At 46.4% G+C, this 115,343-nt stretch carries 100 protein-coding genes, 16 tRNA genes, 2 rRNA genes and 1 riboswitch (1 of these 119 running past the window's edge); of the genes, 19 read left to right on the top strand and 99 right to left on the bottom strand.

Features of this window, described 5'->3' with window-relative positions; all coding sequences use genetic code 11:
* Positions 1-284: 284 nt before the first annotated feature.
* The 11 genes from MHB71_RS30165 to MHB71_RS30115 all read right to left on the bottom strand — a co-directional run bounded on the left by MHB71_RS30165 (position 285) and on the right by MHB71_RS30115 (position 9,029).
* A complete protein-coding gene (locus MHB71_RS30165; protein WP_024634146.1) occupies positions 285-683 on the bottom strand; it encodes a DoxX family protein in 399 nt (132 codons plus the stop codon).
* 377 nt (positions 684-1,060) lie between these two features.
* Positions 1,061-2,611 carry a glucose-6-phosphate dehydrogenase gene (gene zwf / locus MHB71_RS30160; RefSeq protein ID WP_036605690.1) on the bottom strand — a complete coding sequence of 517 codons (1,551 nt, stop codon included), beginning with the start codon at positions 2,609-2,611 and terminating at the stop codon, positions 1,061-1,063.
* A 215-nt stretch (positions 2,612-2,826) separates the two neighbouring features.
* A complete protein-coding gene (locus tag MHB71_RS30155; RefSeq protein WP_340028381.1) occupies positions 2,827-3,576 on the bottom strand; it encodes a YwmB family TATA-box binding protein in 750 nt (249 codons plus the stop codon).
* Between the two features lie 407 nt (positions 3,577-3,983).
* The gene (locus tag MHB71_RS30150; protein ID WP_091020933.1) at positions 3,984-4,652 is read right to left on the bottom strand and encodes a response regulator transcription factor; all 669 of its coding nucleotides are present in this window, start codon (positions 4,650-4,652) and stop codon (positions 3,984-3,986) included.
* Entirely contained in the window at positions 4,594-5,709 is a 1,116-nt protein-coding gene (locus tag MHB71_RS30145) for a sensor histidine kinase (protein ID WP_036605687.1), read from the bottom strand. Before MHB71_RS30145 ends, MHB71_RS30150 begins: the two co-directional genes overlap by 59 nt.
* A gap of 31 nt (positions 5,710-5,740) precedes the next feature.
* Positions 5,741-6,388, bottom strand: coding sequence for a cell wall-active antibiotics response protein LiaF (liaF, locus tag MHB71_RS30140; protein WP_036605686.1), 648 nt, complete (start codon positions 6,386-6,388; stop codon positions 5,741-5,743).
* A 150-nt stretch (positions 6,389-6,538) separates the two neighbouring features.
* Positions 6,539-7,246 (bottom strand): PspA/IM30 family protein, encoded by a 708-nt coding sequence (locus tag MHB71_RS30135; RefSeq protein WP_017692315.1) that lies wholly within the window; start codon positions 7,244-7,246, stop codon positions 6,539-6,541.
* Between the two features lies 1 nt (position 7,247).
* The gene (locus tag MHB71_RS30130) at positions 7,248-7,757 is read right to left on the bottom strand and encodes a PspC domain-containing protein (RefSeq protein ID WP_017692314.1); all 510 of its coding nucleotides are present in this window, start codon (positions 7,755-7,757) and stop codon (positions 7,248-7,250) included.
* A gap of 17 nt (positions 7,758-7,774) precedes the next feature.
* Complete coding sequence (locus tag MHB71_RS30125) at positions 7,775-8,008, bottom strand: PspC domain-containing protein (RefSeq protein ID WP_036673255.1); 234 nt, start codon at positions 8,006-8,008, stop codon at positions 7,775-7,777.
* Positions 8,009-8,013: 5 nt separating this feature from the next.
* Positions 8,014-8,685 (bottom strand): PspA/IM30 family protein, encoded by a 672-nt coding sequence (locus MHB71_RS30120; RefSeq protein WP_017692312.1) that lies wholly within the window; start codon positions 8,683-8,685, stop codon positions 8,014-8,016.
* A 35-nt stretch (positions 8,686-8,720) separates the two neighbouring features.
* Positions 8,721-9,029, bottom strand: a complete 309-nt coding sequence (locus MHB71_RS30115; RefSeq protein WP_036673253.1) for a hypothetical protein — start codon at positions 9,027-9,029, stop codon at positions 8,721-8,723.
* A gap of 558 nt (positions 9,030-9,587) precedes the next feature.
* On the opposite strand from MHB71_RS30115, the gene MHB71_RS30110 reads away from it, so the two are divergent.
* On the top strand, positions 9,588-11,978 hold the full coding sequence (locus MHB71_RS30110) for a helix-turn-helix domain-containing protein (protein WP_340028380.1): 2,391 nt from the start codon (positions 9,588-9,590) through the stop codon (positions 11,976-11,978).
* A gap of 56 nt (positions 11,979-12,034) precedes the next feature.
* Here MHB71_RS30110 and MHB71_RS30105 read toward each other — a convergent pair.
* The 20 genes from MHB71_RS30105 to MHB71_RS30010 all read right to left on the bottom strand — a co-directional run bounded on the left by MHB71_RS30105 (position 12,035) and on the right by MHB71_RS30010 (position 21,192).
* A tRNA-Asn gene (locus tag MHB71_RS30105) sits at positions 12,035-12,116 on the bottom strand.
* A gap of 301 nt (positions 12,117-12,417) precedes the next feature.
* Positions 12,418-13,344: a class I SAM-dependent methyltransferase gene (locus tag MHB71_RS30100; protein ID WP_340028379.1), complete on the bottom strand. Its 927-nt coding sequence runs from the start codon at positions 13,342-13,344 to the stop codon at positions 12,418-12,420.
* A gap of 183 nt (positions 13,345-13,527) precedes the next feature.
* Positions 13,528-13,606, bottom strand: a tRNA-Leu gene (locus MHB71_RS30095).
* Positions 13,607-13,612: 6 nt separating this feature from the next.
* Positions 13,613-13,686: transfer RNA gene (locus MHB71_RS30090), tRNA-Cys, on the bottom strand.
* A 6-nt stretch (positions 13,687-13,692) separates the two neighbouring features.
* Positions 13,693-13,767: transfer RNA gene (locus tag MHB71_RS30085), tRNA-Gly, on the bottom strand.
* Between the two features lie 4 nt (positions 13,768-13,771).
* Positions 13,772-13,846: transfer RNA gene (locus tag MHB71_RS30080), tRNA-Gln, on the bottom strand.
* A gap of 22 nt (positions 13,847-13,868) precedes the next feature.
* A tRNA-His gene (locus MHB71_RS30075) sits at positions 13,869-13,941 on the bottom strand.
* 29 nt (positions 13,942-13,970) lie between these two features.
* Positions 13,971-14,044 (bottom strand) — tRNA-Trp (locus MHB71_RS30070).
* A 6-nt stretch (positions 14,045-14,050) separates the two neighbouring features.
* A tRNA-Tyr gene (locus MHB71_RS30065) sits at positions 14,051-14,136 on the bottom strand.
* 9 nt (positions 14,137-14,145) lie between these two features.
* A tRNA-Thr gene (locus MHB71_RS30060) sits at positions 14,146-14,221 on the bottom strand.
* Positions 14,222-14,241: 20 nt separating this feature from the next.
* A tRNA-Phe gene (locus MHB71_RS30055) sits at positions 14,242-14,317 on the bottom strand.
* 95 nt (positions 14,318-14,412) lie between these two features.
* Positions 14,413-14,490 (bottom strand) — tRNA-Asp (locus MHB71_RS30050).
* Between the two features lie 27 nt (positions 14,491-14,517).
* Positions 14,518-14,591, bottom strand: a tRNA-Met gene (locus MHB71_RS30045).
* Between the two features lie 17 nt (positions 14,592-14,608).
* Positions 14,609-14,684, bottom strand: a tRNA-Val gene (locus MHB71_RS30040).
* 67 nt (positions 14,685-14,751) lie between these two features.
* Positions 14,752-14,823 (bottom strand) — tRNA-Glu (locus MHB71_RS30035).
* Positions 14,824-14,832: 9 nt separating this feature from the next.
* A tRNA-Ser gene (locus MHB71_RS30030) sits at positions 14,833-14,924 on the bottom strand.
* A 3-nt stretch (positions 14,925-14,927) separates the two neighbouring features.
* A tRNA-Asn gene (locus MHB71_RS30025) sits at positions 14,928-15,003 on the bottom strand.
* Between the two features lie 68 nt (positions 15,004-15,071).
* Positions 15,072-17,997 (bottom strand): 23S ribosomal RNA (locus MHB71_RS30020).
* A 307-nt stretch (positions 17,998-18,304) separates the two neighbouring features.
* Positions 18,305-19,857 (bottom strand): 16S ribosomal RNA (locus tag MHB71_RS30015).
* Together the 16S and 23S rRNA genes with 15 tRNA genes alongside form the textbook arrangement of a ribosomal RNA operon.
* 456 nt (positions 19,858-20,313) lie before the next feature.
* On the bottom strand, positions 20,314-21,192 hold the full coding sequence (locus MHB71_RS30010) for a nucleotidyltransferase-like protein (protein WP_315372280.1): 879 nt from the start codon (positions 21,190-21,192) through the stop codon (positions 20,314-20,316).
* 122 nt (positions 21,193-21,314) lie between these two features.
* Between MHB71_RS30010 and MHB71_RS30005 the strand changes: the two genes are divergently transcribed.
* Positions 21,315-21,695 (top strand): DUF2614 family zinc ribbon-containing protein, encoded by a 381-nt coding sequence (locus tag MHB71_RS30005; RefSeq protein WP_017692307.1) that lies wholly within the window; start codon positions 21,315-21,317, stop codon positions 21,693-21,695.
* A gap of 194 nt (positions 21,696-21,889) precedes the next feature.
* Here MHB71_RS30005 and tnpA read toward each other — a convergent pair whose 3' ends face one another.
* The 18 genes from tnpA to MHB71_RS29915 form a co-directional block, all read right to left on the bottom strand.
* A complete protein-coding gene (gene tnpA / locus MHB71_RS30000) occupies positions 21,890-22,363 on the bottom strand; it encodes an IS200/IS605 family transposase (RefSeq protein ID WP_340028378.1) in 474 nt (157 codons plus the stop codon).
* A gap of 354 nt (positions 22,364-22,717) precedes the next feature.
* Positions 22,718-24,448: a glycosyl hydrolase family 18 protein gene (locus MHB71_RS29995; protein ID WP_340028377.1), complete on the bottom strand. Its 1,731-nt coding sequence runs from the start codon at positions 24,446-24,448 to the stop codon at positions 22,718-22,720.
* A gap of 140 nt (positions 24,449-24,588) precedes the next feature.
* Entirely contained in the window at positions 24,589-25,011 is a 423-nt protein-coding gene (perR, locus tag MHB71_RS29990) for a peroxide-responsive transcriptional repressor PerR (RefSeq protein WP_026081471.1), read from the bottom strand.
* Positions 25,012-25,199: 188 nt separating this feature from the next.
* Entirely contained in the window at positions 25,200-26,588 is a 1,389-nt protein-coding gene (locus tag MHB71_RS29985; protein ID WP_036607044.1) for a DUF4097 family beta strand repeat-containing protein, read from the bottom strand.
* A gap of 26 nt (positions 26,589-26,614) precedes the next feature.
* Positions 26,615-27,208 carry a hypothetical protein gene (locus tag MHB71_RS29980; protein ID WP_340028376.1) on the bottom strand — a complete coding sequence of 198 codons (594 nt, stop codon included), beginning with the start codon at positions 27,206-27,208 and terminating at the stop codon, positions 26,615-26,617.
* A gap of 146 nt (positions 27,209-27,354) precedes the next feature.
* Positions 27,355-28,065: an MgtC/SapB family protein gene (locus MHB71_RS29975; RefSeq protein ID WP_017692302.1), complete on the bottom strand. Its 711-nt coding sequence runs from the start codon at positions 28,063-28,065 to the stop codon at positions 27,355-27,357.
* Positions 28,066-28,097: 32 nt separating this feature from the next.
* Complete coding sequence (locus tag MHB71_RS29970) at positions 28,098-28,562, bottom strand: GNAT family N-acetyltransferase (protein ID WP_036607041.1); 465 nt, start codon at positions 28,560-28,562, stop codon at positions 28,098-28,100.
* A gap of 96 nt (positions 28,563-28,658) precedes the next feature.
* Positions 28,659-30,098 carry an Asp-tRNA(Asn)/Glu-tRNA(Gln) amidotransferase subunit GatB gene (gene gatB / locus MHB71_RS29965; protein WP_036667996.1) on the bottom strand — a complete coding sequence of 480 codons (1,440 nt, stop codon included), beginning with the start codon at positions 30,096-30,098 and terminating at the stop codon, positions 28,659-28,661.
* 26 nt (positions 30,099-30,124) lie between these two features.
* Positions 30,125-31,582 (bottom strand): Asp-tRNA(Asn)/Glu-tRNA(Gln) amidotransferase subunit GatA, encoded by a 1,458-nt coding sequence (gatA, locus tag MHB71_RS29960; protein ID WP_340028375.1) that lies wholly within the window; start codon positions 31,580-31,582, stop codon positions 30,125-30,127.
* 27 nt (positions 31,583-31,609) lie between these two features.
* Positions 31,610-31,897 (bottom strand): Asp-tRNA(Asn)/Glu-tRNA(Gln) amidotransferase subunit GatC, encoded by a 288-nt coding sequence (gene gatC, locus MHB71_RS29955; protein WP_036607033.1) that lies wholly within the window; start codon positions 31,895-31,897, stop codon positions 31,610-31,612.
* 205 nt (positions 31,898-32,102) lie between these two features.
* Entirely contained in the window at positions 32,103-32,486 is a 384-nt protein-coding gene (locus MHB71_RS29950) for a hypothetical protein (RefSeq protein ID WP_024631336.1), read from the bottom strand.
* Between the two features lie 132 nt (positions 32,487-32,618).
* Complete coding sequence (locus tag MHB71_RS29945; protein ID WP_340028374.1) at positions 32,619-32,849, bottom strand: sigmaY antisigma factor component; 231 nt, start codon at positions 32,847-32,849, stop codon at positions 32,619-32,621.
* Positions 32,842-33,177: a YxlC family protein gene (locus MHB71_RS29940; RefSeq protein ID WP_340028373.1), complete on the bottom strand. Its 336-nt coding sequence runs from the start codon at positions 33,175-33,177 to the stop codon at positions 32,842-32,844. Before MHB71_RS29940 ends, MHB71_RS29945 begins: the two co-directional genes overlap by 8 nt.
* A 2-nt stretch (positions 33,178-33,179) precedes the next feature.
* Positions 33,180-33,710 carry an RNA polymerase sigma factor SigY gene (gene sigY, locus MHB71_RS29935; RefSeq protein ID WP_340028372.1) on the bottom strand — a complete coding sequence of 177 codons (531 nt, stop codon included), beginning with the start codon at positions 33,708-33,710 and terminating at the stop codon, positions 33,180-33,182.
* 102 nt (positions 33,711-33,812) lie between these two features.
* Positions 33,813-34,058 (bottom strand): hypothetical protein, encoded by a 246-nt coding sequence (locus tag MHB71_RS29930; protein WP_036668001.1) that lies wholly within the window; start codon positions 34,056-34,058, stop codon positions 33,813-33,815.
* 521 nt (positions 34,059-34,579) lie between these two features.
* Positions 34,580-35,212 carry an MBL fold metallo-hydrolase gene (locus tag MHB71_RS29925; RefSeq protein ID WP_340028371.1) on the bottom strand — a complete coding sequence of 211 codons (633 nt, stop codon included), beginning with the start codon at positions 35,210-35,212 and terminating at the stop codon, positions 34,580-34,582.
* Between the two features lie 6 nt (positions 35,213-35,218).
* Positions 35,219-35,788: a thioredoxin family protein gene (locus MHB71_RS29920; RefSeq protein WP_017692292.1), complete on the bottom strand. Its 570-nt coding sequence runs from the start codon at positions 35,786-35,788 to the stop codon at positions 35,219-35,221.
* Positions 35,789-35,790: 2 nt separating this feature from the next.
* A complete protein-coding gene (locus MHB71_RS29915) occupies positions 35,791-36,405 on the bottom strand; it encodes a DedA family protein (RefSeq protein WP_036607012.1) in 615 nt (204 codons plus the stop codon).
* A gap of 160 nt (positions 36,406-36,565) precedes the next feature.
* Here MHB71_RS29915 and MHB71_RS29910 point away from each other — a divergent pair, with 160 nt between their 5' ends.
* Positions 36,566-36,913, top strand: coding sequence for a dehydrogenase (locus tag MHB71_RS29910; protein WP_340028370.1), 348 nt, complete (start codon positions 36,566-36,568; stop codon positions 36,911-36,913).
* Positions 36,914-37,584: 671 nt separating this feature from the next.
* On the opposite strand, the gene MHB71_RS29905 is transcribed toward MHB71_RS29910, so the two are convergent.
* From MHB71_RS29905 to yyaC, 6 genes are all read right to left on the bottom strand, one after another.
* The gene (locus tag MHB71_RS29905; RefSeq protein WP_340030242.1) at positions 37,585-38,910 is read right to left on the bottom strand and encodes an O-antigen ligase family protein; all 1,326 of its coding nucleotides are present in this window, start codon (positions 38,908-38,910) and stop codon (positions 37,585-37,587) included.
* The gene (locus MHB71_RS29900; RefSeq protein ID WP_340028369.1) at positions 38,856-40,181 is read right to left on the bottom strand and encodes a hypothetical protein; all 1,326 of its coding nucleotides are present in this window, start codon (positions 40,179-40,181) and stop codon (positions 38,856-38,858) included. The genes MHB71_RS29905 and MHB71_RS29900 overlap by 55 nt, the downstream gene beginning before the upstream one ends.
* 190 nt (positions 40,182-40,371) lie before the next feature.
* On the bottom strand, positions 40,372-41,619 hold the full coding sequence (locus MHB71_RS29895) for an SAM-dependent methyltransferase (protein WP_047841566.1): 1,248 nt from the start codon (positions 41,617-41,619) through the stop codon (positions 40,372-40,374).
* Between the two features lie 96 nt (positions 41,620-41,715).
* Entirely contained in the window at positions 41,716-42,420 is a 705-nt protein-coding gene (locus tag MHB71_RS29890; RefSeq protein WP_074096439.1) for a DUF6483 family protein, read from the bottom strand.
* Between the two features lie 433 nt (positions 42,421-42,853).
* Positions 42,854-43,645, bottom strand: coding sequence for an alpha/beta hydrolase (locus MHB71_RS29885; RefSeq protein WP_036607004.1), 792 nt, complete (start codon positions 43,643-43,645; stop codon positions 42,854-42,856).
* A gap of 60 nt (positions 43,646-43,705) precedes the next feature.
* Positions 43,706-44,263 (bottom strand): spore protease YyaC, encoded by a 558-nt coding sequence (gene yyaC / locus MHB71_RS29880; RefSeq protein ID WP_340028368.1) that lies wholly within the window; start codon positions 44,261-44,263, stop codon positions 43,706-43,708.
* Between the two features lie 158 nt (positions 44,264-44,421).
* Here yyaC and MHB71_RS29875 point away from each other — a divergent pair, with 158 nt between their 5' ends.
* Positions 44,422-44,646 (top strand): DUF1128 domain-containing protein, encoded by a 225-nt coding sequence (locus MHB71_RS29875; protein ID WP_017692283.1) that lies wholly within the window; start codon positions 44,422-44,424, stop codon positions 44,644-44,646.
* A gap of 65 nt (positions 44,647-44,711) precedes the next feature.
* Here MHB71_RS29875 and MHB71_RS29870 read toward each other — a convergent pair whose 3' ends face one another.
* Together MHB71_RS29870 and MHB71_RS29865 are read right to left on the bottom strand one after the other, a co-directional pair.
* Positions 44,712-45,437: a pirin family protein gene (locus tag MHB71_RS29870; RefSeq protein WP_340028367.1), complete on the bottom strand. Its 726-nt coding sequence runs from the start codon at positions 45,435-45,437 to the stop codon at positions 44,712-44,714.
* A 139-nt stretch (positions 45,438-45,576) separates the two neighbouring features.
* Positions 45,577-46,596, bottom strand: a complete 1,020-nt coding sequence (locus MHB71_RS29865; protein WP_340028366.1) for an asparaginase — start codon at positions 46,594-46,596, stop codon at positions 45,577-45,579.
* 177 nt (positions 46,597-46,773) lie between these two features.
* On the opposite strand from MHB71_RS29865, the gene MHB71_RS29860 reads away from it, so the two are divergent.
* From MHB71_RS29860 to MHB71_RS29845, 4 genes are all read left to right on the top strand, one after another.
* Entirely contained in the window at positions 46,774-47,475 is a 702-nt protein-coding gene (locus MHB71_RS29860) for a phosphatase PAP2 family protein (RefSeq protein WP_340028365.1), read from the top strand.
* A 134-nt stretch (positions 47,476-47,609) separates the two neighbouring features.
* On the top strand, positions 47,610-47,867 hold the full coding sequence (locus tag MHB71_RS29855; RefSeq protein ID WP_017692278.1) for a GlsB/YeaQ/YmgE family stress response membrane protein: 258 nt from the start codon (positions 47,610-47,612) through the stop codon (positions 47,865-47,867).
* Positions 47,868-47,931: 64 nt separating this feature from the next.
* Positions 47,932-48,339 (top strand): YtxH domain-containing protein, encoded by a 408-nt coding sequence (locus MHB71_RS29850; protein ID WP_036606997.1) that lies wholly within the window; start codon positions 47,932-47,934, stop codon positions 48,337-48,339.
* 84 nt (positions 48,340-48,423) lie between these two features.
* Complete coding sequence (locus MHB71_RS29845) at positions 48,424-48,789, top strand: DUF5665 domain-containing protein (RefSeq protein ID WP_017692276.1); 366 nt, start codon at positions 48,424-48,426, stop codon at positions 48,787-48,789.
* A 20-nt stretch (positions 48,790-48,809) separates the two neighbouring features.
* Here MHB71_RS29845 and MHB71_RS29840 read toward each other — a convergent pair whose 3' ends face one another.
* The 11 genes from MHB71_RS29840 to MHB71_RS29790 form a co-directional block, all read right to left on the bottom strand.
* Positions 48,810-49,871, bottom strand: a complete 1,062-nt coding sequence (locus MHB71_RS29840; RefSeq protein WP_340028364.1) for a magnesium transporter CorA family protein — start codon at positions 49,869-49,871, stop codon at positions 48,810-48,812.
* A 103-nt stretch (positions 49,872-49,974) separates the two neighbouring features.
* Positions 49,975-50,748, bottom strand: a complete 774-nt coding sequence (locus tag MHB71_RS29835) for a sigma-70 family RNA polymerase sigma factor (protein WP_036606995.1) — start codon at positions 50,746-50,748, stop codon at positions 49,975-49,977.
* Positions 50,745-51,197 carry an anti-sigma B factor RsbW gene (rsbW, locus tag MHB71_RS29830; protein ID WP_036606993.1) on the bottom strand — a complete coding sequence of 151 codons (453 nt, stop codon included), beginning with the start codon at positions 51,195-51,197 and terminating at the stop codon, positions 50,745-50,747. Before rsbW ends, MHB71_RS29835 begins: the two co-directional genes overlap by 4 nt.
* An 18-nt stretch (positions 51,198-51,215) precedes the next feature.
* Entirely contained in the window at positions 51,216-51,554 is a 339-nt protein-coding gene (locus MHB71_RS29825; protein ID WP_036606989.1) for an STAS domain-containing protein, read from the bottom strand.
* Positions 51,555-51,640: 86 nt separating this feature from the next.
* A complete protein-coding gene (locus MHB71_RS29820) occupies positions 51,641-53,317 on the bottom strand; it encodes a response regulator (RefSeq protein WP_076253595.1) in 1,677 nt (558 codons plus the stop codon).
* A gap of 16 nt (positions 53,318-53,333) precedes the next feature.
* Positions 53,334-54,206, bottom strand: a complete 873-nt coding sequence (locus MHB71_RS29815) for a protein-glutamate O-methyltransferase CheR (RefSeq protein ID WP_036606984.1) — start codon at positions 54,204-54,206, stop codon at positions 53,334-53,336.
* Positions 54,207-54,292: 86 nt separating this feature from the next.
* Positions 54,293-58,018 (bottom strand): response regulator, encoded by a 3,726-nt coding sequence (locus MHB71_RS29810; protein WP_340028363.1) that lies wholly within the window; start codon positions 58,016-58,018, stop codon positions 54,293-54,295.
* Positions 58,015-59,184: a fused response regulator/phosphatase gene (locus tag MHB71_RS29805; RefSeq protein WP_340028362.1), complete on the bottom strand. Its 1,170-nt coding sequence runs from the start codon at positions 59,182-59,184 to the stop codon at positions 58,015-58,017. The genes MHB71_RS29810 and MHB71_RS29805 overlap by 4 nt, the downstream gene beginning before the upstream one ends.
* A gap of 342 nt (positions 59,185-59,526) precedes the next feature.
* A complete protein-coding gene (locus MHB71_RS29800; protein ID WP_017692267.1) occupies positions 59,527-59,871 on the bottom strand; it encodes a general stress protein in 345 nt (114 codons plus the stop codon).
* A 94-nt stretch (positions 59,872-59,965) separates the two neighbouring features.
* On the bottom strand, positions 59,966-60,499 hold the full coding sequence (locus tag MHB71_RS29795) for a hypothetical protein (protein WP_340028361.1): 534 nt from the start codon (positions 60,497-60,499) through the stop codon (positions 59,966-59,968).
* 68 nt (positions 60,500-60,567) lie between these two features.
* Positions 60,568-61,077 carry a DUF948 domain-containing protein gene (locus tag MHB71_RS29790; protein ID WP_036668007.1) on the bottom strand — a complete coding sequence of 170 codons (510 nt, stop codon included), beginning with the start codon at positions 61,075-61,077 and terminating at the stop codon, positions 60,568-60,570.
* 220 nt (positions 61,078-61,297) lie between these two features.
* Between MHB71_RS29790 and MHB71_RS29785 the strand changes: the two genes are divergently transcribed.
* Together MHB71_RS29785 and MHB71_RS29780 are read left to right on the top strand one after the other, a co-directional pair.
* Complete coding sequence (locus MHB71_RS29785) at positions 61,298-61,462, top strand: DUF1328 domain-containing protein (protein ID WP_017692264.1); 165 nt, start codon at positions 61,298-61,300, stop codon at positions 61,460-61,462.
* Positions 61,463-61,835: 373 nt separating this feature from the next.
* On the top strand, positions 61,836-62,348 hold the full coding sequence (locus MHB71_RS29780; protein WP_340028360.1) for a hypothetical protein: 513 nt from the start codon (positions 61,836-61,838) through the stop codon (positions 62,346-62,348).
* 91 nt (positions 62,349-62,439) lie between these two features.
* On the opposite strand, the gene MHB71_RS29775 is transcribed toward MHB71_RS29780, so the two are convergent.
* Entirely contained in the window at positions 62,440-63,327 is an 888-nt protein-coding gene (locus MHB71_RS29775) for a cation diffusion facilitator family transporter (RefSeq protein WP_036606974.1), read from the bottom strand.
* A 290-nt stretch (positions 63,328-63,617) separates the two neighbouring features.
* Here MHB71_RS29775 and MHB71_RS29770 point away from each other — a divergent pair, with 290 nt between their 5' ends.
* On the top strand, positions 63,618-63,806 hold the full coding sequence (locus tag MHB71_RS29770; RefSeq protein ID WP_017692261.1) for a hypothetical protein: 189 nt from the start codon (positions 63,618-63,620) through the stop codon (positions 63,804-63,806).
* Between the two features lie 113 nt (positions 63,807-63,919).
* Here MHB71_RS29770 and MHB71_RS29765 read toward each other — a convergent pair whose 3' ends face one another.
* From MHB71_RS29765 to MHB71_RS29745, 5 genes are all read right to left on the bottom strand, one after another.
* Positions 63,920-65,545 (bottom strand): ATP-binding cassette domain-containing protein, encoded by a 1,626-nt coding sequence (locus tag MHB71_RS29765; RefSeq protein WP_036606972.1) that lies wholly within the window; start codon positions 65,543-65,545, stop codon positions 63,920-63,922.
* A 215-nt stretch (positions 65,546-65,760) separates the two neighbouring features.
* Entirely contained in the window at positions 65,761-66,807 is a 1,047-nt protein-coding gene (locus MHB71_RS29760) for an MBL fold metallo-hydrolase (RefSeq protein ID WP_340028359.1), read from the bottom strand.
* 277 nt (positions 66,808-67,084) lie between these two features.
* On the bottom strand, positions 67,085-68,119 hold the full coding sequence (locus MHB71_RS29755; RefSeq protein ID WP_036668011.1) for a cytochrome d ubiquinol oxidase subunit II: 1,035 nt from the start codon (positions 68,117-68,119) through the stop codon (positions 67,085-67,087).
* Positions 68,116-69,462, bottom strand: coding sequence for a cytochrome ubiquinol oxidase subunit I (locus MHB71_RS29750; RefSeq protein WP_036606964.1), 1,347 nt, complete (start codon positions 69,460-69,462; stop codon positions 68,116-68,118). Before MHB71_RS29750 ends, MHB71_RS29755 begins: the two co-directional genes overlap by 4 nt.
* Positions 69,463-69,847: 385 nt before the next feature.
* The gene (locus MHB71_RS29745; protein WP_340028358.1) at positions 69,848-72,694 is read right to left on the bottom strand and encodes an ATP-binding protein; all 2,847 of its coding nucleotides are present in this window, start codon (positions 72,692-72,694) and stop codon (positions 69,848-69,850) included.
* A 344-nt stretch (positions 72,695-73,038) separates the two neighbouring features.
* Here MHB71_RS29745 and MHB71_RS29740 point away from each other — a divergent pair, with 344 nt between their 5' ends.
* Positions 73,039-73,737, top strand: coding sequence for a response regulator transcription factor (locus MHB71_RS29740; protein ID WP_036668013.1), 699 nt, complete (start codon positions 73,039-73,041; stop codon positions 73,735-73,737).
* A 49-nt stretch (positions 73,738-73,786) separates the two neighbouring features.
* On the opposite strand, the gene MHB71_RS29735 is transcribed toward MHB71_RS29740, so the two are convergent.
* Positions 73,787-74,206, bottom strand: coding sequence for a hypothetical protein (locus MHB71_RS29735; protein ID WP_340028357.1), 420 nt, complete (start codon positions 74,204-74,206; stop codon positions 73,787-73,789).
* Positions 74,207-74,447: 241 nt separating this feature from the next.
* Here MHB71_RS29735 and MHB71_RS29730 point away from each other — a divergent pair, with 241 nt between their 5' ends.
* The 3 genes from MHB71_RS29730 (at position 74,448) to MHB71_RS29720 (ending at position 78,587) form a co-directional block, all read left to right on the top strand.
* Complete coding sequence (locus MHB71_RS29730; RefSeq protein WP_127546582.1) at positions 74,448-75,590, top strand: virulence factor; 1,143 nt, start codon at positions 74,448-74,450, stop codon at positions 75,588-75,590.
* A gap of 147 nt (positions 75,591-75,737) precedes the next feature.
* A riboswitch (Lysine riboswitch) is annotated at positions 75,738-75,954 on the top strand.
* Positions 75,955-76,073: 119 nt separating this feature from the next.
* Positions 76,074-77,555 (top strand): amino acid permease, encoded by a 1,482-nt coding sequence (locus MHB71_RS29725; RefSeq protein WP_036668017.1) that lies wholly within the window; start codon positions 76,074-76,076, stop codon positions 77,553-77,555.
* A gap of 390 nt (positions 77,556-77,945) precedes the next feature.
* A complete protein-coding gene (locus MHB71_RS29720) occupies positions 77,946-78,587 on the top strand; it encodes a class D sortase (protein WP_340028356.1) in 642 nt (213 codons plus the stop codon).
* Between the two features lie 133 nt (positions 78,588-78,720).
* Here MHB71_RS29720 and MHB71_RS29715 read toward each other — a convergent pair whose 3' ends face one another.
* The 11 genes from MHB71_RS29715 to xylA all read right to left on the bottom strand — a co-directional run bounded on the left by MHB71_RS29715 (position 78,721) and on the right by xylA (position 97,379).
* Complete coding sequence (locus MHB71_RS29715; RefSeq protein ID WP_340028355.1) at positions 78,721-83,208, bottom strand: collagen binding domain-containing protein; 4,488 nt, start codon at positions 83,206-83,208, stop codon at positions 78,721-78,723.
* Between the two features lie 163 nt (positions 83,209-83,371).
* Positions 83,372-84,499, bottom strand: coding sequence for a transglutaminase domain-containing protein (locus MHB71_RS29710; RefSeq protein WP_036606951.1), 1,128 nt, complete (start codon positions 84,497-84,499; stop codon positions 83,372-83,374).
* A gap of 198 nt (positions 84,500-84,697) precedes the next feature.
* Positions 84,698-87,091, bottom strand: coding sequence for an S-layer homology domain-containing protein (locus MHB71_RS29705; protein ID WP_340028354.1), 2,394 nt, complete (start codon positions 87,089-87,091; stop codon positions 84,698-84,700).
* 227 nt (positions 87,092-87,318) lie between these two features.
* Positions 87,319-88,245, bottom strand: coding sequence for an alpha/beta hydrolase (locus tag MHB71_RS29700; protein ID WP_282320216.1), 927 nt, complete (start codon positions 88,243-88,245; stop codon positions 87,319-87,321).
* A gap of 169 nt (positions 88,246-88,414) precedes the next feature.
* Complete coding sequence (locus MHB71_RS29695; protein ID WP_047841586.1) at positions 88,415-89,041, bottom strand: bifunctional 4-hydroxy-2-oxoglutarate aldolase/2-dehydro-3-deoxy-phosphogluconate aldolase; 627 nt, start codon at positions 89,039-89,041, stop codon at positions 88,415-88,417.
* A gap of 151 nt (positions 89,042-89,192) precedes the next feature.
* Positions 89,193-90,344 carry an MFS transporter gene (locus MHB71_RS29690; RefSeq protein ID WP_036606945.1) on the bottom strand — a complete coding sequence of 384 codons (1,152 nt, stop codon included), beginning with the start codon at positions 90,342-90,344 and terminating at the stop codon, positions 89,193-89,195.
* Between the two features lie 117 nt (positions 90,345-90,461).
* Complete coding sequence (locus tag MHB71_RS29685) at positions 90,462-90,860, bottom strand: Rrf2 family transcriptional regulator (protein ID WP_036607093.1); 399 nt, start codon at positions 90,858-90,860, stop codon at positions 90,462-90,464.
* Between the two features lie 183 nt (positions 90,861-91,043).
* Positions 91,044-93,185: a glycosyltransferase gene (locus MHB71_RS29680; protein ID WP_340028353.1), complete on the bottom strand. Its 2,142-nt coding sequence runs from the start codon at positions 93,183-93,185 to the stop codon at positions 91,044-91,046.
* A gap of 11 nt (positions 93,186-93,196) precedes the next feature.
* Positions 93,197-93,913: a glycosyltransferase family 2 protein gene (locus tag MHB71_RS29675; RefSeq protein WP_235431516.1), complete on the bottom strand. Its 717-nt coding sequence runs from the start codon at positions 93,911-93,913 to the stop codon at positions 93,197-93,199.
* Between the two features lie 222 nt (positions 93,914-94,135).
* Entirely contained in the window at positions 94,136-95,629 is a 1,494-nt protein-coding gene (xylB, locus tag MHB71_RS29670; RefSeq protein WP_340028352.1) for a xylulokinase, read from the bottom strand.
* A 433-nt stretch (positions 95,630-96,062) separates the two neighbouring features.
* The gene (gene xylA, locus MHB71_RS29665; protein ID WP_338707031.1) at positions 96,063-97,379 is read right to left on the bottom strand and encodes a xylose isomerase; all 1,317 of its coding nucleotides are present in this window, start codon (positions 97,377-97,379) and stop codon (positions 96,063-96,065) included.
* Between the two features lie 198 nt (positions 97,380-97,577).
* Here xylA and MHB71_RS29660 point away from each other — a divergent pair, with 198 nt between their 5' ends.
* Both MHB71_RS29660 and MHB71_RS29655 read left to right on the top strand, forming a co-directional pair.
* Entirely contained in the window at positions 97,578-98,744 is a 1,167-nt protein-coding gene (locus MHB71_RS29660; RefSeq protein WP_338707032.1) for an ROK family protein, read from the top strand.
* A 147-nt stretch (positions 98,745-98,891) separates the two neighbouring features.
* Positions 98,892-99,089 carry a hypothetical protein gene (locus tag MHB71_RS29655; protein WP_017692236.1) on the top strand — a complete coding sequence of 66 codons (198 nt, stop codon included), beginning with the start codon at positions 98,892-98,894 and terminating at the stop codon, positions 99,087-99,089.
* A 139-nt stretch (positions 99,090-99,228) separates the two neighbouring features.
* On the opposite strand, the gene MHB71_RS29650 is transcribed toward MHB71_RS29655, so the two are convergent.
* Both MHB71_RS29650 and trxB read right to left on the bottom strand, forming a co-directional pair.
* On the bottom strand, positions 99,229-99,459 hold the full coding sequence (locus MHB71_RS29650; RefSeq protein WP_036606936.1) for a glutaredoxin family protein: 231 nt from the start codon (positions 99,457-99,459) through the stop codon (positions 99,229-99,231).
* A gap of 61 nt (positions 99,460-99,520) precedes the next feature.
* Positions 99,521-100,462: a thioredoxin-disulfide reductase gene (trxB, locus tag MHB71_RS29645; RefSeq protein ID WP_047841589.1), complete on the bottom strand. Its 942-nt coding sequence runs from the start codon at positions 100,460-100,462 to the stop codon at positions 99,521-99,523.
* 256 nt (positions 100,463-100,718) lie between these two features.
* Between trxB and MHB71_RS29640 the strand changes: the two genes are divergently transcribed.
* Positions 100,719-101,450 carry a ZIP family metal transporter gene (locus MHB71_RS29640; RefSeq protein ID WP_036606933.1) on the top strand — a complete coding sequence of 244 codons (732 nt, stop codon included), beginning with the start codon at positions 100,719-100,721 and terminating at the stop codon, positions 101,448-101,450.
* Between the two features lie 122 nt (positions 101,451-101,572).
* On the opposite strand, the gene MHB71_RS29635 is transcribed toward MHB71_RS29640, so the two are convergent.
* The 7 genes from MHB71_RS29635 to kduI form a co-directional block, all read right to left on the bottom strand.
* Entirely contained in the window at positions 101,573-102,382 is an 810-nt protein-coding gene (locus MHB71_RS29635; protein WP_340028351.1) for an alpha/beta hydrolase, read from the bottom strand.
* Positions 102,383-102,514: 132 nt separating this feature from the next.
* The gene (locus MHB71_RS29630; RefSeq protein WP_340028350.1) at positions 102,515-104,530 is read right to left on the bottom strand and encodes a heavy metal translocating P-type ATPase; all 2,016 of its coding nucleotides are present in this window, start codon (positions 104,528-104,530) and stop codon (positions 102,515-102,517) included.
* A gap of 421 nt (positions 104,531-104,951) precedes the next feature.
* Positions 104,952-106,259, bottom strand: coding sequence for a homocysteine synthase (locus MHB71_RS29625; RefSeq protein ID WP_340028349.1), 1,308 nt, complete (start codon positions 106,257-106,259; stop codon positions 104,952-104,954).
* A 239-nt stretch (positions 106,260-106,498) separates the two neighbouring features.
* Positions 106,499-107,344 carry a sugar phosphate isomerase/epimerase gene (locus MHB71_RS29620; RefSeq protein WP_340028348.1) on the bottom strand — a complete coding sequence of 282 codons (846 nt, stop codon included), beginning with the start codon at positions 107,342-107,344 and terminating at the stop codon, positions 106,499-106,501.
* 37 nt (positions 107,345-107,381) lie between these two features.
* Complete coding sequence (gene kduD / locus MHB71_RS29615; RefSeq protein ID WP_340028347.1) at positions 107,382-108,134, bottom strand: 2-dehydro-3-deoxy-D-gluconate 5-dehydrogenase KduD; 753 nt, start codon at positions 108,132-108,134, stop codon at positions 107,382-107,384.
* A gap of 77 nt (positions 108,135-108,211) precedes the next feature.
* Positions 108,212-108,970: a DeoR/GlpR family DNA-binding transcription regulator gene (locus MHB71_RS29610; protein ID WP_340030240.1), complete on the bottom strand. Its 759-nt coding sequence runs from the start codon at positions 108,968-108,970 to the stop codon at positions 108,212-108,214.
* Positions 108,971-109,191: 221 nt separating this feature from the next.
* Positions 109,192-110,031 carry a 5-dehydro-4-deoxy-D-glucuronate isomerase gene (kduI, locus tag MHB71_RS29605; protein ID WP_340028346.1) on the bottom strand — a complete coding sequence of 280 codons (840 nt, stop codon included), beginning with the start codon at positions 110,029-110,031 and terminating at the stop codon, positions 109,192-109,194.
* Positions 110,032-110,227: 196 nt separating this feature from the next.
* Here kduI and MHB71_RS29600 point away from each other — a divergent pair, with 196 nt between their 5' ends.
* Complete coding sequence (locus MHB71_RS29600; RefSeq protein WP_036668045.1) at positions 110,228-111,121, top strand: MaoC/PaaZ C-terminal domain-containing protein; 894 nt, start codon at positions 110,228-110,230, stop codon at positions 111,119-111,121.
* Here MHB71_RS29600 and MHB71_RS29595 read toward each other — a convergent pair.
* The 4 genes in view from MHB71_RS29595 to MHB71_RS29580 are tightly spaced (at most 54 nt apart) and all read right to left on the bottom strand, a layout consistent with a single transcriptional unit that may run on beyond the window.
* The gene (locus tag MHB71_RS29595) at positions 111,118-112,290 is read right to left on the bottom strand and encodes an acyl-CoA dehydrogenase family protein (RefSeq protein WP_340028345.1); all 1,173 of its coding nucleotides are present in this window, start codon (positions 112,288-112,290) and stop codon (positions 111,118-111,120) included. The two genes, MHB71_RS29600 and MHB71_RS29595, sit on opposite strands and share 4 nt — an antisense overlap.
* A gap of 54 nt (positions 112,291-112,344) precedes the next feature.
* Positions 112,345-113,481, bottom strand: a complete 1,137-nt coding sequence (locus MHB71_RS29590; RefSeq protein WP_340028344.1) for a glycosyltransferase — start codon at positions 113,479-113,481, stop codon at positions 112,345-112,347.
* A complete protein-coding gene (locus tag MHB71_RS29585) occupies positions 113,471-114,703 on the bottom strand; it encodes a sugar efflux transporter (protein ID WP_036668049.1) in 1,233 nt (410 codons plus the stop codon). The genes MHB71_RS29590 and MHB71_RS29585 overlap by 11 nt, the downstream gene beginning before the upstream one ends.
* Before the next feature lie 18 nt (positions 114,704-114,721).
* On the bottom strand, positions 114,722-115,343 hold the 3' portion of the coding sequence (locus MHB71_RS29580; protein WP_340028343.1) for a nucleotide disphospho-sugar-binding domain-containing protein. The gene runs 587 nt beyond the window's last position; 622 of the gene's 1,209 nt are visible here — the last part of the coding sequence; its start codon lies beyond the right edge, outside the window; its stop codon occupies positions 114,722-114,724.

Genomic DNA, 115,343 nt, shown 5'->3' with positions numbered 1-115,343 from the left:
GCAATCCGGCGAGGCCGGTTGATTGTACATCAGTTTTTACGTACTAGGTATTTACACACTAGATTAATTTTACACATTTACAATGGAGTTCATCCTCCTCAAATCTGTGCTTTCATGTATACCGTGAACTGCTTCTTAACCCAACTCTCCTATTGTACCATAATCTGTACCGAAAATAACCGATTACTACCGCAGATTCTTCTCTTTTCCCTTGCAAAAAAAAAGCACCCTTCAGCCATTTCCATGGCATCCAGGCACTCCTCATTCATTTTTATTTATCGGTTTTAGAAAATCAATGCATCCAGCGCGTATTGTCCGCCACCTGTCAATGCCAGCGCTACACCAATCACCAGAATCGCGAGATTATATTCGAATCCGTTCTGTGTGGACCAGTATCCGTTCGCGCCATGGACTTTCACAATCGCAATGACCATCGTCAATGCAATCAGAATGCCACCTACTGGTGTAAGCAGACCCAAAGCCAACAGCAATCCGCCACCGAATTCCGCGAGTCCAGCCAGCAACGCCACCAATGCACCGGGCTTCATGCCCATCGACTCAAACCAGCCACCTGTACCCTTGATCCCGTAACCTCCGAACCAACCAAACAGCTTTTGAGCCCCGTGCGCCATGAACGACAATCCAATCACCAAACGAATCAACAACAATCCTACATCCAACATCATTTTCTTTTTCCTCCATTCGATATATACAAAATAGTATTCTTAGATTAAAGATATTATGCACATTTTTTCTTCATGATTCTCTGTGACGCAAACCCCTTCAACTGGTTTACATTTTATCTCATGAATGATAACTTATCCGAAACGTTTGCCCGAATGAAGTTTGTCATTTGCGTAACTCTTTAACTCATGTGTTGAGTATAAGTTACATACTTACTTTTTGTCAACAACTTAATTTAAATTACTTATTTCCTTATGATGGATACCTACCTTTTCCCCCACTAAAAAGCCTGGGTACACCGCAAAATTTGCGATTTCCCCAGGCTCAGTCATGTTGTGTATGTTGTTAATACTGTTGTTAATGCCCTTACCCTACCCTAACCATTCACTTGCCAGATCACGCTGTCCTCGTCCTGACCATTCACCGGCCACCAGTGGAATCCATCCTGCTCCAGTAGCTTATCTGTCGCTTCTGGTCCCCAAGTTCCAGCAGGGTACGTATGAAGCTCTCCTTGATTCTGCCCCCAGGCTGCTGCGATCCGATCCACAAAAGACCAGGCTGTTGCCACTTCATCCCAACGGGTGAAGTACGTAGAATCCCCTTCTGCTGCATCGTGCAGCAGACGTTCATACGCTTCAGGCGAGTTAATTCCAATCATGCAGCTCTGACAGAAATCCATTGCGAGTGGCTGAATCTCAGAATCCGAGCCTGGCTTCTTGGCATTGATTTTGATATATATGCCTTCCATCGGATTCACCCGAATGACCAGCAGATTCGGCTCCAATTTATACTTTTTACCAAGGTACACGTTGTTTGGCATCGACTTGAACTCAACTACGATCTCGGTTGTTTTCACCGGAAGACGCTTGCCTGTCCGAATGTAGAATGGAACACCCGCCCAGCGGAAATTATCCACGAATACACGTGCTGCAAAATAAGTTTCCGTATTCGACTGCGGATCAACCTTGTCTTCCTGACGATACCCCGGAAGCTGCTTGCCACGGTACTCCCCTTCGGCATACTGCCCCCGTACAACGTTGTTGCTCACTTCCTCATCCGAAGTAAAGGCTCGCAATGAACGCAATACCTTCACCTTCTCATCCCGAATGTCCTCCGGGAATAGGCGACTCGGCGGTTCCATCGCAATCATTGTCAGCATCTGAAGCATATGGTTTTGCCCCATATCACGGAGTGCTCCGGAGTGATCATAATAACCGCCACGTTCTTCCACGCCTACCGTCTCACCCAGCGTAATCTGAACGTTGGCAATATGTTTGTTATTCCAGAGCGGTTCAAAAAAAGCATTTCCGAAGCGGATCACTTCGATATTTTGCACCATTTCCTTGCCCAGATAATGATCAATCCGATAGATTTCCTCTTCACGGAATACCTCACGAATCTGCTCATTCAAATGTTCGGCCGATTGCAGATCATAACCAAATGGTTTTTCGATCACCAAACGGTTCCACCCCTGACTTTCCAACATACCACCGTCCCGCAAACTGTACGAGACACTGCCAAACAGCTCAGGTGCCAGTGCCAGATAGAACAGTCGATTCCCCGGCGTGTTAAACTTTGATTCCAGATGCTCCGTCTGCGCACGCAGCTCTTTGAATCCTTCCACATTATTGATATCCAGTGCTTTGTATTCAAAATGATCGACAAAAGCGTTCCACTCATCAGGTTCCCCCGCTGGATAACGGCAGAACTCTTTAATGGATTCATAGATGTCTTCCCGGAATTCTTCTGGGGACCTCGGACGACGTGCTACGCCAATAACCGCAAAGTCTTCGGCAAGCTTGCCTTCACGGTAAAGACTGTAGATAGCCGGAAACAGCTTCCGGCGGGCCAAATCACCCGTTGCTCCAAAAATGAAAAATACTGCGCCTGGTGTCTGTACTTCATCTTGCAATTGTTTTTCAACCATGGGCTCCTCTTTCTTCCGGGAAGATAACCTTCATGCTCTCCCCGAGCTATGTAATGGTGTTATATATGCACGACATACAACTGTCAATTACCAGCAAGTTCCTTCTTGGATGTGATGCCATTTTAGCATATCAACTGAATGGATGCACTATTTCAAACTCATTTTTCTGATAAAGATTCTCAATATTGGGTCCTAATTCATGAAAAATTCATCCCTTAATATTCAATCGTAATCACCGGAAACCCCACTGTAATTCGATTGTCGACCTCGTCTCCAACCTGGTGAACTGCGAGTTGCATATTCAACATGTGCGAGCCACTCTTGATCGATAGGGGCAGCTCAGCCGCCTTATAAGAGACACTTGCAGTACCTGCATCTGTATAACGTTCGACGGAGGCGATATCCACCTTTGTGGACAGCTGTTCTTCGATCAGTTCCAGTTGCTGACTCGCATCATGTTCCGTAGCAGTAACTGCTGTACCTTGCACAGACATATTCCAGGTTGCCTTCATCCCTGAGTCTACAAGCAGTTGATCGACCTCTTCATGTAATGTCATTAATGCCTTCCGATCCGTGTGTGCATCCCCTGAGAGTTGTACGATGGCATAGTAACCAATGTCACCTGTATCGACGACATTGACCAACAAGCCTACACCTCCATTAGCCATATCGACAACCACTTCACTGCGGTACACATCATGGCCCGTCTGGCGTACCTGTACCGGTTGTTCCAGTCCCAAGTGACCAGCCAGCAATGCTGCCTGTGCTTGTGCATCTCCCCGGCCTTCTCCTTGCCATTTAATAACCAAACGATCCACATTATCAATCACGCTGTCAGCCGTATAGATTAACTGTTCCAGTTGGGCAGCTTTGGATTCGTTCTTCTCTGCGTATACCTGTGTCACACCGATAAGAATTATGATAGCTATTGCCAATAGACCTGCTGTCATCCAACGATTTAACATTCGAATCCCCCGCTTCTTTCTTGCATTCTATGAATCTATCAACAGCATGCCCCTTTCGCATATTTGCTATACTTCTTCTGCACACAACAAAAAAGCCCCACCCGCCACTTGCATGGCAGATCGGAGCTTTCCATTCATCTTTTCTATATAAATTGAACTACACAATATTTACACTCGCCACTCCGCTGACAGAACAACCTTCCGATCGCTGTTATCCCCCAATTTTTTTGATTCTTTTTATAAAGGGTAAATCCGGGGATAAAGGCGAAGTTTATGCTTCCGAAGTAGCTTTCTTTCAGAAAGCTTTTAGCTTCGCTTCTTCAGGTTCTTTCTGTCCTCTTATCTATAACTTCCGCACATGAAAGCACGGTTCTTTGGCTTCATTATGTTATTACATATGATTCTTATTACTCTGCAAGTCCGTTTTTATAAGCATAGATCGCGGCCTGTGTACGGTCGTCTACGCCCAATTTTGCCAGTAGGTTTGTAACATGGAATTTGACCGTCTTGATACCAATGATCAGATCATCAGCGATGTCCTGATTCGATTTACCTTTGGCGAGCAACCGGAGCACATCCATTTCCCGGTCCGTCAATTCATCATGCAAAGGAGCTGCTGCCTGTGGCTGCCGGAAGCGATTCATCATTTTCGAAGCCACCTGTGACTCCAGAACGGATTGCCCGCGAGCTGCTGCGCGAATCGCATCTGCCACTTCATTGGCTCTTGATGTTTTCAACAGATAACTGAATGCGCCTGCTTCAATGACAGGATACATTTTTTCATCATCCAAGTAACTGGTCAATACAATGACTTTGCACTCTGGATACATTTTAAGTACCTGACGAGTAGCCTCAATGCCGTCCATTCCTTCCATAACCAGATCCATCAGAACAACATCAGGCTTATATTCCTGTGCGAGCCGAATGCCTTCCTCTCCACTACCTGCTTCACCAACAACTTCAATTCCATCTTCGGTATCCAGTACCGCTGCAAGACCAATACGTACCATCTCATGATCATCCACGAGCAATACTTTGATCGACGTTTCCGTCTCCGTTTCGACTTCCGGTTCCATTGACATGTTCTTCCTCGCTTTCATCGTTCATCAAAGGTATCGTAATCTCAATCCGCGTTCCCTTACCAGGCGCTGTTACAAAATGTATGGCCCCGCCAATCTCCGTAACACGTTCACGCATGTTAGCCAGACCGTAAGAAGCTTGTTTATTCTCATCCAGATCAAAGCCTTGCCCATCATCACGAATCAATACCCGGATCGCATCAGTACGGCGCTGGATCCGTATCTCCATTTTTTCCGCTTTTGCATGCCGTAACGTATTGGACATAGCCTCCTGAACGATCCGGAACAGATGATTCTCGATGCCTTTGATCAGATCAATGTCTTCGTCCATTTCGAGCACAATGTCCATGGGTACTTTTGTTTTCAGTTCCATCACCAGATCACGCAGACCTTGTTCGAGATGTTTACCCTCCAGATAGACTGGACGCAGATGTAACAGTAACGCACGCATCTCGGACTGGGCTACCGAAGCCATCTCCTCAATCAAAGCCACCTGCCGCTGAGCACGTTCAAAATCCTTCTCCATCTTCCGTCCAACGGCCGTTGCTGTCATGGATATCGCAAACAATTGTTGCGATACCGCATCATGCAGTTCCCGTGCCAAACGTTGCCGCTCTTCCACAATAGCCGTAATTCTGGCTTGTTCAGCAAGCTGTGCATTATGAGTAGACAATCGCTGGAGCGTAGATATCTGATCTTCCCACTTTTTGCCGATTCGTCCGAGTTGCTCACTTAAACGGCCCACATCATCATCGCCCAGATCAGGTACAGTGCGTGATAGAGAGCCCTTCTCCCACAGTAGAAGTGTTTCCCGCAGCAGTTCAAGCCGGCGTTTAACCCGGTAACTCTGATAGAACCCAAAGACCGCACCAATCCCAATCAGAAGCAGCAATAAGGCCAGACCCGATTGAATCAGATGCCGCCAGCCTGTAAACGGAGCAAGATAACCATATGTATACAATACATACAAAATAACAGCTAGCACAATGAAAACCAGGAGGATCCCTTCACCCATACTTCGGGTTACCATGTCGGTATGTCGTTTTGTCTTCATCGGGGTCTCCTCCTTCTCTTCATCTATTTTACTACGGATTACTGATGTTTAGGTCGCCAACAATATAAGAAATGACAAATTTTGCTTTATGTTCACTGGATTCATATCCAGGCGTTCTCCATACTAATTTGTTCATCATGCCGCTATCTTGTTCTCCAAGAAGATTAATCCGGCCGAAAAGAACCGATGCTTCAATCTCCACACCATAATCTTCTGGTAGTGTAAGGCGAACATTACCCATAACTCCTTGCAGCAGCACAATTGTTTGTTTCTCCTCCGGAATCGAAAGAGATAGATCCGCGTTAACCTCACCTATGGCATGCCACAGACTCATACTACGTAACGTCCAGGATGATTGATCCCAGTAGTACCGAGCCATGAAATTCTGTTTCTTCATAACGCCTTCGTCCAGATGAATCTTTTTGTTTTTTGAATAAAAGTAAGCTAAAGAAGCAAGTACAATCAAAAATACAATCATTAAATTATCCAGCAATAACAGTGCCGCACCAATGCCAAGATACCGATGACCTTTGCGGGTATCCCCATTGCGGACTTGAAGCATTCCAACCGTTAACAGAATCAGTGCGGCAGCGGTCAGGAAGTTAATATTGTCATTCAATAACATCATTGTGCCAATAATCATAATGACAACTGCAAGCCATTTACTCTTTTGATTCATCCCCGCCGCACCTCCTCTGTAAGTTAATCTCTCTTTATTCAACGGAAAAGCCATACCAGGCAATGAAGTCCTGTATGGCTTAACTTTTGTTCTACCAACCGTACATTATACACGATTTATAGAATATCATATTGTCCACTAAGCGAACAGTTATTCTTTTGAAGTTCCGTTCGCTTCATTCTTGGAACCATTGCCCATTTTGTTCTTGAGGGCTTGTAATTGCTGATCCACTTTGAATTGTTTTTCCACATCTACAGGATTCGTATACGTGGATGATGTGTTGCGATAAGGTGCACGAGCTACGTCAGCTTCAGCTTCCAGCTGCATGATTTTCTCTTCCATGCGGTGGAATCCAAGTGATGCGCCGCCACTTTCGATCGAATGCAAGCTGTTGATGGAAGACATTTGTTTTTTAGCTTTTGCCATTTGTGCACGGGATACAAGTTCATTACGTTTGTTACGCATTTTGTAGAACTCATCTTTCATATCATGCAACTGTTGCAACAGATCTTTTGCTTGTGCTTCGGACTGTGCATGCAGTTCGCTGTACTCCGTAATTTTTTGATCAAAGTAGATTTTCTCTTCCAACAATTTGCGTGCCACTTCTTCCTGACCGTTAGACAGAGCAGCTTCTGCTTGGGACTCACGTTGTACCGAAGTACGCTCCGCTTCATCCAAACGTTGTTTCATGCGGCGCTCATTTGCCATTTGTTTAGCAACAGTTACCTCTGCCTCATGAATCTCAGCCTCCATATCACGCAAGTACTGGTTCAACATTACAATCGGGTCCTCTACTTTATCCAACATATCATTTACCGATGCTTTCGTCATATCCTTAATCCGTTTAAATACTCCCATTTTACTTTTCTCCCTTCTCGTAACGAGATAATTTTTGGCGAAGCTCTTCAACTTCTTTTTTCAGTGCTTTTTTCTCGATATCTTTCATCATGGAATCAAGTTCACTTTCTTGCGGTGCTCCTGCTCCGTAGGCGTTGTTGTCATAAGAACGGGGACCAGATTGAGGTCTGCCGTTGAATCCAGGGCCGGGACCGAAGTTACCAGGACCTTGTTGGTTGTGATTATTTTGAAAAGGACCTCTTGGTGGCTGATGATCATAGTTGTCGTATCCTCTGCCAGGACCAGGGCCTTGGCCCGGACCGTAGCCATATGGATCATAAGGCGGATACGGTTCTTTTGGTACCACCAGTGCTGCAATAAAGTATATTAACAACGACGTGCCGCCAGTTACGAAGATACTGATAACAAAGATGATACGCAGCAGGGTGGAATCCATTCCGATGGTTTCGGAAATTCCGCCGCACAAGCCGGTTAACATCCGGTCACGCGTTGAGCGGTATAATTTGCTCATGTGCTTGCTCCTTTCGTTTACTTGTATCCTCTTACGTTGGAATCATAAGCATATGGATCAACGTGATTGGATTCCTTGGGTACCACCAATGCAGCGATGAAGTAGATCAACAATGATGTACCTCCCGTAGCGAAAATACTGATGAAGAAAATGATACGTAGCAGCGTGGTACTCAATCCGAGATTTTCAGAAATGCCGCCGATCAAACCTGTTAGCCTTCGATTACGCGCCGAGCGGTATAATTTATTCATTGTGACTACTCCTTTCTGTCATTGTTTAATTTCTGTCTTAAGCGTTCCAGTTCCTTATCCAGCGTAGAGGATGACATGCTGCCAGTCACTCCTGAACCATCTTGATTCATCCGCCGGATATCGCGGAGACTTTGTGCTTCATATTCAAGATCGGAGACTTGATCATCCAGTCGGTTAAACATACGGGGTACATTCTGACCGTTGTGATTGCCTCTCTGGTTCATACGTTGTTGTAACTGAATCGTCTGCATACGAGCGTAGTAATATTGGCGTTTGCTGTATACATTCTGATATTCAACCTTCAGCTGGTCGATCTGTTCATCCAGCTCCTGTAATGCCGCATAACTTTGTGCATACAATTCATTGTACTGTTCCATTTTTTCCTCGTGGAGTATTTTCTCCTGCAAGGCCAGCTTAGCAAGATGTTCTTCCCCTGCTTTCAGAGCCATGGATGCCTGTTCTTCCCGTTTGTTCACCATACCTGCTGCCTGATCGGCTTGTTGTTTCATTTGTCTGGTATGGCTTGCATATTGATGACGAAGTTTCTCGGCTTCACCGATGTCTTGGCGGGTCGAGACCAGGAACTGATCAATCAGTTTGACTGGATCCTGACTTTGCTCCAAATGTTCGTTCAGATTGGCTACGGTAATATCCCGCATTCGACGAAATACACTCATTATGTTCTGTCCCTCCTTTTCATAATCGTGAAAGCTTAGTACCGTCCACGATGACTGCGGTTATTGCTTAGCATTGAGATACCAAAGATGATTAACCCGATCGCGATGATCGGTCCGATCAACCATGCTAGTTTACCCATCAGTGAGATGATACCGATGATGAGAACAATCCAGCCAAGCATCACATTCCCTCGTTTAACTCCGTAGTATCCCAGTGCAATCATCAGGACCGGAATCAGATAACCCATTAAGTGTCCAAGAAGTGGAGTTAACTTTCCGAAGAGGAGTAGTGCACCCAGCGCAATCAATACAATCGCCCAGCCATTTCCCTTATTCAATCTCATAATTGTTGTTCACCGCCCTTTCCATTCGTTCCTTTTAATGTGTTGAGTCATTTGTTCGTTTGTTTCTTGTTTTTTTGTTTCCGTGTTTCTTGTTTAACCTTATGTCCTTATTCTAGGGGATTCCGCGACTTTTCAAAACAGACCGTGGACGGTTTTTCATCCTAGACTCAGGTCGGGGATCTAGTTGGACCTTTGACTGTCCCTATATAAGACCAACGTTCCACCTAAGCTGAATAGCACTCCAAGATACCTTCTATTACCCGTATACAGGCTCTACTTCACCCGATATCACCAGGTAGAGAGAATGATGTCCATGTCTCTATTTACGTTCACACTGTAATTTCGTTTCTCATGATTCCGTATTGGATAGTCAGTCCAAGCCGTTTCTCTAACCTTTTCTGCAAAATCATCTATCAGCAATCCCTTATCTCTACTTCTATACCCTCTTGTGAAATTACTTATTTATCCAAATAAACAAAAATTAGATTGTTCTATATGTAAGCGTTTACTAAAATAGAAAGTGTTACTATTTCTAATGTCAGGGGTGGAACTGAAACTGTGCGACCAATCAGCTATCTCCATAAAATGATCACCTTCGGAATCCTGTTAAGCACCCTGCCCATTTTGTTAACGGGAATTGCCGCATTTATCTATTCATCAAACCAAACAGAGCTGCATCGTACGCAGGCTAACAGACAGTTGCTGGAACAAATGCAATCCAACGTAGAACACAAACTCGCTACAGTTAGTTATATGCTTGATCAGGCCGTTCGCTCTCCAGTAACCCTTCGCTCCCTGTCTGCTTCTTCTTCACTAGAGGGGAAAGGGCCTTTGCTTGCCGACAAGCTACAGAGCGAATTTCAGAATATGAGGTCATGGGAACCTTTGCTGGATATTACTCTGGTGAATCAATCTCAGAATTGGCTTATTGATCATGCCGGATTATATCGTAATACGGATTTTCCACTGGCTCTTCCCATGAAAGAATTGATATCGGATACGTTAACTTCTGGATGGCAGCTCTCCCCTTCATCGGTGTTCAGCAATGATGAGCGTTCACCCGGTACAGGCTGTATTTATCATATTGCCCTTGCGAGATCTATTCCGAATCTGAATACGTCTTCCGATGCTGCCCTGATTGCCGGAATCCCTGCCTGTTCTTTGCAAAACACACTAGGAGAAGCCTCCATAGGCAATGCTGCCTCAGGACTGATCATTTTGAATCGGGAACAACGTATCTTGGTCCATCCCGATCCTGTATACATTGGACAACCGTTGTCTGCCATTGGATTACAGGATCGGGATACGGAAGCCAACATAACCAAACTATCACCCATCACATTTTCAACAGGCTTTGAAAAACGGGAAGTTAAGATCGCCGATACACATTATTCTCTAACGTATAGCCCTTCTACCTTAAAAGGATGGACTTATGTTCTAATCTCACCTACGAATATTCTGACACAAGAATATATCGATATCGGATTGCACACCTTGTATATCAGTATCTTCTTACTTTTACTTTCATTATTACTCGCCTGGCTCGGCTCCAAGCGAATGCATGTCCCGATTCGTAAACTTTTAACCCAACTTGGTGACAACCATCTGTCCAAAGAAGGAAACACATTAGCTCAGCAATCACCACCATTTTCTGATGAGTTCGAACAGATCAGAGCAGGGGTCTCACAATTATCTGCCTCTCGCTCCCAATTAGAGAACACACTTAATGTGCATCTATTGCAGATTCGCAATCATTTTATGATGAATCTGTTCCAGGGTAAGATCCCTGTTCATACTCTTCATGACACCCTGAATGAATATGGCTACACGCATCAGGTTCGGGAATGGCAACAAATTGCTGTTATTACACTACAGGCCGATCTCGTTAATCATACAAAATATAGAGCTAGTGATCGTGACCTCTTATTATTCGCTATTCAAAATATATTGGAGGAAACGGTTGTGCATAACCAACAATTGCTTCCCATTGTGCTGGAACATACGGTAGTCACGGTGATTGGCACCGTTGAACAGGATCAGTTTATTTTTTCACAGCAACTATATGTATTAACAGACCAGTTACAACAACAGATGGATAAGATTCTGGCTCTTCAAGTCAGTATAGGTTTCAGCCAGCCGCACAGCTCTCTACATCACATCCCTCAAGCTTACACAGAAGCCATGGAAGCACTGAGGCATCGGATGAAGCTGGGAACAGGCATTATTTTTCAATATGAGAACATAGATCATTACGCTCCCACTTGGTCCATGACCTACCCGGAATCATTGGAATATTCGTTGATCCAAGCTATTCAAAATGCGGACGAAGTCCAGGCCTCTGCTCTTCTGAAACAACTGCTTGAAGTGATCTTTGGTATGGAGGTTACACCGGAGGAGTATGAGGTGGCTCTTACGAGGCTACTCACGCATATTTTGCAAATGACTCAGGAATCCGGCATACGACTCGGACAGATCTCCCAAGGTCGTGGCTCGATGTTTCATGAACTTCATGGTTTGCAGTACGCTGCTGAAGTTGAGGAGTGGTTTAACCATCAAGTCATCTTGCCCGTCATTCAGGTTTTTAAAGCGAGACAATATGCCCAGTATCAGCATATATCTGAGAAAATGATTGCCATGATTCATCAAGATTATGATAAGGATCTGACGCTTGAGGAATGCGCTGTTAAGCTTCACTACAATGCCAACTACTTAAGTAGTGTTTTCCGCAAAGAGACAGGCTGTGCATTTAGTGAATATCTGACCAAGTACCGATTTAATATCGCTAAAAAATGGCTGGACGAAAGTGATCTAACCGTTAAAGATATCGCAGCACGACTTCGGTACAACAATCCGCAAAACTTTATCCGGTCATTCCGTAAATGGGAAGGAATCACCCCCGGCCAGTATCGGGAGCGTAAGCAAAAAGCAGAAGTATCGAACAGAAATTAGACAAGGAGCACGACTGTAGGTCGCACTCCTTCGGCCAACTCGGATACCTCTCCATATGGCCCCCCGAACAGGGCTAGGGCTCGGACCTGTGACAACTCGATTAACCGTGGAGTGCTCTACCAACTGAAATATCAGGGAATATGCTTCAGAGATCATTCTCTGAAAACTAGGTCTGTGTTTTGTTTCGTTGTCTCGAACATCTCTAAATAAACGAGGGTCTGGTTCAAAGCGGTCGATGAATTAGTGGCTCCAAAAAAGAGGGAGCACATAACCTGCTCCCTTCAGTTACACCTTCACTTCTGCAATCTTAACTTCTATGTTTCAACCGTTCATCTTTTGGCACAGCGTTGTGATGCTTCCTAGTGCCATCTTAGACGTTAGACTACATTGTCTCAGTCTCAATTCCTGATTATCAGTACACGTGCCACGCTTATGCGATTTATCGCTTATCCTTAGTGCGAACTGTTTTCATATTGGGCTGTTCAAGTTGAATTAGAATCTTACCAAATCTTCCTCCACGTGAGAAGGCCACCGTACTATTCTTGTACGTATCGTTAATGTAATCCTCAGCCAATCTGAGGGAATCTTCATCCGATGGTAACTCATACGTATTAAGCCATTCTGGCAGCTTCTCGATAATCTCTTCCACCGGTACTTCAAATGAGTTAACTTCTCTCGTAATGATCATCGTATAAGAATAACCCTTCAAATACAGCAACTGTTGGATATACCCCATATCACCGGCCTTGTGTGAAGAAGTTACCCCCAGTACATCCTTAAGTTCATTCATTAGTGTGTGTTCCTTCTGTCCCGCCATAGTACTTATATACACATACTTCCGGGCACAATTGATCGCCTGCTCAATGGTTTCCCAATCCGACATCGCCGGACACATGGATGCAAATGCAAAGTCATATTTCTTCTCCCAGCCTTTATCCTTAATGGAGATTTCTTCATATCGTTCGTTTACGATTTCGATTTTGGATTCCAGAGCTGGAGGTATCGTCTCTTTCATAAGGGAGACAAGCAACTCAGAAGGCTCAACTGCCGTCACACTTGCCCCCTTTTCCGCAAAAGGAATGGTAAATATGCCTGAGGCTGCTCCAATGTCCAAAATGGATAACCCTGCGAATTCCACACCCTGGTTTTCAATCCAGCCCATAATGCGTTCAGAACGCTGCTTTCCTTCTTCAGTGAACGACTGTGCATGATAATCCCTGGCCCATCGCTCAAAAGCTTCTTCTATATTAGAGGGGACGCTTTTCTTCTTATATTTTGAACTTCTCGGACGATTCTTCCATGCCTCTTCCCATACAGAAAGATCAAATAACAGATCGGTATCCGATACATTTTTTCCATTAGTCACTCTACTTCACTCCTCCATATTAAAGACTTTACTTATCTACAATATACTCAATATAATCATACGTCAATCTTTATTAACGTCCATCTTCTCTTACTCTAGATTTTCTTACTGCACATAAATCGTTTCATATAAAATAAAAATAGCCCTACACATTGCATAAGCAACATGTAGGGCTATTCAATATACCGGCGAGAGGACTCGAACCTCCACGGTTTCCCACTCGATTTTGAGTCGAGCGCGTCTGCCATTCCGCCACGCCGGCATATGCTGGAGGCGCCACCCAGATTCGAACTGGGGATAAAGCTTTTGCAGAGCTGTGCCTTACCACTTGGCTATGGCGCCATATTTTGGAGCGGACGACGGGAATCGAACCCGCGACCCTCGCCTTGGCAAGGCGATGCTCTACCGCTGAGCCACGTCCGCATAATGGCTGGGGATATAGGATTTGAACCTATGCATGACGGAGTCAAAGTCCGTTGCCTTACCGCTTGGCTAATCCCCAATAAAAAATGAAAAAACAAAGGGGCGATCGAGGGGAATTGAACCCCCGAATGCCGGATCCACAAACCGGTGCGTTAACCACTTCGCCACGACCGCCATAAAAGGTTAATTTCTAAAAAGTTAATTGGCAGGGGCAGCAGGAATTGAACCCACACCAACGGTTTTGGAGACCGTTGTTCTACCTTTAAACTATGCCCCTAAAAACTGGTGGAGGATGATGGATTCGAACCACCGAACCCGTACGGGAGCAGATTTACAGTCTGATGCGTTTGGCCACTTCGCTAATCCTCCAGGATTACATGGTGCCGGCGAGAGGACTTGAACCCCCAACCTACTGATTACAAGTCAGTTGCTCTACCAGTTGAGCTACACCGGCTTATTAAATTATTTTAAAAATGGTGGCTCGGGACGGAATCGAACCGCCGACACGAGGATTTTCAGTCCTCTGCTCTACCGACTGAGCTACCGAGCCATAATAAAGTCTAATCTTAATTCCTTACACTTTATATAGGGCATCAGTGCCATACAGCAGATGTAGTGAACAGTTTGCCTCATGTAAAGATTAAATGGCGGAACCGACGGGATTCGAACCCGCGATCTCCTGCGTGACAGGCAGGCATGTTAGGCCAACTACACCACGGTTCCAGATCACTTTCTCAAAGGAAAGTATAATTGCGGGGGCAGGATTTGAACCTGCGGCCTTCGGGTTATGAGCCCGACGAGCTACCGGGCTGCTCCACCCCGCGTCGTTATAAAGTTTATATGGTGGAGGCTGAGGGGATCGAACCCCCGACCCTCTGCTTGTAAGGCAGATGCTCTCCCAGCTGAGCTAAGCCTCCGAACAACACATTTATGATCATACCATAATCTTGTTATAAAAATCAACTTCTTTTTTTGAAGTTATTATGACCCGTAGGGGATTCGAACCCCTGTTACCTCCGTGAAAGGGAGGTGTCTTAACCCCTTGACCAACGGGCCTTAATATTATGGCGGAGAGAGAGGGATTCGAACCCTCGAGACGCTTGTGACGCCTACACGATTTCCAATCGTGCTCCTTCGGCCAGCTCGGACACCTCTCCATATGGCTCCCCGAACAGGGCTCGAACCTGTGACAACTCGATTAACAGTCGAGTGCTCTACCAACTGAGCTATCAGGGAATATGCTTCAGAGTTGTTGTTCTCTGAAAACTAGATTCGAAACGAAACATGCGAATTACAACTTGCTATTGGATAAGCCCTCGACCGATTAGTACTGGTCAGCTCCATGCATTGCTGCACTTCCACCCCCAGCCTATCTACCTCGTCGTCTTCAAGGGGTCTTACATACTGGGAAATCTCATCTTGAGGGGGGCTTCACGCTTAGATGCTTTCAGCGTTTATCCCGTCCGTACATAGCTACCCAGCGGTGCTCCTGGCGGAACAACTGGTACACCAGCGGTACGTCCATCCCGGTCCTCTCGTACTAAGGACAGCTCCTCTCAAATTTCCTACGCCCACGACAGATAGGGACCGAACTGTCTCACGACGTTCTGAACCCAGCTCGCGTACCGCTTTAATGGGCGAACAGCCCAACCCTTGGGACCTACTTCAGCCCCAGGATGCGATGAGCCGACATCGAGGTGCCAAACCTCCCCGTCGATGTGGACTCTTGGGGGAGATAAGCCTGTTATCCCCAGGGTAGCTTTTATCCGTTGAGCGATGGCCCTTCCATGCGGTACCACCGGATCACTAAGCCCGACTTTCGTCCCTGCTCGACTTGTAGGTCTCGCAGTCAAGCTCCCTTATGCCTTTGCACTCTTCGAATGATTTCCAACCATTCTGAGGGAACCTTTGGGCGCCTCCGTTACTCTTTAGGAGGCGACCGCCCCAGTCAAACTGCCCACCTGACACTGTCCCCGCACCGGATTACGGTACCAGGTTAGAACCTAGATACGATCAGGGTGGTATCCCAACGTTGCCTCCACGCAAGCTGGCGCTCACGTTTCAAAGGCTCCCACCTATCCTGTACAGATCGTACCCAAATTCAATATCAAGCTGCAGTAAAGCTCCATGGGGTCTTTCCGTCTTGTCGCGGGTAACCTGCATCTTCACAGGTATTAAAATTTCACCGGATCTCTCGTTGAGACAGCGCCCAAGTCGTTACGCCATTCGTGCGGGTCAGAATTTACCTGACAAGGAATTTCGCTACCTTAGGACCGTTATAGTTACGGCCGCCGTTTACTGGGGCTTCGGTTCACAGCTTCGGATTGCTCCTAACCACTCCCCTTAACCTTCCAGCACCGGGCAGGCGTCAGCCCGTATACTTCGCCTTACGGCTTCGCACAGACCTGTGTTTTTGCTAAACAGTCGCTTGGGCCTTTTCACTGCGGCCCCCTCGTGCTATTCACACTACCGGGGCACCCCTTCTCCCGAAGTTACGGGGTCATTTTGCCGAGTTCCTTAACGAGAGTTCTTCCGCGCGCCTTAGAATACTCTTCTCGCCTACCTGTGTCGGTTTGCGGTACGGGCACCATCACCTGGCTAGAGGCTTTTCTTGGCAGTGTGAGATCATGACCTTCGCTACTATAATTTTCGCTCCCCATCACAGCTCAGCCTTACAATGTGCGGATTTGCCTACACATCAGCCTTACTGCTTAGACGGACATCCATCAGTCCGCGTCACTACCCTACTGCGTCCCCCCATTGCTCATAACGGCTTACGGTGGTACAGGAATTTCGACCTGTTGTCCTTCGACTACGCCTTTCGGCCTCGCCTTAGGTCCCGACTTACCCTGAGCGGACGAGCCTTCCTCAGGAACCCTTAGGCTTTCGGCGGATCAGATTCTCACTGATCTTTTCGTTACTCATACCGGCATTCTCACTTGTATAATGTCCAGCGCTCCTTACGGTACACCTTCAACCCTTATACAACGCTCCCCTACCCCTGATGCAAAGCATCAAGCCATAGCTTCGGTGGTGTGTTTAGCCCCGTTACATTTTCGGCGCAGAGTCACTCGACCAGTGAGCTATTACGCACTCTTTCAATGGTGGCTGCTTCTAAGCCAACATCCTGGTTGTCTGTGCAACTCCACATCCTTTCCCACTTAACACACACTTGGGGACCTTAGCTGATGGTCTGGGCTGTTTCCCTTTTGACAATGGATCTTAGCACTCACTGTCTGACTCCCGGAAGTAAGTCTATGGCATTCGGAGTTTGACTGAGCTTGGTAACCCTTGCGGGCCCCGCACCCAATCAGTGCTCTACCTCCACGACTCTGTTTTCCGAGGCTAGCCCTAAAGCTATTTCGGGGAGAACCAGCTATCTCCGAGTTCGATTGGAATTTCTCCGCTACCCCCACCTCATCCCCGCATTTTTCAACATGCGTGGGTTCGGGCCTCCAGTGCGTGTTACCGCACCTTCACCCTGGACAGGGGTAGATCACCCGGTTTCGGGTCTACGTCCACGTACTAAGTCGCCCTATTCAGACTCGCTTTCGCTGCGGCTCCGGCTCTTCACCTTAACCTTGCACGGGAACGTAACTCGCCGGTTCATTCTACAAAAGGCACGCCATCACCCCTAAAACGGGCTCTGACTTTTTGTAAGCACACGGTTTCAGGTTCTATTTCACTCCCCTTCCGGGGTGCTTTTCACCTTTCCCTCACGGTACTGCTTCACTATCGGTCGCTAGGAAGTATTTAGCCTTGGCAGATGGTCCTGCCGGATTCATACGGGGTTTCACGTGCCCCGCACTACTCGGGATCCGTCTCGGAGGGAACAGACTTTCAACTACAGGGCTTTTACCTTCTTTGGCGGGCCTTTCCAGACCTCTTCGCTTAACCGGTTCCTTTGTAACTCCATGTGAGACGTCCCACAACCCCAAAGAGCAAGCTCTTTGGTTTGGGCTTCTCCGCGTTCGCTCGCCGCTACTGACGGAATCACTATTGTTTTCTCTTCCTCAGGGTACTTAGATGTTTCAGTTCCCCTGGTATGCCTCTGCATAACCTATGTATTCAGTTATGAGTAACTGGAAATTACCCCAGCTGGGTTTCCCCATTCGGACACCCCCGGATCAAAGCTTGCTTACAGCTCCCCGAGGCAGTTTCGTTGTTCGCCACGTCCTTCATCGGCTCCTAGCGCCTAGGCATCCTCCGTGTGCTCTTAGTAGCTTAACCTCGTGCTCCGGTTTCGACTGCTCGCTTCCCTTGTTTTGCTTGCGCAAAGCCAAAAGTCGCTCCCATTCGATACCATCGTACGTGCAATCTACCTTATAAAAACACTTCACTTGTTTACACAAGATCAGCTTAAAGGAATGTTCTAATTCGCGTTTGTTTCGTTTCGATATCTAGTTTTCAAAGAACAAGCTCCATGCAAAAGCAAGCTGTTTGAGAGTTTGAGCTCTCAAAACCGAACAACGAGTGAGTGTTTTGCAGCTAAGCTGCGTATTTGAATGTTTCCGTTGCAGGAAACGATTCTCCATAGAAAGGAGGTGATCCAGCCGCACCTTCCGATACGGCTACCTTGTTACGACTTCACCCCAATCATCTATCCCACCTTCGGCGGCTGGCTCCTTGCGGTTACCCCACCGACTTCGGGTGTTATAAACTCTCGTGGTGTGACGGGCGGTGTGTACAAGACCCGGGAACGTATTCACCGCGGCATGCTGATCCGCGATTACTAGCAATTCCGACTTCATGCAGGCGAGTTGCAGCCTGCAATCCGAACTGAGACCGGCTTTGTTGGGATTGGCTCCATCTCGCGATTTCGCAGCCCGTTGTACCGGCCATTGTAGTACGTGTGTAGCCCAGGTCATAAGGGGCATGATGATTTGACGTCATCCCCACCTTCCTCCGGTTTGTCACCGGCAGTCTATCTAGAGTGCCCATCCGAAATGCTGGCAACTAAATATAAGGGTTGCGCTCGTTGCGGGACTTAACCCAACATCTCACGACACGAGCTGACGACAACCATGCACCACCTGTCTCCTCTGTCCCGAAGGAAAGATACATCTCTGCATCGATCAGAGGGATGTCAAGACCTGGTAAGGTTCTTCGCGTTGCTTCGAATTAAACCACATACTCCACTGCTTGTGCGGGTCCCCGTCAATTCCTTTGAGTTTCAGTCTTGCGACCGTACTCCCCAGGCGGAGTGCTTAATGTGTTAACTTCGGCACCAAGGGTATCGAAACCCCTAACACCTAGCACTCATCGTTTACGGCGTGGACTACCAGGGTATCTAATCCTGTTTGCTCCCCACGCTTTCGCGCCTCAGCGTCAGTTACAGCCCAGAGAGTCGCCTTCGCCACTGGTGTTCCTCCACATATCTACGCATTTCACCGCTACACGTGGAATTCCACTCTCCTCTTCTGCACTCAAGTCACCCAGTTTCCAGTGCGATCCGGGGTTGAGCCCCGGGATTAAACACCAGACTTAAATGACCGCCTGCGCGCGCTTTACGCCCAATAATTCCGGACAACGCTTGCCCCCTACGTATTACCGCGGCTGCTGGCACGTAGTTAGCCGGGGCTTTCTTCTCAGGTACCGTCACCTTGAGAGCAGTTACTCTCCCAAGCGTTCTTCCCTGGCAACAGAGCTTTACGATCCGAAAACCTTCATCACTCACGCGGCATTGCTCCGTCAGGCTTTCGCCCATTGCGGAAGATTCCCTACTGCTGCCTCCCGTAGGAGTCTGGGCCGTGTCTCAGTCCCAGTGTGGCCGATCACCCTCTCAGGTCGGCTACGCATCGTCGCCTTGGTGAGCCGTTACCTCACCAACTAGCTAATGCGCCGCAGGCCCATCCCCAAGTGACAGATTGCTCCGTCTTTCCAGTTCTCTTCAGGCGAAGAAAACAATTATTCGGTATTAGCTACCGTTTCCGGTAGTTGTCCCAAACTTGAGGGCAGGTTGCCTACGTGTTACTCACCCGTCCGCCGCTAAGTATCAAGGAAGCAAGCTTCCTATCAACTCCGCTCGACTTGCATGTATTAGGCATGCCGCCAGCGTTCGTCCTGAGCCAGGATCAAACTCTCCAATAAAGTATTGAAAAGAGCGATAAGCTCATTTTGAATCTGACGAGATTAAAAATCTCATTTGTGCTCCAGTCGATTCAAGCCAAGGCTTGTCTCAAACTTTCGCGTTCATTCTGCAAGCAGAATGTTTACTCACTCGTTGTTCAGTTTTCAAAGATCAAACACGATTTGTTTTACTTTTTTTCGTCTCAACCAAGTTTCGGCGGCGACTTAAATAATGTAACACATTTCGTTTGTTTTCGTCAAGAACTTTTTTTAATTTCTTTTTTGAAGCTTTAGTTCTTCACTTTTCCTCTGAAGAATTTATCGTTTGTTGGCGATAATCTCGTTTGAGGAACGAAATATAATGTATCATATATCGTGAATGAGAGTCAACATCTTTTTATAAATTATTAAACAAACAAAAAAGGAAGGTTTCCCCTCCCTTATGTTATCAATATAATGTCAGGCCTCTGGAGAAGGTTATGCCTCAATCCAATACCGAATTTCCCGGCCCTCTCCTCCGATTGATGGCCATCCTGCCGATTCTTTTACAATAGAACGAAAGACCAGCTTACGTATTACCAAAGGCAGATCTTCTCGAACAAATCTTAACTGTGGATGATGAACAAGTTCATTCATGCTCCACGGCTCCTTGCGACTTCTTAACACACGCAGCAGCAGTTCTGAGCACTCACTCATTTTGGACATTACGGAAAACTCACAGGCAAGCAGGACAAGCTCTACTCGTTGCTCCAGCGTCTCCGAGCTTACGGTAAGCTCTTGATAAAGTTTCCATAAAGCGCGATCCAGATTCTGCACATGTGTCCAGACGGCATGATCCGGGTATATCCCCTGTTCAATCAATACAATTCTTGCCCAGTTCCCCAGAGCCTCTAATACATTGTAGTAGGCGTCTACAACATGACCTTCCTGAATATGACGTTTGGCCTCCACATACATTCTCAAGAAACTGGTGAATTCATGAAGCAGCTTCTGCTCACGCAATTCTGCCCCAAAGGTAGACAGTTCTTCTCGCAAATCACTTAAGGCGCTGTCCGCTTCCCAGATAATCTCACCTTCAATCAGACACTGGGTGAGATTATTATGATTCCCGGTTACTACACTCCTCTTTAATTCATGACGGCTCGCATAGATCATCTGATAACGAAGATCACCATATCTGTAATGTCCGACCGTCGACTTCAATTGATCATCATTATGAACAACAAGTACTAATAATTCGAAATCTTGAATTAGGGAGCCGTGGAATCGCTCTCCCGGGTGGGAATAAGCGATAGCCCCAACTGCCCCTGTCTCTTCCGACTGTTCGGACAAAAAAGCAAGGTTCTTTAATTCCACGATTCCCTCCATACATTTCATGGCAGATAAGCGCCAAGTCAGTTATAATGTAATTCTACATCCAGACTGAAGTTTCCTTCTTTTCCAGGTCCAATACTACTCATACGATAGGAGCATTTTTCATGATTTTTAAATCAGCAAAAATTAATGCTTTTCGCACTTGGGGATTACTACTGACCATGCTAGGTATGGGCCTAATGATACTGGGAACAGCCGGGATTGTTTTCTGGGGACATGCAGGCAAGGTATTCGCAGCTGTAGGACTCGTCATCGGACTGATTGCCATGATGGCCAGTCTAGCCATTTATTTCTGGGCGGGTATGCTCTCCACCAGCGCAGTACAAGTCGACTGTCCGGAATGCGGGAAGTTAACCAAAATGCTTGGCAAAACGGATCGTTGTATGTTCTGTCATACCATCCTCACCCTGGACCCTAATAAAGCCAACATGACCAGTCAACAACTGAAAGCGCCTTCTACACAAGCTCCCCCCACCGATGGTTAGCACAAAATGGTCTCCAACCGTTAAATGTCTTTCACCTTAATTTCATTGAAGAATCAGGACCACCCGTCCAACGGGTGGTTTGCTCTTGGGGTATAACCCCCTGTTGCCAAACTGCGCCTAAAGACGCTAGCCTGACAGCAGGGCTGTTCAGGCTCAGTGTTATTTGTCACTTTCACTCACCAGTTAAACTGGTTTTACTTCTTTTTGCTCCGATTACTGCTGAATGGATCTTCGTATTCTTTTACACTCAGCTTATCTAACGCTTGATCATGTGCTTCTTGTTCACGAATATACTTTCTTACCGTTGCTTCATTTAGACCCACTGTACTCACATAGTACCCTTCTGCCCAAAACTTTCGATTGCCGTATTTATACTTGAGCTGGGCATGCTTCTCGAGTATCATTAGTGAACTTTTTCCCTTTAGATATCCCATGAACGTGGAGACTGCCATTTTCGGTGGAATCGCTACCAACATGTGAACATGATCGGGCATCATGTGACCTTCTATAATTTCTACTCCCTTGTACTTACACAGACGTTTGAAAATTTCGATTAAATCTTTTCTCACTTGATTATAGATTTCTTTCCGTCTATACTTCGGGGTAAATACAATGTGGTATTTGCACATCCACTTTGTGTGAGCTAGGCTATAGCTCTTGTTTGCCATCGAAGACCATTCCTTTCTTTTGAGCCTGAACATCTCAATTTTATCGGAATGGTCTTGGTGGTCAAACCCTCGATCCCTCCACCCGCATAACGGGTGGTTTTTTGTTTCGCGCGTTTCACGCACTCAACTGGCTAAAGCCATAACAAAAAAAGGCCCGGTATGTTTACCGGACCTTTTTTGGACTTGGCTTATAAGTGAGCCCTTATTGCTGTTATCGATAGCTAAAATATGAAGTTACGTTATAAGTTCTACGACCAATAAAACGCTAGACTGTACGTATGATGGTATCCAATGAGAAAATTTGAACTTAGTGAAAATAAATTGGAGCAAGCAGACACTCTGAGTTCGAGTAAATTATTTCTGGTACCCGGCCTGCTTTAATACCTCCCATGCAGAAGCATTAGCAAAACTTCGATTCCACGCAGCTACTCCGCCCAGCTTCAGCGAAGCAATCAAATCCACACGCGCCTGAAGGGACACGGCATCTTCGATCCATATTTTCTTGGTAGCTCCGTCTTCCTTATATTCCACATAGTTCTGTCCACTTGCCTGATCCAGTTCAGGTTTGAGTTTCTTCTCTTGAATCAGCTCCACAATGGCATTCATGCCCACCGCTTTGGAAGACACTTTAACCTCACCCTGATCATTCGTCTCTTCCGTCCATATCCGGGTATAGAGCGGAACCGCCATGATCAACTTGTTAGAAGGGACTTCATCCTCCTCAAGTATGCGTCTCATGGAAGCCTCGGTCCAAGGCAGAGATGCTACCGAACCTGCCTTGGGACTGGCCGCCCAATGTTCATCATAAGCCATCACAATAACATAGTCTGCAAAAGAACCTAATGCACGGCGATCCAGAAAGGCAGACCACATCTCACTGTTTGATTTTGGTGTTACATCAATTGATAACATCAATCCATGTATACGAGCCATCGCCTTGATCTCGCGCACAAACTGCGTAATATTCGGCCCGTCATCGGTATACACGTTCTCAAAATCGATGTTGATACCATCCAGTTGATACGTCTGTGCATACTCTAACATCTGCTCAATAATATGAGTGCGTGTCTCGTAAGAAGCTACAGCTTCTTTTGTAACGTCCGGATCAAAGCTGTTATCCATTAGTCCCCATACTTCCATACCCGAACGGTGAGCCCAGTTCACATAAGCTTGGTTTCCCTTGCTTTTCACAGTGCCCTGTCCATCCGTAATATGAAACCATGTGGGGCTGACCACATTCACACCTGGCATTTTACCGATAGAGCCCACATCAGGCTGACGATTGTACACGGCTTCCCAAACCAGATTTACCGGTTTATTCTGCCACTTCTTCTCTGCTGCAGTCAGCGTATACTTGGGCAAGTCCACCTTCTTTTTCTCGGTGAGGACAATATAATCATTATCTACATATCCGGCATATCCATTATCGAGTTGAACAAAACTCTGTTTATCACCCGTCTGCCATACACGTACCCGTGCATCCTTTTCCATGTCGGCAATGATTGGTGAGGATTCTCCCCCACGTTTATATAACGGCACCGTCTTGTCCGCTTTGGATGATAACGTATCAATCTCTGCATACTGTATCATGTCTCCACCACGCATCAGCAGCACAGCACCTGTTACTGAATCTTCCTGTACGGTTATGCCATATACTTCTTTCAAAGGTTTGAGCGGAATATAGGCTTCTCCGTCCTTAACCTCAGGCTTAACTGTCATAGGATATTCTTTGTGATTAAGTTCTGCTTGTGTGCTTCCATCTTTCATATGAAGGACTCGCTGAGGAGAGGCAATAATGATATCTCCCGATTCTGATTCATAACGTATGCCTGCATCAATCGCTTCTTGCAGCACATCTACAGGCAACTTGAGTTGATCTCCTGTACCCAGAGCGTCTCCATCCATCAGTTGCCCATCTACAAAAATAGGCTGGCTTCTTCCTACCCAGTCGGGGTCTTCATGGGTCTGGTTCAACCATACATTTGTTATAAGCCAGTAAGCCCCCCCGGCGATCAGACAAGCCCCGAGAAAACCAGGCCAAAATGAACGTCGCTTCTGACGTGTATATCTGCTTTTTCTACCCAAACGTCTACCTCCGTTAATTATGCTGATCATAAGGATGTGCGCATAAGTTGTTATAAAAATGAGCATTTTGCATAAATGCTAAAAAAAAACGTGTAGAATCCATACTGAATTCTGCACGTTAATATTGTAATTCAACTCTCTTAATCCCTGCAACTTTTGCAAACACCATATACTTCCAATCGGTGACCGTGTACTTCGAATCCTGTACTAGACTCCGCCTGAAGCTCTACACTTTTGAGTGAAGGATAGCTGAAGTCTTCAATCTTGCCGCATTGATCACAGATAACATGATAATGATCCGTCACATTGGCATCGAAGCGACTTGAATTATCTCCGTATGTCAATTCCCGGACCATGCCAGCTTCCAGAAACATCTTCAAATTATTATATACCGTTGCCACGCTCATACTGGGAAATTGGGGTTCAAGGGCTCGGTAAATTTCATCGGCTGTCGGATGCCCCATGGATTCCATCAGATAGTTCAATATGGCATGACGCTGGGGTGTAATACGGACACCGGTCGTTTTCAGATGCTCCAACGCATGTTGGACACGTGTTGCCATAAAACCCACCGCCTTACCTTTCATTCTCTGGTGAAGAGTAAGTTACTGTCTCCTCGCTCAGAGTTGATTCCCGGCCATTAAGAACGACAATCCATCTTTCATGCCGTGTAATCTTGCCAGTGTACATTTATTGTACGGCGATTACAAGTTTATTGTCAACGCGGCAGTCAAGGAACCTCTGTAGAATCCTACTGGGAATTTGGTCCGTCCTCGGTAGTCTGTTCCAGATTCTCAGCCGTATCTTCAGAATCAGGTGTAACTGTTTCAGGCGTAGACACAGCCGGGTTGCTCTGAATGGTGAGATCACTGTTGCCTTCAATTTTCACCCTGTACTCGCCCTCACCGAGCTGGCCTTCTATGGTTTTATTCTGTACTTTGAACGGCAGATCCGTACTTAAATCTCCATAACTGCTGGAACCCGCAAGACTGTAGTCTCCACGATCAGGAAGTAATACGTTAATGGCTCCCACCGCACTGTACACATCCCAGTCCCCTCCGACTTTGGTAGATACGATGTTAATACTGCCATTAAGTGATTGGGCTTTGATTCCCAGATTGGCTCCATCCAGCGTAATATTGCCGTTGCGTGTCTCTGCGATGAATTCACCAACGGAGTCCGCAATACTGATACTTCCCACTTGTGTAGCAAGATCTACATCGCCGGAAATACCGCGAGCCTTCATATCTCCACGGTTACTGTCCAGATCGACATTACCAATGGCGTTGGCTACAATGACATCCCCGTTCAACGTTTTCCCGGAGATATCTCCAACAGCATTGGTAATCCGGATACGTCCGTTACCCGTTTCAGCCAGTATGGTACTAATGGCTTCCGGACGGTTTAATAATATGGCTCCATTGGAAGTTCGAATATCCAGATTAAAACGACGATCATCCGGGATCGTAATGGTAAGATTCATACGCGGCTGCGTTTTTTCATTGTCTCCATACGTCTTGCCTGTAGCTTTGATATAAATCACTTTTGTACCATCGGCCTCTACAAAAGAGGCTGCTGCAACGGCCTTTGCCTGTACTTCCGTCGTCTGATCTACCCAGATCACCGTCCGTACTTCAATCTCATCCGTATCTCCGCGTTGTACCGAGATATCTCCGTTGACACCTTCAACCACCAGATCTGACGTATCCATGCGAACAGGTACACGAATCGTGCCCTTATCCTCCATATATCCTGCCGCTTGACTGTAGTCCATAGATGCCGCTCCGAGATTTAGACTCACTCTATTCCATAAGTGCATGTAGTGATCCTGCTCGGTGACGATAAATACGGAAGCTGCCAAAATCAATGAGGTTAGAATGCCTTTGGCATCGGGTCTGAAACGTACTTTGATTTGCTCATCAGGATTGCTCGGGTTATCCGATTGCACCTTGTTTCTTCTGCGTGTCCACAGAAACAGCACAATATATTCAACACCCAAAACAACGAGCAAAAATGGCCACCAGTCCACCATCTCATATACGTAGTCAGTTCCCCACCGTTTATCCAAAATCAACAGCACACCGACCGCTATGATTAAGGCGGCAGCCGTATAGCGGCCAACCCGGACTTTACGGTTCATCACGTTCCCTCCTTGTATCGTTTCCACTACATTTTTTTCTTGTTCAACATCACCCAGAACTCACGACCAAACAGAAGCAAACCGCCTACGATCATGAGAACCGCAAATGAATATCCGCCGTACATGGCGAGAAGCTCTTGAAACCAACGTGGTTTGCGGAAAAACAGTACCATCAAAGACCCTCCCACAATCAGAAGTAATCCAAACGATATGCCTCTCTCCCAGACCATCATTGCATCTCGTGTAGAACGTTCATTGGTTATCGGCTTGTCCGAAGTTGCCTGGGTTACTGCTCTACGTCTGCGCATCATGACCCAATCTGCAGATTGCAACACATCATATACATTGTAAAAGTAAATAACCGGAATACACAAAGCCAGCAAGATGAGCAATGGCACATTGATCTGTATACCAATAGATGAGAAGTACAACACTGCTGACAGATCAAGCAAAACAAGCAGCATAAAGGTCAAACCCCTCATGTACAATCTCAGATAAATATGACCCAGACCAGGAATAATGGCACTCAGTAATCCCGCAATAAACTTGTGAGTCCGATTTCTGACCGGTTTGGTCTGAACTGTACGGGTCTTTTTGTTCAATTGAAGTCTCCGTTTCATAACATACTCCTCTCTTCTGATCTGACCTTCCGCTCTTCATGCATTTGGTTAGATAGTACCCTAAAGAGCAAGGAGAGTAACTGGAAGAAATATGGATATGACCAAAAACCCTCCGGCACTACTGGCCTGGGGAGGGTTGTAATTCATTATTCGATCGATACCTTGGTAACATGTTCCCATTGTCTTAACTTGGATACCAAGCCTACCGTTTGGAAATCATGCGGTACCTGAACATGCAGCACAATCTCAATTTTACGTTCAACTGACACCATCTCTGCATAAGCCAGGTCTTGTTCATTTACGGTGATTTTACGAATTTTGATCTTCTCCTGCTCCATACATGAAGACAGTTGTTCGAGAAAACCGGGTTCTGACAAGGTATGAAGTGTAACAACATGCAGTTTGTTCCCTCGCAAATACCTCAGCTCTAATTTGTTAAAGACCCAGAGATTAAGTAATACCAGAACGGTGGATACGATAGAGGCAAAAAAGAATCCCGCACCTGCTGCGAGCCCTATGGCTGCAACAACCCAGATTGAAGCTGCTGTAGTCAGTCCGGTAATGGATTTTCCCGTGAAGAGAATTGTCCCTGCTCCCAGGAATCCGACACCAGTAATTACAGCAGTAGCCAAACGCGCTGGATCGATCCTTACATTTAATTCATTAGCAAAATCTTTAAAGCCATAAACAGATAACATCATGATCAGTGCAGAGCCAAGACATACCAAGATATGGGTACGCAAACCGGCAGCATGATTGGACCGTTCCCGCTCCAGGCCTACGAGCCCTCCAAGCAGCATAGCCAGCAATAATCGTAATAAAATGTGCCACTCATCAATGAACCAGGGATCGCCCAAAGTCGGTATTCCTCCTCAAGTTGTTAATATTATTAAAGTTTATTCTTGTGAAAAGTCGTTAATTCCACTCCAGGTGCAATCTGTGTGACCTCTACGGGATTAAAACCAAATTTGGTGTACAGATTCACTGCGGGTTGATTCAGCGTTCCTGTGGAGACGATATAACGCGGAAGATCCGCATGTTGTTCCAACACATATGTCATTAAAGATGCCGCAATTCCCTTACGAAAGTGATCCGGGTGCACCATCATTCGTGTAATGGTCAGTGTATTCTCCTCTTCCTCCGCTACAGCGACAGCCCCGATAAGCTCTCCGTCATCATGGATACAGCCATAAAAACTCTCTCCACAATCCCGAAGTGTCTCCATCGTATCCATCAAAGGAGGAATCTCCTGAAATCCGATGATTTCGGCTTCCAATCGATAGGCCACATGTTGTAGTCTCCATAACTGTCCCAACGTCTCCAGATCACTCAGTGACAATGGTTGAATGTTCATATCCGTTCCCCCGTCCGAAATACATTTGTATCTATCAATACCAAAAAGAGGCTGTCACAGGGACGAGCCTCTTTCTGTCCGGCCTCACCGGAAGGATTAGCGGTTCAGTACATCTGCAAGCAGTTGGTTGGCTAGAGCGGGATTCGCCTTGCCTTTACTTTCTTTCATAACCTGACCAACAAGGAAGCCAATGGCTTTTTGTTTACCAGCTTTATAGTCTTCCACGGATTGAGGATTATTCGCTACAACCTGCTCAACGATGGCAAGAATGGCGCCTTCATCACTAATCTGCACAAGACCCTTCTCTTCAACGATCTGCTGTGGAAGCTTGCCGCTCTCCAGCATTTCCTTGAATACCGTTTTGGCGATTTTGCTGTTAATGGTGCCCTTCTCCAGCAGTCCGATCATTTCACCCAAACCTTGACCTGTCAGTGGAACTTGAGTCACTTCAAGGTTGCTCGTATTCAGGTAACCCAGCAAGTCGCCCATGATCCAGTTGGATACGGACTTCGCATCCTGAGTGTATTTCAGACTATCTTCAAAAAGATCTGCCACAGCTTTGGAGGAGGTAATAACCTCTGCATCATAACTAGGCAATCCATAATCAGCCGTGTAACGCGCCTTGCGCTCGTCTGGAAGCTCAGGTATGGTAGCTCTGATCCGCTCTTTCCAGGCTTCGTCAATATGCAAATTCACCAGATCCGGGTCCGGGAAATAACGATAGTCATGCGCCTGTTCCTTACCACGCATCGACAGTGTTTTCCCTTGAGCTTCGTCCCAGCGACGCGTCTCCTGAACCACTTCACCGCCATCATCCAGAATCTCAGCCTGACGGTATTGTTCATATTCCAGACCACGCTGAACACCACGGAAGGAGTTCATGTTCTTCAGCTCGGCTCTTGTTCCCAGCTTCTCCTGTCCATGTGGACGCAAACTGATGTTGGCGTCACAACGCAGTGATCCTTCTTCCATCTTCACGTCCGACACATCACAGTACTGCATGATTGCACGCATTTTTTCAAGATACGCACGTGCCTCTTCCGGAGAAGAAATCTCAGGTTCGGATACAATCTCCACAAGTGGAGTACCGACACGGTTAAAGTCCACCAAAGACGCGTATCCGCCATCGATATGTGTAAGCTTCCCTGCATCTTCTTCCAAGTGAAGACGTGTAATGCCGATTCGTTTCGTTTCACCATTCACTTCGATATCAATCCAGCCATTCTCACCGATCGGTTGATCAAATTGCGAGATCTGATAGGCTTTGGGTGAATCGGGGTAAAAGTAGTTTTTACGGTCAAACTTGCTGACATCAGCAATCGTACAATTCAGGGCCATCGCTGCCTTCATGGCATAGTCTACCGCCTGACGATTCAGTACAGGCAGTACGCCCGGATGTCCGAGACAGACCGGGCAGGTATGCGTATTCGGCGGAGCTCCAAAAGCTGTGGAGCAGCCACAGAAAATTTTGGAGTTGGTATGCAACTCCACGTGGACTTCAAGTCCAACGACCGTTTCATATTTAGATGCGGACATTTCTATATTCCTCCGTTCCGGGCAGTCTACAGCTGCGGACGCTGCTTGTGGAATTCTGTATTTTGTTCAAACGCATGCGCTACACGCAATACGGTTGTTTCATCAAAGGCTTTACCGATAATCTGCAGGCCAACAGGCAATCCATCCGAGAATCCACATGGAATGCTAACAGCAGGTACACCAGCAAGGTTAACCGGAATAGTCAAAATATCGTTCAGATACATCGTAAGTGGATCATCCACCTGTGAACCCAGTTTGAACGCCGTAGTTGGCGCAGTTGGTCCGATAATCACATCATATTTGGCAAATACATTGTCGAAATCCTGTTTGATCAATGTACGTACCTTCTGTGCTTTCAGATAATAGGCATCATAGTAACCCGAGCTGAGTGCATACGTTCCGAGCATGATACGTCGTTTCACTTCCGGACCAAAGCCTTGACTGCGGGACTGATGGTACAGATCCAGCAAGTTATCCGGATTGTCAGCACGCACGCCATAACGTACACCATCAAATCGAGCCAAGTTGGAAGAAGCCTCTGAAGATGCCAGCAGGTAATACGTAGCCACCGCATATTCGGTATGCGGAAGGGATACTTCTTCCCATGTTGCCCCGAGCCCTTCAAGAACTTTCAATGCAGACAAAACTGTCTCTTTCACTTGTGGATCTACGCCTTCACCGATGTATTCTTTCGGAACGGCAATGCGAAGCCCTTTAACATCACCTGTCAGTCCACTCAAATAATCCGGGATCTCTACTTTTGCAGATGTCGAATCTTTGGCGTCATAACCAGCAATGGCCTGCAATACATAAGCAGAATCTTCAACATTTTTCGTCAAAGGACCAATCTGATCCAGGGATGATGCAAATGCAACCAATCCAAAGCGGGAAACAAGTCCGTACGTCGGCTTCAATCCAACAACACCACAATACGAAGCAGGCTGTCTGATGGAGCCACCTGTATCTGATCCAAGCGTGAAGTATGCTTCTCCCGCAGCCACAGCTGCTGCCGAACCACCGCTGGAACCTCCTGGAACACGATCAAGTGCCCATGGATTACGTACAGGGGAGAAACTTGAATTCTCATTGGAGCCGCCCATGGCGAATTCGTCCATGTTGAGTTTACCAATAGTTACGGTGTCCGCATCTTTCAATTTCTCGACAACTGTCGCGTCATACACCGGGTCGAAATTACGAAGGAATTGGCTACCACACGTCGTGCGCAGTCCGTTCGTAACGATGTTATCCTTAATACCTACAGGCAGACCAAAAAGCAAACCTTTCTCCTCGCCGCTAACCAGACGGTCATCCAGTTGACGTGCACGAGCGCGTGCTTTTTCTTCATCCAGTGCCAAATATGCCTTAACTTTATCATCATGCGCGCCAATGTTCTGATACGCCTGATCCACCAAATCGCTGACCGACAGCTCTTTGGCATGCAGCTTGTTATGTAACTCAGGCAACGATTGTTCAAATAAACTCACAGTTTTTGTCCTCCTTCCGGTTATCCGTTATTCCATTACTGCAGGCACTTTAAACTGCCCGTCTTCTTCTTCCGGTGCATTGCGCATCACCTGTTCAATCGACAGGCTTTCTTTGGTCTCATCTTCACGCATAACATTGCTTACGTGCAGAACGTGAGTGGTGGGCTCGATGTCTTCTGTATCCAGCTCATTCAGCTTTTCTGCATATTTTAAAATCGCGTTCAGCTGACCTGTCAGGGTCTGTTCTTCTTCAGCAGTCAAGTTGAGCCGGGCCAGCTTGGCCACATGCTGAACGTCATTATTCGAAATACTCATTAGCGGATGCCTCCTTCATTCGTTCTGATTCCCGAAACGACCTGAAACGAATCGCTCGTTTAACGGGCTAAAGTCTCAAGATAACTTTTTTCATTATAGGTGAGATAGTTCGACAATTCAATGCAAATGACCTGACAGGCTTCCGGGAAGCTAAAATCAAACTTATAAAATAAAAAAGAGCCGGCATCAGCCGACTCTTAAAATTCTAAATCCATGCACGCAGATTAACCTGCTTTATAAAATCCGCCTGTGACATAACATCGTTCGCGGTTTCCTCTTCCTCTTCCACAGCTTGAAAATCTCCGTTCATCAGATGATGAAACAGCTTCTCATTGTGTGTCGCAAGGGCGTAATCTATCAACGCTTCTCGCTCGACCCGCTCAGCTTCCTGCTTCAGCAGAACCTCTTCCAGATCGACGTCGCCGGATGGAACAAAAAAGTTCCGGTTCACCTGCGGCACTCGGAGCACGTAATCGAACGCATTGTCCGGATTCCGGTCATAAGCGATGATGAAACCATATTCCCCCACAGGAAGATTCTGCTCAAACGCATCCGCGACGATGACAACCTTCTCTCCTAATCGCAGCATCGTCTAACCTCCTGGTAGTCTATCATTAATATTTATTTGTATAGTCTACTAGAAAAGAATAACGATGTCTAGGAATACTAGAATTAAACAACATATTTGTGCAAAATCTTTTTTTCCATTTTTAAAAGGATGTTATTTCCGATTACGTACACCTGGCTTGCGCTGTGATCGAATCACGACAAACCAATATATTATAAGCGGCGTAGGAAATCCGGTGATGCCCCATAATCCCCATAACCAAGGGAAACGTCCACGTCTGCGTGCGTCCTGAAAGATCCATGTGCCCTGAACCAGAAGAAAAATGCCAAGCAATGTAAGCCACAGTGGAGAAATCTCATCCAATGAATAATGTATTTTATTCATGATGGACCTCCTTCCGGTGCCGTCCGGCCCAGATCACAACCAAAATCACCGCAACAGCTGTACCAAGCGCCTGGATTCCCAGATATAGAGCTGGAGCAGATACGAAAAATAATGCCCCGAAGGTAATGGCAAGCAATCCAACCAACCAGAAACATATCATCTCAATCCAATTGGCTCGACGTCTAATCTGTCTCCGTTCCCTGACTTGGGCTTCAAGTGCACCCAAAGAAGGAATACTTGTCGGATCAAATGCATCATCCAGCACTTTCATGTGTTGCTGCAATCGTTCCACAACTTCTTGTTCTTGTGCATCGTCTGATCTGCTCATCCTTATTCCAGCTCCTTTCTTAACTGACGGAGACCATAAGCTGTGCGTGACTTCACCGTTCCCGCAGGAATATCCAGCATTTCCCCGATCTCGTCATACCCGTATCCATAATAATGCTTCAGTAACACTGCAACACGATGTTCGGGTGTCAGTCTTGTCATCGCATCCATGACATCTGTCCATTCTTCATTCCGAATCTCAAGCTGCCAGCGGAATCGACGTACAGCCTGATCCCGAATGAGAGCAAGCCAGTTCTGTTCTCTCTTCTTACGTCTTGTCTTATCGATATAGATGCGGGTCGCAATGGTGATCATCCATGATGAAAAGGCAGACGTGCCATCATATCGATGGATATTTTCCATACAACGAATCATCGTATCCTGCACCGTCTCTTCTGCGAGGTTAGCGTCCATCGTCACTTTGACAAGATACTTATACACAAACGTGTAGTGACGTTGTAACAACGCTGCGAGTGCGCTATCGTCTCCCGATACTGCTCTGCGTACCTCTTCCAGCTCAGCTGCCTTTATCATGAAATCACCTGCTTCCCGTTCAATCTGGAGTTAATACGACAGGCTCTGCAAAAACGTTCAATGAAATCAAAAAAAAATTAAACCCGACAATTTCCCGGGCAATCAGACTTGATTCCGGTAATCTTGCAGCTTGTCGAACCACGGTTGGTTGCGGGCTCCGTTTCTTAAAACACGGCTTGTCCATATATTCTGCTGAGACTTCACCACTTCATTGGTCACGCTAGGGTTATGTATTAAAGCTCGCTCAGTACCTGTTTCTCTTTTCCCACTTTCCAATATGCGACGGTTTTCTTCAATGATCGGATACTCGACACGCTGATTCAACGGAATAACTCTTGTTTTCTCCACTTTGATATTCCCCACTCTCATGATCTATATAATTTGAACTAAAGATTATTTACACTGACACTACGATGACAGAATAACCTTCCAATCGCTGTTATCCCCAGATTTTTTGATTCCCTTTTCTTAAAGGGAAAATCCGGGGATAAAGGCGAACGCTTCGCTTTTTCAGTTTTTTTCTGTCCTCTCCGTTATTGTGTAAATGATTAGTTCAACTTATATACTATTTTTCTTAAACTCATCATTTCTAAATCAATCTGTACTTGCTATTGGTCTCAAACTGGCTTGTGATGAAGCGCATCTTGCATCTCTATGTAGCGTAAAAAAGGCTAATTCTGTGATAAAAAGGGGCTGAAAACAAAAAAAGAACGCAAACCGGGTATAGACCACAGTCTGCGTGCTTCGCGAGGTTGGGTGTTTCTTGGTAATGCTTCAGTTAGATGATGCCTTAACGCTTGTAACAACTAATTGCTATTCTAATGAAAAAGTTGTCACTTGTCCAGACTTTCTTCACATATCATGTCGGATTATCTTGCGGACACGTAAGGATTGTTCTGTTTCTCATAACCAATGGTCGTTTTGGGACCATGACCTGGATATACTTTCACTTCATCAGCAAAGGTGTAAAGCTTGTTCTGGATTGAATCAATCAGATCCCGTTCACGCCCTCCTGTCAGGTCCGTTCTGCCCACACCCATGCGGAACAGCACATCACCGGCAAACAGGTCGTTATCACAAAGCAAACTTACACTGCCTGGTGAATGTCCAGGTGTATGGAACACTTTAAACGTATGACCAATCAGATTCAGCTCCTGCCCTTCGTCCATGGCATATTCAGCAGGATCTGTCGAAAGCGGTGGTGTCGCCTGTGGCCAATTCAAAGATCCATTTAATTTCGGGGTGGTGAGCCAGTCACTCTCCAAGTCATGAAGATAAACGGGACATCCCTTCAATTTACGGATCTCATCTACCCCACCCATATGATCAAAGTGAGCATGAGTGAGGAGAATGGCTTCGATCTCCAAGTCTTGGATCGCCTTAAGCAGCGGCCCTGGATTCATGCCTGGATCGATAATGACGGCTTTGCCCGGATCATGTCCTTGTAGAAGATACGCGTTGGTCTGAAGCGGGCCTAGTGTAAACGTACGAATGTTAAGCATATCGGCTTAGTAACCCGAAATCAGTTCACGCAGCTCACGGATAATGGCCGCATGTGACTCCGTTCCTTCCCCATAACGTTTACCAATCTCTTGACGCGCTACAGCCAAATTTTCTTGATAATCTGCTGCTTCACGATCCGGATTAAGGCGTTTGAATTCAATCATGACTTCCTGTACATGCTGCGGACGAGGTCCCCACTGACCTAACACATGACCACCTGTATCTGCAAAAATAACGACTGGCACGGAGCGGCCACCCATCGTCAGGAACTCATCCATCACTTCAGGATGGTTCTCCATGATTAGAACTTCAGTTGGGATTCCTGAGATTTCAAGCGCCTGAAACACAACCGGAATATTACGGACAACATCCCCGCACCAGTCAGCAGCCAGAATTAACACACGCAGATCATCGCGATGGTTCAGGCTCTCAAAGAACTCACGATCCTCTTCGTTCGACCAAGTAAAGCTATCATAGTTGGCCTGGAATTCACTTTGGTTCTTGGTCATACTCTCGATAAAATCTTTCGGTGGAAGACCTTTACCGAATTTGTGAGACAAGTTGGGTTTACCCATGACTAGACACTTCCTTTCTTTTTACGAACATTCATCCATTTAATAAGTACATAAACGATCATAAGGGCGAGAGCGACAAGCAAAATAGGCATAACATATGGTGCCGCTTTCTCATCAATATGCTTCCATTGATCTCCAAGAATCATCCCTAAATATATAAACAATGCAGTCCAAGGTATAACAGCGAGTGTAGTAAGCAAGATGAATTTGCCTGTGTGCATTTTCGTGATGCCAGCCGGGATGGAGATTGCATGTCTTACCACCGGAACAAAACGAGCCGTGAAAATGACACCTGTACCATACTTGCGGAACCACTCCTCGGAATGGTCGATGTGTTTTTTCTGGATGAGTATGTATTTACCGTAGCGTTCAAGCACAGGTCTGCCGCCATAACGGCCAATCCAGTAAATAAATAACTGGGCAATCACACCGCCCACCGTACCAAAAATCATAGCACCGAAGAAGTTGATATTACCTTGTGAAACGAGAAAACCTCCATACGCCAGCACAATTTCGCTTGGGATAACTTCCAACATTAATCCAAGCATGATTCCAAAGTACCCAAGACTTTGAATCCAATCGAACAATTGGCCAACAAGGTTATGAATAAAGTCCATCTCAACCCTCTTTCTCCATCCTGATTGGCGGTGCCCCTCCGCACCATGGATGTTCGTCCCTATTTTATCACAGGGCTGTGGACGTTGCTACTTCACGAGGTTGGGATAGTGTCCCGTTCGCAGCAGTCCGCATATGGTATGGGGAGAGGAGCGTGAGAAGATGTCACACAAGTCAATACCCGGTTCTCCGCCGGTCAAACATACGCAATCCGGTCAAAACCTTCCTTCCGCCAGAGGAATTCGCAGAGCATGCAGCAAGGAATTGTACCGGACAGCCAAAAGGCTAAAAGTATATGTCTCTCCCGAACAGATGAAACAGGCGGAAGAATATTATTACGGTAAAGTGATCACAAATCTGCTCTGGATTGGGGAGAATCGCGACAACCGCAAGAAATTATGTGAGTGGTGGAACAAGGATGTCAGTGCAGAGATTGCCGCGATGTGGGAAGTAGACGTTGAACCATTAAAAGATGCGTTTCAGCACGCATTTGGCGGTTATCGTCTGTAGATTATGGAGGAATGAGGCAGATAGCTGTGTCTTCAAACCTACTGAAAGACGCAGCAAAGCTGAAGCGAATCTTAAGCGAATCTGAACATGTTAGGAACGGGTGAGGGCACGGGCACTGTGTCCTTAACGTGTGATGTTAATGCCCCTTCACGTACGAGCAAGCGATTGAGACAACATAAATGGGAATTGCTCATTTATGATGTAAAGCTTCGCTCCAGGTGGAATGCAGGGCGTCCTCTGGCTTGCGGATCGAGCAGAGCATGAAGCCGACCACCATGGGGAGTATGAACATAAGCTGAGAGTATATTTTCATGCTCATGCTCATAACTCATAACTCATACTCATACTCATACTCATGCCCATGAGCGGTAACGAATCTGAGGCGTCTTATTCAAGGATTTGAAGCACTCTTAGAAATCTAAGGAATCTGAGACACGTTATATCGGAATTTTTGGCCTTTTATAGGGTTTTGTTAGGGAATTTCCGGAAATAACGTGTCTGATGTTCCTTACAATTTGAAAAGAGGAGCTAAAGGCCAAATAAAACGTCCTGTGTTCCTTAGAAAATCCCATACCCATCAGCCAGGAGCAGCCAGCTTGGACTCCCAGACTTTTTAAACGCTGACATCGATCATCATATAGCTTGGGTAAACGTCAAGATCCAGCAGTGATTCAAGGTCTCCGCTTGGTCAACTCTGGAGTAAACGGAGGAGAAGAAGCCGAAGCAAGCCTGCGCAGGTTCTCTCCATAGCCTAGAGCATGTTCTTCCAGTACAAAACGACGATCATTGCGAACGTTTCCTGCTTCCACTTCCTCAGCCAGCAGTTGATACCGTTCATACATCTGGACACCAGCGGCGGCAGTCTGTCGGGCTTGATCTCTATATCCTGCCTTCCATTCCCGCCTCGCTACCTGCTCCATCCAATACAAAGCCGCGGATTGGCCAATGCCATCATACCGATTCAATGCGATCGCTTGTTCAAAATATTCTTCAGCCTGCTGTCCTTCGTCGAATTGGGCTGCCAATCGCCCCAGTTCGATGTAAATCTGAGGGTGCATCGGGGAATGGGACAAGCTGTTCAAAAGGAGTGATTCTGCTTCTCGTCCCGGGAGCGTTCGCGCAAGAGATATCACGATATCCGGTCGATTCGGATTAGACTGAAGGGCAGCCATAAGATGCACCTTCTGTGCTGGAGTGCCATCCGGTTCAGACATCGCCTGACGGTACTGCACTTCTGCTACGGCATATCGAGAGGTCAGCCAGACTGTTCCCCCAATCCAGAAAAGGATGATCATCACTGTGGATACCCTTATTAGCCGAGCAGTTACTCGCTGAAAAATATGAAAGAAGGAACGCATCGGGACAGCTGATGGGTGGGATTGGGTTGATAAATATCGCAAGAAAAGAGATCTGGATTTAGATCTCAATTTAGATCCCGATTTGGATCTGACAGGAGTATATTTCACAGTTACGCCGGATCGCTGGACTCCCTCTGTTTCCGTCTTCAATGCAGTTGCCCAAGCACCAAGCCAGATGAAAAGCATCCAAAATAGTGTAAAGCTCCAGTCAAAGTCCATCGCCCCATGCAGGCCAAAAATAAGCACGGAAGGCATGAGCTGCGGTGCAAAATGAAAGATGCTTCGCAGGGTGAGGAGAAACCACCCTGCGACAAGCACGATGCCGATTATGCCCGTGTCCAGGGCGAGATCGAGCAGGCCGTTGTGGACCTCGCCTCCGACATAAGGCGAGGATTGAATGGCGCGGAATATGTTGCGCCATGTATCCCCACCGTGGCCGAGCCATGCTTCCTCGGTCCACAGCTGGAGGGCGTCCCGCCACATCTGCAGGCGGGACACCCCAGTGCCGACACCCGCCGCGAGGCGATCGGCGGTGGAGGCCACGGCCATCAGGGCAGCGGCGGCTCCTGCCAGCACAATGGCCGTCAGGGCAGCGGCGCGCGGAGCCTTGGCGGCGCCGCTGTGCCATAGGCGGCACAGCAGCAGCGTGCCGAGCAGCGCAGCCTGCCCATGCCCCGGCCAGTGCCAGCAGGCCGGGCACGGGTGCAGGCGCCGCCTGGGCAGCAGCCAGCCTGGCGGTACAGCCAGGCCGCGCACGCCAGTGGCGCGGCCATGGGCAGTAGCAGCGGCAGGCGGGCACCGCGCCGCTGCAAAGCAAAGGCGGCGACCGCGGCGCAGCCGGTCGCCAGCCAAGCGCCGCGCGACTCGCTCAGCAGAAGCGCGGCTTGCGCAGGCATGAGCGGCAGCACTGCCGCGATGAGTCGCCCGGCCGGCACAGGCCGGGCTATGACTCGCGCGGCGGCTGTCAGCCGCTCCAATGCGTACATGCCAACAACGGCACCGTACGCATTCGGGTACTGCAATAATCCGCCGAGCCTTGCTCCGGCGGAGCTGATCTCGGGGTCAGCAGTCCGCATCACCCCGAAGGGCAGCGGCAATATCCCGCACACGGCAAAGATGCCGCTTAGCACAAGCAAGCCGCCTGCCATCTGCCAACCGCAGGCTAACCAACGCGCACCATTCGTGCGCGCAGCCAGTATTGCAGTGAGCAGAGTAAACATCGCAAGCAGGCTCCATCGCAGCATCTCATCCATGCTGCCCTGTTTACTCACCGAACCTGCCCACGCATGTACCCCAAAACATGTCATCATCCCCAGCGGCCACAACACCCGCAATATTCCCGGGATTCGAATCATTCGCCAAACCATTCGTTCATTGTTCCCTAGCCAATGTACCGGTGACAGAGGTACTTGTTTTCTTCCTTGCTCCTGCTCTTGCTCTTTCTCTAGTCGAATACCTACAAGGAAAAGCAAAAACATAATCAATATGCTTCCTGCTGCGATCAATAGGACAGGGTACATATCCGCTGAATAGTACAGTCCCCGACTCAGACATCCTGCAAGCAGCAAGACAATAGAGAGTATGCCTAACCCAACAGTACATCCCGAACCTAAAATACGTTCACTCCTCAAGGTCCAAGAAAAACTCCCTGACGCATCGGTCTGAATAGCTCCATTTGAATTATTTTCATCCTCTTTTTTATACGTATCATCTTTGTTATATGTATCTTCCCTATTATATGTACTGTCTTTACTGCCCTTATTGTCCCCATTACATAAGTCCTTGTTATCTACAGATTCTGTACCATTTGCGTGGTGAGACCGTTCAAACGCCTGTTCCATCATTTCCTCATTCGCCGCATACCCTCGTCTATACTTTACAACTCCCTTATGCATTGTCCTATTCTTCATCCTTATACACCCTCCTTCCTTCCACCGCTCCATATGCATAACAAAAAGACAGAAGATCCCGATAACGGGTCCTTCTGTCTGATATACATCTGACAGTTATGATGTTGATTGCTACGAGTATGTGCATTGAATATCATTTTACATTCAGGTACCCTAGTTGCAGTATGCCCCTGAATTGTCATTGGCACACTCAGCAAAGGTCGCAATTTGCGGAATCTTGAACGGTTTCTTTGCTCGAATTTGATTTCCCGTCGGCCTGCTTGCCATCGCCAGGAAGCAAATCGGCACAAGCCCGCTCCAAATATGGATCGGCATGAATGAAATCACGGAAAGCCGTATATTCATTCCACATCTCCGTCACTTCGCCGGCCTGACCGCGAACAGCACGAATCAATATGTTTTTAGGCGTATTCTCCATATCGATGAATTCAAGCAATTGTGTCTTGTAACCCATCAGATCAAGCAACTTGGCACGAATCCCATCCGTAGCCAGAGCGGAAAAACGTTCCTTGAGAATACCGTGGGACAACAACGGATTCATCACGGAAGCCTCTACTTGATCAAACAGTTCATGCTGACAGCAAGGAACAGACAGAATAACAGAAGCCCCCCAACGAACTGCCTTCTCCAAAGCAGCATCGGTAGCTGTATCACAGGCATGCAGTGTGACAACCATATCCACTTCATTCAATTCATCGTAGTCCGCGATGTCTCCAACCAGAAACTTCAGATCGCCATAATGCAATCGATTAGCCAGGTCATTACAGTGTTCAATTACATCTGCCTTTAAGTCCAGCCCAATAATCTTGAGTGAACGACGTTGTTGTACAGACAAATAATGATATAACGCAAATGTCAGATAAGACTTGCCGCAACCAAAATCAACGATGGTCAGTGGACGTCCTTCCGGCAGATGTGGAATGACATCCTGCACCATTTCGAGGAAACGGTTGATCTGTCTGAACTTGTCATACTTGCGGGCCAGCACACGACCTTCTTCGTTCATAATACCAAGTTCAACGAGGAACGATACAGGTACGCCTTCTTCTAATACATATTGCTTCTTGCGATTATGCGACAGATCCACCGCAGTTTTGGAAGCAGATTTGGTCAGAATGGATACTTTATATTTTTTGCTGATCAAAATTTGATAGTCTGCCTCGGTCGTACAGAGCAGCCCTTGACGAAACGTCTCTTCGCATAACAAAGTCATGCGCTCAGCCGCTTCAGCCGGAGTCAAATTCTCGTGCAGCACTTTGTTGTTATAATGAAATGCAAATTGGTAATGCAGCTGATTCTTCAGTGTCACCGGCTTGACTTGCACTTTGGTATACGAGACATTGTCCCGTCTGCGCAGCTGGCTCCAGGTCGCTGTAATCAGCGAATTCTGTTCAAAGATGTCTTGTATAAGCTTTCGCAATGAATCCACGGGGTACATCTCACTTTCGATTTGGTTTGGTCAACCGTTACCATACCACAATTCCGTTCCCTCTCCAAGTAAAGGCATGTAACAGGCCTTGATCCAATCCATATTTTATGAGTTCATCTCTTGACGACTTAGTTCAGCTAGTCCCTCTTCAACTTCGTTCCGTGGCAGACCGCCCTGCTCCAGTTGTTCATCCGTGAGTGGGCTCAACCTTTCATAGAACGCCTGTACATCATCTCGGTAGCTCACCGGGAATTCAGCACCAAGCTGTAGCAGCCTGTACCAACTGTTCTCTGCCTGGTCATAACGCCCTTGTTGTTCACGATAAAGGGCAAGCTGTCTTTCGGTTCGAGCAGGGAGTTCATATTCTTTCGTAAGCCCCAACACACCCTCCACCCGTTCCGGTGCGTCCAACAACTTGGGATTAGCGCCATGATTCAATGCATACAGGTAAAAATGAAGTGATCTCATCAATCGAATGACAGCCTCATCCTCTGCGTCCATTCTCTCCTGATCATCTATGCCTTCCACTTTGGCCTTCTCTTGATAGATGTAAGCCTCTTCTTCAATCAGCCTCGCGGCTTGCTGCAGATTGTCTACCTCAATCATTCCGCGAAAACGGAACATTTCAATAACATCCTCTGCTGGCAATGAGTTCAGTAGAGATAAGTTCAACCCAAACTGCCTGCGCATCAACTCATCCAGTTCAGACAATGCCTCGGTGTGCTTACGCTGCTGTTTGAGCGTGAACACTTTGCCTATTGCTTCAGTCATTTCCTCCATCATGCGGAGCAGATAATCTTTTCTGAACATGCTGTATGCCCCCTCATCATTCGACCCTATACATTCAATCGTTCTCATATCGTTCCTTTATATTTATTTTAATTCATGCCATGACAAAAAGCCAAAAACAAGACACACGTGTCTTTGCTCTGGCCATGAACACACTAAACCCCTGCCTATCCCAAAGGGACGTGGCAGGGGCTCGGTTGAAATGGAACTGGTTACTCCTCCTCCACAAGAGGTTGAATCATCCAGAAACCAAACTATATTCTAGGACGTGTCTCAAAACTCGCTGAAGTGCATCTTTTACCGCCTTTTCGCCCCATGCTGCGTCACTTCCCCTTGACGTGCCCCGGCACGCCTGCGGAAAACTTCCTTGCTTGGAACGAAAATTCAGTAAAATCTACTTCCTTCGGAGTTTTCAGACACGCCCTAATGATATCAACATAAATCACTTCATCAATTACTTCGATAATCCAGCCATAAATTGTTTAATGACCTGAATTAACTCTTCAGGAGCTTCATACATGCTCATATGACCTGCACCCGCAATCACGGCTTGCACGATATGTGGCTTGTCACTTGTGAATGTACGTTCTGGCGGGATAACAGCATCCTTCTCTCCTGCTACCAGCAATACAGGTAAAGGTGTAGCCGATAACACATCGCGGCGATCCGGGCGTTCTCGCATAGCAAGTGCAGCACCAACAGCACCTTGAGGAGCAGTCTGGTAACCAATTTCCTTCACACGTGTTACATGCTTAGATAGCGATTCCACATGTTCCGGTGCAAACAGTCCGGGAACCAGTCCATCTACAAAATTCACGATACCTTCAGTTTGAATGGTGGATACAGCACGAAGGCGTTTTTCCTTGGCTTCTTCACTGTCCGGATAGGCCGTCGAATGAATCAGACCAAATGCATTCAAACGCTCCGGGTGACGTTGCGCAATCGAGAGCGCAATGTATCCCCCCATCGAGTGTCCCAGAAGGACCGCTTTTTCCACGTTCAGCTCATCCATCAACTGTAATACATCGTTGCCCATCTGTTCGATGGTATAACTTCCTACAGGTGCATCTGTTTTTCCGTGTCCACGCAGATCAGGTACGATACAGCGATAGCTGCGTGCCAGTTCAGGTACGACCTCATCCCAATACGATGAACTGCCACAGTATCCGTGGAGCAAAATGAGTGCTTCTCCCTTACCTTGTTCGGCATAACAAATCGTCGTTCCATCACACATCACTTTTTCCATATGAATCCCTCTCTCTGCGCGAATTAAATAATTCAGGTTGTATATTATTAAGCCTACATATCATGAATGAAACGTTTGTCTCCATTTCCATGCTTCAATTGCGGCGTCTGCAATCGTTCGGGACATCCCCATGACCAAGTGAAGCGAGGTCATCTGCAAAATGGAATAGGGCCTTGGTCCATTCGCATTAACCACAGCTGCTACACTGTATTGTCCAACAGGGGGTAGCTTGCCTCCGACCGATTGGGCCGGAATGAGTGGGTTATTCGAGAGATAGTATGTACCTACCGCCTGCTTTGGACCTAGACATGCATCAATTGCTATGATGGCATGGTGTGCAGGAATAAGTGCCAATTTCTTTTCCAGCGTATCTGCATCACATGGGGAAGACAGCGTGCCAATCACGTTCTTCATTCCGCTCTCTTGCAGTAAACTTCCTGTCAGTGGACCCAGAGCATCCCCGGTGGAACGATCAGTACCGATGCAGACAAACGTGATTTCAGCTGGAGAATGAAGTTGAATGATGTTTTTGAAAAATAAGACCAGATTCTCTGCAGGCACGCCTTTGCGGACTTCCCTTCCTTGATGGCGAACCATTTCTCGCTTATACGCTGCCAAGCTGTATTCCCTCCAGTACACTCAGGTTTCCGTTAAATCCTGTTGTTGTATCCATCATTGTAACCGATGCTTGGTTTCCTCGCAAAAGCATTAGCCTGAGCGCTTCCAATCATGATACAATAACAAGAGTTTCCGATACGGAAGGGATGAACTTAACGATGGATTTAACACAAGCAACAGCAGCCAATATGGAATATATGATTGAAGCGATCAAAACCAAACTTCGTATGGCAAGCGGTGCCGCCATGCAAGCTTCTTCATTCCCACTTGAGAAATATGAAGATCTGTTTGACCTGTATGAAATGATTTTGAGCAAGGAACATCTCAGTATCTCTGAAGTGGAAGCTGTCGCTTCGGAACTGGGTAATCTTCGTAAATCTTAAGCCAAAAAAGGACCTGTTTTCCACATCACCGTGGGAACAGGTCCTTTTTTCACATGTTTATATCCTTAAGGCAGGTCAACCAAAACAAATTCGGCAGGTTCACTGTCTGTGCTCGTGATTTGCAGATCACAGCTTTTGCGAATTCGTGCGGCATCACCCGGCTTGAGGTTGAAGTTGCCATCCGAACAATGAATCTCTACATGTCCACTGATCAGGAAAAGATGTGTCCGTCGATCTTCGTGTTGCGGGTACATCAACTTCTTTCCGGACTCCAAATGAGAGAGGTAACAGGTTACATCCTGGGAAATAGGCAATGCGCCTTCACTTCCCTCGCCCCCTTGCCCGGATACAATCGGACATAGACGATTCAAATGCTCCTGCGGCTCTATTCTCCGATTCGTATAGGAAGGTTTCAGCATACGCTCCGATGGCAAAAACCACATCTGGAGGAAACGTACTGGTTCATCCGCTGCCGGATTGGTCTCGGAGTGTTCCACTCCCGTACCCGCACTCATCACCTGGACCGTACCCGGCTCAAGCAATTGTTCTGTTCCCATACTATCCGTATGTTTGAGTGTACCCGATATGACATAGCTGACAAGTTCAAGATCATGATGTGGATGTTTCTTAAAGCCTTCTTGCGGCATCAGTGTGTTTTCATTATGAGCCAACAGACAGCCAAAATGGGCGTTGCTTGGATCATCATAATCCGCAAAGGAAAAGCTGAATTCACTGTGTATCCAACCTCGATCCGACGTGTGCCTTTCTTCCGATGTCACCACTTTAATCATGTTCATCCACCTCCAAGGGTTTAGAGCTGCCACATTACCGCGGCAGTCCATGCGTGTATATGAATTGTATAGATGAATACCAGTTGGTATGTCATCTTTACCCGGGGTCCGGCAACTCTAATCACGCCCCTTCTTAAGGTTATACGCTATCTTCAAGTGAGTGAAGAATGAACTCACTATCTGCATGACCTACAAGGGTACCCGCATCATTTCGGATGTCCGAAGGGAACACTTCAGCCAATCGTGCAATGGTTCTCTCATTGGAATAACCAATCTGTCTCAGGATGGATTGGGTAATGAAAGCCCACTCTTCCTCGGAACCATCAAGCACCTTGAAGGTGATTCCCAGTCTTTCTTTTTTCAGACCAAATCCGAATACCCCCTTGAATCCACCCTTCGCTACAATGTTATTGTCTTCCAGCAACACTGAATCTACACGCTCCGTGCCACCAACCATCAACGGATGTTCATTCATAGCTGATGTTATGGTCTCTACAGCTGTTCTTGTGGAAGGGTCAGCGATAAGATCCGGACAAGCGAGCTTCAGATAGGCGTTCGACAATGCCGACAACGGCAAAGAAAATACCGGAAAGCCGCAGCCATCCGTCCCAAGCTTAATCTCTTTTTCTTCAATACCTGCCAGGTCGGCAAAGGTTTCAAGAATTTCTCGTTGTACTGGATGATCCGGTTCAGCGTAACTGCCCAGATCAACCTGCTTCATCTGACTGTAACCCAGAATTCCCAGATGTTTTCCGGAGCAGTTGTGCAAGATACGCCGTTTCTCTCCTTGTGCACGTAACCATTGATTACGGCTTTCTTCATTGAGCGGATAACTTGGTGCACAGATCAGGCATTCTTCTCCCAATCCGATCTTACCAGATAACTGCTCCAGCACCCGAATGTGTTCCGGTTCCGAACGATGCGAAGAGGACATAATGGCGATCTCCTGTGCTGATAGGCCATAGTGACTGGCAATTCCTGCCCGAATACCTGGAATGGCTTGAAAAGGTTTGGCAGATGAGCGAGTGAACGCTCTAAAATGAGGGTCACCAGCCGAGTATACGATTCGGCCATACTCATCCGTAATACTTATGTGTCCGTAATGGGCGCATTCCATAACGCCTGCACGGTATTCTTTAATTAACAAGGCACTCTCCATGCGAGTTCTCTCCTTTGTGCTCCCGATTTCATCTCTGCTTTGCGTCACGACGCCGCATGGGATATCTTAAATAGTATAGTACAAAAGCGACGTTTTTACAGTTTTTTCGACAGGCGTTTCGGGTATAGCTTTATCATCTATGTTCATCTACTACAATAACTGAAGGAGAAACTCATTATGCCGCGCAAAACGTATTCACCAGCCTCATTCAGTTCAAATTCCGGTACGATATTACGTCCACTCCTTAACTGGGGTTTGGCTGGTCTGGCCCTCAGCGCATCGGTCGTATTTATCCTGGCAGGTCTGGGTGCCTGGTTGGGTGCTGATGTTATTATTCGTCTGGATGATCAAATTCAGCAATTATTTTATCTGAATTCAGATTCTCGTCTTCATCTATTCCCTTACACTGCATTCATAACCGCACTGGGTTCATTCAAAATCTCTGCTGTGGCTGCAGGAGGGTTTGCTCTTCTTTTCTTCATTCAACGCAGTCCAAGGTTTGTTGTATATGGATATGCGCTCACGGGAAGTTTTGCCATGATGTGGATTCTGAACACGTTATTGAAGGAATTTTTCAGACGAAGCAGACCTGAACTGGATCATCTGCTGGTCGTTCACGGGTACAGCTTTCCCAGCGGACATGCCATGATCTCCATGGGCTTCTACGGCATGCTCTTTGTAATCTGGGCCATTGAACGGCAGCGACATAACACTTCCGGTGTGTGGCTTCCTGTTCTATGTGGTATCAGTTTTATTTTCTTGATTGGCCTCAGCCGGATCATGTTGGGCGTTCATTATCCTACGGATGTATTTACTGGATTTGCCGCTGGTTTGGCATGGATCTTCTGCATGGTTAAAGGCATTACACAAAGCCGCTAAAGAATGAATTCCTCTAATTTCCAGTTCATTCATCCTCATCTTTATTGTTTCACAGGGTTGCACGGGGTTTATATACGAAGTAAGCAAACGCGAACAGACAACATCCTACATCAAGTTTAAAGGAGGCGGTTGTTATGTGGGGCATCATTATCAGCATTGTGATGGCTGTCATCATCGGTTTGATCGGAGATGCACTTGCCGGTCACAACATGCCTGGAGGCATAATCGGTGCAATGATTGCCGGATTTGCCGGAGCCTGGCTGGGAGCACTTTTGCTTGGTAACTGGGGACCAGTTATCGGTAACTTTGCCATTATCCCTGCCATCATTGGTACAGCGCTCTTTGTTTTCTTGCTGGGGCTTGTGTCCAGACTGCTAAGACAGGCTGCCTGATTCGGGCAACAAGGTGTTCGTTGTTTCGTATTTGTTTCTTAAATTGAAGAAGGAGTGATTAGACATGAATAAAGCAGAAGAGCAATATCCTGTACAGACGGGTTCGACTTTCGCAAAAGGTATTTTCATCGGGGGTTTGCTGGGAGCTGCAGCAGCACTACTCTTTGCGCCTAAACCGGGACGTGAATTGCGTGGTGACCTTTCCGAGAAAGTGGGCATCGTTACTGACCGCACCAAAGAAGTGGCAACTGTTGTAGGTGACAAAGCCTCTGAACTGGCTAAAACGGTCTCTTCCAAAACTTCCGACATTGCAAAAACGGTAAATCAAGGCCGCAATGATGTAATGGACTCTGTGAGAAAAGCGTCCGCTGATGTGGCTAACGAAGCATCCCGTGCATCTGATGAAGTGGCTGCCGCTTCCGTTGAAGCGAAGGAAGATGCACGTAAAGAACTTAACTCGACTAGCCTGTAAGGCGATACAGATCGAGTGACTAATAGCCAGCTGCACTCCAGCTGGCTATTTTTTATCCAATGAGAGTTGAGGAGGACAAATAATATGAGTAAAGTTACAATCAACGGTAATACTCCAATTACGGGAGGAACACCTGCACAGCAGTATGATACAAGCGAGCATCCTTTTGAATTGCGTCATGAGGTAAAGCGATTGAACACCCGTCTGGACCAGATTGCGGACAGTCTGGAGAGAGCACAGATCAAGGATATTATTGAGAATTACAGCAGTCCCAAAAAGCGGATTATTACCAATTTTACAGCGGGCATGGCACGAGGTCTCGGTCTGACTGTGGGTACCTTTGTTGTTCTCGGTTTGCTGGCATTCATTCTCAGCCAATTCGTGAATATGCCGATTGTGGGCCAATATATCGCTGACTTGCTTGGTTATATTGAAGATTACAAAAACTAAGAGGACTAACCAACAGTAGGCTATCCCTTACGTTTTTCCGTTGCTCCTTTTTTCTCTGTCTCTTCAGCTGAAGGCTGTGAGGATTTCACTTTGAGCAGATCTCCTGTCCAGCCTTTCATCATCAGCCATACATACATGCTGATCATGCTTAAGATAATGACAACAAGGACCAGTACAACTCCCCATGATTTGTCGATAAAGGGCAGGTTCTCAAAGTTCATCCCCCATATCGCGCCAGCTGCCGTGGCAGGTATGAACACAGCAGTAACAATGGTCAGCGTCTTCATGATCTCATTGCCACGTACACCGGAGATCGCATTATCAATGGAGATTAACGTATCGATCTCTTTCTCGTAGTGACTAAACAAACGTTCCATTCGCTCTACTCGATGTTGGAGCTGCTGGAAATATCGATTTTCGTTGATTTCACTGAGATAAGCCTCATGGGCAGCGGCCATCAGTTCCGAGTAGGGGATAAACAGATTGCTCCAGTATAACAGTTCAAATCGGGCGGCCAAAATCTGGTCCATTAAAGTTCGGGCATTGCGGGATTCCATCTTCCGTTCCAGTTCACGCAGGTTCATCTCAAAATGATCCATCCCCACATGGTAGTAATGCAGTATAGCTCGAAAAAGTACAAACATCCCGTCCCTGGCTTCACTACATTGCTGTAACATATGGGCACGTTCATCCGTCTTCATAATGCCTCGTGTATTGTCATCCATATTCAAGGTAACCAGGTTATTGCGATCGACATAGAAAAACATCTGATTATCTTGACGTTTGTCATCTCTCTCATTCTTGACCGCATACAACAATGAACCAAATATGACTGGTTCTGTACCATTCACGAAACGGACGGACAAATAATTCGATTCCACTTCCGGAATCTTATGAAGCCAATACCGCATATCCGGAAACGCCTCTGTCAGCTCCCCCAACGCATCGTTCATGCTATCGGTGTCAGGCGCAACCCAATCCCACCATTGCCAATGGTCCGAGCAAGATAACTTGTCACGGCGAGCTTCCAACTTGATTTGGTTCACAATCACAATATCCACTCCTGCACTCATGTTCTTCATTGCATACCCATATCTTTTTGATCCCAAAAAGGACACGTATGCATTTCAGCGCATTGACGTGTCCTTCTTTATGCCGTACTCAACAACATTAGGGTTCCATTTTTCATAACATTGAAGCATTAGACATGATCTGTTTCAGTTTCTCTGTAGCTCGCTTCTGAATCCGAGATACACTCATCTGTGAAACACCAAGCTTTTGGGCAATTGCCCGCTGAGATTGGCCATCCTGGAATGCTAGAATAAGTACCTGCTGTTCTTGTTCCTTCAATTGTCCCAATGCCTGTTGCAAGTCCATCCGTTTTTCGACCGAATCATAGTCATTAACATCTGCACTGATCAGTTCTCCCAATGTTGCTGCACTGTCATCCTGAGATAAAGGAGAATCCAGTGATACATAGTGGTAACATTCCCGACCAGCCAGAACTTCAATTGTCTCTTCTGCAGTCAGATCAAGGTATTCAGCAATTTCGTTCACACCGGGTGAGCGCTCCAGCTTAACGGTTAACTCATCAATGGCATGTTGCACAAGGGCTCCCTTTTCCTTAATCCTCCGGGGCACCTGAATATACCAGGATTTATCACGCAAGTAGTTCTTCATATGACCGATCATGCTCTTCATGGCATAAGGTTCAAACGGAATACCCAGGTTGATATCGTATTGCTTAAGCAAACGAATCAAAGCCATCTGCCCGGTCTGATACAAGTCTTCGTATAGATCGGGGCGATTCCGAGCGATTTTACCTGCTGCCATCTTGACCATTGGTTCATATTTACGGATGAGAACTGTTGCAATTTCATTATCTAGGGTCTGCTGGTATTCCCAGATCAAACCTATAGCTTCAGACATGGACTCTGGGGGAGTCACTTTTTCATTCATACTTTCTCCTCACTTCTTGCAAGACGTTTTACGAGTACTACTTTCGTACCTTTGCCCGTCTCACTTTCCACACTGACATCATCCATCAAGGCTTGCATCAGGTAGAACCCAAGTCCACCAATCTGTGCTTCCGTCAGTTCTTTGTCGTGTAGACCGGCACGTGACACAGCAGGGTTCATGTTCTCGAAGCTGGCACCTTCGTCCTTGACAATAATGGACAATGTTTCGCCATCCACTTCGAATACAACTTCAACCATGCCGCCTTCGTGTGAGTAGGCATACAATACAGAGTTGTTACAGGCCTCGGATACAGCAACTTTCATATCCTCAATGTCTTCGTAGGAAAATCCCATTTTGGATGCTACTCCATAGAGATTGAGTCTTACAATATCAACGTAATCAGCTGTCGCAGGTAAATTAAGGGTGACTCTTTGAACTTCTGCATTCATTCCTTTTTCGATCCTTTCCTATTGGGAATTCTTCTGTGTGACAAAGAATTTGGCGATGCCCGTCATGTCAAAAAGTTTCTGAATCTGCGCAGGAACTTCCTGTACTTCAAAGCGAGCTTCCATTCCATGTCTGGCCTTCAGAACAGATAACAGGATACCAATCCCTGTACTATCGATATACTTCAATTCTTTCATGTTAATCACAAGATCCTGTTCCTTGTTATCCACGAGCGGCTCCATCACCAAGCGGAAGTCAGGAGCAACCGACAAATCCAGTTCGCCAGTCAGATACACCGTGCACACGCCGTCCTGAGTTTCAGTTCTTGCATTGAATTTTTCATTTTTATTTGTATTCATTAGACATCTCTCTCCTGATCAATGGTTTCCTTACCTAATAACCCAACTTCAGCACGAGTGAATCAGAAAGAAGTTTGGAAAATGTTTCAATTGGCCTGATTCATGGCTGAAGGGCCTGGGTCTAACATTTGTCGTTGTTTCTGAAACTGGGCTATTTTCTGTTTTACATTGCCCATTTTCACCGGTTTACTAATATAATCATCCATGCCGGCAGCAATACAGCGTTGCTGAATACCTTCCATCACGTTAGCAGTCATGGCTATAATGATTGGCTGATTAGACTGGGTCAGACTCTCTCGAATCCGCCGTGTACATTCCAAACCGTCCATCACAGGCATCTGCAGATCCATAAACACATAGTCATAGGGATAACGGCTACTGTTTACCATATCGAGTGCGCTCTGCCCATCTTCAGCAATGTCTGAGAGCAACCCCAGCTTACCGAGCATAATCGCCATCAACTTCTGGTTGATCGGATGATCATCCACAATTAATACCGTAGGATATTTATTCTCATTTTTCACATCCGTTGGTTTCTCTTCCCCGTTCCTCTGGACCAGTTCAGTTTCTACATAACGTTTCGCCTGAATTGTAAATACAAACGTCGCTCCCCGTTGCTCTGTTGTATCCAGATAGATCTGTCCACCCATCATTTCCACCAGAGTCTTACATATTGCCAGTCCTAAGCCAGTTCCACCGTATTTACGTGTCATGGATGTATCCAACTGGGAAAAAGGCTGGAACAGGCGATCCACTTTGTCTGAAGCGATACCTATCCCGGTGTCTTTAACAGCAAACTCCAATGCCATTTGTCCGTCTTTTTCTTCATTCACTGACACAATCAAATATACGCCACCCTGGTCTGTAAATTTGATTGCATTGGCAATAAGATTCAAGAGAACCTGACGTAGCCTTGCCATATCCCCATAGATTAATTCAGGGACAGAATCTTCCAGGAAATAATCCAGTTCCAGATTCTTTTTGCCTGCTTCTGCAGCAAACAATCCCAGCACTTCCCGAATACAGGAGACAAGTTCAAAAGGATGCTCTTCAAGTTCCATTTTGCCTGATTCCATCTTGGTAAAATCAAGAATGTCATTGATAACCGTGACAAGTGCATCTGCACTGCGACGAACGATGTCTGCATATTCCTTCTGATCTTCCCTCAGTTCCGTCTCCATCAGCAGATCAACCATACCGATAACTCCGTTCATCGGTGTACGAATCTCATGACTCATCATTGCCAGGAACTCGGTCTTTGCATTGGCTGCAATTTCTGCTTCTTCCTTGGCCTGAATGAGTTGTTGGTTCATCTTCTCCAGTTCCTGTGTCTTCTGGTGAAGAAGCATGGTCTGTGTCTTCAAACGTTTATTGGTGATAAACATCTCCACAAAACCCTCGATTTTGGATTTCAAAATCTGAGGAATAAATGGCTTAACCATGTAATCAATGGCCCCGGCTGAATATCCGGCAAACAAGTGCTCCGCTTCTCTGCTATTGGCAGAGATGAATATAATCGGCACATCCTTGGACTTGTCCCGTGCCTTAATTAACTTCGCTGTCTCAATTCCGTCCATTCCAGGCATCTGCACATCGAGAACGATAACCGCAAATTCGTCTTTTAGCAGACAGCGGAGTGCCTCTTCTCCGGAAGTTGCCTTAACGAGTTTATATTGTTCCGATTCCAGAACTGCTTCAAGAGCAAGCAAGTTCTCAGGGCGGTCATCTACCAATAATATGTGGATTGGTTCATTGAGCCCCATGGCTAACCCTAACCCCCTATTTGATCTTCCGGTATATTTTTTCGGTCCGGTCTAACGGCTCATAGGTATCACTGAACTCTGTAAAATGTATCGATTCTTTCGACCCCAGAACCAGAATACCAAAGTGGCTCAAGCTCTCATGAAACAGCCCATGCACATGGTTCCGCAGTTCATCATTAAAATAAATCATGACATTACGGCAAAAGATAACATTAAACTCGTTAAATGACCGGTCTGTTGCCAGGTTGTGCTCGGCGAAAATGATGTTCTTCCTTAGAAAAGGATGAAATATCACCGAATTGTATTTCGCTGTATAGTACTCGGAGAAGGCTCTGGTACCCCCTGCCTCCAAATAATTTGTAGTAAATAGTTTCATTTTCTCAATACCATATACGCCTTCTTTGGCCTGTTGCAAAGAGCGATCATTCATATCCGTTGCGTAAATTCTTGCCTTGTCATACAGTCCTTCCTCATGCAACATGATGGCCATGGAATAAACTTCCTCTCCCGTAGAGCATCCCGCATGCCATATTCGGATATACGGGTAGGTTCTCAGGATAGGAATAATCTGTTCCCGAAACATACGGAAAAGCGAAGGATCTCGAAACATTTCCGTTACAGGGATGGATAAGTTCTGTACAAAACGTTCAAACGCGGAACGGTCATGAAGAACACGCTCCTGCAAGCCGGATATGCTCTTAACACCTTCAGCATGTGCATGATGCCAGATTCTTCGTTTCAGGGATGGCAGTGCATAGTTTCTAAAATCATATCCATATAAACGGTGCATGCCTTCCAACAGCAACTCAATCTCGATCAGCTCGCGTTCTTCATCTTGCGGCATACGGACCAAATCTGCCCCCGTCTCGGTAGGTTCCCACGGTGTCATAAGTTCTCTCCACTTCTTCATTTGTTACTTGCGTATTCGTCGTATTGTCTTTCATTACCCAAACAATGAACATACGAATAATGAACTTACGAATACAGCCATACGCGCATTAAGGATAACAATTGATCTGTCTGGATCGGTTTTTTCACATAATCAGATGCTCCAGCCTCAATACATTTGCCGCGATCCTCTTTCATGGCTTTGGCCGTAAGCGCAATAATCGGTAACTTTTCAAACTGCGGGATCTGTCTTATTCGTGTCATCGCTTCATAACCGTCCATCTCTGGCATCATCATATCCATCAGTACCAGATCAAATTCCGGATTTTTGTCCAAAATCTCCAAAGCCTCTCGGCCGTTCTCAGCAAACGTCACATCCATCCGATAGCCTTCAAGAACACTTGAAAGGGCAAATACGTTACGAATATCGTCATCTACAAGCAATATTTTCTTGCCTTCAAACAACGTTTCTTTGTTGTGTAGTTTCTGTAAGATTCGACGCTTGTCTTCCGGCAAATTGGCTTCTACCCGATGCAGGAACAAAGTCGTCTCATCCAGCAGACGTTCCGGTGACTTCACATCTTTGATAATGATGGATTCCGCATATTTGCGCAGCTTCATTTCTTCCTTGGAATCCAGTTCTTTGCCTGTATAAATTATAATCGGCAGATCGTTCAGATATTCATCATCGCGAATCTGGTCGAGCAACTCAAACCCGGTCATATCCGTTAACATCAGATCCAGTACCATACAGTCATAACGCTGGCTGTGTAATTCATTCAATGCCTCACTACCTGTGGATACAGCGGTGATTGCCACATCATCATGACCAATCAATTCAATAATGGCTTTACGCTGAATTTCATCATCTTCGACGATCAACAGTCGTTTCAATTGATTCTCAGTATATGATTTGATATGCGAGAATGCTTTATCCAGTGAATCTTTGCTCGAAGGTTTTTTCAGATACGCAATGGCGCCCATCATCAGACCTTGCTTCATATCATCAATGACTGAAATCACATGAACCGGAATGTGACGTGTTGCCGAACTGCTCTTCAGTTCGCCCAGAATGGTCCAACCATCCATCACCGGCAATTGAATATCCAGGATAATGGCATCCGGCAGATATTGACGTGCCATTTCTAGTCCTTTATCACCTTGAAGGGCAACAAGTGCTTTGAAGCCTCTTCCTCTCGCCATATCCATCAAAATATGTGCAAAGTTCACGTCATCCTCAATGATGAGCAGGATTTTGTCACCTTCCATCAGATTCTCCCGATCATCTTCGATCTGCGTAACATCTGGAGTATGGGTAGGAGACAGATCTGTACCCACGCTACGCTCCGGATCAGGAGAGAGAATGGACTGATGACTTGAAAGCATGGTCCGTGCTTCGATGGACTTTTCATAAAGATCCTCTGAGGATACAGCCGCTTCTCTTGAAGCACCTTCCTCTGCCAAGGCTTCCTCTTCATGATTATCCGGCAGGTATAAAGTAAAGCAGCTACCTTCTCCTTCGGATGATTCCACCTGTATTGCACCACCAAGCAAACGTGCCAGTTCCCTGCTAATGGACAATCCCAGACCAGTTCCACCGTATTTCCGACTTGTGGTCCCGTCTACTTGCTGGAACGCTTCAAAGATCAGATCCGTCTTGTCCGATGGAATACCAATGCCGGTGTCTTTTACACTGAATCCGAGATATTCCTGATTGGTGTTCATATAACCCGGCAGTTCTTCCGGTTTCATCCGTCGTCCAATCAGACTAACCGAACCTCGATTGGTGAACTTAAATGCGTTCGACAACAAATTCCGTAAAATCTGTTTGACGCGATGGCTGTCGGTGTACACCCATTCCGGTAGATCGCTGTCGAAATCAATATTCAAGTTCAGTTCCTTTTTGTTCGCCATCGGTCCAAAGTTCTGCTGAACAAAGCTGGTCAGCTCTTCCATTCGTACGGTCTCATAATTGATATCCATCTTACCTGCGTCCACCTTGGACAGATCCAGAATCTCATCAATCATCTTCAGCAGATCCGCGCCCGACATGTAGATGGTTTGCGCATATTCCTGCTGTTTGTCAGTCAGATTACCACCTTTGTTCTCCGACAATAACTGGGACAATATGAGCAGACTGTTCAATGGTGTACGGAGTTCATGTGACATATTCGCTAAAAATTCGGACTTGTACTTGCTTGTCATCGACAGCTGTGTAGCTTGCTGTTCCAACTGTGTCTTCGTTTTCTCAATTTCGTCATTTTTCTCTTCAACTTCACGCACCTGCTCTTCAAGCGCCCGCGTCTTGGCAATGAGTTCCGTATTAAAATGTTCCAGTTCTTCCTGCTGACGCTGTAGCAACTCCTCAGATCGTTTAAGCGCCTCTGTCTGCTCCTCCAGATTCTCATTGGAACGACGAAGTTCTTCTTGCTGTGTCTGCAATTCTTCCGATTGAACCTGCAGTTCCTCAGTCAGTGCCTGGGATTCACGTAGCAGCTCCTCCACACGCAAACGACGTCGAACGTTGTTCAAAATTACGCCCAGGTTCATAATCAGTTGTGTGAATAACTGCTTGTGCAGTTCATTGAAACCTTCAAAGGAAGCCACTTCAACTACACCAATCAGTTCATCTTCAAACACGACAGGATAGATCATGATACCCGCAGCACGTGTTGAGCCTGAAGCTGAACCAATATGCACGTAATCTTCGGGCGTATTTTCCAGAATAATCGGTGTCATATCCAGCGCGGCTTGACCAATCAGGCCTTCCCCGATGCGATACATTTCCTTACCAACATCTTCGTTCTCTTCAAATGCGTATGCACCGTAACGTCTCAGTTCGTCGGGATGTTTCTCCTCATCGATCAGATAGACGACACCCAACTGAGCACCAAGCACAGGTGTGAACTCACTGATAAACATCTGTGAAATTTGGCGAATGGAGCCAATCCCCCGAAGCAGCTCCGGGACTCTTGCGATGTTCGAACTCATCCAGTTTTGATCCTGCTGAGCCTGCACATAAGCCCTCTCGATCTCCAGTTTTTCTTCCAGATCACTGGATACATCCTTGAACACACTGGCAATCTGACCAATCTCGTCCGTGGACTTGACCTGTATGCGTCTAATTGTGCGGTAACGCCCTTTACCAAAGCTGGTAATCATCATAGATACAGTGTTCAGACCCCGTGTAATACTCGGCAGCACCCACAGAATGACACCCAATGCAAGCAACAACCCCGCAATCATGATACTTATCGTGATCTGTACTGCTCTCGTATACGCTTCATTAGCGTTCTTGATCTCAGCATCAATCTCTTGGTCCTGATAACGTGAAAGAGCATTCAAACTATCCACAGTTTCTTTTTGCACCGCGAGTCCTGTTGAATTGCGGTAGTTATTCGCATCTTCTACCCGGTTTTGGGACATCAGGTTGATCTGTCTCGTTGCATAAGATGTATAAGCGGTCCACGCCGTATTCACACGATCCACCAGTTGATGTTCAGGTGCACTGTCTGCCCGGTTTCTCACTTCTGCGAGGTAACCATCCCCCCGATCCTTCATCTCCTTCAGGTCACCCTCAGCAGCATTAATCGAATTGTTCGGATTCAATAACAAGTTAGCCAGCACTTTGGCTATATCATTGACCTCTCCACGTGCAGCAGAAGTGAACCTTACTTTGAGATAACGATCCTGATACATCTGATCAATCTGTTGATTACTGCTGTTTAACCGTTCATAACTCACAAACGTGAGCACGATCAAAATGGCCATCAGAGCGGTAAAACCAATCAGCAGTTTATTCCTGATCTTCATTCATCCCCCGCCCCTTTATTCAAAGTAATCCAGACCAGACATTTATCATCATCCCGCTCCTGGGGAATGTCGTCGTCAAAAAACATGGCCTGCATGGCCGCTTCATTCCACTGATGTGAGCCGGTCAGTTTTTCGATCAGGAATTCATGTTGCTCCTCCTGCCCGCCCTGAACAGCTTCCAATAAGCCATCCGTATAGATTGCAATATGCCCGTCACCCTCGTAATGGATCGTTTGTGGTTCAATATCCATCTTGTCAAATAAACCAACAGGACAGCAGACGCTGTCAAATGTGGTCACACTGCCGTCGTTTCGGAAAAATAAAGCAGGTGGATGCCCCGCGTTAACATAATCAATGCGCTTCATCCGTGTATCAACGACCAGATAAATTGCCGTGAAATAATACTGCACCAATTGTTTCTCTAGATGGAGCTGGTTAAAACGACGGTTCAACTCCTGAATGACCTTCTCTGGATCCACATAAGTGGTAACCGTATCTTTCAACACAGAAGCGATAAACATGGTAAACAGGGATGAAGATATCCCGTGTCCCATCATGTCGAGCAGCAGTACTCCGTAACGACCTTCCCCAAGGGGGTACCAAGAATACAGATCACCCGCAAGCTCAAAGGATGGTTTATAGATGGCATGCACTTGGAACAACGGGTCCCTAATTGCCGGACTTAATACAGCATTTTGGACCATCGCTGCCAACTTGAGCTCATCCTGAATACGTTGATCACGCTCTTTATGCCAATCCTTCTCCTGTTTCAAACGAAGTGCGAGTCGAATTCTGGCCATCAGTTCGACTTTATTAATCGGCTTGGTCACATAATCAGATGCACCAGCATCCAATGCTTCGGCAAGTTTCTTGGAGTCTCCGATGGCAGTCACCATAATAATCGGTATATCCTTCAGATTCTCAAATTTCTGCACAATACTGCAGGCTTCGATACCGTCCATCTCAGGCATCATCATATCTAGCAAAATCAGGTCAATATCCGACGGTCTTGGACGAAGTTCGTTGCTTTCCTCCCCAATTCCTAACACTTCAAACATTTCCATGGCGGAACTCGCCGTTACAATGTCACGATAGTTTTCTTTTTTCAGAATTTCTCGAATGATAATGACATTCGTCGGATTGTCGTCAACAATAAGTATTCTCATTGATATCTCCTTATCTGTGGCGTCCGGGTTTGTCGATTCTTATTAGGTTAAAACAAACGTTGATTATACAAATTTTGCATACAAAACGGCAGTAGACATAATAATTCCTAGTATAACTATAATCGTAAAAACAAAAAACTTCTATCAGTAAATGGCACCATCGTAGGGGAATATCCCCGCGACTCACCCTGTTTTTGCAGCGTCCTGATCCCGCTTCCAAACTTGCAAAAACATAGATAAGGAATGGGGTTTTCCCCCATTCCTTATCTATGTTTTTGATTAAGCATTTTACATAAATGATTCAGAAGCTTGTCCATGTTCAGCAAACTTCAACTTATCGAGTTAATCTTTCTTTTTAGCAATAACGAGTACTTTACCTTTGTCGAGTTCACTCTCGTAGAAGTCCGCTTCGGCTTCGGTAAAGCCCATCGAAACAATTTTGGCCCGGAGTTCATCACCACGTGAGCGGAACAGATTCGCCAAGGAATCAAATACGCCTTCTTCCTTTATACCAATTTCTTTGGCATCTGCTGTATCGGCAATTCGATCTGTACGATCCTTCTCATGGGCGAGAACAAAGATTTGATCAGCAAGGTATCCGGTAATCTGCAATTCTTTCACCGCTTCTACCGCCTGGACTCCGTTTTCTACCACTTTTGCATAAGCTTGCTCATTGGTTGAATTCATCGTTACCACTCTCCTCTGATTTAATCTTCTGTATCGAGCTACTTAGTATATAACCATACTATATGGGTTTGAAACGATTTGGTAATAACCAATCCTAGGAAACTGTGTCATCAAAAAGATCAATGCCTTCAATCTTATGAGAGCCTGACTTCATATATACCTTCAGAGCCTGGTCTCCACGGAGAAACACTTCTCCGTCCTCTGCCACATAATAAGGTTTCCCTAGAGCATGATGGATCGCTTCAATATTCATTTCAATTCTCTTTCCGTTTAACATGATGTGATTCTCAGATGCATCGATATGCACATATTGAATGACATCCGTATCTTCACACAAGCCAACCTTCACATCATGAAAGTGATATTCAGGACATCCCAGATAAGGATCTTCCTGCTTATGCCCCGGCTGGCCCTTTTGGGCCAACAAATCATCCATGGTGTCATCCAGAGAAATGCCATTCAGAGTCCGAAAATGCTGGAAAGTCTCGGATCGATCAACAGCCAGAGTTACCTCTGACGCCTTCTCTTCCATTGCCGTCCATTGCATATCGTGAGCAGCGGGTACCGCTGCCGGTTGAACGGAAAAGGGAGAAATTACGCTAAACATCACAAGCAGTAGTTTCATCATGATTCTCACCCTTTCATCAGGTTCATCACCGCTCTGAAGGCTTCTACATGGGTTACAAAGCGGTCATGTTACTTGCGCATCCGTTGCCATACATTCGCTGCAACATCAATATACTTCATCCAGTTTTTCCCGCCCTTAGCTTCACCATTATATGTAGCTTCATAGGATTGCAGGGTACGATCCGTTGATGTAGCAGGCGGTGCAGTTACATGAACCGCTTCAGCATGCTTGGTCTGTTCAGCGTTGTTACGTTTGGTCTGAAATTTCGCCATCAGCGTTGTGGAGACTTGTTTGGCTGCTGCCGTCACTTCATTCAACACTTCTCCCAGATTCTCAACAGATTCCATAACAGGATCAATTTTTTTCATTTTGTGTTGTACATCCACCGTAATATCATTGGCATGTCTTACCGTCTGCTTCACTTCATAACTAAGTTCATCAATGGTTTTCTGTACCTCCTGCAGTGTCTGTGAAACATTGTCCAAAGAACCCTGAGCGGATTTCAAGGTACGAATTAAAAAGAATACCAGTACTGCAAATGCCACTGCAATCAGGGCCACGCTAATTTGATAGATCATAGAAGAACCTCTCTTTCCATATGTGCATCAGTTTGTTATTGCTATAGTTACCCGGCGATTTCCCGGACGAAACAATATTATATATCCCTTCATATATGCCTTCGCTTGGAAAAAAAACCAATGTTTCAAGCGGTTAGCACTCGGTTAAAGTTAGACTACACAAGGCGGTGAGGTGAACACAACTCACTCCACAATCAATTATACGAAAGGATGAATACTTATGTTGAAATGGTCTGTATTATTTCTAATTATTGCACTGGTAGCAGGTATTTTTGGATTCTTCGGTATTGTTGAAGCAGCTGCTTCAATCGCGAAAGTACTCTTCTTCATCTTTGTTGTACTGTTCGTAATCTCCCTGATTACGGGACGCAGCCGAATGCGATAACCTCAGGCTCTGATATGACTGAGTGTTTACTAAACGAAATACATACAAAAGCCGATCGTGCTCCCAAGCCGATTGGCTTTTGTGCGTTCAGGCATAGGTCAACTTTTCTATATTATGTATTGCACTCCCTTCTGCTTTATTCCAATCCGCTCTCGTATGAATCCTAAAAAACAGGACCTTTTTGAGATAGCCAACCCGGTTTCATCCCACTGAAGTATGATATTTACAGGCTTGCTATATACCCACATATGAGCCAGTTGACACTGGAGAATGCAAGAAAATATTGTTATAATTTGTGATTCATAAGGTAGCTTGCTTGGTTACTTTTAACACAGGACAACAAATTACATAACAAACCGAGGAGGAAAAGAAAATGAAAAAAATCGTAAGTTTTGCTGCTGCTTTAACGTTGATGGGTTCGATGGCTGCCGCTGCAGGTGCTGAGGAAGCGGTTACTGGAACGGTAACTCCGGAAACAGGAACTGAGGCTACAACAACGACAACAACAACTCCGGCTGTTGAAGTGAACAAACCTGCTGTAGAAACAGTAGAAGGTACTGCTGAGACTGTAACAGGTACAACAGTAGACACTACAGGTGCAGAAGGTACTTCAACTACAACTGAAACGCCAGCTACGACTACAGATGAGAAAATGTTTGAAGAGCCACTCGTAAAACCAGGTGATGAAGTACTGGCACCAACGATGTTGCTGAACCTTCTGGAGCGCACTTGGTTCTATGATGCACCTAACGGTAAACCAATCGGTGCATTAGGCTCCCAAGTCATCGATACAACAGGTGAAGTGGTTGATGGATTCGATGGCGGCGAGTGGGTACAAGTATACACTTGGAAAGGCAAAGCGTGGATCCACGTTGCCATTCAATAACATCGTATAATCGTTCTAACGATAAGTAAAGAGGACAGCACGCACAATCGCGGCTGTCCTCTTTTCATTTTCCAAGATGTTCACTCCCTGTTCAAGGGTTCCTTGTGACTTCTTCCGTCTTTGGTTCCACATGTACATGTACATGCATGATGTTATGCGATCGCTTCAACCGCTCTTCAACACGGTCACAGATCTGATGGCCTTCAATCAAGCTTAGGCCTCCGTCCACTTCAATGACTACATCCACAAGTACATGACTGCCGTGCACACGTGCCTTCACGTCCTTGATCATCTCAACACCGGGAACGCGTGCTACGGAGGATCTGAGATCCGTCAGTTCCTTCTGGTCAAATCCGTCGGTAAGACGATGTGTAGAATCCCGAAAAATCTCCCAAGCCGTTTTGCAGATCAACAGACCTACAGCAATGGCAGCTACTTTATCCAGCCATGGAAGTCCAAACTGCGCACCTATAATTCCAATTGCAGCGCCTATGCTGACCCAGGCATCGGAACGATTATCTTTCGCCGCGGCCATCAGAGCCTGACTATTAATTTGTTTTGCCAGACGGTGATTGTAACGGTACACGCCTAACATCACCACAGCACAGACTACAGCCACCGCTGCCGCCCACAGGTTTGGAGCAACAAAGGCTCCTTCATACCAGGAGCGAACGGCTTCAACCAATACTTGCAGCCCAACCATAGCCATAATAAATGAAGCTACCAAAGCAGCAACCGTCTCCGCTCTAAAATGACCATAGGCATGATCCGAATCAGGTGGTTTCTGGGAGATCCGAAGCCCAATCAGTACAGCAATGGATGCTACAATATCTGTAAGGTTATTAAAACCATCGGCCAGCAAGGCGCTGGAAGCAAATAAATATCCACAGATCAGCTTAAAAGCGGACAAGACGAGATAGGCTACGATACTAACCCAAGCCCCTCGCTCCCCTTTTCGAATTTCTTCATAAGCGTTCAAACCGGGCGACACCCCTTTAACGTTTCGTATTACGGTTTTTCCATGTTACCAAATGCGGAGCGTGTGGGTCTACAGAAACAGTGTTGCCAGGTTGCATTGCTGTAGGCAAGCCGAAACAAAGTTGCCAGACGGCAGGGCTGTAGTTATTGAGAAAAAATGTTGGCCTGGGTAAAACCAAAGGTTTTGAGCATTTTATCAGGTTGCCCTTGTAGGGCTTTTGTAAAACGTATAAAATAGGTACATCCCGTCCAATCTGGACGGCTCACTGTAAGACCGGGAGGGAAATAACGATGAGCGAAAATAACGAACCGAAAAAGGTCAGTTTGCAGGATGCTATACGCCAAAAACTGGCGCAAAAGAAAGAACAAGCAAATTCTGGTAACCAATCCAGCGCCTACTTTGAAGGCGGACCTAAAGCGATGAAGAGTCAAAACAACAAAAAGCCTAACAACCAACGTCGCCGTACTGGTGGATCTTAGGTCTTAAAGCCGCCGAGAAACCATTGAATTACAAAAAGAACCGCAAGCCCTCTTCACAGAGGCTTGCGGTTCTTTGGTGTTCCTATAATCATGTGCCGCAGATGATGCTTAGATTAAGCTTCTACCGGATACATTTTATTGCGCAGTTCTTTGATTTCATCACTTTCCAGATATTCGTCATAGCTCATTTGGCGATCGATGATGCCTGTTGGCGTAATTTCGATAATCCGGTTAGCAATCGTTTGGATGAACTGATGGTCATGGGATGTAAACAGCATTGTGCCGTCAAAGTCAATCATACCGTTATTCAGTGCTGTGATGGATTCAAGATCCAAGTGGTTCGTTGGCTCATCCAGAATCAGTGCGTTTGCACCTGTCTGCATCATTTTCGCCAGCATACAACGAACCTTCTCCCCCCCGGAGAGTACGCTAGCCTTCTTCTGGGACTCCTCACCGGAGAACAGCATACGGCCCAAGAATCCACGCAGATACGTTTCATCCTGATCTTTCGAATACTGACGGAGCCAATCCACGAGAGTCATGTCTACACCGTCAAAATATTGGGAGTTGTCTTTCGGGAAATAAGCCTGAGTCGTCGTTATACCCCAAGTATATTCGCCGCTATCTGCTTCGGTTTCACCCATGAGAATATCAAATAACAGTGATTTGGCATTTCCGTTCGGGCCAACAAATGCAATTTTGTCACCTTTGTTCACCACAAAGCTCACATCATTCAACATTTTCACACCATCGATGGATTTGTCAATACGATCTACCGTCAGCAATTGTTTACCTGCTTCACGTTCAGGCTTGAAGTTGATAAACGGGTATTTACGGTTGGATGGACGAAGGTCATCCAATGTGATTTTGTCGAGTGTTTTCTTCCGGGAAGTCGCCTGTTTGGACTTCGAAGCGTTCGCAGAGAAACGTTGAATAAAGGCTTGCAGCTCTTTAATCTTCTCTTCTTTTTTCTTGTTGGCATCCCGCTGCAGAGCAAGTGCCAATTGGCTGGACTCATACCAGAAGTCATAGTTACCTACGTACATCTGGATTTTACCGAAGTCAATATCTGCGATATGCGTACATACCTTGTTCAGGAAGTGACGGTCATGGGATACCACAATAACGGTACCTTCATAATCCATCAGGAAGTTCTCCAGCCATTGAATGGATTCGAGATCCAAGTGGTTGGTAGGCTCATCGAGCAACAGGTTGTTTGGACGGCCAAACAACGCTTGTGCCAGCAATACACGGACTTTTTCGTTTCCGCTCAGCTCTATCATTTTTTTGTCATGCATGTCACGAACAATGCCAAGACCGATCAGGAGCGCCGCTGCATCTGGTTCAGCATCCCAGCCGTTTTGCTCAGCGAATTCCCCTTCAAGCTCACCTGCACGCAAACCGTCTTCTTCTGTGAAGTCTGCCTTCGCATACAAAGCATCCTTCTCTTTCATGATGGAATACAGACGACTATGACCCATAATTACCGTTTCGAGAACCGGATACTCATCATATTCAAAGTGGTTTTGCTTCAAAACGGCCATACGTTCGCCCGGGGTGATGTGCACCTCTCCCGAGTTGGCTTCAATCTCACCAGACAAAATTTTCAAGAACGTTGATTTGCCGGCTCCGTTGGCGCCGATGAGGCCGTAACAGTTTCCTGGTGTGAATTTGATATTTACATCTTCAAAAAGTGCACGTTTTCCGTAGCGGAGCGTGATGCCGCTTGTACTGATCATTAAGCATACCATCCTTTATTGGTTAATCTGCATACTGCATGAATAGCAAGTTGCGTAAATCATGGATTCAATATCCCGATGCCTATTCTGGCACCATATTATAACACAAAAAAGCGGCAAATTCGAAAATTGGCCGCTTTTTACTTATTAAAGATTTGGTAAATGTACTGTTCATGCAGGCATACCCCTACATTAACATATTTGGCTCGCTTTTGTTAGCCCCGTTTACCTTCCTCGTGGTGAATGCGGAGTGTCTCGCCATGACCAAGCACCCGAATCCGCTCTTTACCAATGCCTAGCCGTTCACGTTCGGCTTCCAGCCGATCCAGTGCTTCCTTGGGCGTATCATCCGCCAGCTTGAATGTGCCGTAATGCATTGGCACCATGAGCTGTGAACCGGATTCAACGAACCCCTGCAGCGCTTCTTCGGGTGTCACATGCTGAGAATTCATGAACCATTCCGGATCGTAGGCACCGATGGGCATCAGGGTAACACCAATGTCAAAGCGTTCTCCAATCGTTTTGAAACCCTGGAAGTAACCTGTATCACCCACAAAATACAACACAGGCGGACCGCCTGATGTTTTGGATGTTTCGTTCTTCCCTGATTCCGTGGATGATTCATCCTGATTGTTCGTTGTTGCAGCGCTTTCCGCTGCTGAAGTCGTTGCTGGTTGATTCGATTCCAATACATAACCGCCCCAATGGGACGTATTGGTGTCAAACAACGTTCGGCGCGTCCAGTGCTGTGCAGGAACAAAAGTTATTTTGACTCCGCCAAGTGTCATATGATCCCACCATTTCATCTCCTGGCATCGATGGAATCCTTTGCGAATCATCTTGCGCTTGAGACCATCGGGTACGATGAGCAACGTCTTGGCTGTAATCAGCTTACGCAAGGAAGCCAGATGCAGATGATCATAGTGGGAATGGGATATCAGAATCACATCCAACGGTGGAATATCCTGAATCGGAATGCCGGGGGCACCGAGCCTTCGTTGAAATCCCATTTTTTCGGCCCACACCGGGTCAGTCACGATGTTCAATCCATAATATTGAATGAAAAACGTGGAGTGTCCAATCCAGGTAATACTTGTGTCATCCCGGTTGGCATGCAGATAATCCAGTTCAGGCGGGTGTTTGGGCACGGTGTAGGTGTAGTCCTTCACTTTGCTCCGCCGTTGCTCCCTCCATTGTTTGAATTCCTTCAGCGTTTTGTCCGTACTTACATTATCGATATTGTTATAACGGATTTTCGGCATGAAAGGGCCCTCCTCCCTTCCTCATTTCTTAACAACAGATTACCCCAAACGGGAATGGACGTACCAACCAATCAATCCTTTGGGTTCTTATATACGGCCAGATATATAAACAGAAAGACAATAGCAGCCGCAATGATCAGTGGAGGGGCGTACATAATGGTGAATGTCTCAAAAAAGCTCAATCCGGTTATACCGGGTATCCCCGTGACTCCCTCAGTAGATAGTGGATCCAGCAAGGGAGTCATGAGTAAGAACATGTTTGGGTGCATGAACAGACTCATCCTTTCTTTTTACCAGAATTACCGCGCACATAATTGGCATCAAACAGGAACAGCTTCATAATCAGCACAAGCGAAGGAATGAGCACGAGTAGCCCCAGACTAAACGCTGTAATGAGCGCAATCCCCATCGTGCGATTCGTAAAGCCGTCGTAAATATTGATGTAAGGATACAGAATGTACGGAAGGTGGGATCGCCCGTAACCATACCAGGCAAAGGCAAACTGAAGCATGACAGCAACAAAACACCAACCCAGATATTTACTTTTCCACACCAGCGACACAGCAATGACAAAACAAATAAACGAAGCGATGAACATCCACGAAATATTTACCATCTGCTCAAAGTGTTCGGGATTCTGTTTGTTAATCTGCAGAAAAGCCAGAAAGCTCGCAAAAATGGTAGGCAAACTCCAAAGCAGCGCGTACTCTCGAAGCACCTCATATGCCGGCTCATCCCCCGCCCGTTTTGCATAATAGGAAAGAAACATCGCCGAGATGTAGAGCACACTAACCAGTGCAAGCAAAACAACCGACCAGGTATAGGGATTCGTCAAAAATTCACGCCAGCGAAAAAACACCTGATCGCCCACCTCTTCAATGATCCCACCTTCGGATATTGCCAAAATGGTGGAGAACACGGCTGGAATCAGCAATCCCGTCGCCCCGTACAATGCCATATAGATCCGGCTGTTCTGCCCATGATTGCCATAGGTATTGTAGGCGTAATACACGCCCCGGATCGCAAGCAGTACAATGGCCAGGGAACCCGGCACCAGCAAGGCCGTCCCGTAATAAAAGGCGCTGTCCGGATAAAACCCGACCAGTCCGACCACAAAAAAGATCAAAAACACATTCGTCACTTCCCACACGGGAGACAGGTAGCGCTGAATGATGTTATGAATTTTGTTCTCATGCCCGGTCAAAATGCTATAAAAGCTGAAGAACCCGGCGCCAAAATCAATCGAAGCAACGATCAGGTAACCGAACAAAAACGTCCACAATATTGCGATGCCTGCAATTTCGAAACTCAATGCACGATCCCTCCTTCAAGCCCCAGAGACTCTAGTTCCTTCTCTGCTTCCTTGTTACGGAACAGCTTGCTGAGTACCCGAATGCACGAGAAACACAGGATCAGATACAGCAATATGAACAACACTAACATCCATCCTACCGAAGTTGACGTCGTGGCCGCTTCCGCCACCTTCATATATCCGCGTAAGATCCAAGGTTGCCTGCCAACTTCAGCGAACATCCACCCCAACTCGATCGCAATCATGGCCAGAGGCCCCAGCAAGACAATGCCAAGCAACAGCCATTTGGGGTATGGCTTACGCCCTGGCAACCAGCGTCGCAATACATATAACACAGGAATCATCAGGATGATTACTCCCGTTGTGACCTTCAGGTCGAACATATAATGAATGGACAGTGGTGGCCTCAGATCCGCCGGAAATTCTTCGAGACCTTTCACTTCCGTATCGGGACGATTCCCCGCCAAAATGCTAAGTGCATAAGGAATCTCAATCGCGTATTTCACTTCATTGTTCTCATCCAAAATCCCCCCATAAACGAGCGGTGCCTCTTTCATCGTCTTGAAATGCCATTCTGCGGCAGCCAGCTTCTCCGGCTGATATTTCGCCAGGAATTTACCGGAGGAATCGCCGATCATGACGGTACTAATGGCAAATACGAGCGCAGATACCGTCGTGAGTTTCAGTGCTTTTTTGTAATACACATGATCCCGTCCCCGAAGCAAACTGAAGGCGGCTATCCCCGCCAGGATACCTGCACTCAAGGTGTAGGATGAGGCGAGTACATGGGACACTTTGGTTGGCGTTGCCGGATTCAACATGGCAGCAATCGGATGAATGTCTTTCATGATGCCATTAATCAGGGTAAATCCCTGAGGCTGGTTCATGAAGGAGTTCACCGTTGTAATAAAAATCGCAGATGCAGATGAGCCGAGAGCTACCGGAATCAACAGCAGCATATGCGTATATTTCTTTTTGAAACGATCCCACGTATAGAGGTAAATTCCAAGAAAGATCGCCTCTATAAAAAAGGCAAACGTCTCCATGAACAGCGGCAGGGCGATTGCCTGCCCCGCTACCCGCATAAACATCGGCCACAGCAGACTGAGCTGTAATCCGATCGAGGTGCCTGTAACAACGCCCACGGCAACGGTGATGACAAAACCTCGTGCCCACCGGCGTGCCAGCAAGGTGTAATGCATATCATTGGTTCGGAGTCCTCGCCACTCGGCCAAGGCAATCATAAGTGGAACACCTACACCGATAGAGGCAAAAATAATGTGTACAAACAGGGTAAGGCCGGTTAGTATCCGGCTGAGCAAAACAGGGTCCAGGGATGACATGGTTACACTCCTCTTTCACATAATCGTTATGTACGACAGCAGTTACTCTGCTTGAACGTGTATCTCAATAACTCATGATTCGGATGATGCTCTTCACAACGGCATACAGCACAACCACAGCTGCAACCAGACAGACGATAATGAGTGTTTTCTCTTGTTTACGGAACATATACCTGCCGTCCTCCTTTTGCATGGGATGCAAATTATGGCTCTATAGACAGTTTGCAAAAGAAGTTGTTTTTTTATCCGGGGAAATTGAAAAACAAAAAAAGCCTTTCCCCTTATCACGCTCACGCGCTGAAGGGCAAAGGCTCTATTCGTAGGTCTCGTACATAAACTTGGTTCATAAAAAAAGTGAAATACATTTCTTCATCCAATCTTAAATTCACACCAATACGTCCTGCTTGGGCAGTCGGACCTTGAACGTACTTCCTTTGTCCGGTGCAGATATAAAAGTCAGCGTACCCTTGTGATCCTCTACAATTTTACGGGAAATGTACAACCCAATTCCTGTTCCACCAATTTGCCGATGATCCGAATTATCGACCCGATAGAATTTGTTGAACAGCATGTCCTTCTCTTGCTCCGCAATACCTATTCCGTAATCACGCACATCAAGACATAACCATTCCTCTTCTTCCCATAACGTAATATCAATACGATCGGCTCCCGGAGAATACTTGACTGCATTGCCCACCAGATTATGCAGAACCTGAACCATCCTGTTCTGGTCAGCATAAGCAAAAAAGTCTCCATTAAACGTATGCACGTAGATACGTTGGGCAGACTTCATATTCCACTGTTCGGCAACCCCTTCTACCAACTCCACCAGCGGTACATACGTCATATGGTAAGTCATGCCTTCGTTGTCCAGTCGCTGAATATCAAGTACATCATCAAGCAAACTGCTCAGCCGCTTGCCCTCCGAAGAGATGGTCTGCATGAATTCCCGCTGTTGAGCTGCCGGAAGGTCATACATCATCATTAATTCCACATATCCCATAATGGTGGCTACAGGCGTTCGAAGTTCATGAGATACCACACTGATCAGCTCATTTTTCATCCGATCCAGCCGTTCTTCTCCTGTCCGGTCACGGAACACCAGCAGAAACCCATGGTTTTTACCCGGGACATCCATCTGCTTCATGTACAAGGAAAAAACACTTTTATCCACATTATTGAATATAAATTCGGTCTCGATAAACGCCGTTTCTCCATTCAGGAATGCTCTCGTCTGTTCCATCAGATTGAAGTTGTCCGTTAATACCATCGTATCAATCGCCTGCGCCAAATCTTCAATGGATCTGCCCATAAAATCACCCAAACCAAACATCTCTTCTATCCTTCGGTTGACGATAGTTATGGTCCCTGATCGATCAGACATCACGAGCCCTTCTCGTACAGATTCAATAAATTGCTCACTGATATCTCGCTGTTCCTGAATGGCAATCTTCTCATTGAACAACTCCGAGTTCAGCTTCTCCAGCGCAAGGGCATGACGTACACGATCTTCTTCTGCTCTGGTCCGCTCCGTAATATCCTTAATAAACAGGTTATATAATGTCTCATTTTTGCCCAACTGGATCTCAACAATTTTGTACTCAATCGGAAATACGGAACCATCCCGTCGGATACCTGAAATTTCTTCAACGATGGTGTATCTTTTACCTTCAACATATTCAAATCGCTCCAGCAAATTCTTGATCTCCTTGCAGCTGGCCCCTTGAAAAAGAGATGGCGCTTCCTTGTGCAGGATCACTTCTTCCCGACGCAATCCAAACATTCTTTCAGCCTCCGGATTAAACTCAACGATCAGCCCATTGGAGTCCACAGCGATAATCGCATCAATAGAGGATTCAATAATGGCACGTTTGACCTCTTCACTATTCTTGAGTTCCTTGGTACGCTCGATAACCCTGTCCTCCAGCGTTAACTTGTCGTGACGAATCTGTTCGAATTGTTCCAGCAGCACATCGGCCATTTTGCGCAAATTACCAATCAGGATCTGTACTTCGGTTACATGGCTGGTTGGCCACTCCATCTTCCCATTTCGAAACAGCAGTCTCGGAAGAGAGCCTGTCATTCGGGTCAGTCTTAACAGCGGGCTAACAACCTTACTGCTGAGAGGAGCCGCTACGATCATGGAAGCCACGATGATGATGAACAGGGATTGCAGCGTGGTCAGATAAATGGATTCGATTCGGGGGTAATACTCGGACGAGTCAGTCACAATGAATACCCGATAAGGTGTTAACCTTGTCATTTCTGCTTCATAGATAAAAGAGGCTTGTTTCCAATGATTCAATACATCGCTGTAATGGATATTTGCGGAACTTAACAGAATGAGGTTATCCCTCGACTTCAGAAGACGGAATCTGTCCATGTCCAGATACTCGCCCACCTGTAGTGTATTCAAACCAGAAGCGACGACTGTATCATTGCGATTCAGCAGAATCACATTCACACCCAGTAGATGATGATAACGCGCCATATTCTGATCCATATTCTCAGAGGTAACGTACTCTTCATCAAGATCCTGAACAACCGCAGTTGCTGCATATTTCATATCACGTAATATGGCATCATTCATTTGCCCCAATTGTCTGCGGCTATCTGCGGATAACAGTACGAGAGAAACAAATACCACAAAGGCGACTACGTATTTAAACGCAATTCTTGTTAGTGGAATGGTTCCCATGCGTTTTGATTTGTGTTCACCCGTGGTGATCCAAAAATCAACTACAATTCCCGCAATCAGCGCATTCACCATACCAATCACAGCAATATACATATACTCATACTTCAAATCATCTATATTTAAACCCAACATAAAATGCCCGGCATAGATAACAGGAAGTAACATGACTACCCAAAAGACAGCATTAGCCTTGATTAAGCTGCCATTCTTCCAGCGGATCTGCCAAACGAGCATCCAGATTAATTCCATGAAGTGGGCAAGCATGACAGTTAAATTGTGCGGCACAAAGCCGACAAAGACGGTATTCAGGAGATGGATAACTGTAAGGGTGACAAATCCATAGATGGCCCCATACAAACGAAGAGCAATGAGTGCTGCCGCGCTACCAATCATAAACTGTACACCATAGAATAAAGTAAACGGAAAAATAGTGCTTAGTGAACCCAGAATGATCAGAATGCTGGTCCCAATCCAGGGTATTCTCAGCTTCAACACGACCCAATCCAGCATTTGTCTTGCCTTTATACGATCCATAAGCAATTGCCCTCATGGATCATTTTTTCTTCTGTTTTCAACAACAACGTTGGTTCCCCCTATAAACTTAAGCGGATACAATATTACTTTTTTCCCCTTAACTCGTTCTGATCCATTATACTGTAATTAGTACTTGGTGTAGCTTTGGGAAATTCTGATTGATCGGCAACCAAACTACATTCATGCTAGAATATTGAAGTTCACTCAAAAAGCTTATTTCTTCTCTACATATACATCCTATATTTTGGGATAGAAACATTAAAAAATTTGCGGCATTTATTCGCAATTCACCTTGTTTTTTTAGCATTTTCTTAACATATTATTTTCACCAGGAGTGTGACCCTATGACTATCAAAGTACTTCTTATAGAAGATGAGAAAAATCTGGCCGACATGATTGCTTTCTTTCTTGAGGAGGAAGGATACATCACTGAACGGGTTCATCATGCCCGCGAGGCACTTCAACTGTTTCCACAATTCCAGCCGGATATTGTTGTAACGGATCTCATGCTTCCTGAAATGGATGGAAATGATCTCGTAGAAGCCTTTCGCCAGCACTCCACTGTGCCCATTCTGATGATCTCGGCAAGCACCATGCTGAATGATCGACTTCGCGCATTGCATAATGGTGCGGATGACTTTCTGTGCAAACCATTTAGTTTGAAAGAGTTGGATGCCCGGATTAAAGCACTCCTGCGAAGATCAATCATTTCCTATAAGGATAAACCGGTAAAAGAAGATAAGCAGGCAGAGGTTACTGGACATGTGAATGTGAATGAATACAGGAGAACTCTGTTTGTGGATGGCGTTGAAATCGAGGTCACTCATATTGAGTTTGAGATTATGAAGGAATTGTACCGAAATCCGGGCAAAGTGTTCACCCGCAATGAATTGATGGATCGGATCAAAGGCTCCGAACGCGCCTATCTGGATCGTACTATTGATGTTCATATCTCAAGTCTGCGTAAAAAAATTGAGCCTGACCCCAAGAACCCACGTTATATTAAGACGGTTTGGGGAACAGGCTATAAATATGTGATCTAATACGATCGTAACGATTAAACAGTTAAACACTTTTGGCCATATCCCTCTTTTATCTCATGGATAAGATGGGTGGTATGGCTATTTCTGATTTATGGACAGACGACGAATGCAACCAATTTTCCATATCCTTGATTAGTTGATTCGGGTCTTGCTCGTTCCAGAGAATCATCTTCATCTCACCTGTACCTGTAATTTCTTGCAGGTGACACTTCCGAATAAGGGATTGGAAATCCGTAATGACCAGTAACGGAAGTTGTGGCATAAAAGCCCGAATGGCATTTGCTGCTGACACCGCTTCTTCGGCAACCTGATAATCAACAATACAATAACGGGCATTTTCCCAACTTCCCCGATGTGTTTCTATCGCAGAACCAGATGTTGAGTCCTCAATCCAGTTCCTGAACAATTGAATAATATTCTCATATGCAATACGACGTTTTCCATCCGAGAGCACGGTAATGGGTTCCATAGGTATACCTCCAGTTGATTCTTATCTTTATTGTGCCAATTTTCGTTTAAAAATGTTTGTGCGTGAACATGAAAGAAGTGTTAACAAATTTCGTACTTCTTCACATTAAGTGTTAGACACGTCCACTTCACTTCTGGATGATTTCGCAGATTCCACACATTGATGTAAAATAGAGAAATACCCGTGTGATTTAATTTACGGGAAGTTAAAGATGAATCTGGTACTATAGGAGGTTACATTGATGAATATTGTTTCCATTGAACCAACACCGAGTCCAAATACGATGATGTTACATCTCGATGAACGTCTGGAGGACGGAATTCGCAAAACATATACACTGGACAACGAACGATCTGCTCCGGCGTTCATTCGCCAGATGCTTCATATTCCCGGTGTAAAGAGTGTGTTCCACACAACAGACTTTGTCGCACTTGATCGTAAAGGGAATGCCGACTGGTCCGTTATTTTGGGCGAAGTCCAAAATCGCCTTGGACAGCACGGCATCGATCTGGACTGGATTGAATCCGAAGATGGTTCAGGCGAGCACTTCGGAGAAGCACAGGTATTTGTACAATTCTTCCGAGGTGTACCGATGCAAATTAGGGTCAAGGCCGGGGTCAAGGAAGAACGAATTTCGTTGTCAGACCGCTTTGTCAAAGCCGTAACAGAAGTCGCCAGTGCAACAATGATCAAAGAACGTAAACTGAGTGATTACGGTGTTCGATATGGTGAATTGCCTGATATTGCACGTGAAGTCGAGCAGGAATTGGAAGCCGCTTACCCGCCGGAACGGCTGGAGCAGGTCATTAAACAGGCCATTGAACATGGTACCAAATCCGAAGAGTTCGTCGAGCGCCGCCGTGAATTGGATGGAGCCGAACTTGAAGAGGCTCTGCGAAACGAAGACTGGAATGTTCGCTATGCGGCATTTGACAGCATGGAGCCTACGGCAGAAAGACTGCCTCTCGTAGCCCATGCCTTGCATGACAACAAAATGCAGATACGTCGCTTGGCTGTCGTATACCTGGGTGACATTCGTACACCGGAAGCGATGGAACTGCTGTATGAAGCACTTCAGGACAGTTCTCCTGCGGTACGCCGGACTGCCGGGGATACCTTGTCGGATATCGGTGATCCTGCCGCCACTCCAGCCATGACAGCTACGTTATCCGATAAAAGTAAACTTGTACGCTGGCGTGCAGCTCGTTTTCTCTATGAGGTCGGAACTGAAGAAGCAGAGCAAGCGTTGCGCGTTGCAGCCGATGATCCTGAATTTGAAGTCAGCCTGCAGGCCAAGATGGCTCTGGAGCGGATCGAATCGGGCGAACAGGCTGCTGGAACGGTATGGCAGCAGATGGCTGGCCGTAACAAAAAAGAGGAATAGTCGTCTCTCAGACCTCACATCCAACAATTGTTATTGCACTGGAAAACCATGCGCGTTATACTGATTGTCTGTTTACTAAACAGGACACACGGTGTTAAGTTGTGTTGTTCATAATTTCATAGACAATAGATACACCTCATCCATTGATGGTGAGGTAGAGGTCGCGGGTGCGATCAGTACGCTGATGGAGGCGCTAAGGAGCCGCTTATGAGATCAGCCGAAAGGTGTACCCGCCGAAGCTCGCTGGACGTTCCTTATACGGTCCAAGTGAGCTGGGGCTGCTGTCGAAAGGCGCAGAACTGTCACGGAAGTACATTTCCTTAATATAAAGGTATGAATTCTTCTGTGTTGAGCTATCTTAATCATCTGGGACATGGTGCGGACATTGAAATATTAAAGACCGCAGGCTAATGCCTGTGGTCTTTTTGTTTTTATGAATTCAAGTATCGCAAACATCAGTATACCGAATGAAGGAGTGTTTCCATGCAAGACCGCAGTAACCCAACAACAACTGGACCTTCCCTGAAAAAAGGATTACGCGCACGCCATATGACGATGATCGCCCTCGGTGGCTCAATTGGTACAGGGCTGTTTCTCGCAAGTGGTACCGCCATCTCAACGGCAGGCCCTGGTGGAGCATTAATTGCCTATGTGGCCGTTGGCATCATGGTTTATTTCCTCATGACCAGCCTTGGTGAGCTTGCTACCTTTATGCCGGACTCCGGTTCATTTAATACGTATGCCGCACGTTTTGTCGATCCTGCTCTCGGGTTCGCCATGGGCTGGAACTTTTGGTACAACTGGGCGGTAACCATTGCAGCAGAGCTTGCTGCCGCTACTGTACTCATTAAATACTGGTTCCCCGACAGTTCATCCATGTTATGGAGCTTATTGTTCCTCGTGCTGATCTTTTCCTTGAACGTGTTGTCTGTTAAAGGCTATGGAGAGTCCGAGTACTGGTTCGCCATTATCAAAGTCGCTACTGTTATCATCTTCCTGGCTGTTGGTGTGCTCATGATCTTTGGTATTATGGGCGGAGAAGCCGTTGGTTTCAGTAACTTCACCATCGGTGATGCGCCCATCCATGGCGGATTCTTCGCTGTGTTAGGTGTGTTCATGGCTGCTGGATTCTCATTCCAAGGTACCGAGCTTATCGGGGTAGCCGCCGGTGAAAGTGAAAACCCGCGCGAGAATGTCCCTCGTGCAATTCGTCAGGTATTTTGGCGCATTCTAATTTTTTACATTTTAGCGATTACCGTGATCAGTCTGATCATCCCGTATACTCATCCGAATCTGCTCAAAGGTGACCTGGAGAATATCGGTGTCAGCCCGTTCACACTGGTGTTTGAGAAAGCTGGCCTCGCCATTGCGGCTTCCGTGATGAATGCCGTTATTCTGACTTCTGTACTCTCTGCCGGTAACTCAGGCATGTATGCTTCAAGCCGGGTTCTCTATGCCCTTGCCCGTGACGGTAAAGCCCCTCGTTTCTTGGGCAAGTTGAACAAAAAGGGTATTCCAATGAATGCACTTTTGCTTACAACAGCCGTTGGTATGTTGGCATTCCTTGCCTCCCTGTTCGGTGATGGGATTGTGTACACCTGGTTGTTGAATGCATCCGGGATGTGTGGTTTTATCACTTGGCTGGGTATCGCTATCAGTCATTATCGCTTCCGTCGTGCATACGTTGCACAAGGCAGGGATCTGAGCGATCTGCCTTACCGTGCACGTTGGTTCCCGTTTGGGCCGATCTTTGCTTTTGTCCTGTGTATTATCGTGATCATTGGACAGAACTACCAGGCATTCACGGGTGATCAGATCGACTGGAGTGGAGCCATCGTTGCCTACCTGAGCGTACCCCTGTTCCTGGTGTTGTGGCTCGGTTACAAATGGATCAAAAAGACCAAAGTGGTGCCGCTGCAGGAATGTGATTTCACACCTACCGATTCACCAACTGGTAAGCACTAACGAAGCAATATTTACACTTGCCACTTCGATGACAGAATAACCTTCCGATCGCTGTTATCCCCAGATTTTTTGATTCACTTTTACAAAGGTGAAAATCTGGTGATAAAGGCGAACGCTTCGCTTCTTCACGTTATTTCTGTCCTCTACGTTCTCATGTAAATGGTTAGTTCAGCTTATACAGCTGATACGATTTAACTTCATATTAAAAAAAACTCCCCTTGGCGTTGCAGTTTTCCTACTGTAGTGAAACGGGGAGGTTTTGTTTTGGGTCTACTCTTTCCCTGATCAATTCCTGTACGTCCTTTCGTCCCTGTCCATATTTTGTATAGGTCGGTAAGTAGAATAGAGAAAGGTATACTATTTTTCTTGGACAACGGGAGTTGATGTATAATGAAAAAATTCTCTATTCTGCTCGTTCTATTGGGCATCCTGATCATCAGCTTTCCTTTCCTGCGGGAAACGTATTATGACTGGCAGCAAACCCGTGTCATGAACGATCTGGAGCAATTGCAAAACGGCTTGTCTAAGCTTAATCACTCCTTCGAACAAGGCATACAGGATGCAGTTTCTGCCGAGCCGACTACTGACAATACAGGTACAGTGCAAGAGGTCTCATCGGATACGTTGGGGGTGCTATCGATTGACAAGATTGATGTCCGTTTACCGATCCTGGAGGGTGCAACGGAGGCTAACATGAAGGTAGCTGCAACCCATCTTGTTGAAACCACTAGTATCGGGAACAAAGGTAATGCTGCCATAGCCGCTCATCGCGCCCACAAAAAAGGACGACTATTCAATCGTCTGGGAGAACTCCAGATTGGTGATTCAATGGAAGTCACCCTGGCAGATCGAACGATTATTCAATATAAGGTAGATCAGATCTCCGTTGTGGAGCCAACTGACTTATCTGTACTGGAGGATCCCGGGCTTGGACAGGTCCTTACCTTGATTACCTGTGATCCACTCGTCAATCCAACACATCGCCTAATTGTAAGAGCTATTGAAGTGAATCCGGAGGTTGCCGGATTTTGATATTCCCTAAGGTTCAGCTGAAATAAAATAAAACACCCTCTAGTATGTTCACATGATGACTCTGAGTCACTTGTGAAAGCTAGAGGGTGTTTTTTATCCAAATATGATCTGTTCCTGCATTACATGCTGCGATCTAGCGATGAAGCTGTTGTCTGCGGCGGAAGTACATGAATCCCGCGCTACCTAGCGCCATCAGCATCATGCCCACAGCAGTGTAAGCCATTGTGCTCTCTTCACCTGTTTGTGGCAGCATTCCCTGAGATCCAGAATTTCCATTGCCCTGTGATCCATCTGTATCCGTTCCAGCAGGAGGTGCAAGTGCACCACCCCCATCCGGTGCATCTGTATCCCCAACTGGAGGTGCAGTGTCGTCACCGTTGGAATCGCCTGGTGTCGGTGTCACTACCCCGGAATCTTCATCTGTCGGACTTTCGGTTCCTCCCCCAGACTCTGTAGGTTCAGTTACAACCGTGCCTGGAACCGACGGATTTGGTTTTCCTGGTTCCGGAGTTACTGGTTTCTCCGGATCTGGTGTTACACCCGTAGTAGGTGTTCCCGGATTATAAGGTCCACTAGACCCACCACCCGATACCGGGATAGCCTGATTTGTTTTTTCCACAACTACGGCTTCGGTTTGTATGTTCGTAATTTCAAATGGTACGGGTGTTGTTTCCAACATGTATCCGTTAGGCGCTTTTATTTCAACCAACTGATATTTATTGATATCCAAGCCTTCAAGTACAATTTCACCTTGTTGATTGGTTGTCAGTGAAGCTTCATCTAGACCTGTTACCTTGTGGAACTCCCAATTCCCATTTGCATCCATCAATGCAGTCTGAGCTCGTAATTCAAATACAGCTCCTTGAAGGTGCTGAGTTCGACCCGCATTGGTTTTAATCAATTTCACAGAACGATCATTTTTTTTATTTTCAATGGTTAATTGAGTTTCCGGTTTGATAATAGATACAAGCGTCTCCGGCTGTTCAATAACAAAGCCTTCTGCCTTGGTCTCTACCAATGTATATGAACCATAATCCAAACCATCGAATTCAATGACCCCATTTAGGTCGGTTACTTTTGTATCGATGACAATGTTGGAACGATCACGCAATTCGAATTCAATTCCGCTTAATACGGACTTATCCTTGGCATTTACTTTGGTAACGACAAGTTTACCACCTGAACCCATTGCATTAGACTTCGTCAATGTAATACTCTCCGTCTGATTCTCTACAATCGTAAACGGAATTGGTGTAGCATCCAATTGATAAAACTCAGGTGCCACGACTTCTACCAGGTCATAATCCCCTGGCGACAGTCCACCTTTGGCGATCTTCCCATCTTCCCCTGTCGTTAACTCATCGATTTTCTCTCGCGTTGCGCCGTCCTTGGAGTACAATTCGAAAGTTGCACCCTTAAGTGTCTTGGAGGAGTCTACCGCATCTACCTTGGTTAATTCGAAGCCTTGGCGAATTTTTTTATTTTCAATTTCAAAAGCGATATCCGCATCCTTGAATTCAATCGTTTTACCTGAGGCAGAGCCATATTCAGGATCAACCAAATATCCTGCCGGTGCAGATAATTCTTTTAACTTATAAGGTACACCGTTGGTTAGATTGTTTAATCGATAGTTTCTGGAGCTTTCAACCACACCATTCTCGTCCGTTGGTTTCAATGTTTCCAGAAGCGTGGTTCCAGACGTATTATAGATTGCAAATATTGCACCTTCCAGCGGAACTCCTGTATCACTGACTTTGTGAATTTTGATTTTTCCCAGACCTGTAGAGGCTCCTCCACCTGCTCCAGCCAAGGAAACTTTGATTCCCGACTGATTACCTTCCCCGATTACCGAGGAAGATTGGCCTGCAAATTCAACCTTATTCTCAATTCGGGCGCCATGATCGGCATTAATATAAGACTGATATTCCAAAATGAATGCGGTATGGATATCTTTCTTGAAGGTAAAGGTAAATGTATTGCCCTCCACGTCCAATTCATAATCAGCCGGATCAACAAGTCCAGCTTTGGTGGATACATTGCCTGAATTGTTGGCAGGTAAATTGGTTGCATATAATTTCAATGAATCAGCCAATAAAATCTGGTTCTCTGACAAGGTATCTGTTAATTGGTTACCCGCAGGAATGAAAGATTGACTTGGATTGATATTTACCGTCCATGATGCTTTATCCGTTGTACCTTCTTGCTTCCCTGTTTTGCGCACGTATACACCACCGTTGGCAGGTGTAACACTGGCTGATCTATTAAATCGTATTGCACCACCCTCACCATCCGTCAGAACAGCCTGGTTGGCATATGCGCCTGCGACAGAATATGGTCCATCCAGACTTGTTTGGTACTGAATGCGATAAGCCATTTTGCCCATGTTACCCAGATCCAACGCAAAACCTTTACCGTCCGGGTTCAACTGGAATTGACCAGGTGTGAGCAGAACCTCGCTACCCACAGCAGTAACATTATTGGCTCCCTGCAACTCTAACTCATGAACTTTCAATGAGCCGTCTACGAAAGATTGGTCTCCAGTGTAAGCATCCTTAAGGATTGCATCCTGAATATCAAACAAATTGTAGTTTACATCGATTGTCCAGGTGATCTTTTTATCTTTGGCGCTATATTCACCCTTTTTGTTACCATTTTGAATCGTGTAGTCTTGTGGTTTGACCGCAGCAGATTTGGTAATCGCAGTCTGTTTTACATCAGACTCTTCCCAATCGATCTTCGCCGAGTTGCGATATTCATCATTCGTTGGCATACCTGCTGTGGGATCGAAGCTTGTCTTATAAGTGATAACATGCTCCGTACTAAGCGTTACGCCGTCCTTCAAGCGAAGTGAGAATCCTTTTTCATACGTTGGATCAGCCGGGTCTGGAGTCAGTTCAAAGTCCTCTTTGTTAACACCACTCACTTGAAGACTACCCGGAATCAGTTTCATATGTCTGCCTTCGTAATTGTCGGTGATGACGATATCCGTCATGTCCTGCAAATCACGGTTCAAAACAATCTGCCATTCGATTTCTTTTGTGTTGAAGTTTTCACTTTTTACACTCTTTGCAAAAATGACTTCCTGAATGTCTCTTCGGCCTGTTTTGGAAGTACCATCATACATGTTCACTGTGTTTGTAATGGTGTCGTTTGTATACACACGATGAATAGATTGAGTATCATATTCGATCTCATAGGCCTTTGTAATATCGTTCTTAAAATGTAATCTGAAGCCATCATTGAACCCTGTACCCATCGCTTCGAGTGTGTATTCATTTGGATTGATCAGTGTTCTGTTGGAAGCCGCTCCACTTGCATTAATGTCCACTTGATACACTTTGACGGAATTGTTGATCAGTTGCTGTTTTGCCGTATCAAAGCGGTCTTCAATCCATGCATTCGTTTGCATAATTTCTTGCTGATTGTAGTTATATTGTACTTTCCATGTGACCGTCTGTGTCACCGGATCATACGCACTATCTTGCCCTGATTTGTTCAAAGGCTCATTAAAACTCACACGAACTCGGCCAATATCTGTTTCGTTGTGCTCGCTCTGATCTGTTGTAAGCGCAACCTGGTTTTGATACTCCACGTTGGTGAACGGAGCAGTGGTTGGTGCTTTAACACTTGTCGTATAGGTTACACGATAGGCCTTATCTGTATCTCCCAATTGAATTGGAAACTGTGGTTCCGTTTGAACTACTGGGCCTTCTTTTACAGATCCATTCAATTGCACTTCCAATTCGCGAATTTCGATATCGCCCTTGAGCTCTAGCCCTGTTGGGAACGTGTCTGCAAGAACAGCATTTTTCATAGCCTTCTCACCTTGGTTAAAACCTACAGTCCATTTAATTTCATCCGAGTTGAAGTTCTCTTTGTTTGCGCTTCCCGATTTCTTCAACTTATCTACGGCTGTGTTGGCAAAATGTACATCAATGATGCCCTGCCCCACGGAACTAAAGTCTATCTGTTGTTTCAAGCCATCTTCCATCTTGCTCTCATCGAACTTAATCCACACGTAGAAGTTGCCTTCCAGCTTCGCATGCTCGATCAGTTCATTAAAGGTAAAGATGATTGTGCCATCTGGATTCACCACATACTCTCCAACACCGCCATCCAGATTACCCTTAAGCTGCGATCCGATGATGAATTTATCGGGCAAGTTAAAGGTGAACGTAGAGCCATCACTGTAGTTGTGGTTGGCATCTGCAAGTCCCCATGTAAAGACTACAGCCACCTCATCCTGGATGCGTGGTCGAATATCCTCGATTTTATCTCCTTTGACTTCAATCGTGCCATTCCCGTTGTCTTCTGGTGCCTGATTGTACATCTGCACACTGTTAATCAATTGATCTGTAATTACCGGGCCTGCAGCTGCGATTGCTAAACTGCTCTGGTTGAGGTTTCCCTCCCCCTCTTCTTCCGGAGTGGCAGCAACGTCAACGTTGTTAACCTCTTCCGAACCTGCCAAACCTTCTTCTGATGCTGTATCGCTGATTGCACTGGCTGGCAAATTAGTTAATTCATCCTGAGCATGCATTGTTGGTGTAAATATCCAACCCTGCATCATTTGCGTGACCAGTAACAGAGCAATGATCACTATGCTCACTTTTTTCCTCATTGTTTGCATATCCTCCTCGTACGTAGTGTTGGCATACGCCGAAGATTAGAATAGCAAAGCTACATATACAAAAAATAGACAACACTAAAATCCTCGTTTTTGAACACAAAATTGAACACAAAAAAGGATACTCCTCAAGCGGAGCATCCTGTTCAAACGGTTGTTATAATGTCCAGTTAATTTTGACGCGCAGATCCGTAGTACCTTCCATTTTGGATACATAATAAGATATCGATTTCATGCCAAGTTGGTACAAATCCTGCAAATCTTCAATCAGTCCAGCTTCCGTACCCTTGTACCTGAATGTCAGCGAGGTTCCGCCTTCCTTCAGCTTACTCTGAACTTTGGTCTTCAGCGCAGCATGGCCTTTAACAGCATCCTGTTCATCATACAGGGAATAGTCCAGAGCATGGTACAGCTTCTGATAAGCGGCTTTTTTGCTATCTCCGGCCTTCACCAGCTTTAATAAAGCTTCTCGATATGGGGCGGGCGCAGCGGGGTACTTGCTTTTGCCTGTCCAGATATGGTCACGTGCCATCTCATCATCACTCAGCAAATAGTAGCTGTGGCTAACCTTACCTTTGCGGTCAGGGGTAGGATCATCCCATGTGGTGTCCATGTGATACCACTTGCCGTCCAGGTTCACAATATTCCAGGCATGTAGCTGCCCGCCCGCTGTACCTTCCACAATCCGGTTATCGATACCTACTCGCTCCAGCATCCGATATGCCAACAGTGAATATCCCTGACAGACGGTACTGCCTGTAACAAGCCCGTCGTAGGCCGTATATTTCTTCAACGAAGTATCGTAGGAAAGGTTAAGCACAATCCAGTCATGGATGACCTTGACCTTCTCATGATCCGTCATGCCTGGTTTGATGATTTCTTTCAACACGTTTGTGACTTTACGATTCACATAATCGGTCTGCTCCTTGGTCTCCCGATAGGAGAGAGTCACATGCACCTCGGCCGACACATTGGAGCCTTTATAATTAAATGCATAACTTTTAACGGTATATTGGATATAGGGGTCACTCTTCATTGCCTCATCGATGGAGGTTTGTAATTGTTTTTTGAGGCCCTTCACATTGCCTTTGTATGTAAAAACAAGTTCCTCCGTTCGCTGTGACATTGCGGTAAGCAAGGTCTGGCGCAAATCTGTTGCCGTGGATATATCTGATGTTCCTGATGCAGCATACAGTTGATCCAGATCAACCGTACGTGGTAACGCTACAGCAATCAGACAGCCTGCCAGCAGTATGGTGATAATTCGTTTCCCGTTCTTACCCATGAAAGGAACCCACCCTTCTTTGCAAAGTTCTCACGCCCTATTGTATCACAAAAGGCTCTGTCGTCATTGTAGTTTTGTCAAAGCAAATCAAAAGAGACCTTCTATGGAAGGTCCCTTTGATCTTTAGTTCATTGAATCACGATTACCCGTTATCTTCATCCTATGTTTCGTTTGGTCACGATATGAGTGATTCCTCGTCTAATACAGGCGATTACCACTCATAAACGTATCTGTTTTACCTTGAAGCTTCGCCAGCCGTTCCAATACCTGTGACGCTTCAGCTACCGTCACTTTACGTGCAGGCATGAATCGTCCTTCAATCGAAGGGAGCAATCCCAGCTTCAGACTCAGGGAGACCGCTCCCTTACTCGTAATGGCACTGGCATCCGCAATGTTGGGAAGATCCGATGGCAACGTATAGAATCCGGCCAGCTTCTCATAGCGTAAAATACGTACAAGCAGCACTGCCAATTCTTCACGTGTCATCTCTTCCTGCGGATTCAAATTCTGTTCAGGGTCCGCTCCGGCAAGCCAGCGCTGATCGATTAATGCCCGAACTGCCTTATAATACGGGCTGTCAGGTGTCACATCAGCGTATAACTTGTCATCTCCGTCCCCACTGTAGTACAGATCCATATTTGGATTAATCGCTCTTGCCAGATAGTTAAACCAATCTCCTCGGGTGATCACACGATCCGGGAATACGCGTCCCTGTTCATCAGCAAGCAATACGCCATGCTGGGTCATATTGCGTAGAGCTGCTTCGGCCACATGACCCAAGATATCCGTAGGTTCAGCCTTGGTTGCAGAGCTTGTGTCCCCGTATAAAAGCTCCCACTCCCCTGTGTTCGCATCCAGCGCTTCATAGTTGCCATAGATCGAATTCTCATCACGTGTAGGCATATAAGCAAGGTTCACCCCCGCTGGGATGACTTGACCACCGTTCATACCATATCCGCCATAACGGGAATATGCGAGGATCAGCTTGAATTCCTCCAGATAGAGTGCCTTGGCCTCTTCATAACTGATGGCTGGCTTAACATCTGCTGGCAGTTGTTCAGGCGTTGCCGCAATACGTGTATAGAACTCGTTAATCGTCCCGTTGTTTAACACCTGTACTTGTGCCGTATCTTCCTTAACCGGAATTCCGTTCAGATAACGCTGGAACAAAAATGTGCGAGCATCATCCACCTCAATCACGTTAGCCAGTCGGAACTGCTCCGTTGCGTCTGGAACTAGCGCAATCACCGTGTCCATCGCCAGTTTCTCAGCCTGCTTCCGGGTTACCAATTTGCCTGCCTTCTCCTCAGCCGGCTTCTCCTGTTCCATCTCCGGTCCCATTCGTTGCATCATCGTATAACTGTAGATCTGCCCGGTAACTGCATCTACCTGTGCTGAGATATCCCGCATGAACATATAGGACATATTGGCACTTCGATCGCTCCAGCTCAGACTCCACACCTGATTGTTCGGACTTGAGTAATATCCCTTGCCCAGCTGGTTATGCTCCAGCTTATATCCCTTGGGAATATCAAAGTTTGTTGCGACCCGATTGGCGGCCTGCTGAACATTTAACCTCGTACCATTGGCCGGGACAAAAGGCGTTACATCACCTTTTAACTTCGTATCCTGCTGCAAAGAATCTTCATCTACAGCTTTACCTGTTAATGTATTAATCCGTTCCAACGTATTGGCTTCAATCGGAATGATACTGATATTTTTTGGTGTATATGCAAGGTAATACTGCTGACCCTGTTTGGAAGATAGACGATCTTTGGCGATATAAGCCAGCTCCACATCGAACTGTTCTTCAAACTGCTGTCTGGCCTTCTCTTCTGAAGCTGCCGGTTTCGATGAGGGATACTTGGCTTCAATAGTACCCCGTGAGTAACCTGTCACCAAACCACTTTCATCCACATTAATGTAGACTGTCTCTGCGTCAGATAACAATCCATCATGTTTTAACTGGTACCCGTATCGATACTCTGTTCTGCCAAACAATGACTCTTGTTCGATGGAAGAATACATATCTCCAAGCGGAGCATATTCATTGTCCTTAAGACCCGGAATCGCTTGGTACAACAGTGTCACGGCCTTTTCTTCAGCTTGAGCTTTGGTTAACTTCACATCTGATTCCGAGACATGTTTATCCAGGATATCCGACGGCAAATGTACACTTAACACTTCCCCTGTGCCTGCATGTACAGTTCCACTGAATCCCGACGTATGATTACCTTGTGTAATCTGGAACCCGATCTCCCACGCCTTGTAGTCTGGCGGTGGATAGGAATTAGGTGAATCGAATCGTGCAGATGAGATCGTTGCTTTTTTTAATAATGGAAATAATTTCAGTATATTTTCACTGGCTTGCCTGGATGAGATTTTCGCTCCCTCAGGCACGTCATTGCTCGTTGCGTCTAGTTGTTCATTTTCCCCCGTTGTCGCTGCGGTCAACTGCTCTGCTTGCGCGGCTGATGCACTGCCTGCAAAACCTGGTGTTTGCGAAGCAAGCAGCAGTGTTGCCATCGCTGCGGTTGTTGCTTTGGTTGCGAACATTTTCAAACGTAGATTAAACTTCCAATTCAAACTCAAATCTGGACCTCTCCCTTCAATTTCATACAAAGAAGCATAACAAATAACCTCGCATGAATATTGCCAGTCTATTCTATGATACCATAAGCTTCCTTTTTAATCGTCGTTTTCCGGGCAATTTTACAAATGTGAATTTCTGCATATTGCTAGTAACAGCAAAAAAAACGCCAATTACGTTGGCGTTTTATCTGTTAGCCTGCACTCTTATGTAGGCTGAATCTACCTTGTCAACTACTCGCTTTAGACGAATCGTTCAACTTCGCCTGACCTTGGACATGGGTTTTCAAAAATGGAATAACGGTGTCCCAGAAGGTGGGATCTTCCTCAGAACAACTGTGTCCTCCGCTGTTGACCCATAGATGTTCAACAGGCGGATCGGCTTTGGACATAAAATATTCAAGCTCACTCGGGGGAATGAAATTATCTCCCTTGGAGTGCACCATAAGCATCGGCAGTTGCATCCCCCTGCGCCGTTCATTCAGCATCATCACCGGATCACGCTGACGATAAGATTTCAGAGATTCACCCAGTCGCCAGAACCAGATTCTCGGAATTAACTGGGCCAGTGGAAACAAGGGCAGACGCCGGCGTCTCAGCTCTGCACTGACGATTACTTCAAATTGCGATGGCATCGAGTCCGTAATCACTGCTGATACAGGAATTCCCTCCGTCACTGCAAGAATCGTACCCAATCCCCCCAAAGAATGACCAAGCACTCCGATGGCATCCGCATCAATCTCTGGTCGTGCAGTCGTATACTGCAACGCCGCGAGCAGATCATCCCGGAACAAGTAGGCAGATGCAGCACGAACCGGATCACTAGCCCCATGACTACGCACATCATACATAAATAAGGCATATCCAGCTTCCCAGATCGGACGTGCGTAACGAAGAACACGGGAGCGATTGGAGCCCCAGCCATGTGCAATAATAACGAGCGGCCATGGTTTCGGAATGTCGGCTCTGGCCGGGATGAACCAGCCATGCACCCGACCTCCCCCACTGTCAAAGGTCACATCCTCAAATGGCATTGGGGGTGTGAGTGTGATTGGAATCTTCTTGGGGGTTTGGCTCTTTACCGCTGCCTTCCATAATCCACCTGCCGTTACTGCGGCCACGGCGAGCATGCCGCCTATCATTGTTTTAGCTTTCACAGGGCATCTCTCCTCTCCGAATTCCGGCATACATCCATCATAAAACAATAGAATGAACGGCACGTTAAGCGACATGGGTTTTTATGATAAAGATTAATCCAACAACTAATTTAAAGGAACCATCATATATATACCCAAATATACATATTCCTCATCTGATGCTGGAATCCTAGGCTTCAGCTGCTTCCACAAATCTCCGTGCACATGCTGCAATCTGCTCATGATCTCCTGCCACAAGAGCTTCTCGTGGTAAAAGTGCACTTCCCAGACCCACTGCAGCAGCGCCTGCTGCGTAATAATCAGCAATATTCTCCAGTGTGGCACCACCTGTTGCCAGCAGTGGAATATGATTCAGTGGCGCTTTGATCTCCCGCAGATACGGTATACCCAGACTCGCCATCGGAAACAACTTCACAACTCGTGCTCCCGCTTCATGGGCAGCGACAATCTCCGTAGGTGTCATGGCTCCAGGCCAGATCTCGACACCATGTTCTACAGCATATTCAATGACAGACAGATCGACATTGGGAGATACCAGAAATTGTGCTCCTGCAGCGACGGCTTCCTTCGCCATCTGCACATTCAGTACCGTACCCGCTCCAACATAAGCCTTTCCTTCATGCCGCTCACGCCAGTCTGCAATAATATCATGTGCTCCAGGTGTGTTCAGTGTGACTTCCATTAGTCGGATGCCGCCACCTGTCATACCTTGTCCAGCTGTTACTGCCGCTTCGCGGCTTATACCGCGCACAATCGCAACTAGCCTTGACTCCAATAGTACTTCCGTCAAATTCATATCCAGTTCCCCTTGCTTCATCAATTCGGCAGCCGAAGACAGGCAATCATGGTCACCGCTTTTCCGTTATTCATTATTGTAAGGCATATCCTCTCCTGGATGAAATCATTTGATCCAATATTCACTTCTTCCTTTTAAAAAGACATTGAATTCAACTTGGTTTTGTAGTCAACCTGAAGGAAACAAGGGCAATCGCCAAAGCCAACAGCAGGACCATACCACCAATCCACCCCAAATTTTGAACGGAATTGTATTTCACAACTACACCTCCCAATCCGGCACCGAAAGTCATACCTATGTTCATTACTGCCGTATTGTAACTCAGGACTGTTTCAGAAGACTGTGGTCTCAATGTTATCAAATAGAACTGATTCGCGGGCGTTGTTATCCAGGCAGCTGTGCCCCAAATCATGATGGTCAGAAGAATACCTATTGTGGAACCTGCTGTGATGGGCAAAATAAAGAGGGCACCAGCATGAATAATCAAACTGATTGGAATCGTGCGAACAGGTCCCCATCGATCTACCGCATAGCCACCAAGACGGGAACCTATGAATGCAAATACACCCAATACAAGTAACGCCGTACTAATCATTTCTATTGAAAAATCGGCTACTGAACTTAAAAGTGGAGCGATATAAGCAAATACCATGGTGTAACCCAGAATCCAGAAAACAGTCGTTAATAATCCGGTGATAACCTTTTTATCTTTGATAATCAATAATTGTTGCTTCAGGGAGAGAGACGGGTTACCCTCCATTCGAGGAATAAATCTGTACAACAGCATGAAATTAATAAATGCGATAATTGCAATCATGATATAAACGTAGTGCCAATCCATGTAGGCAGCAATGAAGGTACCAATCGGCACTCCTAATACCAATGAAACGGTGAATCCTGTGATGACAGTTGCAATGGCACTACCCTGTTTGCCAGAAGGAGCTAGTCTTGCAGCATAGTTCGTGGCTAGGACAAAATATAGACCACCACTCATGGCCAATACGATGCGTGAGAACATAAGCATGCCAAAGTTCAAACTGAAGAATGCAATGATATTTCCCAAGATAAAAATAAGCATGGAATACAGAAGTACTTTTTTACGTTGTAACTTGGAAGTCAGCATGACCAGAGCCCAGGCTCCCAATGCATGAGATAGTGCATATACGGTGACCAATTGTCCCGCTAATGAGATCGAAACCTGTAAATCGCGGGCAATGATATCTAAAACACCAGATACGACAAATTCGGCTGTTCCCACAACAAAGGCTCCTAAAGCCAATAAATAGATAATAAATGAATTCATTTCAGTCTCCTTTATTCAAAAGAATAGTGTGTGAAATCTTCTGGATATATTCGTTTGTTGAAATTTATAATAGATATAAAAGATAAGTTATATCTATTATAAATACAAAAAAAATACTTAATGCATCATTGATATTTTACCGGCAATTGAAGATAATTTTCGATTTTTAAGCACTTCTTCCATCTGTCCTTCGGCAGTGATCATGGTTTCTTGAATTAAGCATCCCTGTTTATGATGACAACAATCAAACAGAGAGGTTGTACCCTCAATGGCCTGGATGATGTCCAAAAACGTAAGATCCTCCCACTTCTCCTGAAGTGTATACCCGCCATGGGCACCAGATGAAGAATGAATCATCCCCTCTTTCGTCAATTTGGTTAAAATCTTGGACAGATATGTGGGTGAAACATTCTGCCACTTTGAAAGCTGCTGCACACCCACAGGTTTATCTGAATTGGATGCCGCAAGAAAAAGCATCGTGTGCAGGGCGTAATTGGTAGCTTTGGAATACTTCATCATCTCATTCCTCCCTAATAAAAGACTTAATATATCTACAATAACTCCTTTAATACAATTACGTCAATAACCCCCTCTCATAAAAGTGGCTCATTGCGTCCACTCTTTCATCAGAGGAGGCTCTTGTTACAAACAACTGTTCCAGCAATATCTATACCTACAGTTCCAATCTATATGCATGCTTTAGGCATTTTCCAATACGTTATCCTTCTCCAAATCTTTAAAGTATCGATCGTTATATAACATGCTCGGATGTGTTGGATGATAGGCGAGTGCGATATCATTATGTTCCCGGGCCTTGGCACGGTTACCCATCCGGTCATAACACACACATAGTTGCAGATGCGGCATCCAGGTCCAAGCTGCTTCATTCAGCACTACCATAGGGTCATCAGGACGTACAGCACGAGTCGCCTGTTCGTACCAGAACAGGGCCTTGCGATAATCTTCACGGTCGGCAAAATAACCACCCAATCGACAGCAAATCTCGGCTCTTGGCAAATCATAGGCAAATGATCGGAACAACGCCGTGACTTCCTGTTCCGGATGTTCAAGTGCAGCTTCACAATCCGCAATTTTCTGGCAAGCAGCGATCTGATCTTCCACCCAGCCCAATCCGGTATCCAGAAACTTCTCATAGTACTTCACCGCATCCTCATGCTGTCCATGGTCCTTCAGTTCATTACCGAAATAGTACAAGTCACGTGGCCCAAATTCCTCTCCGGCCTGTTCCCTTTTGCGATAGATCCGCAGATTCCGATCGGTATACTCCTTATCTTTCTTGTGGGTAACCGCGATATCACTATGCAACAGATTACCCGCTACAGCCAGATATTCATGCACCGCGCCAATCCAGCGAAATTGCCGATCCCGACGCACCAGACGATTCCGGCGCAGGCTGTAGGCTACCTTGCCATCTGCTGTGAATGACAGATTGTAATCCATCGTGACACTATCAACATCCGGGTCCAGCGAACGTTTCAAGGCGATCAGTTTCGCCCGATCTTCCGGTTCGAACACATCGTCGGCATCCAGCCACAGAATATATTCACTCTTCGCCTGATCGAAAGCATAGTTGCGTGCTGCTGCAAAGTCATCCACCCACTCAAAATCAACGATACGATCCGTATATCTGGAAGCGATCTGGCGAGTGCGATCCGTTGATCCGGTATCCACGATTACAATCTCATCGGCAATACCGTTGACCGAGTCCAGACATCTCGCAAGGGAAGCTTCTTCATTTTTCACAATCATACACAGGGTAATACTGATCGTCTCTTCGCCTCGTCTCGCCCTGCGATTAAAGGCGGAAACCCCCGGCAGTTCGGACAAACGATAGATGTGGTACGCCGGGAGATGAGTATCGACGAATAAACGAAAACCCAGTGCCTGAGCACGGATGCAGAAATGACGATCTTCGCCCCAGAAGGATACATTGGGAATCTGGTCATATGAGACTCCTGCTGCCAGAACATTTTTGCGAATAAGGGTACATGCCCCCAGCCCTCCAACTTCATAACAACCCGGGATCCGTAGCTGATTTAGAAAAGCAGTCGTTTGCGTGCCCTCGTCCTCCGTCTCGGTTCCGTCTACTGTTTTGCCACCGCGGCGAAACAAAGCATACTCATCTTGCAGCCATACCTGCGGCATTTCCCTGGCATCCGGCTGCCACCGGGTCCAAAAAATATTGGATACAATGTCTTTGCCACTCGATACGAGTTGCTCCAGCGTCCGCGGATGCAGCACCAAGTCAGAATCAATCAGGAACACCGCATCATAGTGATTGTCGCGTGCATATTGCAATATGCGATTTTTCAAACCGGCTACACGCCAAATCTGATCATCCTGCCAATAGTGTCCTCCCTCATCCTTGGTGTACACCCCTTTGTTGTCAGGACTACCGCTACCATGTTCATCTGCTTGAATAACCGTCCCCTCATGCTGAAGCACAAATTCATGCAATATATTCGATGCGGCTTCTTCCACGTTATCGTCAACAAACAGATAATCCGTCTTTACTGTTGTTCGTTCCAGTGCATGCAGAGAATCCAGAAATTCACGGAGAACCGGAGTTGTCTGGCGAATCGGGCTGGCGATCAGTATTCTTTCTTGCCCAAACGCTTCATGCTCTTCCGATTGGCGGGTTTCCAGCGAATTATCAGAACGTCTGGACGGTCGATGATTACTCTGGCTCTCTTTCAGGCTCTCATGTTGCTCCTCTTTTTGATGTTCTTTCTCATTCTCTTTGTCTTGTGAATTCAGCTCTATTTGAGGTTGGGATTCTTCTTGCGATTTGCGTAACGGTTCTTTCTTCAACGTGCTCACTCCCCCTCTCCTTATTCGAACCATGCCAACAGTCGTGGCTCTTGATCCAATATCGATTCGTACTGTTCCTTCCAACCGTATCTTGCTTCAGGGTCCAGTGCTTGATAGCGTTCATATTTGCGGATACGGTCTTCTTCCCGAGCCCAACCATAGTGCTTCACCCGGGGAGCATGACATCCATAGGACCAATGCTGGATCGTTAACGGAAAACGACCACAATGCTGGGGTGTCTCCTTCCACTCATAGTTCATCCCCGGGTGATAACGAATCAGAAATGGCCGATAGTAGGCATGCGCCTGCCAGAACTCATCTTCCCGGTAATGCGTCTCACTCCACATATCAAACAATCTGAAATAGATCGCATCTTCATTGCCACTGAGCAGCAGATCCCGTAACAACCCAAAGTCACTGGTTAGAATCTCATCCGCATCCAGATTCAAAATCCACTCCGGATCGGTCGCCACCGTCTCTTCCCATTGTTGTTTTCTCAGGCTTACCTCGTCTGCAAAACGTGAAGCTGTGTTCTCCACTAATACGAGTGGAATACCGTCCAGAAGTTCCCTGCACAGCGCGACCGTTGCATCCGTGCTTCCGTCATCAATGATTACTGCGCGATCAATCCAGGGACGATGTCTCTCCAGTGCCTGCCTGAGATACCGATTCTCTTCATTACGAACGATCATCGACAAGGTAATATGTGGTCTTCCATGTTCCTCATGTCCATCCAAAGCTTCACCCCCATGCTCAAGCTTCTACCTATTAAAATGTCGGACACACGATGCCTGGACGAATCACAATCCTCTATTTCCAATCTATGCAGAGCCGGAATGCGGATATGCAGGCCAAGTAAACCTTTCATGGGGTTAATCTTGATGAACGACAAAAAAAGCACCCGCGTTCGCGGATGCTTTTAAATGTAATCACAAGATTAATGTAGTGAAATAAATGAATTAACGGTATTCAGCCAAATGATCATTGAGACTACGTGTCTGTCCATAGACTTCCTGGTACAATGCGAACAGTCCATCATAGACGGCAACCGTTTCCGGGTTTGGCTCATAGGACTTCGCTGGACGAATAAACGCTGTTGCACATTCCTGCAATGACGGGAACCAGCCACAACCATAGGCAGCCAGCATTGCTGCACCCATCGCAGGACCCTGTTCGCTCTCCAGCTTCACAATCGTGGCGTTAAAGACATCCGCCTGCATTTGCAACCAAGCTTCGTTCTTGGCGCCGCCACCAATGGAGATGACTTCATTGACGGTTTTGCCTGCACCACGCAGAATATCAATGGACTCGCGCAGCGAGAAGGTAATGCCCTCCATCACCGCACGTCCAAAGTGCTCCAGCTTGTGTCCTGCATCCATACCGATGAAGCTGCCACGGATATTCGCATCCGGATGAGGTGTACGCTCCCCAACGATATATGGTGTGAACAACAATCCGTTGCTGCCCGCCGGGATCTGATCGATGCCCTGCAAGAGCACATCAAACGATTTATCCGCTGCAAACGTATCCTTGAACCAGGACAGGCTATATCCTGCCGCAAGCGTTACACCCATAATATAGAAGGCATCTTTCTCTCCGTGGTTAAAAAAGTGTACTTTGCCTTCGAAGTCGAGATCTTTACGCTCTTCGTAGGAAAGCACAACCCCGGACGTTCCGATGCTGCACATCGTCTGTCCTTCACTCAGAATGCCTGCGCCAATGGCACCACACGCATTATCCGCACCACCTGCGTATACTTTTGTTGCAGCCGCTAGACCCGTTTGATCCGCAATCTCAGGCAGCAACGTGCCCACTTCCTCAAACGATTCCACAAGACGTGGACAAAGAGAGATTGGCAGCTCGAAAGCTTCTGCAATCTCGTTGCTCCACTGTTTGCCTGCAACGTCCAGTAGCAAAGTTCCCGCTGCATCCGAATAATCCATAGCGTAATCCCCGGTCAGGCGATAACGAACATAGTCTTTAGGCAACAGGAACAAGGATGCTTGCTGTAACAATTCAGGCTCGTTCTCCTGAACCCACAGAATTTTCGGCAAGGTGAATCCTTCAAGTGCACGGTTCCGGGCAATGCTTAACAGCTTGCCATCCAGCACTTTTTCGATGCGACGGCACTGAGCCGTTGTGCGTGTATCGTTCCACAGGATTGCGTTACGCAGCGGTTTACCTTCAGCATCTACCAAGACCAGTCCATGCATCTGACCGGAGAAGCTCAATCCCTCGATTTCCGAAGGCTGCACGCCAGACACTTCAAGCAATTTACGCAAGGAAACAATGGTCTGCTCTACCCAATCTTCGGGATTTTGTTCACTGTATCCAGCCTTGGGCTGGTACAACGGGTATGCCTCGGATGCTTCAAATGCCACTTTTCCTTCGCGATTGACCAACACGGTTTTGACCGCGCTGGTTCCCAGATCGACGCCAATTACGTAACTCATAGGTTAACTCCTCTCGTTTGTAACAGGACTGTATAAATGAAACCCTTGATGCTCATATGGTCACTTCGTGATCAGAAAACCCTTGGATCGCCGTTACCCCCGGATTTCCTTTAATCCCTTTGACAAGGGAGAAATCCGGGGATAAATGCGCACGCTCCGCTTCCTCGGGTCCTTTCTGCTCACTTCGTTCTGCATGTACCATCTTAGACAAACATTTATATCAAAAATTTAAAAACCGCGTTATTTTTTTAATCAAAAAACCGCCCCCGTCTTCCCAAGGGAAAGTCGGGGACGGTCCGAATGTCATGCTTGTTCAGGCGTTCCATGGTACAAGCTAATCTTGTGCATAGGCAAGCTTGGATACTAATGATCAACACATATGAGTTGAGTAACAATCGGTGGTCGACGTTCACCAACCCTGCCTAATCCGCTATTAGTCAGCCAAGATGTACTGGTTGAGTTGTGCTCTCAGCAATTCCTGACGTCCGGATTGGTTTTTGCGTGGGCTTTCGTTGTTGAGTGCATACTCAGCAAGGGAAGCCAGTGTTGCTTTACCTGCAACCACATCTGCACCGATACCTTCGCTGAAGCTGCTGTAACGTTTTTCGATGAAGTCATCGAATACGCGATCTTCAATCAACTTCGCTGCTACTTTCAGACCTTTTGCATACGTGTCCATACCTGCGATGTGTGCCAGGAACAGATCATCAGCTTCGAAGGAACCACGACGTACTTTCGCGTCAAAGTTCACACCACCACGGCCGATACCGCCGTTTTTCAATACTTCATACATTGTCAATGTAGCATCGTACATATCAACCGGGAACTCGTCCGTATCCCAACCGATCAACATGTCGCCTTGGTTCGCATCGAGGGAACCGAGCATACCGTTTGTACGAGCAACGCGGATTTCGTGATCAAATGTATGACCAGCCAGTGTAGCATGGTTCGCTTCCAGGTTGAGTTTGAAGTGTTTGTCCAAATCGTATTTTTGCAAGAAAGCAATCGAAGTTGCTGCATCATAATCATATTGGTGTTTCGTTGGCTCTTTTGGTTTAGGCTCGATCAGGAATTGTGCATCAAAGCCAATTTCCTTCGCGTAGTCTACAGCCATGTGGAACATGCGAGCAATGTTGTCTTGCTCCAGTTGCATGTCTGTGTTCAACAACGTGTCGTAACCTTCACGACCGCCCCAGAATACATAGTTTTCAGCGCCCAGACGTTTACCAACTTCCAGACCTTTCTTGATCTGCGCTGCAGCGTGAGCGTACACGTCTGCGTTGCAAGTAGAAGCCGCACCAAACATGAAGCGTGGGTTCGAGAACATGTTCGCCGTGTTCCAGAGCAGTTTTTTGCCGCTGGATTTCATATGATCTTCAATCAGATCAACAATCGTATCAATGTTGCTGTAGAACTCACGCAGGTTGTTGCCTTCTGGTGCAATGTCCACATCGTGGAAACAGAAGAACGGGAGATTCATTTTTTCCAAAAATTCAAATGCCGCTTCCACGCGTACTTTCGCGAGGTCCAGACCCGAGTATTTATCCCACGAACGAACAGCTGTCTCCGCACCAAACGGGTCACTGCCGCCTGCAGTTAATGTATGCCAGTAAGCCATGCCAAAACGGAAATGTTCTTCCATCGATTTGCCGGCTACCACTTCTTCCGGATTATAATGTTTAAAAGCAAAAGGATTCTTGGAATCTTTACCTTCAAATGCAATTTTATTAACGGATTCAAAATAGGCCATGTGTAAAATGCCTCCTCAATAGTTTTAAGAAATCGTTTACACCGTTATCCTATCACATCGAATTTACTTTGTCTATTGGTTAAACAAAGTAAAATAAAATTGTTTTTTACATGGTTGTTTACGCTATAATAGTCGAATAACTTGTTTCGGATGTGGGTCAGAACCCTTTTATCAGAAGAATAGGAGTGCCTTAACCATATGAAAATTACCGGAGACCAGATGCTGGTCAAAAAAATAAACAAGTCGATCGTTCTGGATACGATCCGGCGCCATGCCCCTCTTTCTCGCGCACGAGTGTCCGAGGTTACGGGGCTGAACAAAGCAACGGTATCCAACCTGGTTGCTGATCTGATCAGTGATGACCTGGTGCAGGAGATTGGCCCTGGGGAATCCAGCGGCGGACGTAAACCACTCATGCTGCTGTTTCGAGGGACATCAGGCTATGCAGTCGGTCTGGAACTCAGTGTGACCCATTTGAAAGGCGTGCTTACAGATCTGGAAGGACACATCATTACAGAGTACGCAGTGACCTTGGAACATCATGACGTGTCCTCTGTACTGGAGCAATTGAAATTGGCAGCAAAACAGCTCATTGAAGCAGCTCCTGCTTCCCCTCATGGAGTCATTGGGATTGGCATCGGGGTGCCCGGCATGGTGGATGAGGCAGGAACGGTCCTGTTTGCACCCAACTTGGGGTGGGAGAAGGTAGCTCTGCGCTCGATGCTTGAAGAAGAATTTCAACTGCCTGTAACGATCGATAATGAAGCCAATGCTGGTGCCCATGGAGAGTTGAATTTTGGGGCAGGTATCGGTGTACGTCACATGATCTACATCAGTGCAGGCATGGGGATTGGTTCAGGCATCATGGTAGATGGTGAATTATACAAAGGCGCGTGGGGCTACGCAGGAGAAACAGGCCATATGTCCATTGAAGCGGAAGGTCTGCCCTGCTCCTGTGGTAATCGTGGTTGCTGGGAGTTGTACGCATCGGAAAAAGCCTACGAGCACCCGGATCACCAGCTAAAATTACCTGCTCATACCACACGAGAGCTTATTCATCATGCGGAGCAAGGCCACGATGCTGTTCAAGAATTATACAACACGATTGGACGCAAACTGGGGATTGGCATTACCAATATCGTTAACAGTTTCAACCCGGAACGTATTATCATTGGCGGTCCGCTCTCTGAAGCAGGTCCCTGGATTGAAACAGCGTTAAAACAAGTTGTGGAGGAACGTACATTACCTTATCACCGCCGCAGTTTGCAGATTGAATGGGCAGCTCTGGGCAGCCGTTCCACCCGCGTTGGTGCCGCTTACTCTGCGATATCCCAGTTTTTAGGTAAAATTAGGGTGTCTGTCTAATAACAGATGAAAATTGACATCATTTCGCCCCATTTCCTCCCTTTTTGTTAAAGAAATCCAGATGTATAATGGGGTTATGTGATTTTTGTCATGGCTGTGTGAATCAAGCTGTGTTAATTCCGATAACGAAACGGAGTGAAAAAAAGCGTGACCTACGTGGATACTTCAGATATCTCGGCGCAAATGTTTGTCACCGTCCTCCTGTTCCTGATTGTGCTTGCGCCCCTGTTCAGCCTTGGCATACTCCGATTGTTCCAGAGCAAAAAGAAGGCTGGTTTCATGTACATGCTGTCAGGATTGCTGGTGTATGTTGTATTTCAGACTTTCATGAGTATTTTTTTCTAGATCATATTCCGCGTTTGCACAAAAAACCGTACCCTTCCGGGTACGGTTCTTTCTATATCCTAACGGCTCGCGAAAACCGGAATTGCATATGAATCGAAAATTTCTTTCAACACATGATGATTCAGATAATCAGCCTGATTTAAGCGTCCAATGCTTTGGCAAATTGAGTTTTGTTCATACCCAGAATGCGGTGTTCACCAATGACAGTCAATGGCACGGCACGTACACCCATGTCCCATACTTGTTGTGCAAATTCATCGCTAGTTTCGATGTTGCGCTCTTCATAAGAGATACCTTTGTCAGCCAGGAACGTTTTTACGGATTTGCAGTTCGGGCAGTTGGTAGATGTATATAAAATTACGTTTTCCATGTTTAATTCACCTCATATGTTTTTTATTAATCTATCGTTTGGTTGGAATCAGCTCATTCTATTACAGAACAACTGCGCTGTGCTCCAAGCTCTCAATGTATTTCTCTGTGTCCATGGCAGCCATACATCCGCTACCTGCAGCTGTAATCGCTTGTTTGTAACGTGTATCCTGAACGTCACCACATGCAAATACGCCTGGGATGTTTGTCTCGGATGTACCTGGTGTAGTCAGGATATATCCATGTTCGTCCGTAGTGATCTGTCCGCCAAGGAAACCAGTGTTTGGAGTGTGACCAATAGCTACGAATACGCCGCTTGCTGGAATCACTTCTTCTTCACCTGTTTCGTTGTTTAACACTTTCAATCCGGTTACGCCGTTGTCGCCAGCAAGTACTTCGAGTGGTGTACGGTTCAAAGCCATTTCTACTTTTTCGTTGCTGCGTGCACGATCCTGCATGATTTTGGAGCCACGCAGTTCTTCACGACGGTGTACCAGTGTTACTTTGGAACCGAAACGGGACAAGAAGCTTGCTTCCTCAAGAGCAGAGTCGCCACCGCCGATAACGATGATTTCTTTGTTACGGAAGAAGAATCCATCACATGTTGCACATGTGCTGACACCGCGGCCTACATTCGTTTCTTCGCCAGGGATACCCAGGTATTTAGCAGTTGCGCCTGTGGACAGGATCAATGTTTCCGATACGAGTTCACCCATACCTTCAACTTGAATCTTGAATGGACGCTCGCTCATGTCGATGTTGTTAACCCAGCCTGTACGGAATTCAGCACCGAAGCGCTCAGCTTGTTTACGCATGTTATCCATCAGTTCAGGACCCATAATTCCATCAGGGAAACCTGGGAAGTTCTCCACTTCAGTCGTTGTTGTCAGTTGACCACCAGGTTGTGGTCCTTCAATAACGAGTGGGTTCAAGTTGGCACGTGCCAGATAGATTGCTGCTGTCAGCCCTGCAGGGCCTGTTCCAATAATAATTGATTTATACATGTATAGTTCCTCCCCCGGGTTCTGCAAAAAGGTTAGACCCTCCGGCATCAAAAGCTTAGGCTTTTGCATACACTAGAACGAAAAGCCCACATCATGTCCACAAGTCCTGCCTGTGATATGACAATGGCCCTATGCAGAAACGGAATTCTAATTTATAATCATTCTAATCTGTTGTTCATTATGATCTCTTTTATGTACGGTGTCAATGCTCGGCAGCGATTATGAAGAAGTCTTCATCAGGAGGGAAAATGGAAGCATGAACGATGCACTCATTGGCAGTTTTATATCAGCCATGTCTACCGGCCTAGGGGCCGTACCGATTCTATTTATGCGCAAAATATCACACCGTCTGCGTGATATCTTGCTGGCATACGCCGCAGGTATTATGACCTCGGCCTCGGTGTATAATCTCATTCCGGAAGCGCTTGGCCAATCGAATCTCTTTGTACTTGCATTTGGTATTATGCTTGGTAGCCTGGTTCTACTGGTGCTGGAGATGAAGATTCCACACGTCGATCTGGAGAATCCCGAGAAAATGCCTTTTAAAATTGAAACCAAAGCCTTCATGATTATTGCAGCCATCACCATGCATAACCTGCCGGAAGGGTTATCCGTTGGAGTCAGCTATGCAAGCTCGGATGAGAACCTTGGCAATCTCATTGCCTTTTCCATTGGATTGCAGAATGCGCCGGAAGGATTTCTGGTGGCCCTTTTCCTAGTAAACCAGAACATTGGCCGCTTCAAAGCGCTGGGTATTGCCACCCTGACCGGAGCGGTAGAGATTATAACAGCTATGATTGGTTACACCTTGAGCAGTCTCGTAGCTGGTCTTGTGCCTTATGGTCTGGCCTTTGCAGCCGGTGCGATGATGTTCATTGTTTATAAGGAACTTATTCCCGAAAGTCACGGCGATGGCAATGCACGTGTGGCGACGATGTCCTTTTTGCTCGGGCTCATCACGATGATTGGTCTGACCGAACTGTTTTAATTGAAGACTAAAGAACCCGGCGAACAGTCCAAGACTGTCGACCGGGTTCTTTGTTTAGCCACAAATGAAGATTCCATGAAATTACTGGGATCGTCTGTCAGAGGTATTATGCCCTCTCCTGATCAGGATTGGATGAAACGAATCAGTTCCGAATTGAATTTTTCCAATTCATCATAGAATGCACCATGACCACTCTCTTCAAAGGCAATCAGCTGAGACGAAGCGATGCCTTGGTGCATCTGCTCGGCGAACTCAAACGGACAGATCTCATCTTTTTTCCCGTGCAAAATGGCTGTTGGCACTTGAATGGAACTCAGGTCACCTCGCAAGTCCTCATCCCGCAACGCAATTGCACTGCGAATGGTACCATAAGATGAAGCTTCCATGCCGAGGGCGTGGAACCAATCCATGAATGGCTGACTGTGTTTCTTCGCGAAGAACATGCCGCCAAACGTCTCCAGCAACTTCGGACGATCTGCAAAGATCGGCTCAATGATCTGCTCGTTCAGCTGCTCTGGAGTCAATCCATACGGATAACCTTCACGCTGTGTGAACACAGGTGCTGCCGCAGATAACAAGGCCAGCTTGGAGACACCATATCCTTTATGGCGAGCCATGTAATGTACTGCGATCGCTCCACCCATGGAGAATCCTGCGAGTACGGCGTCTTTCAGCTCCAGATCATCAATAACGGCACGAACATCGTCTGCCATGCGATCATAATCATATCCTGTGGAAGGCTTATCCGATAAGCCATATCCTCTAAAATCTATCGCAATGGCACGAATGCCATGGTTCGGCAGTACGTTCAATTGGTATTCAAACATTTTATAATTAACAGGCCAGCCGTGCAAAAAGACAACCGGGGTTCCTTCGCCAATATCTTCAACATATACTTTTACATTTGGTTCCACTTGTACATAACGTCCCATATTTCACAGCTCCCTTAGTATCGAATCGTCTCTTCGAATCATTACCCGCTGACCCAAGGTTCAAACGTAAGCTGTTCCACCAGCCGCATACTACCAGCGAAACCAATTACTCATTTTCCTCTTCAAATCTGATTACCGTAGCAGTCTAAGCCCATTTAGAATAACCAGAATTGTACTGCCTTCATGACCTACCACACCCAGAGGCAATGCGACGTCTTGGAGGAAGTTACCCGCAATTAAGGCCAGAATAACGGTGATGGCAAAACACATATTCTGTTTCACCGTACGCTGAGCTCGCCGGGCCTGCCCAATCACCCAAGCAATCTCTTCAATGTTATCGTTCATGAGTACCGCATCAGCCACCTCCAGTGCAGTTCCGCTGCCGGACAATCCCATCCCCATACCCACAGTAGCTGCTGCAAGTGCCGGTGCATCATTTACACCATCCCCTACCATCAGCACAGGACCATACTGTTTGCGGAGTGCTTGGACCTGCTTCACCTTATCTCCAGGCAGCAAGTCTGCATAGACCATGCTTACTCCAGTTTCACGCGCAATTACAGAAGCTGATCGGGCTCGATCACCTGTTAACATCGCAACTTTTACACCCATCGCTTCAAGCTTTTTCACTGCAGCTGCTGCCTGTGGCCGTACCGTGTCCCGCATCGCGATCAGCCCGACCAATTCACCATCAGCCATAACAGCGGATACGGTTTTCCCCTCCCCCTCAAGACGGGAGCATACATCACCCCACTCAGAAGAACCCTTCACATGGTTAGCACCATGTTCATCTGGATCATCAACGTTGCTGTCTTTCATCTCCTCTGACTGCAACGATTCCATTACATTTGTTTTGCCAATGCTCCAGACCACATCGGTTACCGTTCCTTCGATGCCCCAGCCTGTTAGAGCCTGTACGTGCTCTGCTTCCTGAAGTGTAATGTTTTCCTTGTTCGCCTGATCTACGATGGCACGAGCTAAAGGATGCATGGACAGGTTCTCAATCGCCGCTACTGCAGCTAACAGCTGGGTATGATCTACATGTTCAGCCGTAATAATATCGGTGACTTGCGGGGTGCCCATGGTCAATGTACCTGTTTTGTCAAAAGCCACGACCCGCGTGCGAGCCATATTCTCCATATGGGCACCACCCTTAAAGAGAATGCCACGGCGGGCGCTGCTGGACATCGCGGACAGCATAACAGGCATGATGGAAGACACCAATGCACAAGGCGAAGCAACAACTAGAAATACCATCGCTTTATAAAATGCCTCATTCCATGTCCAGCCAAGCAGTAGTGGAGTTCCTGCAATCACAAGTAAAGTCACCCCTACAACAATGCGTGCGTAAATTCCTTCAAACCGCTCCATAAAACGCTGGGAATCCGGCACTTCTGCCTGCGCTTCTTCCACCATTTTAATGATTTTGCCGAATAGTGACCCTTCAGCCGATTTTGTAACCTCTACGTATAAGGCACCCTCACCGTTTACCGTACCTGCATAGACTTCATCCCCCGCAACTTTGTCCACAGGCAGGGATTCTCCAGTGATGGACGACTGATTGATAAAAGAACTCCCCCGGTACACGACACCATCTGCTGGGATGAGTTCTCCCGGTTTGACCAACAGCAGATCACCAGGTTCCAGATCATCAATAGCCACGAGGTTCATCTGTCCGTCCTCAATACGCAGTGCAGTCTCCGGCTTCAGCGCGAGCAACGATGAGATATCCTTATGGCTGCGCTCTGTCGCATAATTTTCCAACGCACCACTGAGTGCAAAAATAAAGATTAGCATCGCGCCTTCATTCCAGTAACCAATGGCTGCTGCCCCGAGGGATGCGGCAATCATCAGCAGGTTTACATCCAGATCACGTTCCTTGACCAGTGTCTCGATACCTTCCTTCGCTTTGGTCCAACCGCCAACGGCATAGGCCACAATGTAGAGCATGATGGATAAGGTACCAAAATACGGTGCAGTTCCCCAGGCAATCAGCATCAACAGCCCGCTGCCCAATGCAGATTGCATCTCTTTATTCTGCAACATGGCTCGAAAATCAGGCTTACGTCCCCGGTTTGGGCCTGGTGTTTGGGATAAGCGCTGTTCCGCTTGTTTCTGTCTGTGTAGTGGTTGATGTATCGCTTGCATATGAATCACGTTCCTTTCGAATGGTAGGTTTGCGGATGACGAGTCTGCTAAATTCCGCTCCCAAAAATGAAGTTGTATTGAGAATGAGAGCCATTGTTAATGCCCTAAAAATGACACATGCTGCTGCGGGAATCCCGCAGCAGCATGGTTTTGTGAATGATTTTGACATAATCTCGAATGAGAATGATAATCATTTTTGCGCTTATGCAATTGTTTTTACTCAATACAACTTTTAATCAGTATATGCCTGTGATCCACATTTGTAAATGGGCTTTTTTCGATGGATAGTCATACATGCGTGTTCAAAAAGATAAAAAGCCGCTGTCCCGGAGGACAACGGCTTTAACCATCTATTGATATTCGTGAGACCTGCTTATGACCTATCGCTTAAGTGATTGTTCGCACATTCACCCCATGCCATTTACGCGCTTACACTTGCTCCCTGACTTGCTTTGATGGCTTGCTCCAGATCATAGATAATGTCTTGAATGTTCTCCGTACCCACAGACAGACGAATCAACTCCGGATTAACCCCTGCTGCAGTTTGTTCATCTTCGGTCAACTGCGCGTGAGTTGTACTTGCCGGGTGAATAATCAGTGACTTGGAATCGCCCACGTTTGCAAGGTGAGAGAACAGTTTAACACTTTCAATCAATTTGCGACCTGCGTCCGCACCACCTTTGATTCCAAAGGTCAGAATCGCACCCTGCCCTCTTGGCAGATACTTTTGTGCAAGCTCATAAGAACCATGGCTCGGCAGACCTGCATAACTTACCCAAGACACATCCTCATGTTTCTCAAGGAATTCCGCAACCGCAAGGGCATTGCTACTATGACGCTCTACACGCAGATGTAATGTCTCCAGTCCTTGAATCAGCAACCATGAGTTGAATGGAGAGATCGTTGCACCCAAGTCACGCAGAAGTTGTACACGAGCTTTGATAATATAAGCAATCGGTCCAACCGCTTCCGTATATACTACACCGTTATAACTGGAGTCCGGCTCCGTCAATCCAGGGAACTTGCCACTTGCTTTCCAATCAAATTTTCCGCTATCCACGATTACGCCACCAATGGATGTACCATGACCCCCAATGAATTTCGTTGCAGAGTGAACAACAATATCTGCGCCATGTTCGATTGGACGAAGCAGGTACGGACTTGGGAACGTATTATCCACGATCAAAGGAATTCCATGTTCATGAGCGATGGCTGCCACCGCTTCAATATCCAGTACATTCCCCTTCGGATTACCGATCGTTTCGGCATACAATGCTTTCGTTTTCTCTGTAATCGCTGCCCGGAAATTCTCAGGATCACTGGAATCCACAAATTTCACGTCTATACCCAATTTCGGCAAAGTCGTCGAGAACAGATTGTATGTACCTCCATACAAACTCGCCGAAGACACGATCTCATCGCCTGCACCAGCAATATTCAGAAGTGAAAACGTAATGGCTGCCTGACCAGAAGCTGTAGCCAGCGCCCCAGCTCCGCCTTCCAACGCCGCAATCCGTTGCTCAAACACGTCGGTTGTTGGATTCATCAGACGGGTATAGATGTTGCCAAACTCTTTCAAGCCAAACAGGTTAGCTGCATGCTCGGTATCCTTGAATCCATAGGATGTTGTCTGATACAAGGGTACAGCTCGTGCGTTGGTGGTTGGATCAATCTCCTGGCCTGCATGAATTGCCAATGTTTCAAATGAAAGCTCACGTTCGTTTGACATAAATCTGAATCCTCCCTTGATATATACGTTCTTTAAGTTCTTGATGTCTTCGCATGGTGGCGTATGTTTTCCATATTCTCTCACAAGATGTCGCATTTGAAAAGACTTATTTCCGATTGTTCCGATAAGAAAAATTAAATATGTACATTATCGATTTCTATACCAAAAAAAACCTTTGCACTCGCAAAGGTTTTTCAGCTACTTTGGCTTCGGTATGCAATACCTCATCCCGGGTTTGGTTAGACCCGAACTGCACTCCATACTTCACGCAAATGTTTGGCCGCAGGTCCAGCTTCCTCCGCAGTTACGCCTTCAAGTGAGATATCGATATGTGGCTTATACGTTTTTAGCAATTCAAAAAATAACGGGTAATCCAGTATACCTGCCCCAGGTACCGGATTGAATTTCTCTCCCTGTGCATCGAAGGCTACGTCCTTGGCATGGATCACAATCATGCGCTGATACAGCGATTCCATCACCTCGCGCAAGAAAGCCCCTTGATCTGCAGCATGTGGTTGCTTGATCAGATTACACGGGTCGAACAGCATCCCCAGATTGGATGAAGGAATCTCTTCAAACAATCTCGTCATATGTTCATGGGTATGAAGAGTATGTGTGGACACAGGCTCAATCGCCGCATGCACGCCCCACTTCTCCGCTTCCTCAGCCAACTCCTCAACCGTTTCTTTCAGCACACTCCACGCCTTCTCTTCATATCCATCCGGGTGCGTACCCTGATAGGTGGTCCGTTCTCCGGTTTCCGTTGCAACCATACTGCAGCCAAAATCCCGCGCATAACGCAGATGCTCCTTGAATCGATCAATGTCCGTACGCCTTGTTACCGGATCAGGGTCAATCGGATTAATATAACAGCCCAGTACCGCAATCTTCACCCCGCGCTGTGCAAATTGATCTCCAATCTCATTCGCTAGCCCCGGGCTCAGCTTCCCATTCGATGAGTCCACATCTGATAATGCTTTGGCCAGCGCCAGCTGTACGGAATTAAATCCGTTATCCGCAATCGTCTGCGCAAGCTGTGCTGTAGGCTGTTTGCCAAATGTATGTGCCAGAATACCAAGTTTCATCTCACTGCCTCCTTATGCTAATCCGATGATCAAGTGATTAACGTGCCATCCAGCCGCCATCGACATTCAGCACATGACCATTCAGATAATCCGAAGCGGCAGATGCCAGAAAGACAACCGGGCCTTTCAGATCTTCAGGTGTTCCCCAGCGCCCCGCAGGAATACGGGCTGTAATATCCCGGTAACGATTCTCGTCCGCACGGATCTGGGTAGTATTATCGGTTTCCATATAACCAGGTGCGATACCGTTAATCTGGATTCCCTTCCCTGCCCATTCATTGGCGAGTGCTTTGGTTAAACCGGCAACGCCATGTTTACTGGCTGTATATCCTGGCACGTTGATCCCACCTTGATAGGACAACATGGATGCAATATTAATGATTTTGCCACTTCCGCGTTCAATCATATGTCTGCCTGCCAATTGGCTTAGGAAAAATACAGTGTTCAGGTTCAGACCAATTACATCATGCCAGTCCTGCACTGCATGATCAGCCGCAGGTGTGCGACGAATGATTCCGGCATTGTTGACGAGAATGTCAACTCTGCCCTGGAACGCAAGCGCCTGTTCGAACACAGCCGACAACTCATCTTCACGACTTAAATCCGCTTGAATCACATAAGCTTTGCGTCCGAGTGCTTCAATGGCACTTGCCGTTTCCGCAGGTTTGGAATAAGAGACCAGCACCACATCAGCACCTGCTTCTGCCAAACCAATGGCCATCCCTTGTCCAAGTCCTCCCGAGGTACCTGTCACCAGTGCAACTTGTCCGCTTAAATCAAATGGGTTCATGAATGATTCCTCCGCATGGTTTTGATATGCAATCCTTAGATCCGTCCGTTCTTTAATCCCATGAATAATGAATGAGGTTAACTTTGATAATCCACTGTGACACCGCTCTGCTCGTATAAAGCAACCGTCTCTTCATCCAAACGACTATCGCTGATAATGTAGTCCAGTTCCGAACACTGGGCGAAAGTTCGCAGTGCAAATTGTCCGAATTTATAATGATCCACAACGCCGTATACTTGCTGCGAGGCAGATATCATTGCTTTTTTCAAAGGAACCAGATCTCCCGTGTATATGGATAATCCAAATTCCGGATGAAGGGCTGTGGTGGATATAAAGGCTTTATGAATGTTAAGACTGGATATAAACGCAGCCGTATCATCCCCAACCAGCATATTCCGTACACGAGCCCCGCCAGGCACAACCAGTCGCACTTGCTCCTTTTTGGTCAACTCCGCAATAATGAACAGGTCATTGGTCACCACCGTCAGCGGTTGATTATCGAGACGTTTGGCCATCTCCAGCGTAGTGCTGCCACCATCGAGAGCAACGATATCTCCAGGTCGAATGTAAGCAAGGGCACGTTCAGCAATCTCCGTCTTCTCCGAATGATGCTTCTCGGTAACTCCGCGGCTATTCAAGATGCCATACTGGTCATTCTGAGCCAGCATAGCACCACCATGGACACGTACGAGCAGTCCCATACTCTCCAACTTGTCGAGATCCTCTCGCACAGTCTTACCCGTCACCTGCAACAACTCACTCAGATCACTGACGGTTACTTCCTGGCGTTCCAGCAGAGCCTCCATAATTTTTTCATGTCTTTTCAATGGATTCATCATAATCAACTTCCTATATTACCTGAGTTAAATGGTAGTTTCGCACTTACACTTCGGGTACAGAAAACCTTCCGATCACTCTTATCCCCATATTTCCTTTGATCCCTTATTTAAAGGGAGAAATCTGGTGATAAAGGCGCACGCTTCGCTTCTTCTGGTCCTTTCTGTACCCTCCGTTCTAGTGTCTACCCTGTCAATTTAACTCAGACATCTGTAATTTATTATTTCAGGTCTTTCATCGCTACGCCGTCCATATCTTCGAACGTCTGGTTCTCACCAGCCATCGCCCAACAGAAGGTGTAATTGCTTGTACCCACACCACTGTGAATGGACCAGCTTGGGGAAATGATCGCCTGGCGATCACGTACAACTAGATGGCGCGTCTCGTTCGGCTCCCCCATCATGTGGAATACAACACCGTCTTCAGGCAAGTTCCAGTACAAGTATACTTCGGAACGGCGGTTATGGGTATGTGCAGGCATCGTGTTCCACATGTTACCCTTGTTGAGTTCGGTAATGCCCATCACCAACTGACAACTCTGAATTCCGCCTTCTCCTTGGTGAATGTAACGATAGATCGTACGCTCATTGGAAGTTTCGATGCTGCCCAGATGATTTGGCTGAGCTTGTTCTTGTGTTGCTTTTACCGTTGGATAGGTGTGATGAGCCGGTGTGGATACAAAATAGAATTGGGCAGGTTGAGCCTTGTCACTGCTTGTGAACACAACTTCCTTCACACCTCTACCGATGTAGAGACATTCCTTCGCTCCAATCTCATAGCCTTGTCCATCCGCCGTTACTGTTCCATGGCCACCTACATTAATGATACCGATTTCACGACGCTCCAGGAAAAAGCTCGTTCCGATATCTTTCAGGTTCACTTCAAGGGTAATGTCCTTGCTCTCAGGTACAGCCGTTCCCACAATATAACGATCCACATGAGAATACACCGTTACCAATTCATCAGTTGCAAACAGTTGCTCCATCAAAAATTCCTCACGCAGGCGAGATGTATCATACGTTTTCACTTCATTGGGATGTGCAGCATAACGATTTTCCATTATTAATCCATTCCTTTCGTCATTTAAATTAGTTGGGATTGAGTTTGATAATGTTCATATAAGTTCATTTTAGTTCATTATGTATCTTTTGTGTACCTTTATTTTCGAAAAAGTAATTTATGTGATAAAACATTTATGATTCTAACTGCCTTCGATATAATACAAGACATGGTCAGTCAAAGGAGAGATGCAAGTTATGGATTACCAATCGTGGATCGGAGTACCTACTCCTCCCAAGAAAATGGTTATTACCACAGATCAGATTGTCCAGTTCACACAAGGCTTTCCAGAAGAATTTCGTCCCGACGCAAGATCCATTCCTCTCACCTTTCCGATGATATGGTGGCAACAGACACACTTACCCTGGATGGAGCTTCCTGGGAAAATTATGATCCATGGCCAACAATCGTTTACATACGAACGTAAATTGAAGTATGATGCAGCTTTATTTTACAGGATTGAACTTGCAAACGTACGCGAAACAACTGGATCTTTGGGGAAGATCCAGCTCCTTGATTGTACAATGAAGGTTACGAACGTCATGAAACAACCCGTACTCGTTGCTAACACCACATTAATACTTCTAGACTCTCCAGCGTTGCAGCCTTCGTACTCCGAACTCGAGCCTGTGTATCCGCAATATCCCTCGGAGATTTATTATCAATGGGATGGGAAACACCGTCTCTCATCTGGTGAACTCCTGTTCGACGCTTGTCTTGGAACCATAACCAGTGCTATGCTCATCGCCTATGCAGCCGCATCGAACGATAACAACCCAATTCATCTGGATGTTCTCAAAGCACATGAAGCAGGTGCACCTCGCCGAATTGCACAAGGTATGCTTATCGGTGGCATGATTGGAAACCGACTACAAATGCTGGGGTTGGATAACTGGATTCTATGCGATATAAAATACCGATTTCGCTCACCCGTGATGGAAGGGGACGTCGTCCGTGTCCTCGTGAGTGTCATCAACACGGATAACCTCTCCCATCTGGCATGCAGTATCACAGTCTATATTGAACATCGAGCGGGTGTTCCTTCTAACTTGCTAGCCTATGAAGGATCCGTTCGTTACACGGCCCGTTAATCCCACTCTCCAATTCGGACATGACCCTTAAGCAGATTGCGGGAAATAATCATGCGTTGAATCTCGTCTGTGCCCTCGAAGATTCTCCATACTCGCATTTCCCGATACCAACGCTCGATCGGCAAGTCCTTCGAATATCCGATTCCACCAAAAATCTGAAGGACCCGATCCACAATATCGTTTGCTCTACCTGCACCGTACAACTTGGACATCGTTGCATGATGTCTTGCATCCAGCCCCTGATCCACCCTCCAAGCAGTATATAATACCAGCCATTTCAGAGCCTCCAGCTCAACCGCAGAGTCGGCAATCATCCATTGGATGCTCTGCCGACTTGCCAACTGCTCTCCAAATGTCGACCTTTCTTTAACGTAATCAATGGCCATATGGATCAGCCTGCCAGATGCACCCACAGCAATAGCCGGAATCACCCAACGCCCTCGACTGATCCACTGCATCGCTGTTGTTAATCCCTGCCCCTCTTCACCGAGCACATTTCCGTTTGGCACGAACACTTGGTTAAACGTAAGTACAGAAGGACTTTTATCCCCACCCATCGTAGGAATCGGCTCTGACGTCCACCCCATGTCCCGGTCCACCAGAAAGCAAGTGATCCCTTTGCCCGGCTCTGCCTGGACATCAGTCACTGCAAAAACAATTGCAAAATCCGCCTCGTTCCCGTTTGTGATAAATACTTTCTCTCCATTGAGTACCCAGCCATCCGCCACACGCTCAGCCCTCATCTGAATTCGACTTGCATCGGAACCTGCCAAACGCTCCGTTATTGCAAAACAGGACTGTCTCTCGCCCGCAATAACGGGAAGCAAATACTTGTTCTGTTGTGCCTTGCTGTTGCAAAGGTACAGAATATTGTCCGCTTCCCCCCCGAAGACAAACGGAATACATGTGCGTCCTAGCTCCATTTTCAGGAGTGCACTAGTGACCGTCCCAAGATTTGCTCCCCCATACTCTTCTGGTGTCTCAATACCCCATAGGCCCTGTGTTTTCGCCTTTTGTTGAAGCTCTCTAATCTGTCTAAGTTCGATTCCGGGTCTTCCCTCACGCTCGTTACGCAATAAATCAGGTTCCAACGGAATCAGTAGCTCGTCCACAAAATGGCGTGCGGCGGATTGAATCTGCTTCTGTTGCTCTGTCAATTCAAAATTCATGTCAACCTCCCGTATAAAATGTCATCATTTGGGGCCAGAACAGCTGATCCATGATCACTTGAAAATTTCATGTTTCACAATTCCCCTGACTGCATACTGATGGTACAAGTCGATTAACTGATCTTCCGAAGGATGCTTGTAATACAAAACATCAAATTTCTCGTTAATACATTGGCACAAGATATCCAGGTCCGATGATGGTGTCTTATCTATAACCAACACTTCTCTATGGGCAGCTTCTGCCGAAATGGTCTGGATCAGTTCTGGGCCCTCGGCATAGACAACAATGATGCTGACAGGTAATCGATCCCCCTCGTAACCCTGATATGCTCTTACAACCTTCTCAAAGCGAATATAACAATCCCACCATGATTTTCTAATCTCTGGGTCAAAAAATTCCTTTAAGATGTTTTGCGCCTGTACTTCAAACATCGGATGACATTCGAGGAAATAATCTAGATTCGTTTTCCAACCATCATAACGATTCTCATCAAACTCGGAAGGGTGAAAGATATGGAAGGTTAACGCTTTTTTGTTCAATACGAACGTTCCTCCAGCCTGTTGCAGACGATAGCCAAGCTCACTGTCTTCCAACCCCCATCCCTTGAACCCTTCGTCAAAGATACCCGATCGGATCAGTACTTCTCTTGTTACCGAGAAATTGCAGCTGAAAGACAGATGCCACGCTGTGCGGAATGCGCTTCCATTTTCCGAAAAACGTTCCATGAGCTGAAATCGTTCATCTGCTTCTGATGATGTAATAGCAGTATGCACCCATCCCGAATTTAACGACGTTATATCGATGCTCTCTTCACCCAAATATCTTCGAAACCCTATGACAAGTTTCCCCTCGGCTAGCTTGTGCACTCTCAAATGTTCATAGATAAAGTCCGGTCCGGCGAGTTGATCTCCATCAAGGAACACAATCACATCTCCATTCGAGATAGTAATCCCCTTGTTTCGTGCCGCTGCCCGACTTGATTGCTCCGTAGAAGGAATGTAATTATATCGTATAGGAAAATCATACGTAAGCCTGCCGATCATCTCGCCCGTGCCGTCTATAGACCCGTTATCGATAACTACAACTTCGTATTGATCGCCTTCACACAAACGCTGTCTCGATAAGGAAGACAAACAGGCCTGAATCACTTCTTTCTGATTATGCGATAGAATAATTACACTAGCTTTCATACGTATCTCCTCCCACATGCCGGACTACCTTTTTATTTGCGTTTGGCACCAATAATAGTACAAATCCCAGGAAGGCAAGTGCTGCCGAACAGGCAATCACTATTTTAAAACCAAAATAATTTCCGACTGCTCCGGCTAGTAATCCACCACCCATGGAACCAATGATGTTTGCATTGTTGTACAACGTTGTGGCCGTACCTGTCATTTTAGGAACCAAATCCTGAAAAAAAGTCATTCCAACTCCAAGTACAATCGCGATAAAAATGGCACTGAATATCTGGATAGCAATGATCTGCCATCCCGATTGGGTAAACCAAAATAGTGAAAAATAGGCGACTCCAAACAATCCCGCGCATTTCATAACTGTGATACTACCAAACCTTTTGGCCAGTATTCCCAAAATGATCATGGTGGGAACCTGCAAGGCTGCGTTAACTCCCGAGATCATGCCAACGTCCAACTTCCCGCCTTGCAACTCTTGCGTAACATATAAGGGAGTTACAATGCCCCCCATCGTATTAGCCAACTCAAATGCCATGAAAGCAAGTAATGAAAATACAATCTGCGGTGCCATCAGCAGGCGCTTGAAGCTACGTACTGAGTCAGATGATAATTCCGTTCCGCCACCCGGTTCCCGACTCTCGTCTGCTCGAATCATCAGTACAAATACGGCAACGAGCATGTACATCAACGAAACAACCAGAAACAGGCCTGTGTACGAGAACTGGTAGATTATAAAAGAAGCCATTACAGGACCAAGAATCCAGGCCAGAGACACCAGAGCTCGCAATACAGCCATAACAACGGTGACATCTTCACTCGCCTCCCTCTCGACTACTTCTCTCGCAAGAGCAAATAATTGCGGAAAGGCCGAGAATGACAAGGCCATGAAAGTACAGGAAACCAGCATTAACACAATGTAACTGTCCGTATTTGCATAGAATACATAGCCTACAGAAGCAGATACACATGATCCAACAATGATCCACTTGCGCACAGGCTTTTTATCGGACAATCGACTAAACAGCGTACTAATGATAATGCCGCTTAACGATCCACACGCCATAAAGATCCCTAATGATAAGGGGCTCATTCCAGCCCGTTCTACTCCGAATAATGGCATGAATGGTAGCGTTAATCCGTATCCCAAACCAATAAAAAAAATACATACGGATAATAAAAGTAAGGCCGGACTTCTCAGGACAACCAAAAGACTTTTCAATAGAACCTTGCCCCCTCTTTACAACAACCGACGAATGAGTTCAGCTGCACGCTCGGCACCTCCGTACTGCGAAGTACAGACGTTTTCCTTCAGCGCCATAGCCTTATCCATGTCTCCATTAGTCATCATCGCGTTAACGGTCTCAGCTAGAGCGGATCCCGTAACCTCATCTGGGGACATTACTCTGCCACCGCCAACGTCCTGTAACTGCTTGGCGTTAAACTCACGTTCTGCCCAGGTCGGAATGACCAACGACGGCGTGCCTGTTAAGATCGTCGTCATGCAACTTCCATGTCCGCCATGGTGAATCATGACATCGCTATGCTCGGCTGCCATAACTCCCGATACATATGAGGTGAAGTGTACATTAGGGGGAACTTCCACGCTGTCCCCTTCCAATGGATTAAAACCAGTAGCAATCAAAAGCTCCGTCGAAGTGTTACCGAGTGCTCTAACGGCTTCCCTGAAAATATGACCACCACTCTCCACACCCCATTCCACGAGACGACTTGTGTACACAAATACACGTGGCCTCCTGTCGTTGTCTGATTTCTTCAACCAGTTCGCAGGCATTCCTGTCTCATTTGTATCTCTCCATACCACGGGACCGATATATTCAATTGGAACGGGCAGCTTCCCG

The sequence above is a fragment of the Paenibacillus sp. FSL H7-0940 genome (genome assembly GCF_037979415.1).
GTDB classification, from domain to species: Bacteria; Bacillota; Bacilli; order Paenibacillales; family Paenibacillaceae; genus Paenibacillus; species Paenibacillus amylolyticus.
This window is presented reverse-complemented; position numbering and strand designations above follow the sequence as displayed.

Excerpts from the sequence above, each read along its gene's own strand:
- MHB71_RS29945 (WP_340028374.1), bottom strand. The coding sequence starts at position 32,849 with ATGAATAAAATACATTATTCATTGGATGAGATTTCTCCACTGTGGCTT.
- tnpA (WP_340028378.1), bottom strand. The coding sequence starts at position 22,363 with ATGGCAAACAAGAGCTATAGCCTAGCTCACACAAAGTGGATGTGCAAA.
- MHB71_RS30005 (WP_017692307.1), top strand. The coding sequence starts at position 21,315 with ATGATTTTTAAATCAGCAAAAATTAATGCTTTTCGCACTTGGGGATTA.
- MHB71_RS29790 (WP_036668007.1), bottom strand. The coding sequence starts at position 61,077 with ATGATCTATCAAATTAGCGTGGCCCTGATTGCAGTGGCATTTGCAGTA.
- liaF (WP_036605686.1), bottom strand. The coding sequence starts at position 6,388 with ATGAATCAAAAGAGTAAATGGCTTGCAGTTGTCATTATGATTATTGGC.
- MHB71_RS29635 (WP_340028351.1), bottom strand. The coding sequence starts at position 102,382 with ATGGGACGTTATGTACAAGTGGAACCAAATGTAAAAGTATATGTTGAA.
- xylB (WP_340028352.1), bottom strand. The coding sequence starts at position 95,629 with ATGAGTTACGTAATTGGCGTCGATCTGGGAACCAGCGCGGTCAAAACC.
- rsbW (WP_036606993.1), bottom strand. The coding sequence starts at position 51,197 with ATGAATGCAGAAGTTCAAAGAGTCACCCTTAATTTACCTGCGACAGCT.
- gatB (WP_036667996.1), bottom strand. The coding sequence starts at position 30,098 with ATGTCCGCATCTAAATATGAAACGGTCGTTGGACTTGAAGTCCACGTG.
- MHB71_RS29620 (WP_340028348.1), bottom strand. The coding sequence starts at position 107,344 with ATGAAACTTGGTATTCTGGCACATACATTTGGCAAACAGCCTACAGCA.
- MHB71_RS29835 (WP_036606995.1), bottom strand. The coding sequence starts at position 50,748 with ATGAATGAAAAAGTGACTCCCCCAGAGTCCATGTCTGAAGCTATAGGT.
- MHB71_RS30135 (WP_017692315.1), bottom strand. The coding sequence starts at position 7,246 with ATGGGAGTATTTAAACGGATTAAGGATATGACGAAAGCATCGGTAAAT.
- MHB71_RS29785 (WP_017692264.1), top strand. The coding sequence starts at position 61,298 with ATGTTGAAATGGTCTGTATTATTTCTAATTATTGCACTGGTAGCAGGT.
- MHB71_RS29950 (WP_024631336.1), bottom strand. The coding sequence starts at position 32,486 with ATGCTGCGATTAGGAGAGAAGGTTGTCATCGTCGCGGATGCGTTTGAG.
- MHB71_RS29840 (WP_340028364.1), bottom strand. The coding sequence starts at position 49,871 with ATGAAGAACATGAGTGCAGGAGTGGATATTGTGATTGTGAACCAAATC.
- MHB71_RS29900 (WP_340028369.1), bottom strand. The coding sequence starts at position 40,181 with ATGAAGAATAGGACAATGCATAAGGGAGTTGTAAAGTATAGACGAGGG.
- MHB71_RS29725 (WP_036668017.1), top strand. The coding sequence starts at position 76,074 with ATGCAAGACCGCAGTAACCCAACAACAACTGGACCTTCCCTGAAAAAA.
- MHB71_RS29920 (WP_017692292.1), bottom strand. The coding sequence starts at position 35,788 with ATGGGTAAACCCAACTTGTCTCACAAATTCGGTAAAGGTCTTCCACCG.
- MHB71_RS29885 (WP_036607004.1), bottom strand. The coding sequence starts at position 43,645 with ATGGAAAAAGTGATGTGTGATGGAACGACGATTTGTTATGCCGAACAA.
- xylA (WP_338707031.1), bottom strand. The coding sequence starts at position 97,379 with ATGGCCTATTTTGAATCCGTTAATAAAATTGCATTTGAAGGTAAAGAT.
- kduI (WP_340028346.1), bottom strand. The coding sequence starts at position 110,031 with ATGGAAAATCGTTATGCTGCACATCCCAATGAAGTGAAAACGTATGAT.
- MHB71_RS29740 (WP_036668013.1), top strand. The coding sequence starts at position 73,039 with ATGACTATCAAAGTACTTCTTATAGAAGATGAGAAAAATCTGGCCGAC.
- MHB71_RS29650 (WP_036606936.1), bottom strand. The coding sequence starts at position 99,459 with ATGGAAAACGTAATTTTATATACATCTACCAACTGCCCGAACTGCAAA.
- MHB71_RS29895 (WP_047841566.1), bottom strand. The coding sequence starts at position 41,619 with ATGTACCCCGTGGATTCATTGCGAAAGCTTATACAAGACATCTTTGAA.
- MHB71_RS29590 (WP_340028344.1), bottom strand. The coding sequence starts at position 113,481 with ATGAAAGCTAGTGTAATTATTCTATCGCATAATCAGAAAGAAGTGATT.
- MHB71_RS29800 (WP_017692267.1), bottom strand. The coding sequence starts at position 59,871 with ATGAATTCAACCAATGAGCAAGCTTATGCAAAAGTGGTAGAAAACGGA.
- MHB71_RS30155 (WP_340028381.1), bottom strand. The coding sequence starts at position 3,576 with ATGTTAAATCGTTGGATGACAGCAGGTCTATTGGCAATAGCTATCATA.
- MHB71_RS29875 (WP_017692283.1), top strand. The coding sequence starts at position 44,422 with ATGGATTTAACACAAGCAACAGCAGCCAATATGGAATATATGATTGAA.
- MHB71_RS29890 (WP_074096439.1), bottom strand. The coding sequence starts at position 42,420 with ATGTTCAGAAAAGATTATCTGCTCCGCATGATGGAGGAAATGACTGAA.
- MHB71_RS29980 (WP_340028376.1), bottom strand. The coding sequence starts at position 27,208 with ATGAAACGGAGACTTCAATTGAACAAAAAGACCCGTACAGTTCAGACC.
- MHB71_RS29970 (WP_036607041.1), bottom strand. The coding sequence starts at position 28,562 with ATGAACATTCAACCATTGTCACTGAGTGATCTGGAGACGTTGGGACAG.
- MHB71_RS29610 (WP_340030240.1), bottom strand. The coding sequence starts at position 108,970 with ATGAATCCATTGAAAAGACATGAAAAAATTATGGAGGCTCTGCTGGAA.
- MHB71_RS29600 (WP_036668045.1), top strand. The coding sequence starts at position 110,228 with ATGGATTACCAATCGTGGATCGGAGTACCTACTCCTCCCAAGAAAATG.
- MHB71_RS29695 (WP_047841586.1), bottom strand. The coding sequence starts at position 89,041 with ATGAATTTGACGGAAGTACTATTGGAGTCAAGGCTAGTTGCGATTGTG.
- MHB71_RS29915 (WP_036607012.1), bottom strand. The coding sequence starts at position 36,405 with ATGGACTTTATTCATAACCTTGTTGGCCAATTGTTCGATTGGATTCAA.
- MHB71_RS29805 (WP_340028362.1), bottom strand. The coding sequence starts at position 59,184 with ATGAGAATACTTATTGTTGACGACAATCCGACGAATGTCATTATCATT.
- MHB71_RS30130 (WP_017692314.1), bottom strand. The coding sequence starts at position 7,757 with ATGAGCAAATTATACCGCTCAACGCGTGACCGGATGTTAACCGGCTTG.
- trxB (WP_047841589.1), bottom strand. The coding sequence starts at position 100,462 with ATGTATAAATCAATTATTATTGGAACAGGCCCTGCAGGGCTGACAGCA.
- MHB71_RS29710 (WP_036606951.1), bottom strand. The coding sequence starts at position 84,499 with ATGGGTAAGAACGGGAAACGAATTATCACCATACTGCTGGCAGGCTGT.
- MHB71_RS29630 (WP_340028350.1), bottom strand. The coding sequence starts at position 104,530 with ATGCAAGCGATACATCAACCACTACACAGACAGAAACAAGCGGAACAG.
- MHB71_RS29850 (WP_036606997.1), top strand. The coding sequence starts at position 47,932 with ATGAATAAAGCAGAAGAGCAATATCCTGTACAGACGGGTTCGACTTTC.
- MHB71_RS29715 (WP_340028355.1), bottom strand. The coding sequence starts at position 83,208 with ATGAGGAAAAAAGTGAGCATAGTGATCATTGCTCTGTTACTGGTCACG.
- MHB71_RS29765 (WP_036606972.1), bottom strand. The coding sequence starts at position 65,545 with ATGATCAGTACAAGCGGCATCACGCTCCGCTACGGAAAACGTGCACTT.
- MHB71_RS29985 (WP_036607044.1), bottom strand. The coding sequence starts at position 26,588 with ATGAACCGTAAAGTCCGGGTTGGCCGCTATACGGCTGCCGCCTTAATC.
- MHB71_RS29690 (WP_036606945.1), bottom strand. The coding sequence starts at position 90,344 with ATGAATTCATTTATTATCTATTTATTGGCTTTAGGAGCCTTTGTTGTG.
- sigY (WP_340028372.1), bottom strand. The coding sequence starts at position 33,710 with ATGATAAAGGCAGCTGAGCTGGAAGAGGTACGCAGAGCAGTATCGGGA.
- MHB71_RS29770 (WP_017692261.1), top strand. The coding sequence starts at position 63,618 with ATGAGCGAAAATAACGAACCGAAAAAGGTCAGTTTGCAGGATGCTATA.
- MHB71_RS30120 (WP_017692312.1), bottom strand. The coding sequence starts at position 8,685 with ATGAGTGTATTTCGTCGAATGCGGGATATTACCGTAGCCAATCTGAAC.
- MHB71_RS29925 (WP_340028371.1), bottom strand. The coding sequence starts at position 35,212 with ATGCTTAACATTCGTACGTTTACACTAGGCCCGCTTCAGACCAACGCG.
- MHB71_RS29660 (WP_338707032.1), top strand. The coding sequence starts at position 97,578 with ATGAAAATTACCGGAGACCAGATGCTGGTCAAAAAAATAAACAAGTCG.
- MHB71_RS29760 (WP_340028359.1), bottom strand. The coding sequence starts at position 66,807 with ATGCCGAAAATCCGTTATAACAATATCGATAATGTAAGTACGGACAAA.
- MHB71_RS29810 (WP_340028363.1), bottom strand. The coding sequence starts at position 58,018 with ATGAAGATCAGGAATAAACTGCTGATTGGTTTTACCGCTCTGATGGCC.
- MHB71_RS29720 (WP_340028356.1), top strand. The coding sequence starts at position 77,946 with ATGAAAAAATTCTCTATTCTGCTCGTTCTATTGGGCATCCTGATCATC.
- MHB71_RS29730 (WP_127546582.1), top strand. The coding sequence starts at position 74,448 with ATGAATATTGTTTCCATTGAACCAACACCGAGTCCAAATACGATGATG.
- zwf (WP_036605690.1), bottom strand. The coding sequence starts at position 2,611 with ATGGTTGAAAAACAATTGCAAGATGAAGTACAGACACCAGGCGCAGTA.
- MHB71_RS29750 (WP_036606964.1), bottom strand. The coding sequence starts at position 69,462 with ATGTCATCCCTGGACCCTGTTTTGCTCAGCCGGATACTAACCGGCCTT.
- MHB71_RS29625 (WP_340028349.1), bottom strand. The coding sequence starts at position 106,259 with ATGTCAAACGAACGTGAGCTTTCATTTGAAACATTGGCAATTCATGCA.
- MHB71_RS29795 (WP_340028361.1), bottom strand. The coding sequence starts at position 60,499 with ATGATGAAACTACTGCTTGTGATGTTTAGCGTAATTTCTCCCTTTTCC.
- MHB71_RS29780 (WP_340028360.1), top strand. The coding sequence starts at position 61,836 with ATGAAAAAAATCGTAAGTTTTGCTGCTGCTTTAACGTTGATGGGTTCG.
- kduD (WP_340028347.1), bottom strand. The coding sequence starts at position 108,134 with ATGAACCCATTTGATTTAAGCGGACAAGTTGCACTGGTGACAGGTACC.
- MHB71_RS29640 (WP_036606933.1), top strand. The coding sequence starts at position 100,719 with ATGAACGATGCACTCATTGGCAGTTTTATATCAGCCATGTCTACCGGC.
- MHB71_RS29860 (WP_340028365.1), top strand. The coding sequence starts at position 46,774 with ATGCCGCGCAAAACGTATTCACCAGCCTCATTCAGTTCAAATTCCGGT.
- MHB71_RS29820 (WP_076253595.1), bottom strand. The coding sequence starts at position 53,317 with ATGGGGCTCAATGAACCAATCCACATATTATTGGTAGATGACCGCCCT.
- MHB71_RS29825 (WP_036606989.1), bottom strand. The coding sequence starts at position 51,554 with ATGAATACAAATAAAAATGAAAAATTCAATGCAAGAACTGAAACTCAG.
- MHB71_RS29910 (WP_340028370.1), top strand. The coding sequence starts at position 36,566 with ATGTCACACAAGTCAATACCCGGTTCTCCGCCGGTCAAACATACGCAA.
- MHB71_RS29865 (WP_340028366.1), bottom strand. The coding sequence starts at position 46,596 with ATGGAGAGTGCCTTGTTAATTAAAGAATACCGTGCAGGCGTTATGGAA.
- MHB71_RS29745 (WP_340028358.1), bottom strand. The coding sequence starts at position 72,694 with ATGGATCGTATAAAGGCAAGACAAATGCTGGATTGGGTCGTGTTGAAG.
- MHB71_RS30165 (WP_024634146.1), bottom strand. The coding sequence starts at position 683 with ATGTTGGATGTAGGATTGTTGTTGATTCGTTTGGTGATTGGATTGTCG.
- MHB71_RS29845 (WP_017692276.1), top strand. The coding sequence starts at position 48,424 with ATGAGTAAAGTTACAATCAACGGTAATACTCCAATTACGGGAGGAACA.
- MHB71_RS29940 (WP_340028373.1), bottom strand. The coding sequence starts at position 33,177 with ATGAGCAGATCAGACGATGCACAAGAACAAGAAGTTGTGGAACGATTG.
- MHB71_RS29595 (WP_340028345.1), bottom strand. The coding sequence starts at position 112,290 with ATGAATTTTGAATTGACAGAGCAACAGAAGCAGATTCAATCCGCCGCA.
- MHB71_RS29685 (WP_036607093.1), bottom strand. The coding sequence starts at position 90,860 with ATGAAGTATTCCAAAGCTACCAATTACGCCCTGCACACGATGCTTTTT.
- MHB71_RS29855 (WP_017692278.1), top strand. The coding sequence starts at position 47,610 with ATGTGGGGCATCATTATCAGCATTGTGATGGCTGTCATCATCGGTTTG.
- MHB71_RS30150 (WP_091020933.1), bottom strand. The coding sequence starts at position 4,652 with ATGGAACCGGAAGTCGAAACGGAGACGGAAACGTCGATCAAAGTATTG.
- MHB71_RS29815 (WP_036606984.1), bottom strand. The coding sequence starts at position 54,206 with ATGACACCGTGGGAACCTACCGAGACGGGGGCAGATTTGGTCCGTATG.
- MHB71_RS30115 (WP_036673253.1), bottom strand. The coding sequence starts at position 9,029 with ATGAGATTGAATAAGGGAAATGGCTGGGCGATTGTATTGATTGCGCTG.
- MHB71_RS30125 (WP_036673255.1), bottom strand. The coding sequence starts at position 8,008 with ATGAATAAATTATACCGCTCGGCGCGTAATCGAAGGCTAACAGGTTTG.
- MHB71_RS30145 (WP_036605687.1), bottom strand. The coding sequence starts at position 5,709 with ATGAAGACAAAACGACATACCGACATGGTAACCCGAAGTATGGGTGAA.
- gatC (WP_036607033.1), bottom strand. The coding sequence starts at position 31,897 with ATGAGTATTTCGAATAATGACGTTCAGCATGTGGCCAAGCTGGCCCGG.
- MHB71_RS29735 (WP_340028357.1), bottom strand. The coding sequence starts at position 74,206 with ATGGAACCCATTACCGTGCTCTCGGATGGAAAACGTCGTATTGCATAT.
- MHB71_RS29870 (WP_340028367.1), bottom strand. The coding sequence starts at position 45,437 with ATGATTAAAGTGGTGACATCGGAAGAAAGGCACACGTCGGATCGAGGT.
- perR (WP_026081471.1), bottom strand. The coding sequence starts at position 25,011 with ATGGCAACACGTGTCCAACATGCGTTGGAGCATCTGAAAACGACCGGT.